General features: G+C 69.4%; 103 protein-coding genes (3 of these 103 only partly in view). 61 read left to right on the top strand and 42 right to left on the bottom strand.

Annotated elements, in window-relative coordinates; translation table 11 throughout:
• Positions 1-11, top strand: the 3' end of a protein-coding gene (locus ACTWQA_RS01235) for a hypothetical protein (RefSeq protein ID WP_443157451.1). 997 nt of this gene lie to the left of the window's left edge; only the last 11 of its 1,008 coding nucleotides appear in the window; its start codon lies beyond the left edge, outside the window; its stop codon occupies positions 9-11.
• Positions 1-952, top strand: partial view of a carbohydrate ABC transporter permease gene (locus ACTWQA_RS01230; protein WP_443157450.1) — the 3' portion only. Its footprint begins 2 nt before the window's first position; only the last 952 of its 954 coding nucleotides appear in the window; its start codon straddles the left edge of the window (only 1 of its three bases is visible, at position 1); the stop codon is at positions 950-952. Before ACTWQA_RS01235 ends, ACTWQA_RS01230 begins: the two co-directional genes overlap by 13 nt.
• A complete protein-coding gene (locus ACTWQA_RS01225) occupies positions 949-1,926 on the top strand; it encodes a carbohydrate ABC transporter permease (RefSeq protein ID WP_443157449.1) in 978 nt (325 codons plus the stop codon). Before ACTWQA_RS01230 ends, ACTWQA_RS01225 begins: the two co-directional genes overlap by 4 nt.
• Positions 1,927-1,938: 12 nt before the next feature.
• Positions 1,939-2,700, top strand: coding sequence for an NAD-dependent epimerase/dehydratase family protein (locus ACTWQA_RS01220; protein ID WP_443157448.1), 762 nt, complete (start codon positions 1,939-1,941; stop codon positions 2,698-2,700).
• Positions 2,700-3,314 (top strand): YesL family protein, encoded by a 615-nt coding sequence (locus ACTWQA_RS01215; RefSeq protein WP_443157447.1) that lies wholly within the window; start codon positions 2,700-2,702, stop codon positions 3,312-3,314. The genes ACTWQA_RS01220 and ACTWQA_RS01215 overlap by 1 nt, the downstream gene beginning before the upstream one ends.
• Positions 3,315-3,390: 76 nt before the next feature.
• Positions 3,391-3,615: a hypothetical protein gene (locus ACTWQA_RS01210; protein WP_443157446.1), complete on the top strand. Its 225-nt coding sequence runs from the start codon at positions 3,391-3,393 to the stop codon at positions 3,613-3,615.
• Positions 3,616-3,740: 125 nt separating this feature from the next.
• On the top strand, positions 3,741-4,595 hold the full coding sequence (locus tag ACTWQA_RS01205; RefSeq protein WP_443157445.1) for a family 16 glycosylhydrolase: 855 nt from the start codon (positions 3,741-3,743) through the stop codon (positions 4,593-4,595).
• A 60-nt stretch (positions 4,596-4,655) separates the two neighbouring features.
• Here ACTWQA_RS01205 and ACTWQA_RS01200 read toward each other — a convergent pair whose 3' ends face one another.
• Positions 4,656-5,567, bottom strand: a complete 912-nt coding sequence (locus tag ACTWQA_RS01200; RefSeq protein ID WP_443157444.1) for a glycoside hydrolase family 16 protein — start codon at positions 5,565-5,567, stop codon at positions 4,656-4,658.
• Positions 5,568-5,730: 163 nt separating this feature from the next.
• Between ACTWQA_RS01200 and ACTWQA_RS01195 the strand changes: the two genes are divergently transcribed.
• Positions 5,731-6,312, top strand: coding sequence for a TetR/AcrR family transcriptional regulator (locus tag ACTWQA_RS01195; protein WP_443157443.1), 582 nt, complete (start codon positions 5,731-5,733; stop codon positions 6,310-6,312).
• A 29-nt stretch (positions 6,313-6,341) separates the two neighbouring features.
• Positions 6,342-7,550 (top strand): alpha/beta hydrolase family protein, encoded by a 1,209-nt coding sequence (locus tag ACTWQA_RS01190; RefSeq protein ID WP_443157442.1) that lies wholly within the window; start codon positions 6,342-6,344, stop codon positions 7,548-7,550.
• An 86-nt stretch (positions 7,551-7,636) separates the two neighbouring features.
• On the opposite strand, the gene ACTWQA_RS01185 is transcribed toward ACTWQA_RS01190, so the two are convergent.
• Together ACTWQA_RS01185 and ACTWQA_RS01180 are read right to left on the bottom strand one after the other, a co-directional pair.
• Positions 7,637-8,611 (bottom strand): GNAT family N-acetyltransferase, encoded by a 975-nt coding sequence (locus ACTWQA_RS01185; RefSeq protein WP_443157441.1) that lies wholly within the window; start codon positions 8,609-8,611, stop codon positions 7,637-7,639.
• Between the two features lie 42 nt (positions 8,612-8,653).
• A complete protein-coding gene (locus ACTWQA_RS01180; RefSeq protein ID WP_327584374.1) occupies positions 8,654-8,899 on the bottom strand; it encodes a DUF2630 family protein in 246 nt (81 codons plus the stop codon).
• 38 nt (positions 8,900-8,937) lie between these two features.
• Between ACTWQA_RS01180 and ddaH (ACTWQA_RS01175) the strand changes: the two genes are divergently transcribed.
• Positions 8,938-9,714, top strand: coding sequence for a dimethylargininase (ddaH, locus tag ACTWQA_RS01175; RefSeq protein ID WP_443157440.1), 777 nt, complete (start codon positions 8,938-8,940; stop codon positions 9,712-9,714).
• A 164-nt stretch (positions 9,715-9,878) separates the two neighbouring features.
• A complete protein-coding gene (gene leuA, locus ACTWQA_RS01170; protein WP_443157439.1) occupies positions 9,879-11,585 on the top strand; it encodes a 2-isopropylmalate synthase in 1,707 nt (568 codons plus the stop codon).
• A 131-nt stretch (positions 11,586-11,716) separates the two neighbouring features.
• On the opposite strand, the gene ACTWQA_RS01165 is transcribed toward leuA, so the two are convergent.
• From ACTWQA_RS01165 to ACTWQA_RS01150, 4 genes are all read right to left on the bottom strand, one after another.
• The gene (locus ACTWQA_RS01165; protein ID WP_443157438.1) at positions 11,717-12,304 is read right to left on the bottom strand and encodes a hypothetical protein; all 588 of its coding nucleotides are present in this window, start codon (positions 12,302-12,304) and stop codon (positions 11,717-11,719) included.
• A complete protein-coding gene (locus tag ACTWQA_RS01160) occupies positions 12,301-14,631 on the bottom strand; it encodes a hypothetical protein (RefSeq protein ID WP_443157437.1) in 2,331 nt (776 codons plus the stop codon). The genes ACTWQA_RS01165 and ACTWQA_RS01160 overlap by 4 nt, the downstream gene beginning before the upstream one ends.
• An 862-nt stretch (positions 14,632-15,493) precedes the next feature.
• Positions 15,494-15,706 carry a DUF397 domain-containing protein gene (locus tag ACTWQA_RS01155; protein WP_443157436.1) on the bottom strand — a complete coding sequence of 71 codons (213 nt, stop codon included), beginning with the start codon at positions 15,704-15,706 and terminating at the stop codon, positions 15,494-15,496.
• Positions 15,694-16,521 carry a helix-turn-helix domain-containing protein gene (locus tag ACTWQA_RS01150; protein WP_443157435.1) on the bottom strand — a complete coding sequence of 276 codons (828 nt, stop codon included), beginning with the start codon at positions 16,519-16,521 and terminating at the stop codon, positions 15,694-15,696. Before ACTWQA_RS01150 ends, ACTWQA_RS01155 begins: the two co-directional genes overlap by 13 nt.
• Before the next feature lie 149 nt (positions 16,522-16,670).
• On the opposite strand from ACTWQA_RS01150, the gene ACTWQA_RS01145 reads away from it, so the two are divergent.
• The 6 genes from ACTWQA_RS01145 (at position 16,671) to ACTWQA_RS01120 (ending at position 23,446) form a co-directional block, all read left to right on the top strand.
• Entirely contained in the window at positions 16,671-17,165 is a 495-nt protein-coding gene (locus ACTWQA_RS01145) for an ATP-binding protein (protein ID WP_443157646.1), read from the top strand.
• Positions 17,166-17,552: 387 nt separating this feature from the next.
• Positions 17,553-17,900: a hypothetical protein gene (locus ACTWQA_RS01140; RefSeq protein ID WP_443157434.1), complete on the top strand. Its 348-nt coding sequence runs from the start codon at positions 17,553-17,555 to the stop codon at positions 17,898-17,900.
• Positions 17,901-18,008: 108 nt separating this feature from the next.
• Positions 18,009-19,391, top strand: a complete 1,383-nt coding sequence (locus ACTWQA_RS01135) for an MDR family MFS transporter (RefSeq protein WP_443157433.1) — start codon at positions 18,009-18,011, stop codon at positions 19,389-19,391.
• The gene (locus ACTWQA_RS01130; RefSeq protein WP_443157432.1) at positions 19,388-21,727 is read left to right on the top strand and encodes a PEP/pyruvate-binding domain-containing protein; all 2,340 of its coding nucleotides are present in this window, start codon (positions 19,388-19,390) and stop codon (positions 21,725-21,727) included. The genes ACTWQA_RS01135 and ACTWQA_RS01130 overlap by 4 nt, the downstream gene beginning before the upstream one ends.
• A 9-nt stretch (positions 21,728-21,736) precedes the next feature.
• Positions 21,737-22,402: a TetR/AcrR family transcriptional regulator gene (locus ACTWQA_RS01125; protein ID WP_443157431.1), complete on the top strand. Its 666-nt coding sequence runs from the start codon at positions 21,737-21,739 to the stop codon at positions 22,400-22,402.
• 201 nt (positions 22,403-22,603) lie between these two features.
• Complete coding sequence (locus ACTWQA_RS01120; protein WP_443157430.1) at positions 22,604-23,446, top strand: transporter substrate-binding domain-containing protein; 843 nt, start codon at positions 22,604-22,606, stop codon at positions 23,444-23,446.
• Between the two features lie 195 nt (positions 23,447-23,641).
• Here ACTWQA_RS01120 and ACTWQA_RS01115 read toward each other — a convergent pair whose 3' ends face one another.
• Positions 23,642-24,340, bottom strand: coding sequence for a TetR/AcrR family transcriptional regulator (locus ACTWQA_RS01115; protein WP_443157429.1), 699 nt, complete (start codon positions 24,338-24,340; stop codon positions 23,642-23,644).
• Positions 24,341-24,455: 115 nt separating this feature from the next.
• Here ACTWQA_RS01115 and ACTWQA_RS01110 point away from each other — a divergent pair, with 115 nt between their 5' ends.
• From ACTWQA_RS01110 to ACTWQA_RS01100, 3 genes are read left to right on the top strand one after another with little or no spacing between them, the layout of a single operon-like run.
• On the top strand, positions 24,456-24,809 hold the full coding sequence (locus ACTWQA_RS01110) for a YrdB family protein (protein WP_443157428.1): 354 nt from the start codon (positions 24,456-24,458) through the stop codon (positions 24,807-24,809).
• 2 nt (positions 24,810-24,811) lie between these two features.
• Positions 24,812-25,723 carry an NAD-dependent epimerase/dehydratase family protein gene (locus ACTWQA_RS01105; RefSeq protein ID WP_443157427.1) on the top strand — a complete coding sequence of 304 codons (912 nt, stop codon included), beginning with the start codon at positions 24,812-24,814 and terminating at the stop codon, positions 25,721-25,723.
• On the top strand, positions 25,720-26,607 hold the full coding sequence (locus tag ACTWQA_RS01100; RefSeq protein WP_443157426.1) for a Gfo/Idh/MocA family protein: 888 nt from the start codon (positions 25,720-25,722) through the stop codon (positions 26,605-26,607). Before ACTWQA_RS01105 ends, ACTWQA_RS01100 begins: the two co-directional genes overlap by 4 nt.
• Here the strand turns inward: ACTWQA_RS01100 and ACTWQA_RS01095 are convergent.
• The 4 genes from ACTWQA_RS01095 to ACTWQA_RS01080 all read right to left on the bottom strand — a co-directional run bounded on the left by ACTWQA_RS01095 (position 26,591) and on the right by ACTWQA_RS01080 (position 31,287).
• Positions 26,591-27,421 carry a trypsin-like serine peptidase gene (locus ACTWQA_RS01095; RefSeq protein WP_443157425.1) on the bottom strand — a complete coding sequence of 277 codons (831 nt, stop codon included), beginning with the start codon at positions 27,419-27,421 and terminating at the stop codon, positions 26,591-26,593. The two genes, ACTWQA_RS01100 and ACTWQA_RS01095, sit on opposite strands and share 17 nt — an antisense overlap.
• A 58-nt stretch (positions 27,422-27,479) precedes the next feature.
• Positions 27,480-28,484: an acetamidase/formamidase family protein gene (locus ACTWQA_RS01090; protein ID WP_443157424.1), complete on the bottom strand. Its 1,005-nt coding sequence runs from the start codon at positions 28,482-28,484 to the stop codon at positions 27,480-27,482.
• Complete coding sequence (locus tag ACTWQA_RS01085; protein ID WP_443157423.1) at positions 28,481-29,848, bottom strand: APC family permease; 1,368 nt, start codon at positions 29,846-29,848, stop codon at positions 28,481-28,483. The genes ACTWQA_RS01090 and ACTWQA_RS01085 overlap by 4 nt, the downstream gene beginning before the upstream one ends.
• A gap of 161 nt (positions 29,849-30,009) precedes the next feature.
• Positions 30,010-31,287 (bottom strand): Glu/Leu/Phe/Val family dehydrogenase, encoded by a 1,278-nt coding sequence (locus tag ACTWQA_RS01080; RefSeq protein ID WP_443157422.1) that lies wholly within the window; start codon positions 31,285-31,287, stop codon positions 30,010-30,012.
• Positions 31,288-31,501: 214 nt separating this feature from the next.
• Here ACTWQA_RS01080 and ACTWQA_RS01075 point away from each other — a divergent pair, with 214 nt between their 5' ends.
• The 4 genes from ACTWQA_RS01075 (at position 31,502) to ACTWQA_RS01060 (ending at position 35,686) form a co-directional block, all read left to right on the top strand.
• On the top strand, positions 31,502-33,058 hold the full coding sequence (locus ACTWQA_RS01075) for an alkaline phosphatase D family protein (protein WP_443157421.1): 1,557 nt from the start codon (positions 31,502-31,504) through the stop codon (positions 33,056-33,058).
• Between the two features lie 21 nt (positions 33,059-33,079).
• Positions 33,080-33,796, top strand: a complete 717-nt coding sequence (locus ACTWQA_RS01070; RefSeq protein ID WP_443157420.1) for a class I SAM-dependent methyltransferase — start codon at positions 33,080-33,082, stop codon at positions 33,794-33,796.
• Positions 33,797-33,876: 80 nt separating this feature from the next.
• Positions 33,877-34,458 (top strand): RNA polymerase sigma factor, encoded by a 582-nt coding sequence (locus ACTWQA_RS01065; RefSeq protein ID WP_443157419.1) that lies wholly within the window; start codon positions 33,877-33,879, stop codon positions 34,456-34,458.
• Positions 34,451-35,686, top strand: a complete 1,236-nt coding sequence (locus tag ACTWQA_RS01060; protein ID WP_443157418.1) for a CU044_5270 family protein — start codon at positions 34,451-34,453, stop codon at positions 35,684-35,686. The genes ACTWQA_RS01065 and ACTWQA_RS01060 overlap by 8 nt, the downstream gene beginning before the upstream one ends.
• 130 nt (positions 35,687-35,816) lie before the next feature.
• Here ACTWQA_RS01060 and rocD read toward each other — a convergent pair whose 3' ends face one another.
• From rocD to ACTWQA_RS01045, 3 genes are all read right to left on the bottom strand, one after another.
• Positions 35,817-37,037: an ornithine--oxo-acid transaminase gene (rocD, locus tag ACTWQA_RS01055; protein ID WP_443157417.1), complete on the bottom strand. Its 1,221-nt coding sequence runs from the start codon at positions 37,035-37,037 to the stop codon at positions 35,817-35,819.
• A gap of 1 nt (position 37,038) precedes the next feature.
• Positions 37,039-37,836: a dimethylargininase gene (ddaH, locus tag ACTWQA_RS01050; RefSeq protein ID WP_443157416.1), complete on the bottom strand. Its 798-nt coding sequence runs from the start codon at positions 37,834-37,836 to the stop codon at positions 37,039-37,041.
• A 129-nt stretch (positions 37,837-37,965) separates the two neighbouring features.
• Positions 37,966-38,439, bottom strand: a complete 474-nt coding sequence (locus ACTWQA_RS01045) for an Lrp/AsnC family transcriptional regulator (RefSeq protein WP_327591171.1) — start codon at positions 38,437-38,439, stop codon at positions 37,966-37,968.
• A gap of 93 nt (positions 38,440-38,532) precedes the next feature.
• On the opposite strand from ACTWQA_RS01045, the gene ACTWQA_RS01040 reads away from it, so the two are divergent.
• A complete protein-coding gene (locus ACTWQA_RS01040; RefSeq protein WP_443157415.1) occupies positions 38,533-40,881 on the top strand; it encodes a GH1 family beta-glucosidase in 2,349 nt (782 codons plus the stop codon).
• Between the two features lie 6 nt (positions 40,882-40,887).
• On the opposite strand, the gene ACTWQA_RS01035 is transcribed toward ACTWQA_RS01040, so the two are convergent.
• On the bottom strand, positions 40,888-42,060 hold the full coding sequence (locus ACTWQA_RS01035; protein WP_443157414.1) for a hypothetical protein: 1,173 nt from the start codon (positions 42,058-42,060) through the stop codon (positions 40,888-40,890).
• A 62-nt stretch (positions 42,061-42,122) separates the two neighbouring features.
• Here ACTWQA_RS01035 and ACTWQA_RS01030 point away from each other — a divergent pair, with 62 nt between their 5' ends.
• Positions 42,123-43,082, top strand: coding sequence for an isopenicillin N synthase family dioxygenase (locus ACTWQA_RS01030; RefSeq protein ID WP_443157413.1), 960 nt, complete (start codon positions 42,123-42,125; stop codon positions 43,080-43,082).
• Here the strand turns inward: ACTWQA_RS01030 and ACTWQA_RS01025 are convergent.
• The 4 genes from ACTWQA_RS01025 to ACTWQA_RS01010 form a co-directional block, all read right to left on the bottom strand.
• On the bottom strand, positions 43,063-44,445 hold the full coding sequence (locus tag ACTWQA_RS01025) for a glycoside hydrolase family 16 protein (RefSeq protein WP_443157412.1): 1,383 nt from the start codon (positions 44,443-44,445) through the stop codon (positions 43,063-43,065). The genes ACTWQA_RS01030 and ACTWQA_RS01025 overlap by 20 nt on opposite strands.
• A gap of 124 nt (positions 44,446-44,569) precedes the next feature.
• Positions 44,570-45,277, bottom strand: a complete 708-nt coding sequence (locus ACTWQA_RS01020; RefSeq protein WP_443157411.1) for a vWA domain-containing protein — start codon at positions 45,275-45,277, stop codon at positions 44,570-44,572.
• A 91-nt stretch (positions 45,278-45,368) separates the two neighbouring features.
• Complete coding sequence (locus ACTWQA_RS01015) at positions 45,369-46,241, bottom strand: hypothetical protein (RefSeq protein ID WP_443157410.1); 873 nt, start codon at positions 46,239-46,241, stop codon at positions 45,369-45,371.
• Positions 46,242-46,450: 209 nt separating this feature from the next.
• Positions 46,451-46,936 (bottom strand): MarR family winged helix-turn-helix transcriptional regulator, encoded by a 486-nt coding sequence (locus tag ACTWQA_RS01010; RefSeq protein WP_443157409.1) that lies wholly within the window; start codon positions 46,934-46,936, stop codon positions 46,451-46,453.
• A gap of 71 nt (positions 46,937-47,007) precedes the next feature.
• On the opposite strand from ACTWQA_RS01010, the gene ACTWQA_RS01005 reads away from it, so the two are divergent.
• Positions 47,008-48,285 (top strand): MFS transporter, encoded by a 1,278-nt coding sequence (locus ACTWQA_RS01005; protein ID WP_443157645.1) that lies wholly within the window; start codon positions 47,008-47,010, stop codon positions 48,283-48,285.
• Positions 48,286-48,341: 56 nt separating this feature from the next.
• Here ACTWQA_RS01005 and ACTWQA_RS01000 read toward each other — a convergent pair whose 3' ends face one another.
• Both ACTWQA_RS01000 and ACTWQA_RS00995 read right to left on the bottom strand, forming a co-directional pair.
• Positions 48,342-49,061: a DUF5941 domain-containing protein gene (locus ACTWQA_RS01000; RefSeq protein WP_443157408.1), complete on the bottom strand. Its 720-nt coding sequence runs from the start codon at positions 49,059-49,061 to the stop codon at positions 48,342-48,344.
• Positions 49,058-50,569, bottom strand: a complete 1,512-nt coding sequence (locus ACTWQA_RS00995; RefSeq protein WP_443157407.1) for a CDP-alcohol phosphatidyltransferase family protein — start codon at positions 50,567-50,569, stop codon at positions 49,058-49,060. Before ACTWQA_RS00995 ends, ACTWQA_RS01000 begins: the two co-directional genes overlap by 4 nt.
• Positions 50,570-50,709: 140 nt before the next feature.
• Between ACTWQA_RS00995 and recO the strand changes: the two genes are divergently transcribed.
• Both recO and ACTWQA_RS00985 read left to right on the top strand, forming a co-directional pair.
• Entirely contained in the window at positions 50,710-51,444 is a 735-nt protein-coding gene (gene recO / locus ACTWQA_RS00990; RefSeq protein WP_443157406.1) for a DNA repair protein RecO, read from the top strand.
• Positions 51,441-52,214: an isoprenyl transferase gene (locus ACTWQA_RS00985; RefSeq protein WP_443157405.1), complete on the top strand. Its 774-nt coding sequence runs from the start codon at positions 51,441-51,443 to the stop codon at positions 52,212-52,214. The genes recO and ACTWQA_RS00985 overlap by 4 nt, the downstream gene beginning before the upstream one ends.
• Here ACTWQA_RS00985 and ACTWQA_RS00980 read toward each other — a convergent pair whose 3' ends face one another.
• Both ACTWQA_RS00980 and ACTWQA_RS00975 read right to left on the bottom strand, forming a co-directional pair.
• A complete protein-coding gene (locus tag ACTWQA_RS00980) occupies positions 52,215-52,994 on the bottom strand; it encodes an alpha/beta fold hydrolase (protein ID WP_443157644.1) in 780 nt (259 codons plus the stop codon).
• A gap of 2 nt (positions 52,995-52,996) precedes the next feature.
• The gene (locus ACTWQA_RS00975) at positions 52,997-53,950 is read right to left on the bottom strand and encodes an AraC family transcriptional regulator (RefSeq protein WP_443157404.1); all 954 of its coding nucleotides are present in this window, start codon (positions 53,948-53,950) and stop codon (positions 52,997-52,999) included.
• 145 nt (positions 53,951-54,095) lie between these two features.
• Between ACTWQA_RS00975 and ACTWQA_RS00970 the strand changes: the two genes are divergently transcribed.
• The 4 genes from ACTWQA_RS00970 to ACTWQA_RS00955 all read left to right on the top strand — a co-directional run bounded on the left by ACTWQA_RS00970 (position 54,096) and on the right by ACTWQA_RS00955 (position 56,960).
• Entirely contained in the window at positions 54,096-55,157 is a 1,062-nt protein-coding gene (locus ACTWQA_RS00970; RefSeq protein WP_443157403.1) for a saccharopine dehydrogenase family protein, read from the top strand.
• A 165-nt stretch (positions 55,158-55,322) separates the two neighbouring features.
• Positions 55,323-56,195: a hypothetical protein gene (locus ACTWQA_RS00965; protein WP_443157402.1), complete on the top strand. Its 873-nt coding sequence runs from the start codon at positions 55,323-55,325 to the stop codon at positions 56,193-56,195.
• A gap of 208 nt (positions 56,196-56,403) precedes the next feature.
• Positions 56,404-56,658: a hypothetical protein gene (locus ACTWQA_RS00960; protein ID WP_443157401.1), complete on the top strand. Its 255-nt coding sequence runs from the start codon at positions 56,404-56,406 to the stop codon at positions 56,656-56,658.
• Positions 56,577-56,960, top strand: a complete 384-nt coding sequence (locus ACTWQA_RS00955) for a dihydrofolate reductase family protein (protein ID WP_443157400.1) — start codon at positions 56,577-56,579, stop codon at positions 56,958-56,960. The genes ACTWQA_RS00960 and ACTWQA_RS00955 overlap by 82 nt, the downstream gene beginning before the upstream one ends.
• Positions 56,961-56,999: 39 nt before the next feature.
• On the opposite strand, the gene ACTWQA_RS00950 is transcribed toward ACTWQA_RS00955, so the two are convergent.
• Positions 57,000-57,494 (bottom strand): pyridoxamine 5'-phosphate oxidase family protein, encoded by a 495-nt coding sequence (locus tag ACTWQA_RS00950; protein ID WP_443157399.1) that lies wholly within the window; start codon positions 57,492-57,494, stop codon positions 57,000-57,002.
• A 79-nt stretch (positions 57,495-57,573) separates the two neighbouring features.
• Positions 57,574-58,101, bottom strand: a complete 528-nt coding sequence (locus ACTWQA_RS00945; RefSeq protein WP_443157643.1) for a CGNR zinc finger domain-containing protein — start codon at positions 58,099-58,101, stop codon at positions 57,574-57,576.
• A 35-nt stretch (positions 58,102-58,136) separates the two neighbouring features.
• Between ACTWQA_RS00945 and ACTWQA_RS00940 the strand changes: the two genes are divergently transcribed.
• Positions 58,137-59,114, top strand: a complete 978-nt coding sequence (locus ACTWQA_RS00940; protein WP_443157398.1) for a DMT family transporter — start codon at positions 58,137-58,139, stop codon at positions 59,112-59,114.
• Here ACTWQA_RS00940 and ACTWQA_RS00935 read toward each other — a convergent pair.
• The 9 genes from ACTWQA_RS00935 to ACTWQA_RS00895 all read right to left on the bottom strand — a co-directional run bounded on the left by ACTWQA_RS00935 (position 59,051) and on the right by ACTWQA_RS00895 (position 68,666).
• Positions 59,051-59,443: a Fur family transcriptional regulator gene (locus tag ACTWQA_RS00935; protein ID WP_305920870.1), complete on the bottom strand. Its 393-nt coding sequence runs from the start codon at positions 59,441-59,443 to the stop codon at positions 59,051-59,053. The two genes, ACTWQA_RS00940 and ACTWQA_RS00935, sit on opposite strands and share 64 nt — an antisense overlap.
• Positions 59,440-60,306, bottom strand: a complete 867-nt coding sequence (locus ACTWQA_RS00930; RefSeq protein WP_443157642.1) for a metal ABC transporter permease — start codon at positions 60,304-60,306, stop codon at positions 59,440-59,442. The genes ACTWQA_RS00935 and ACTWQA_RS00930 overlap by 4 nt, the downstream gene beginning before the upstream one ends.
• On the bottom strand, positions 60,306-61,106 hold the full coding sequence (locus tag ACTWQA_RS00925) for a metal ABC transporter ATP-binding protein (RefSeq protein ID WP_443157397.1): 801 nt from the start codon (positions 61,104-61,106) through the stop codon (positions 60,306-60,308). Before ACTWQA_RS00925 ends, ACTWQA_RS00930 begins: the two co-directional genes overlap by 1 nt.
• The gene (locus ACTWQA_RS00920; protein ID WP_443157396.1) at positions 61,103-62,059 is read right to left on the bottom strand and encodes a metal ABC transporter substrate-binding protein; all 957 of its coding nucleotides are present in this window, start codon (positions 62,057-62,059) and stop codon (positions 61,103-61,105) included. Before ACTWQA_RS00920 ends, ACTWQA_RS00925 begins: the two co-directional genes overlap by 4 nt.
• 159 nt (positions 62,060-62,218) lie before the next feature.
• Positions 62,219-63,079 carry a formate dehydrogenase accessory sulfurtransferase FdhD gene (gene fdhD / locus ACTWQA_RS00915; RefSeq protein WP_443157395.1) on the bottom strand — a complete coding sequence of 287 codons (861 nt, stop codon included), beginning with the start codon at positions 63,077-63,079 and terminating at the stop codon, positions 62,219-62,221.
• A 20-nt stretch (positions 63,080-63,099) separates the two neighbouring features.
• On the bottom strand, positions 63,100-63,942 hold the full coding sequence (locus ACTWQA_RS00910) for a 2Fe-2S iron-sulfur cluster-binding protein (RefSeq protein ID WP_443157394.1): 843 nt from the start codon (positions 63,940-63,942) through the stop codon (positions 63,100-63,102).
• On the bottom strand, positions 63,939-65,744 hold the full coding sequence (locus ACTWQA_RS00905) for an NAD(P)H-dependent oxidoreductase subunit E (RefSeq protein ID WP_443157393.1): 1,806 nt from the start codon (positions 65,742-65,744) through the stop codon (positions 63,939-63,941). The genes ACTWQA_RS00910 and ACTWQA_RS00905 overlap by 4 nt, the downstream gene beginning before the upstream one ends.
• A gap of 4 nt (positions 65,745-65,748) precedes the next feature.
• Positions 65,749-67,650: a molybdopterin oxidoreductase family protein gene (locus ACTWQA_RS00900; protein WP_443157392.1), complete on the bottom strand. Its 1,902-nt coding sequence runs from the start codon at positions 67,648-67,650 to the stop codon at positions 65,749-65,751.
• 38 nt (positions 67,651-67,688) lie between these two features.
• Entirely contained in the window at positions 67,689-68,666 is a 978-nt protein-coding gene (locus ACTWQA_RS00895; protein WP_327584316.1) for a 2-dehydropantoate 2-reductase, read from the bottom strand.
• 160 nt (positions 68,667-68,826) lie between these two features.
• On the opposite strand from ACTWQA_RS00895, the gene ACTWQA_RS00890 reads away from it, so the two are divergent.
• From ACTWQA_RS00890 to ACTWQA_RS00860, 7 genes are all read left to right on the top strand, one after another.
• Complete coding sequence (locus tag ACTWQA_RS00890; protein ID WP_443157641.1) at positions 68,827-70,299, top strand: molybdopterin-binding protein; 1,473 nt, start codon at positions 68,827-68,829, stop codon at positions 70,297-70,299.
• 80 nt (positions 70,300-70,379) lie between these two features.
• Positions 70,380-72,050 carry a thiamine pyrophosphate-binding protein gene (locus ACTWQA_RS00885; protein ID WP_443157391.1) on the top strand — a complete coding sequence of 557 codons (1,671 nt, stop codon included), beginning with the start codon at positions 70,380-70,382 and terminating at the stop codon, positions 72,048-72,050.
• 14 nt (positions 72,051-72,064) lie between these two features.
• Positions 72,065-73,288 (top strand): formyl-CoA transferase, encoded by a 1,224-nt coding sequence (gene frc, locus ACTWQA_RS00880; RefSeq protein ID WP_443157390.1) that lies wholly within the window; start codon positions 72,065-72,067, stop codon positions 73,286-73,288.
• A gap of 72 nt (positions 73,289-73,360) precedes the next feature.
• Positions 73,361-75,478, top strand: coding sequence for an acetate--CoA ligase family protein (locus tag ACTWQA_RS00875; protein WP_443157640.1), 2,118 nt, complete (start codon positions 73,361-73,363; stop codon positions 75,476-75,478).
• Positions 75,479-75,641: 163 nt separating this feature from the next.
• Positions 75,642-77,048 (top strand): Nramp family divalent metal transporter, encoded by a 1,407-nt coding sequence (locus ACTWQA_RS00870; protein WP_443157389.1) that lies wholly within the window; start codon positions 75,642-75,644, stop codon positions 77,046-77,048.
• On the top strand, positions 77,048-77,536 hold the full coding sequence (locus ACTWQA_RS00865) for a hypothetical protein (protein WP_443157388.1): 489 nt from the start codon (positions 77,048-77,050) through the stop codon (positions 77,534-77,536). The genes ACTWQA_RS00870 and ACTWQA_RS00865 overlap by 1 nt, the downstream gene beginning before the upstream one ends.
• Positions 77,533-78,498, top strand: coding sequence for a TerC family protein (locus tag ACTWQA_RS00860; protein ID WP_443157387.1), 966 nt, complete (start codon positions 77,533-77,535; stop codon positions 78,496-78,498). The genes ACTWQA_RS00865 and ACTWQA_RS00860 overlap by 4 nt, the downstream gene beginning before the upstream one ends.
• A 41-nt stretch (positions 78,499-78,539) precedes the next feature.
• Here the strand turns inward: ACTWQA_RS00860 and ACTWQA_RS00855 are convergent, their stop codons facing one another.
• From ACTWQA_RS00855 to ACTWQA_RS00845, 3 genes are all read right to left on the bottom strand, one after another.
• Positions 78,540-78,716 carry a hypothetical protein gene (locus ACTWQA_RS00855; protein ID WP_305920855.1) on the bottom strand — a complete coding sequence of 59 codons (177 nt, stop codon included), beginning with the start codon at positions 78,714-78,716 and terminating at the stop codon, positions 78,540-78,542.
• Between the two features lie 90 nt (positions 78,717-78,806).
• Entirely contained in the window at positions 78,807-79,550 is a 744-nt protein-coding gene (locus tag ACTWQA_RS00850) for a GntR family transcriptional regulator (RefSeq protein WP_443157386.1), read from the bottom strand.
• Between the two features lie 103 nt (positions 79,551-79,653).
• On the bottom strand, positions 79,654-81,051 hold the full coding sequence (locus tag ACTWQA_RS00845; protein WP_443157385.1) for a hypothetical protein: 1,398 nt from the start codon (positions 81,049-81,051) through the stop codon (positions 79,654-79,656).
• An 88-nt stretch (positions 81,052-81,139) separates the two neighbouring features.
• On the opposite strand from ACTWQA_RS00845, the gene sucC reads away from it, so the two are divergent.
• Genes sucC through ACTWQA_RS00815 form a run of 6 tightly spaced genes read left to right on the top strand, consistent with a single transcriptional unit; the run spans position 81,140 to position 88,051 of the window.
• A complete protein-coding gene (gene sucC / locus ACTWQA_RS00840; protein WP_443157384.1) occupies positions 81,140-82,270 on the top strand; it encodes an ADP-forming succinate--CoA ligase subunit beta in 1,131 nt (376 codons plus the stop codon).
• A 1-nt stretch (position 82,271) separates the two neighbouring features.
• Positions 82,272-83,153: a succinate--CoA ligase subunit alpha gene (gene sucD / locus ACTWQA_RS00835; protein WP_443157383.1), complete on the top strand. Its 882-nt coding sequence runs from the start codon at positions 82,272-82,274 to the stop codon at positions 83,151-83,153.
• Entirely contained in the window at positions 83,150-83,914 is a 765-nt protein-coding gene (locus ACTWQA_RS00830; RefSeq protein WP_443157382.1) for a hydroxypyruvate isomerase family protein, read from the top strand. The genes sucD and ACTWQA_RS00830 overlap by 4 nt, the downstream gene beginning before the upstream one ends.
• Positions 83,911-84,771: a 2-hydroxy-3-oxopropionate reductase gene (locus ACTWQA_RS00825; protein WP_443157381.1), complete on the top strand. Its 861-nt coding sequence runs from the start codon at positions 83,911-83,913 to the stop codon at positions 84,769-84,771. The genes ACTWQA_RS00830 and ACTWQA_RS00825 overlap by 4 nt, the downstream gene beginning before the upstream one ends.
• Positions 84,768-86,489, top strand: a complete 1,722-nt coding sequence (gcl, locus tag ACTWQA_RS00820; protein ID WP_443157380.1) for a glyoxylate carboligase — start codon at positions 84,768-84,770, stop codon at positions 86,487-86,489. Before ACTWQA_RS00825 ends, gcl begins: the two co-directional genes overlap by 4 nt.
• 26 nt (positions 86,490-86,515) lie before the next feature.
• Positions 86,516-88,051 carry an aldehyde dehydrogenase family protein gene (locus tag ACTWQA_RS00815; RefSeq protein ID WP_443157379.1) on the top strand — a complete coding sequence of 512 codons (1,536 nt, stop codon included), beginning with the start codon at positions 86,516-86,518 and terminating at the stop codon, positions 88,049-88,051.
• Here the strand turns inward: ACTWQA_RS00815 and ACTWQA_RS00810 are convergent.
• The gene (locus ACTWQA_RS00810) at positions 88,048-88,392 is read right to left on the bottom strand and encodes a DUF6703 family protein (RefSeq protein ID WP_305920847.1); all 345 of its coding nucleotides are present in this window, start codon (positions 88,390-88,392) and stop codon (positions 88,048-88,050) included. The genes ACTWQA_RS00815 and ACTWQA_RS00810 overlap by 4 nt on opposite strands.
• Before the next feature lie 103 nt (positions 88,393-88,495).
• On the opposite strand from ACTWQA_RS00810, the gene ACTWQA_RS00805 reads away from it, so the two are divergent.
• From ACTWQA_RS00805 to ACTWQA_RS00795, 3 genes are all read left to right on the top strand, one after another.
• Positions 88,496-88,789, top strand: coding sequence for an antibiotic biosynthesis monooxygenase family protein (locus ACTWQA_RS00805; RefSeq protein WP_305920846.1), 294 nt, complete (start codon positions 88,496-88,498; stop codon positions 88,787-88,789).
• Between the two features lie 95 nt (positions 88,790-88,884).
• Positions 88,885-90,270, top strand: a complete 1,386-nt coding sequence (locus ACTWQA_RS00800; RefSeq protein WP_443157378.1) for a glycine--tRNA ligase — start codon at positions 88,885-88,887, stop codon at positions 90,268-90,270.
• A 432-nt stretch (positions 90,271-90,702) separates the two neighbouring features.
• Positions 90,703-93,810 carry a M14 family zinc carboxypeptidase gene (locus ACTWQA_RS00795; protein WP_443157377.1) on the top strand — a complete coding sequence of 1,036 codons (3,108 nt, stop codon included), beginning with the start codon at positions 90,703-90,705 and terminating at the stop codon, positions 93,808-93,810.
• 81 nt (positions 93,811-93,891) lie between these two features.
• Here ACTWQA_RS00795 and ACTWQA_RS00790 read toward each other — a convergent pair whose 3' ends face one another.
• Positions 93,892-94,809: a dienelactone hydrolase family protein gene (locus ACTWQA_RS00790; protein WP_443157376.1), complete on the bottom strand. Its 918-nt coding sequence runs from the start codon at positions 94,807-94,809 to the stop codon at positions 93,892-93,894.
• 124 nt (positions 94,810-94,933) lie between these two features.
• Here ACTWQA_RS00790 and ACTWQA_RS00785 point away from each other — a divergent pair, with 124 nt between their 5' ends.
• The 7 genes from ACTWQA_RS00785 to ACTWQA_RS00755 are packed head-to-tail and all read left to right on the top strand — an operon-like array spanning position 94,934 to position 100,809.
• Entirely contained in the window at positions 94,934-95,080 is a 147-nt protein-coding gene (locus ACTWQA_RS00785; protein ID WP_305920842.1) for a hypothetical protein, read from the top strand.
• Positions 95,077-96,090 (top strand): AAA family ATPase, encoded by a 1,014-nt coding sequence (locus tag ACTWQA_RS00780; RefSeq protein WP_443157375.1) that lies wholly within the window; start codon positions 95,077-95,079, stop codon positions 96,088-96,090. Before ACTWQA_RS00785 ends, ACTWQA_RS00780 begins: the two co-directional genes overlap by 4 nt.
• Positions 96,087-97,181 (top strand): DUF58 domain-containing protein, encoded by a 1,095-nt coding sequence (locus ACTWQA_RS00775; RefSeq protein ID WP_443157374.1) that lies wholly within the window; start codon positions 96,087-96,089, stop codon positions 97,179-97,181. The genes ACTWQA_RS00780 and ACTWQA_RS00775 overlap by 4 nt, the downstream gene beginning before the upstream one ends.
• Entirely contained in the window at positions 97,178-98,119 is a 942-nt protein-coding gene (locus ACTWQA_RS00770) for a VWA domain-containing protein (RefSeq protein ID WP_443157373.1), read from the top strand. The genes ACTWQA_RS00775 and ACTWQA_RS00770 overlap by 4 nt, the downstream gene beginning before the upstream one ends.
• Entirely contained in the window at positions 98,116-98,967 is an 852-nt protein-coding gene (locus tag ACTWQA_RS00765) for a S1C family serine protease (protein WP_443157372.1), read from the top strand. Before ACTWQA_RS00770 ends, ACTWQA_RS00765 begins: the two co-directional genes overlap by 4 nt.
• 10 nt (positions 98,968-98,977) lie before the next feature.
• Positions 98,978-99,643, top strand: coding sequence for a response regulator transcription factor (locus ACTWQA_RS00760; protein ID WP_305920837.1), 666 nt, complete (start codon positions 98,978-98,980; stop codon positions 99,641-99,643).
• Entirely contained in the window at positions 99,640-100,809 is a 1,170-nt protein-coding gene (locus ACTWQA_RS00755; RefSeq protein ID WP_443157371.1) for an ATP-binding protein, read from the top strand. The genes ACTWQA_RS00760 and ACTWQA_RS00755 overlap by 4 nt, the downstream gene beginning before the upstream one ends.
• On the opposite strand, the gene ACTWQA_RS00750 is transcribed toward ACTWQA_RS00755, so the two are convergent.
• Positions 100,801-102,153, bottom strand: coding sequence for a cytochrome b (locus tag ACTWQA_RS00750; RefSeq protein WP_443157370.1), 1,353 nt, complete (start codon positions 102,151-102,153; stop codon positions 100,801-100,803). The genes ACTWQA_RS00755 and ACTWQA_RS00750 overlap by 9 nt on opposite strands.
• Before the next feature lie 230 nt (positions 102,154-102,383).
• Here ACTWQA_RS00750 and ppdK point away from each other — a divergent pair, with 230 nt between their 5' ends.
• Positions 102,384-105,020 (top strand): pyruvate, phosphate dikinase, encoded by a 2,637-nt coding sequence (gene ppdK / locus ACTWQA_RS00745; RefSeq protein WP_443157369.1) that lies wholly within the window; start codon positions 102,384-102,386, stop codon positions 105,018-105,020.
• A gap of 166 nt (positions 105,021-105,186) precedes the next feature.
• The gene (locus ACTWQA_RS00740) at positions 105,187-106,464 is read left to right on the top strand and encodes an ATP-binding protein (protein WP_443157368.1); all 1,278 of its coding nucleotides are present in this window, start codon (positions 105,187-105,189) and stop codon (positions 106,462-106,464) included.
• Here the strand turns inward: ACTWQA_RS00740 and ACTWQA_RS00735 are convergent.
• A complete protein-coding gene (locus ACTWQA_RS00735) occupies positions 106,418-107,374 on the bottom strand; it encodes an LLM class flavin-dependent oxidoreductase (RefSeq protein ID WP_443157367.1) in 957 nt (318 codons plus the stop codon). The genes ACTWQA_RS00740 and ACTWQA_RS00735 overlap by 47 nt on opposite strands.
• Before the next feature lie 270 nt (positions 107,375-107,644).
• Here ACTWQA_RS00735 and ACTWQA_RS00730 point away from each other — a divergent pair, with 270 nt between their 5' ends.
• Both ACTWQA_RS00730 and ACTWQA_RS00725 read left to right on the top strand, forming a co-directional pair.
• A complete protein-coding gene (locus ACTWQA_RS00730; RefSeq protein WP_443157366.1) occupies positions 107,645-112,483 on the top strand; it encodes an amino acid adenylation domain-containing protein in 4,839 nt (1,612 codons plus the stop codon).
• Positions 112,480-113,737, top strand: partial view of an amino acid adenylation domain-containing protein gene (locus ACTWQA_RS00725; protein ID WP_443157365.1) — the beginning only. Its footprint extends 4,067 nt past the window's final position; only the first 1,258 of its 5,325 coding nucleotides appear in the window; it begins with the start codon at positions 112,480-112,482; its stop codon lies off the right edge, out of view. The genes ACTWQA_RS00730 and ACTWQA_RS00725 overlap by 4 nt, the downstream gene beginning before the upstream one ends.

Genomic DNA, 113,737 nt, shown 5'->3' with positions numbered 1-113,737 from the left:
GGGCGTGCTAGGCGTCGCATCCCCCAGGCATGCGGCACTGGCGGAGGGCGGCCTGTGGGCGCGGATCAGGAAGCACCGATGGCACTACGCCTTCCTCGTCCCGATGCTCGCGCTGTTCCTGGTGTTCGAGCTGTGGCCGATCGTGGCGACGGTTTTCTACTCGTTCTACGACTGGGACGGGTTCGGCCCGCTCACCGACTTCGTCGGGTGGGACAACTACGTCGAGGCGATCGGCGATCCGGCGTTCGGGCAGTCGTTCCGCAACACCTTCGCCTTCACCGCCGCCGCCCTGCTCATCCAGCTCCCGCTGGCCCTCGGGCTGGCGATGGTGCTGAACAACCGGGCGCTGGGCGGGCGCAACGTGTACAGGATGCTGTTCTTCCTGCCCGTGGTGTCGACGACGGCGGTGGTCGGCGTGGTCTTCCTGATCTTGCTGTCCCCTGTGGACGGACCGGTGAACGCGGCCCTGACCGAGCCCGGCATAGTGGACGAGCCGATCAACTTTCTCGGCTCGGAGAGCCTGGCCCTGCCCACGGTGATCGCCGTGGACCTGTGGAAGGTGTTCGGGGTCACCCTGGTTTACTGGCTCGCCGCGTTGCAGACCGTGCCGCGCGAGCTGCTGGAGGCGGCCAGGGTGGACGGCGCGTCCCGGTGGGCGTCTTTCCGGCATGTGACGGTGCCGACGCTGATTCCGCTCGGGGTCGTCATCGTGCTGCTGACCACCATCCAGAGCTTCAACGCCTTTGACATCGTGCAGACCATGACCGCCGGCGGGCCGGGCGGAGCCTCCGAGATCGTGCAGACCTACATCTACCGCACCGCGTTCGATCCCGCGCAGTTCGCCCCGCGTTACGGCTTCGCCTCCGCGATCGCGCTGATGTTCGGCGTCGTGGTGGCGCTGGCCGCCGCCCTGCAGTACCTCATCACCCGTCGCGTCAGAGACAGCCGATGAACCACGACCGGACCCACAGCCCCGTGCGGGCCGATATCGAGGAGGTGACCGCCGCGATGGCCGCCACCAGAACCAACGACAGGCTCCGCACCGGAGCCGGCGCGCCAGCCCAAGGCAGCGCCCCAGCGGGGAGCCCCGGCCCCCGCCGAAGGCGGCGGCTGGGGCGATTGGCCCTTCACCTCGCGCTGATCCCGCTCGCCGCGATCTGGATCTACCCGTTCCTGTGGATGGTCTCGGCCGCGTTCAAGAGCCAGTCGGAGATGTTTCTCGGCGGCCTCGATCTCCTCCCCGACCAGGTCAATCTGGACAACTTCGCGCGCGCCTGGGACGCGGCCAGCTTCGGCCAATACATGCTCAACAGCGTCATCGTGACCTTCACCGTGGTGCTCTCGGTCATCGTGATCTCGTCGCTGGCCGGCTACGGCCTCGGCCGCGGCGACCTGCCCGGCAAGAAGGTCCTCGTGGTGGTGCTGGTGGCGACCATGTTCATCCCCAAGGTCTCCACCATCATCCCGATCTTCCTCGTGGTCGACGCCCTGGGACTGGACAACAGCCTGGCCGGGGTGATCCTCGCCGAGGCCGGGCCCGCCCATGTGGTCGCGATCCTGCTGTTCATGGGCTTCTTCGCAGGGATCCCGAACGAGCTCGAAGAGGCCGCGCTGATCGACGGTGCCGGCCATCCCCGCATCTACGCGCGCATCATGCTGCCGCTCGCCAAGCCCGTCATCGGCACCGTGGCCATCTTCAACTTCATATCCTCGTGGAACGCCTTCCTGGTCCCGCTGGTGTTCACCCTCACCAATCCGGAGCTGCGCACTCTCGGCGTCGGCATCTACGCGTTCTTCGGCGAGTTCAGCACCGACTGGCCCGGCCTGGCAGCGGCGGCCGTCCTGACCATCCTGCCGATCATCGTGGTGTTCCTCTGGCTCCAGCGTTTCTTCGTCTCCGGCCTCGCCGGCGCCGTCAAAGGCTGAGAGGGGGTACCCATGGGCGACCGCCAAGAGGGCCGCAGGCCGTGCGTCGTCGTCACCGGAGGCTCGGGGCGCGTCGCCACGCTGCTGCGCGCCGGCCTCGGAGGGACATTCGACCTGCGACTCGTCGACTGCAGGCCGGGCGAGGACGTCCTGGTGGGCGATCTGGCCGACCCCGGCTTCGCCGCCGCGGCCGTGTCGGAGGCCGACGCGATCGTCCACCTGGCGGGGCACGCGTCGCCCGACGCGTCCTGGGACATCCTGCGAACGGTCAATGTCGACCTGTCCGTCACGATGTTCGAGGCGGCCAGACGCGCCGGAGTGGCCGCCTTCGTCTACGCCAGTTCAATCCACGCCTCCGGCGGCTACGATCTGGACGGCATCGTGCCGGTGCGGGCCTCGTGGCCGCCCCGCCCGTGCTGCCTGTACGGCGCGAGCAAGGCGGCGGTGGAGGCCATCGGGAGCCACTACGCCGACGCGTACGACATCGCGGTCACCTGCCTGCGTCTGGGCTGGACCCGGCCACGCCCGCACCTGCCTCGCGCCCTGGTCGAGTGGCTGAGCCCCGGCGACCTGGGCAGGCTCGTCGTGGCGGCCTTGCGCAGCGACCAGAGGTTCGGTGTCTACTACGGCGTCTCGGCCAACACCCGCGGCCGGTGGGACCTCGACACGGCTCGCCGCGAGATCGGCTACGCGCCCGCGGACGACGCGGAGGACTATGTTCATGAGATCGACTTCGCCGCCGAAGACTCCTCAATCTGCCGTCGCGGGTTGTAATGGCGGGCGAAATCGAGATCGGCGGCCGGTTCGGGCGGCTGTACCAGGTGCTCGACTGGGCCTACCGGCTCGCGGTGGTCAACCTCCTGTGGATCGCGGGGGTGCTGGCCGGGCTGGTGATCGCCGGCCTGGCCCCCGCTACGGTCGCGGCGTCCTGGCTGCTGCTGGAATACTGCCGCGGGAACCGGCCACGCCCCTGGCACGGCTTCTGGCGACAGTGGCGCGACTGGTTCCTACCTGCTCAGCTCGGTCTGGGCGTACCGCTCGCCACCGTCTTCGTACTCGGCTTCTACCTGGTGACGGTGGCGAGCCAGGCGGCGCTCGAGTTCCGGGCGGTGGCGGTGTCCCTGGCGATCCTCTCCGCGGCCTATCTCGCCACGCTCTCGTACCTGCCGGCGGTGCTCTGCCACGTCGGCCTGGGACCGGTCGCCGCGTGGCGGACGACCGTGCTGGCCGCGTGGCGGCAGCCCGTGATCACCCTGGCGCTGCTGGTGGCCCAGGCGCTGCTGGTGGTGGGTATGGCCGTCGTCTTGCCGGCCGCGCTGCCGTTCTTCGCCTACAGCGGCCCGGCCCTGCTTGCCACCCGGGCGGCCCTCCGCGCCTTCGGCCGGTGACCTGATCCACCGTCCTGCCACGCGGGCCTCGCCTCTTCTCCCGCTTCGACGTGGATGTGCTCACATATTTCGGAGGATGATCTCGGGCGTCCGCGGGGCCACCCACTACTTCAGGCAGGGGCCGGATCATCTCGGCTACAAGACCTATCGCCAGATATTCTCATCGACTGGCTTTACGCGCCGGAGGACGGTGACATTCAAGCGGTCGATCTACAGCTGGGGCGTCATCGCCAAGACGAAGGTTTTCACTGGAAAGATAGACAAGGCATACGCCGTCTGCTCGTCCCGGGACCACAACTGAACCATCTCGAGTTCTCTCGTCGGCGAAGGAGATCGGGATGTAACATGGACTTAGAGTTAACGGTAACGCTGCTGGCCTGGGAGAGAACTCCCGGCGCTGGATCGTCGTACTGAGAAGGAGTGGCCATGAGCGAACCCATTTCCCCTGGAATGCCCCGCCGTCAGTTCCTGGGCGCGACCGTGGCGGTAGGCGCGGCCGGTGTGGCGATGAATGTCGGTCTAAGCGGCGTGGCCCATGCGGCCGGGTCGCGGTCCGTGCTCTCGGGACCTCCTCCTGGGGTCGACTGGACCCAGATTTTCACCAAGAGCGACGAATTCCTCGGCACCGCGCTGAACACCGACAAGTGGACGACAGACCACTGGTTCGACACCAACAACGACATCGTGGCGTTCAAACCCGGAAACGCCACGGTCGCCGACGGGAAGCTGCACATCTGGACCAGGAAAGAAGACTACAACGGCATGCACTACACCGTTGGCTACGTCCGGTCGAGGTTCACCATTCCCGGGAACTCCTACACCGAGGTCCGCGCCCGCATGATTCCCTGGGCGGCGAACGTCAACTCCGCGATCTGGCTGCACAACCAGGCGATTCCCGAGCGGAACCCGAACCCCGAGATCGACATGCAGGAATACCACCTGAAGGCCCCTTCCAGTAACCCGAGGCACATCCACAGTGCCTTGCATCTGTGGCCCAGGGATCCCGATTCCCATGATGCGGTGGACCACGAGGACTACGACCACAACGTAAATCTCGACGAGGGCTATCACCTCTACGGGCTGGAGCGCAGGGCCGGCCGGTTGAAGTTCTATATCGACGGCATCCTGTACTGGTCGTATGACACCTCCGCGCACCCCGAGTTCTCGACGGACGCAAGGCCACTCATCCTGTGCTGCAACGGGAATGCCGGCACGCCGGTCGACGCACAGTTGCCCGCCCGGATGCGGGTCGACTATGTCAAGGTATATACGGCAGGCTAATGCCCATGCTGAGGGCCGGGGGCGTTATCGCGCCCCGGCCCTCAGTCTTGAAGAGAGGGTCTATTGCTCGGTCAGGTTGTAGACGCGCACCCAGTCGACCTGCATGCTGGCCGGCAGGTGTGAGTCCACCGGTATGCCGGCGTTTCCGTTCACGTTGAAGATCAGGGGCCGCGGCTGGGTCACCAGCTCGGGTATGAACGTCGCGCCGTAGGTCCAGTGGGGCACACCGTCGAGGTAGAACCTGACGAACCCGCCTGGGCGGCCCGACCCGGTGCCCTTCTTTCTCCGCTCCAGCCCATAGACGTGGTAGCCCGCGTCCAGGTTCGATCGGTGGAGCCAGTCGACGTTGGCCAGGGACGTGTGCGAGTCGGCCGGAGGTCCGGGCTGCGATCCGGGCTTCTTGTACCACAGGTGGAAGCTGTTGTGCACTTCGTTCGGCTTGTCCAGGGGACGCAGATACTCATGCATGTCGATTTCCACGTTCGGATTCAAGGCGGGATCGGGCACGTCATACATCCAGATCGCCGAGTTGACGTTCGCGACGTGCGGGATCATCCTCGCGCGGACCTCGATGTAGGTGTCCTCGGCCATGTAGAACTTTGACCTGACGTAACCGCCGGTGTAATTGACACCCTTGTACGGCTCTTTCTTGAGCCAGATGTGAAGCTTGTCCCTGTGCACGGTGGCGTTGTCCGGCTTGAACGCGACGATGTTGTTGTTGATCTCGATCCAGTGCTCCGTGGACCACTTGTCGGTGTTCAGCGCTTCACCGCTAAAGTCGTCGCTCTTCGCGGGATCCAGCGTCCAGGTGAATCCGGCCGGGGGAGCCGGGAGTACGGGCGGCGCATCCCCGTGCGGGGGCCAATCAAGCGACTCGGCGGCATCCGCCACGCCGCCGAGGGCGAAGGCGCCGGCCGCTCCCGCCATGGCCGTACCCAGGAATCGACGGCGGCGCAGTGCACGCTCACTCATGGCGAACCTCCCTTGTGATCGTTCTTGGCGAGAACGTTAACGGTAACGTTCGGCCGAGTCAACGCTTCGTCGAAGCGATCTCATTTGGGCGTATCCGGCCATGGCGATCCCTTGTTTCTGGCGTTACGTGTACGCCGTAGACAAGGACGTGTACGCTGTAGACATGGCAGGAGCGGATACCGCGGCACGCATCACCGCGGCAGCACGAGCGATCTTGGTAGCCGAAGGGGCCGCGGCGGTCAGCATGCGCAAAGTCGCCGCGGAGGCCGGCATCACTCCCATGGCCACGTACCGTCACTTCAGCAACCGCGAGGTGCTCCTGCGCACCGTGGCCGAGGAGTGCCTGCGGGAGCTGGACAGCGAATGGGCCGGCCGGGTGGCGATCGCCGACCCGCAAGCCAGGATCCTGGCCCTACTGGACGACTTTCTGGATTTCGCCCTCGGCACCCCGCACCTGTACGCGTACGTCATGGCCGACCGGCGGGAGTCCGCGCGGCGTTTCCCCGAGGATTTCCACATCGGACAATCCTCGGCCTTTCCGCGCCTGATGGAGGCCATCGAACTCGGCATGCGCAAGGGCTTTCTGCGTCCGGATGACGTGGTGGAGGCAGCGCTCACCATCTCCGCGCTGGTCCAAGGGCTGATCCAGCTTTATCTGGTCGGCCGGATCGGGCTGGATGAGGCCGGCTTCCGTGCGCTGTGCCATCGATCAGTGAAAAGAACACTGCGCGGCCTCGCGCAATGAAGCAGCACCAGGAGTCAGGAGCAAGAGCAATGCCTTCCACGGCGAATGAGACCGTGCACGAACACAAGAAAGGGAAACGCAGGAGGCGGCTGCGGCGGACGATCATCGTGTCGGTGTCGATATTGCTGGTACTGGCGCTGGGCGGCGGCGGCTGGCTCGCCTGGTGGGTGAGCGACGTCGCCATCAAGCCGAACCACCAGTTCTATACCCACTCCGATCACTCCGACGTCGTGCGCGAGGTCAAGCAGGTCGGAGCGGCGAAGCACGTGGTCATCGGCTCGCCCGGCAAGTACGCCCGCCGCCAAGGGACGTTCGGGATGAGGTGGGACGGCGTGGAGGCGACCGTCGGCGATGTCGTCGCCACGACGGCGGGCTCGGTGGAGCGCCCCATCCTCACTGGCCCTGCACCCTCGGTCGGGACCACGGTCAACGTGACCGGCGTGATGATCAGCGACCCGAGGAGCTCTCTCGGACTGAACTACTCGGAAGTGTCGGTGCAAACCGAGCTCGGCCCGGCCCCTGCTTGGTACATACCGGGATCCGGGCAGCACGATTCGACGTGGGTGATCGCCGTACACGGCCAGAACGCGCGCCGCAACGGCCTGATGGCCATCCCAGCTCTACACCGGGCCGGTTTGCCGGTGCTCGCGATCACGTACCGCAACGACGAAGGCGCCCCGGCCTCCTCCGATGGTCTGATGCACTACGGCGAGTCCGAGTACCGCGACGTGGAGGCGGCCGTCCGCTACGCGCAGAGCAAGGGAGCCAAGCGGGTGGTGCTGTACGGCGGATCGATGGGCGGTCTGATCGTCGGTCAGTTCCTCGTCCGCTCACAACTGGCCAACCTGGTCAGCGCCACGGTGCTGGACTCGCCGCTGATCAGCATGCCGATGGTGGCCGCGTTCACTGGGCAGCAGAAGGGCGCGCCCGCTCCGGTGCTCTGGGCGACCAGCCAGATCATCCAGTGGCGCAGCGGTGTCGACATGAACGAGCTCGACCTGATCAACCACCCACCGGCCATCAAACCGCCGACCCTGCTCTTCGCCGGTGCGAAAGACACCCAGTCCCCGCTGCGGATGAACCACGTCTTTGTCGCGGCGGCCCAGAAGATGAACTGGCCCGTCACCTACGAGGAGTTCCCAGACGCGGAGCACGTCGAGTCATGGAACTCCGACCCCGCCCGCTACGAGAAGGCGGTCACCGACTTCCTCACCCGCACGGTGACGAACTCGCGTTGACGCGAATTCCGATGATCATACGCATCGGTGTCGCCCGCGCCTCTTGATCACATAGTCCATCTTTCCTGGCGACGGGTCTTCCACGCCTACAGCGCCAGCCGCCACTCGTTCCACTCGTCGAGGAGCTCGAAGCCCATGGCCTCGTTGATGGCGAGCATGGGGCCGTTCGAAGTGGCGTTCCAGGTGATGATCCGCTCCAGGTGGGGCTCCCGCTCGCGCAGCCACAGCAGGTTGGTGAGCTTGAGCAGCAGCCCCAGACGATGGCCCCGGTGCTCGCGCAGCACCATCGTGTCCGCCTGGTTGCCCCAGCCGTCGGAGCGGTCGGCCTGGAGGTAGACGCGGGTGTAGCCGGCGGCGGCGCCGTCGGAGTCGCGGCGGGCGATCGTGGTGTAGCAGGTCACGCCGTTGGGCGTGATGCGCTCCTCGCGGTCGCGCAGGCGTTCGACGCTGAAGACCGCGTTCTCGAGGTCGGCGTCGCGCGGAGCGTCGTTCATGCCGTTCATCAGGAGGGCGAGGTCGGGCACCAGCTCAGGGCCGGCCGGTCCGATCCACCGCTCCAAGGAGTAGCCGTCGGCCTGGGGGAGCATGCGTTCCAGCGCGCCCCAGTCGGCCGTGCGCAGATCGAGGGTGCGGCGGGCCTCCGCGAGGGACACCGTCATGCCGCGCGCCCGGGCGAACCGTGCGCCGACGCCGGTGCCGGGCGTCTCGGTGAGCAACAGCCGCCTCCCGTGCCCGCGCAACCGGTCCAGGGCGTGCTCGAACAGCGCCGTGCCGAGCCCGTGTGCCCGGCGCTCTGGCCGGACCACGAGCGGGAACAGCCACCCCATGTGGGTGTTGTCGAGCCTGGGCAGCGCCAGCCCGTAGCCGCCGGCCACCTTGCCGTCCTCCACCACCGCCCATGCCTCGGTCAGCTGCCCGGGCAGGTCTGTGCAGACCTCGCGGCGGAACTCGGGGAGGGAGAGCAAAGGGCCGGGATCGTGGGAGTTGGCCGCCACGTACGCGTCGTGCAGACCCGCGATCAGATCCTCGTGCCGGCCTGGGTCGATGGCTTGGATCCTCATGCGGCCAGCAAAGCGCACCCGCGGCGGCCGGAGCGAGTGAATTTACTGGCGGTAGTTTTCCACCTCGCCGGGCGGGCGCACGGCGGCGCCGTCGGGGTCCTCGCCCGCGCTGCGCCGGGCACGGCGCTGCCGGAGCAGGTCCCAGCACTGGTCGAGGGCCGTTTCCAGCTCCTTCACACGCGCGTGTTCCTCGTCCGTCGTCACGTCGCCGGTCGTCAGCTTGTTGCGCAGCTGGTGCTCCTCGTCGACCAGAGCACTGATCTTGGTGAGTATCTCGTCGTCCCGCATGCGGATGACTCTAATCACTACGTGATAGAACACGCCGTATGTCTGGTATCGCGCTGGTAAGGAAACCTGGCCCCCGTATTGCCGAGGGCATCGTCACCCATATCGAGCGCGAGCCGGTGGACTACGAGCGGGCCGCCGCCCAGCACGACGCCTACGTGGCCGCGCTGGCCGCCGGCGGCTGGCGGCCCGCGTACGCCAAGCCCGCCGATGACCTGCCCGACGCGCCGTTCGTGGAGGACGCGGTGCTGGTGGCGGGGCGGCTGGCCGTGCTGACCCGGCCCGGTGCGGCCGAGCGGCGGCCGGAGGTGGAATCCGTGGCGCAGGCCGTACGGGAGCTGGGCATGAAGACGGTCAGCATCGCGCCGCCCGGCACCCTCGACGGTGGCGACGTGCTGCAGGTCGGCCCCACCGTGTACGTCGGCCGGTCGGCGCGCACCAACGACGCCGGCATCGGGCAGCTGACGGCCCTGCTGCCGGAGCGCCGAGTGGTGCCCGTGAACATGACCGGCGTACTGCACTTGAAGTCGGCGGTCACGGCGCTCCCCGACGGGACGCTCATCGGCGATCCCAGGCACGTGAATCTGCCGCATATGCTGGAGCCGCCGGAGGAGTCGGGCGCGCACCTGGTGCTCATGGGCGGCGACCGGGTCCTCATGGCCGCCTCGGCACCCCAGACCGCCACCATGCTCGAAAAGCGCGGACTCAACGTGACGAAGGTCGATATTTCAGAATTTGAGAAGCTCGAGGGGTGCGTGACCTGCCTCAGCGTCCTGATCGACGGGGCATCGGCGCCCTTCGGCGTTCTCAAGATATGAGATCCAGCCCAGCGCATCCCGAGACCTCTGGTAACGTTCATGTCATGCTGCGCGGGCTGCTTCTTAGCTGCCGCGGCGGGGGCCTCTAAGGCCGGCTCCCTCGCCGCGGAGCCAGTCGTGCGCGTCGGCCGCTTCCATTCGAAGACCGACGAGGAGCATCTGACATGACCGCCCAGCAGCCCAGTTCCATGCCGATCCATCGTTATCAGCCCTATGAACCGATCCGGCTGACCGACCGCACCTGGCCCGACCAGGTCATCACCAAGGCGCCTCGCTGGTGCGCGGTGGACCTGCGTGACGGCAATCAGGCCCTGATCGACCCGATGGACTCCCACCGCAAGCTCAAGATGTTCGAGCTGCTGGTACGCATGGGCTACAAGGAGATCGAGGTAGGCTTCCCGGCCGCCTCGCAGACCGACTTCGACTTCATCCGGCAGATCATCGAAGAGGACCGCATCCCGGACGACGTCGTCATCCAGGTGCTGACCCAGGCCAGGCCGGAGCTGATCGAGCGCACTTTCGAGTCGATCGAGGGCGCCAAGCAGGCCATCGTCCACCTCTACAACTCGACCTCCACGCTGCAGCGGCGCGTCGTGTTCGGCCAGGACAAGGACGGCATCACGGCCATCGCGGTCGAGGGCGCCAAGCTGGTCAAGAAGCTCGCCGACGCGACCGACGTGGACGTCTACTTCCAATACTCGCCGGAGTCGTTCACCGGCACCGAGCTGGAATACGCCGTCGAGGTGTGCGACGCGGTCAACGACGTGTGGCAGCCCACCCCGGACCGCAAGGTCATCATCAACCTGCCCGCCACCGTCGAGATGGCCACCCCCAACATCTACGCCGACCAGATCGAGTGGATGCACCGCCACCTCAAGCACCGCGACTCGATCGTGCTGTCACTGCACCCGCACAACGACCGCGGCACCGCCGTGGCCGCCGCCGAGCTGGGCTACATGGCCGGCGCCGACCGCATCGAGGGCTGCCTGTTCGGCAACGGCGAGCGCACCGGCAACGTCTGCCTGGTCACGCTGGGCATGAACCTGTTCTCCCAGGGCATCGACCCCGAGATCGACTTCAGCGACATCGACGAGATCCGCCGCGTCACCGAATACTGCAACCAGCTGCCCGTGCACCCGCGCCACCCGTGGGGCGGCGAGCTGGTCTACACCGCCTTCTCCGGCTCCCACCAGGACGCCATCAAGAAGGGCTTCGAGCACCTGGAGCGCGACGCCGCGGCGGCCGGGGTGCCGGTGAACGAGTTCACGTGGGCGGTGCCGTACCTGCCGATCGACCCCAAGGACATCGGGCGCACGTACGAGGCCGTGATCCGCGTCAACAGCCAGTCCGGCAAGGGCGGGGTCTCCTACATCATGAAGGCCGACCACCAGCTCGACCTGCCACGCCGGCTGCAGATCGAGTTCTCCAAGGTCGTGCAGGCCCGCACGGACGAGCAGGGCGGCGAGGTCGGTGCGGCTGAGATGTTCGAAATCTTCCGGGACGAATACCTGCCCAACCCGGCCAACCGGTGGGGCCGCCTCAGCCTCATGGCCCACCGCCACGAGTCCACGGTGGACGACAAGGACCGCATCAGCGCCGACGTCCGCCTCGACGGGGAGATCCGCGAGGTCGAAGGCTCCGGCAACGGCCCGATCTCGGCCTTCATCGACGCCATCGCCGGGGTCGGCATCCAGGTGCGGGTGCTCGACTACGTGGAGCACGCGATGAGCGCCGGCAGCGATGCCAAGGCGGCGTCCTACCTGGAGTGCGACGTCAATGGGGAGGTGCTGTGGGGCGTCGGTATCGACGCCAACACCACCACGGCGTCCCTCAAGGCCATCATCTCCGCGGTCAACCGCGCTTCCCGCTGACCTTCCTTAGTAGGTCCATGGACTCCGACCCGCAATGACCTGCGGGGACGGTGCTCGGCACGCGGCCCACAAGGCCCTGCCCTGATCACTCGACCGCGCCTCGCGACCAACGGGAGGCGCGGTCGAGTTGTTTATGTGCCGGGGGTGCAGTCGTATAGGTCGCCGTAGCGTTTTTGGGCGATGCGCATGAGTTCGGTCATATCTTGGATCGCGTCTCTACCTTTGGCGACCTGGGCCAAATAGATATCGATCATGCGATCTTTGCTGCCGCAGCGAAACTTTGCGCTCACTCGGTACGGTTGCTCAGCAATCGGTGTATTGGGCAGATACGCGGCCAAGCCGTCACCGAGTTGGGCAGGGAGCGTGACTCCACCGTGCCTGCTGTAGAGTCGGCGCCTGTCCTCCATGAGGAAGTCCAAATGCTCGTGGCTTGTCCCATCACCTGTGTTAAGCCAGCCCACCTTCAGAGGGCGGGAGGTCGTATCCGTCCGGCATTCACCGCTGTTCTCGTTGCCACTTGTTTTCTCGGCGAGCGGTCCACGAGCACCAGTGACCAAGCGAATCGCCTGTTCAGGGACCAACATGCAGATGTAGGGGGCGGAATTCGTGATCGGCTGCGGCGCTGGGGCTGGCGTGGAGGCGAGGTCTTTTTCCGGAGTGCATGCTGTGGCGAGCAACACGAGAGCAGTCACGGTGATAGCAGGTCGAAATTGACTCATCTGCCACCTCCGGAAGAGGGCGGGATCTCAAGGTCGAGGTAGTCGTCTACCTCGCTGGTCGTACGGAAGGTGTTCCTGAAACGATCGAACACATCATTGGTGCCCCCCTTGTCCTGAGCCCACTCAAGGAAGTCGCTGTATTCCTGCGGGCTCATTTCGGTGAAAGACTTGATTTTGGGCGGAGTTCCGGTCGCGAAGGTCTGGCCTTTCATATCGGCATCGTCCAGCAAGCCAGTGTTCAGCATGGCTGTGGCGAGCATTTGCTTGGTCAGTCTCTCCACCGCCAACCGATTGTCCGCGAGCGTCTGATGCGTCTCGTCCAAGCTCCGCCTCTGCTCGGACATCCGCTGGGCGACCTGTTTGCCGATCTCGTCGTACGCGGCTCCGGCGAGCTTGTCGTACCCCTTGCTGAGCAACTCGCCGAATGCTCCCTTGGCCAGTTCGCCCACATACTTGGCTCCCGGCACCGGAAGCAGCCCCAGCGCGCTGCCCACCATATCTTTCAGCGCCTCGTCCGCCTTCTTGTCGTCCAGCCCTTGAGCGATCAGCACCTGGCGGCGGATCTCGACGATATGGCTGAAGGGATGTGCCTCCGCCACCGTCCGGTCCGTCAGGGCCTGAATAACGTTGGCCTTGTCGACCCATCCATTCCCGTCGAGGTCGTATCTCTTGACGTCGGCCTTCGTGAAACCGAGTCGCCCGGCGTTGGAGGCGTTGAGACCGACCGGAGGCACACTCCCGAACGCCGCCCGCATGTGTTCGGTCTGCGCTCTTATCAGTGCGTCGAACGCGCTGTCGTCGGCGGTGGCCAGCACCAGTGCGTAGGACATGTCCTTGGCCGCGACTTTGTCGAAGACCCCCTGGTTGCGGAGGAGATGGGAGAGTTGATCGATGTTGGCGGCGATCGCGCGGCCCAGTGAGTAGCCCAAGGGGGCGTAGCGATCGAAGAGATATCGGTTCTTGATCTCCAGATTTTCGGCGTCTTTGCTGAAGGCCCCGCTTATTTGATCAGAGAGGGTTTTGATCATCTCGGCGGCGAGCTTCTTGGAGGTCGCGTCCTGGCCGGTCGTTGCGATCGTCAGCATGTCCCTGATCGGCTTGTAGTCGTTCAGGTAACGTGAGGCACTCCACCGAGTCGTCAGCAGGTAGTCCAGCACGGACTCCTTCCACCCCGCCGGGGTGTGATTCAGTAGCGTCTGCGACGCCTCCCGACTGGACTTCGCCGCGTGGAACAGGTTGTCCACCACCGCTGATTGGGGCTCTATACCGGGGCTCCCCGCCTGCGTTCCCGGCCTCAGCAGGGTGCCGAGGCCGAAGGCACCGGCCAGGTCGATGATGGGGAGCTGCTTTCCCTTGACGTAACGGCCCAGCGGATCTTTGGCCGCCGCCCATTGGTCCTTGCGCTGCTCATGCTCGTAGACGATCACGTCACGCCCGACGACCTCCATGAACTCCTTCGAGAACGGCGGCTTCCCGTCGTGAGCACGCCAGATGAGCGCCTGAGCCTGGTAACCGGAGTATTTGGTGTCACCCGCCTTGTGCTCGGCCCGCCCTTCGTTCACCAGCCCCTTGAGGAAGTCGGCACCCGCGTAAGCGGGACTCTTCGGATCCGTCCCCTTGGCCAGAGCCGCGCTCAGCATGCCCAGGACGTTCTTGCCTTGGCTGGAGAGCTGGGTCACGCCATCGGCGTCCTGACGGTTCCTGGCGTCGCGCAACTGCATGGCGATCGCCCCGGGCACCCGCGTCACGCCGAGCGCGCCCAGCGTGCGGAGGAATGACTTGACGAACTCCGGGTCCCCGGTCCGCGACGCGTATTTCTCCAGCTCGCCCAGCGCCCTGCGGTCGCCGTCCGCGGCCTTCAGCGCGGCACGACCCGCCAGTGTCCCGTCCAGCAGCCCTTGGGCGGCCTCCAGGTTGTCAGGCACCTCCAGGAAGCTCCCCTTAGGAGTGCTCCTCCCGAAGGTGACCTTCTGCCGCTGCAGCTCGTGGACCAGTTTCTGCCGCCGCCGCAGGTCCTCGGCCTGGGTGGTGACCCGTCCGGCCAACTGCCGCAGCCGCGCCGCCGGTGCAGCGTCGAGCCCGGCGCTCTGCAGCTCCTTGTGCAGCGCCTGTGCCAGCTCTTGCAGCTGGCTGGCGGTCTGGGTGTGCTTGCTGGTCATCGTGTCGAATTCGGGTTGCTTGACCCCGCTGAACTCGCTCATGGCTTGTCCGGAGTCGAGGCGAGCTTCTGTTTCGCGCTGTCTACGGCCTGCGCAAGCATGGCCCGTAGCTCCCGCTGGTCGGCATGAACCTGGGTGTCGAATCGGGCGCCCGTCGGTCCCACCCACGCGTCGTTCTCCATGAAGCGGCAGGCGGGATCGAGCGCCCACCAATGCTCGTCCGAGAGTCGCTGAATCCGCTGGGCGGCGGCCCGCATCGCCTCACGATCGAGCTCAGGCACGATGATCCTCCTCGTACGGCTCGCTGCACCAGAACAGATCAGGAGGCGGCGTCTCCCACGTCTTTCACACGCTAATCAACATCACGTCAACAGAACAAGCTTAAACACAGTGAAAGTATGGCACGTTTGAGCTTTGTTCGAGAATGAGTGATATGCCTGATTGGAGCCCAGCTCTAGTTCTCCCTCGAAGGAAGAGGGATGTGCGAGGTCGCCATCAGAGCCTGGTGGAGATACGATCTTCCGCCCGTCTTGGCGGGTAAGCAATGCCTGTGTTCTATGGATCGCTTTCCGTCAACGAAAGTGAAACGCGGCGGATACTGATTGAACGTCGGTTGAAACAGCCCAGTGGGGCTGTGGCCAGAAAGCCGACGAACACTCACCTCGGACCGGGAGATCCTGACCACCGTGTGAGGCAGAGACGGAAGCGCGTCCACATCGCCCGTCCCCCCCCTTGCGATGGTGGAGGTCAAGCGCATGTCAACTGGTATGAACGTCGAGATCGACCGCGACACGGAGCTCGCCGCGGAAGTCGACGCCTATCGTCGCCGGGTCGGCTGTGGGCACGTTACCGTCAGGCCAAAAGTGCCGAGGTGCAGCTTGCCGCCGACCTCGGGCTCACGCCGCTCGAACTGAAAGTTTAAGGACCTGGCGCGTACGCCCAAGGTTCCCGTTAGAATCAGCGCCCCTGTTGGCGTGTGGCGCCATTGGAGCCTGTAGGCGGAGGGAAGCGCGGAATAGTCAGTATCGGCCTAGTCGAATTCGCCGTTCTTTACGCCGCCGATGAAAGCAGCCCATTCGCTGGGGGTAAAGATCAGAGCAGGGCCAGTCGGGTTCTTGCTGTCGCGGACGCCTCGGTGTCCGCCAGAGAGTTCGGCGACCTCAACACAGTTGCCGCCGTCGGGGCCCGATCGGGCGGATTTGCGCCATGCGGCCGTAGCCAGTTCCCGGATCAGTTCGTCCATCGCTGGAGCGCCTCCTTGATCAGTTGAAGGGACTCGCGTTGGGGCAGCGCTTCGGATCGGATTGCCTCATATCTGTATGTTAGAGCCCGTACGTCCTCTGGTCTCTCTGTTACTCGACTCATGACCCCAGCGGATTCGACATACGCCGTGTCGAAGACGCCATGAGCTTGCGCGATGGCAAATCCGCCGGCAAGGCCGGTCGTGCAGTATGCATTGAGGGGAAGGATCTGGATCGTGATCCGCGGAGTCTGGCCCGCTTCGAGGAGGCGGGTGAGCTGTGCCGACATCACGGCAGGGCTCCCGATTGGGCGCTGCAGGACCGCCTCATCGAGCACGATCCACAACAAGGGTGGCTTGGGCCGTCCGAGAATGCTCTGGCGTTCCATTCGAGCGATCACATGCTGTTCGATCTGTTCAGTTGTCACGCCGACGTCGCCGCTCAGCACGGCTCTGGCGTAGTCCTCTGTCTGGAGCAGGCCGGTCACGACGAGCGGCTCCCAGCTTCGGATCGCCTCCGCCGTAGCTTCGACGTCGAGCCACGGTCGGAACCAAGGTGGCGCCGACGCGTGGCTGACCATCGGCCAGAGCCGCATCAGCGCCCCCTCGGCCTCCAGCGCCTCGTCGCAGAGGCGCGCGAACTCCTCCGTCGGTGACCGCCTCGCCGTCTCGATCATGCTGATCGTGCCAACAGAGTAGGACACCGCTTTGGCCAGGCAGAGCTGGGACCAGCCTCGGGCTTTGCGGTGTCGCCGCAGTTCGAAGCCAAAGAGTGCAGTCGGCGAGTCCGCGGGGCATAGCTCGCTTTCCTTCGGCACCTGACCTCCTGGGGGGATTGCCACTGTTTCAACGAAGGTTTCAGCGGGACCGTTGATGTCATGTCGAAGTCAATTGACTACTCACTGTAGCTAAAGCTTGGGATGGTGGACAAGGAAGGTGAGATCGACTTCTTCGAGTGGGTGAAGTGATGAAACCAGCGGGTGCCGAGCCGAGGGTCATCGGTTCGATCCATCTGGCGGCTATTCGCGAGTCCGTATCGCGCGCACGCACGCAAGTACGCAGCTGGCTGGGGGACGATCACCCGTCTGTCGACGATGCCGTGCTTGCCGCATCCGAGCTCCTGACGAACGCGTTCCGGCACTCCAATGGCAAGCCGTACGACCTCATCGGCCTCACCGTAGCCATGGCAGAGGGGGTGGTTTACGTGGAGGTACGTGACCCCGGTTCCACGTTCTCCGCGCCCCACATCCGGCAGGAGCCGGAGGCGGAAGACGGCCGCGGACTGCTCATCATTAGCGAGATCTCCCAAGATTGGGGAGTCCGGGAGCACGGCATTGGGCTTGGTCGTACCGTCTGGTGCGCTATCCGAGCCGCCCCGCCTTCCGTTGGCCCGTCCGCTGTTCGGGGACCTCGAAGCACGTCTGCGCCGCGCGCTCCCGCACTTCATCGAGGTGTTTCCTGAGGCTGACAGCGCGCCTGCCCCCTACGGGGCGGGCCGACCGGTATGGCGCGGCGGCGTCATCGTGCCGCACCAACGGCCTGTGAGATCCAGAGTCGTCTACCAGGGCCACGCGCGAGACCGTGGACGGCAGGAACGCTGGCACTGCGATCTGACCTGCGCTGGCGTTCTTTGGCCGATTGCTGGACAACGTAGTGGCGTTCGGATCTTGGCCTCGGGCAACACTACACACAGCAATATGTGGATACGGCGAGCGACTGAGGTGGATGTCACCATGAACAAGGCGATCCTGTTGACTGTGGTCCTTACCGCTGTGGCGGCGACGCTGGCGGCGTTCGGCCTCAGGGTCCTCCGGCGGGACTTGCGTCCGGCTTCGGCCAAGGACGGCACGTGACGCCGAGCCACACACCACGTCAGCGGAAAGTTCTCGCCAGGCCGACGGATGGCTGTGCCTCATACCTGAGTTACGCCGACAGCAGGCTGCGAACACCGAGTGCGGGGATCATCCGTCTGATCGGCACGGGGTTGCGCATGTCGGCCAGGATGCTTTATGCGTTGGCTGAGGACATCGAAGGTCGGCGGCCTCGTAATGTCGTGCTGGAGGCCATCTGGGCTGACATTGCGATCAGCGAGCGGCAGCGGCGGATGTTGATCGATGTCTATGAGTCCTTTCTGAAGCCTGGCGTGAGTCGAGACTCCGCTCGAGAGGCGGGGCGGGCTGACAGTGCGCTGATGTGAGTCCCTGGCGCCTGTCAGCCCGCCCGTCGCTTAGTGAACGTTGCGTTTCCATGGGTTGAACTCTATGCTCCTTAGAGAACGATACGTTCTCTAAGGAAGCGGACGCTTATGGCTGTCGTGCTGTCGGGTCTGATACTGGCGATGTTGCTGGGCGCGCTCGATCAGACGATCATGGCGCCCGCGCTCCCGGCCGTCGCGGGCAGCCTTGGCGGGCTGGATCAGATGCCTGCCGTGGTCACCGCCTATCTCGCCGCCGCCACCGTCGTCATGCCCGTCTACGGCAAGCTCGGCGACCGGTACGGCCGCAAGCCCACCATGCAGGTCGCCATCGTCGTCTTCGTCACCGGGGCCGTGTTGTGCGCGCTGGCCACATCGATGCCGCAGTTCATCGCCTTCCGCGCGGTGCAGGGGCTCGGCGGGGGCGGGTTGATGATCGGGGCGCAGGCGATCATCGGGGAGATCGTCAGCCCGCGTGAGCGGGGCCGCTATCTCGGGTTCATCGGCGCCGCGTACGTCGTGGCCGCCGTGGGCGGGCCACTGGTCGGCGGGTTCTTCATCGACTCGCTCGGGTGGCGGTGGATCTTCGCCATCTACCCGCCGCTCGGCCTCGTGGCCCTGGTCGTGTTGAGTGTCACCCTGCGCCTGCCGAGGCCCCGGAACCATCGGATGCCGTTCGATGTCGTGGGCGCGCTCACGCTGGCCGTCGCCGTCGTGGGTGTCGTCATGGTGGGGCAGACCCGGGAGCCGGTCTACCTGCTGGTGGCAGGGGGCGGGGTGGTGGCGTGGCTGGTCAGTGCCCGCTTCGCCAAGGATCCGATCTTGCCGCTGCGGCTCTTCCGCGATCGGGCCTTCGCCGTGCCTGTGGCGATCAGCCTGCTCATCGGGTTCGCGTTGTTCGGGACGATCACGTACATGCCGGCGTATCTGCAGATCGCGCTGGAGACCAGCGCGACGCAGGCGGGGCTGCTGGTGACCGCGCTCATGGGCGGGGTCCTCGTCACCACGGTCGTGTCCGGGCGGCTGATCACGCGGACCGGGGTGTACAAGCCATACCCCATCGCGGGCACGGCGGCGGCGGCCGTCGGGCTGGCGCTCGTCGGGGTCGCGGGGGGCTCGCCGCTCGCGCTGGCCGGTGCGATGCTGCTGACCGGGCTCGGGGTCGGGCTGGTCATGCAGGTCATGGTGCTGGCCGCGCAGAACGCCGTCGAGCACGCCGACCTCGGCACCGCCACCTCCTCGGTCACGTTCCTGCGGCAGATCGGGGCGTCGGCCGGGGTCGCGCTGGTCGGCGCGCTCATCACGCTGAGGTCCGGGATCTCCGCCACCGCCACCCCGTCGGACCTGCCGGACGGTGTCCGCGACGCGTTCGCCGCGGCCGCGCCGCCCGTGTTCGCCGCCATGGCGCCGCTGCTCGCCGTGGCCTTCTTCCTCGCGCTGGCCCTGCCGGCGCGTCCGCTCCGCACCCGAGCCTACGTCGAGGAGACATCGTGAAACTCGTCGCACCCCTGAGCGCGTTCGGCCGGGGCGACCTGGCCATGGCCGGTGGCAAGGGCGCCAACCTGGGGGAGCTCGTCAGGAACGGCTTCCCGGTTCCGGATGGCTTCGTCGTCACCACGCATGCCTACGACCTCGTCGCCCAAGGTCACACTGGGCGGGCGTACTTCGAGCAGGTCGAGCTGCCCGATGACCTGCGGCAGGCCGTTCTCGGCGCCTACGCCGAGCTCGGCGGCGGGCCGGTGGCGGTGCGGTCGAGCGCGACCGCCGAGGACCTGCCGGGGGCCGCGTTCGCCGGTCAGCAGGACACCTTCCTCAACGTCGTCGGTGAGGAAGCTCTGCTCGACGCCGTACGACGCTGCTGGGGCTCCCTGTGGACCGACCGCGCCGTCGCCTATCGGGCGAGGCTGGGCATCGAGGACGTGAGCATTGCGGTGGTCGTGCAGAGCATGGTCGAGGCCGACACGGCAGGCGTCATGTTCACCGCGAACCCGGTCAGCGGCGACCGCACTCAGCTCGTCATCGACGCCAGCAGCGGCCTGGGCGAGGCCGTCGTATCCGGGCTGGTCACCCCGGACCACTACGTCGTCAACGCCGGGGGCGACATACAGTTCACCCCCGGCCGCCGGGAGGTCGTCATCCGGGGCAAGGCGGGCGGCGGGGTCACGCGTGAGGCCGGTGTGACGGGGGAGCGGTTGCCCGACGCGGTGGTGAGCGAGCTGGCCGCTCTTGGGCGGCGGATCGCCGATCTCTTCGGGCGGCCGCAGGACATCGAGTGGGCGTGGGCGGGCGTCCGGGTCCACTTGCTGCAGGCGCGGCCCATGACGGCGCTGCCACCGCCTTCGGTCGGCAGGCTCAACCCGTTCCAGCGGCGCCTGGGCACCGTCCTGCTCGAATACCTGCCCGTTCGGCCGTATCCGATCGACATGTCGACCTGGATCCCGTACGGCCCGGCCGGGCTCATGGCCAAGGTGACCGGCGCATTCGGGCTGCACCGCGCGTTCGAGGGGTTCCTGCATGAGGAGGACGGCGTGGTCTACGCGTTGCTGCCGCCGAAGCCGCACCCCACGCTCGGGGTCCTGGCCGCGCCGTTCCGGGTCGCGTCCAAGGGCAGGCGGTACGACCCGGCCCGCTGGACCGACGACCCGCGTTTCCGCGACTATCTCGCGGCCGTCCGGCGCCTGGCCGCCGAAGAACTGACCGAGATGCCGTGGCCGGAGCTCATCCGCATGCCCCGGCAGGCGCTCGCCCTGGTGGCGCCGGTGGCCGATCTGCGCATCGACTACCTGCCGGGCACCGGGCTCGCGCTGCTGCGGCTGCTGCTGGCGGTCAAGCTGCTGGGCCGCGGCAGGCTGTTCGGTGGCCTGCTGCACGGCGCGGTCACCCGTACAAGTGAGGCCAATCAGGCGCTGACGCGGCTGGCCGAGCTGGCCGCGCGCACCGGCGCGCTCGACGCCGACCCGCCGCCCGCCGAGTTCCAGGCGGCGTTCCAGGAGTTCATGGCCGAGTACGGCCACCGCGAGACCCTCAGCCCCATCCTCGTCACGCCGCCCACCTGGGTGGACGACCCGGACACCGTTCGCGGGCTGATCAAAGTGCTGGCCGCCGGGCCGCAGGAGCGGAAGGAATCCGACGACGCGCTGGAACGCCTCCTCGACCACCCGCTCCTGCGTCACCCGCGCCGCCGTGCCCGCATGACGCGCTGGGTGGCGGCCGCCCGTGCTGGGATCGCTTTTCGTGAGGACAGCCACTTCTTCTTCACGATGCCGCTGCCCATGCTACGCAGGTCGCTGGTGGAGCTCGGGCGGCGACTGCGCGACAAGGGCGTGCTCGATCAGCCCGAGGACGTCTTCCACCTGCGGCTGGAGGAGCTGGAGTCGTTCCAGGACACCGCGGCGGACCGGGAGCGGCTGCGCGAGGTCGCGCGGGCACGCGCGGTCAAGCGGGAAGAGCTGGCAGGTACGCGGCTCATCGACCCGGCCGCGATCTTCCCTGCCCGCCAGACCGGCGATGCACTGCTCACCGGGTCGCCGGCGAGTGGTGGAGTCGCGGCAGGGCCGGTGAAGGTGATCAGAGGGCCGGGCGAGTTCGGCAAGCTCGACCCCGGTGACGTGCTCGTCTGCCCCTACACCAACCCCTCGTGGACGCCGCTGTTCCAGCAGGCCGCTGCCGTGGTCGTGGACAGCGGCGGCGCCGCGTCGCACGCGGCGATCGTGGCCAGAGAGTACGGCATCCCGGCCGTCATGGGCACAGGCACGGGGACGTCCGTGCTGGAGGACGGCCGGCTCGTCACCGTCAACGGCGACACCGGTACGGTCACCGGTGCTGCCTAGGATCGCCCTATGGTGACCGACCACCGTAAGCTGCCGCGCCGCCGGGGAGAGGCGCTCAACGCCGCCATCTACCAGGCGACGCTCGACGAGCTGGCCGAGAGCGGCTACGCCGGACTGAAGATGGAACGGGTGGCCGAGCGGGCCAGGGCCAGCAAGGCCTCGCTCTACCGGCGCTGGCCGACTCGCATCGAGCTGGTGATGGAGGCGGTCCGCAACACGCTGCCCACCCCCGAGTCCACGCCCGACACCGGCAGCCTGCGCGGTGACCTGGTGGCCATGCTGGGTCATGCCGCACACGTTCTGTCGGGACCCGCGGGCGAGGCGATGAGGGGGCTGCTGGGCGAGGCGCTCAGCAGCGGGTCCCCGCTGAGCGCCATGCGCAAGACGTCCCAGGGGATGGGCAGGAAGACGATAGAGGAGGTCGTCCGGCGTGCCGTGGAGCGCGGCGAGGTCGATCCGGAGGCGGTCACCCCGCGCCGCCTGGACGCGGGGCACGCGCTCCTGCGCCACCATTTCCTGTTCCACGGCACACCCATCCCCGACGAGCTGGTCGTCCAGATCGTGGACGAGGTGCTCGTCCCGCTGCTGACCGGCCGGATCACGCAGGACTGCGCCGGCCGAACCGGAGGCGACCGCGAGGGTGTGCGCGGTCGTGCGCACAGAGGCACAACTTAGAGCGCGTACCCCAGAACGCGTCGAACGGCTGGCGCTCGCGCGGTTGCCCTCCGGCGCCCACGCGCACCGCCGTCAAACAGGTCGCGGCCGTGATCGCTGAACAAGCCTCAGCTTCGATGGTCTCTAACCGCACCGGACATTGATCGTTTTATGTGGCAAAATCGCCGAAAGTTAGGTCCCAGTTACGTAGGAGCAAGAATCATGAGGCGTACCACCATATTCTCCGCCCTGGCTCTGACCCTCTCGGCCGTGCTCGTCGGCATGCTCTTCCTCACGGGGCAGGGCGGTACCGCCGCCGCGGTCAGCGCCACGGCCGATGCCGCGGGCGGTAAGGAAGGTACGCTCCTGGACAAGATCCCGCAGCGTGGCCGGCTGCGAGTCTGCACCACCGGCGACTACCGGCCCTTCACCTACCTGGACCCGAAGACGGGCGATCGGACCGGCATCGACGTTGACATGGCCAGGCACTTGGCGAGCAGCCTGGGTGTGCAGGCCACGTTTGTGCCGACCACGTGGGCCACGATCGTCGACGACCTGGCCGCGAACAAGTGCGATGTCAGCATGGGCGGCGTTTCGGTGACTCTGGCAAGGGCACGCAAGGCGTACTTCAGCACCCCCTATATCACCGACGGCAAGGCTCCTATCGCCCGCTGCGCCGACAAGGACAAGTACCAGACTCTCGAGCAGATCGACCAGCCCGGCGTCCGAGTGATCGTCAACCCGGGGGGTACCAACCAGCAGTTCGTCCAGGCGAACATCAAGAAGGCCACGGTCATCACTCATCCCGACAACAACACCATCCACGAGGAGATCGTGGCGGGAAGGGCAGACGTGATGATCACGGATGCCTCCGAGACCCGCTATCAGGCCAAGATCCGCCCCGAGCTGTGCGCGATCAATCCGGACAAGCCGTTCACCTTCGCGGAGAAGGCGTACATGCTGCCCCGCGGTGACGAGGTGTTCAAGGAGTACGTCGACCAGTGGGTTCACTTGAGCGTCAACGACGGCACCTACGCCCGCCACGCTGCCCCCTGGCAGGACTGAATCCCACCTAGTCGGGGGATCGAGGTGGCGGTTGTGCAGCGGCACATCCCGCAACCGGAGATCCACCCGCACCAGGACGAGGTCACGCGTCGATGCTCATAGCGCCCTCGGCCAGCGTGAGGGACGAGGCCGACCAGGACTGCCAGTTCCCGGCCTTGTTCCCGGCGACGAGCAAAGCGGCCGGGCTCTGGTCTCTCACTCGGCAAGCCCCATCATCGCGGCCATGAGCCGCATCGAGTGGTCGAAGGCGGTGTGGCGGTCCTCGATGGTGTTGTTGTACTGGCCGAACAGCTCGAAGCTGACCCAGCCGTACAGGGCGGTCCACGCCATCACGCCGCGGAAGATCACGTCGTCGGGGGCGTCGGGGATGAGGGCGCGGACGGCGGCCGCGTCCGCCTGGAGCGAGGGTGGGGGAGGGGGGGCCGGCCGGGCGGGGGTGAGGGCGGCCGCCTGGTGGGCCTCCGACAGAATGCGGCCGAACACGATCGTGTCGCGCACGGCGGCGGGGATCGTGTCCTGTGGGGCTTGGTAGCCGGGCACGGGCGAGCCGTAGAGCAAGGAGTATTCGTGCGGGTGTGCCAGTGCCCAGTCGCGCACGGCGTGGCAGACGGCCAGCCACCGGCCGAGAAAGTCCTCTCGCGGGCAGCCCGCATCGGCCTGCTCGACGGCCTCGCCGACGGCGTTGTAGCCGTCGATGATCAATGCGGTGAGCAGGTCGTCGCGGCTCGGGAAATAGCGGTAGATGGCAGAGGAGACCATGCCCATCTCCCGCGCCACGGCCCGCAGTGACAGGCCGCCCGCGCCCTCGGTGGCAAGCTGGCGGCGTGCGATGTCGGTGATCTCTCTGGTGAGCTCCGCCCTGACACGTTCTCTGGCGGTACGGCCGGCTGTCATGCCAGCAGGCTATCAGAGCAGTGAGAAGAAACGAGAGCACTGCTCTTGACGAACGGTGCTCTGTTGAGAGAGCATTGCTCTCGTAAGCCAGTGACATCGCCCACGGAGGCCCCGGATGTTCGACCTCGCCAAGCACGCCAACGCGGCCCTGATGTTCCTCCTGGAGCTCGGCGTGCTGGTCTCCGTGGGCTACTGGGGGTTCACCGTCAGCCCCAACTGGGCCATCAAGCTCCTGGCCGGGCTCGGCGGGCCGGCGCTGTTCATCGCCGCATGGGCGCTGTTCGGGGCCGGTGGCGGCGCGAACGCCACGTTCCCGCTCACCGGCCTGGCCCGCGCCGCACTGGAGATCCTCTGGTTCGGCGGCGGCGCCCTGGCGCTCTACGCCTCCGGCCTGGCCACTTCGGCGGCGGTCTCCTTTGCTCTCTTCGTCCTCAACGCGGTCCTCCGCATCGTCTGGAAGCAGGTTTGATCATGGGTAAGCACGTCGTGGTGGGTTCCGGTCAGGTCGGCACGCACCTGGCCACCAAGCTCCTCGACCAAGGGCACGAGGTCACCGTGGTGACCCGTTCGGGCAGCGGACCCGAAGGGGCGGTCAAGGTGGCCGCGGATGTGGCCGACAAGAACGGGATGATCGAGATCACCCGGGGGGCGGACGTCCTCTACAACGCCGTCAACCCGAAGTATCACCGCTGGCTCACCGACTGGCCGCCGATGGCCGAGTCCTTCCTGGCCGCCGCCGAGGCGAGCGGCGCCGTGTACGTGATGCTCGGCAACCTCTACCCGTACGGGCCCGTCTCGGTCCCGATGACCGAGGACCTGCCGCTCGCTTCGACCAACCCCAAGTTCCGGGTACGGGCGAAGATGTGGGCCGACGCGCTGGCCGCCCACGAGGCCGGCCGGATCAGGGCGACCGAGGTGCGCGGCTCCGACTACTTCGGCCCGGGCGCCACCGACCAGTCCTACCTGGGTGACCGGTTCCTCGTCCCGCTCCGGGCGGGCAAGACGATCCAGCTCGTCTGGCCTGCTGACATCCCGCACAGCTTCACGTACCTGCCCGACGTGGCCGACGCCCTGATCGTGGCGGGCGGGGACGAGCGGGCCTGGGGCAAGCCCTGGCACGTGCCGACCGCCGAGCCGGTGACCTTCCGCGAGATCGGGGAGCGGATGGCCGCCCTGCTCGGACGCCCCGCGCCGCGGATGGTTCGGCTGCCGTGGCCCGTGGTGCGGGCGGTCGGCCTCTTCTCGCCCATGATCGGGGAGCTCGGGCACGTGCGCTACCAGTTCACCAAGCCGTTCGTGCTCGACTCGTCGGCTTTCCAGCGCACGTTCGGCGTGGCGCCTACCCCGATCGACCAGGCGCTCAAAGCTACGCTCGACGGGTGAAGATAGCCATGATCGGCCTGGGTGACATCGCGGAGAAGGCCTACCTGCCTGTGCTCGCCGCCCAGCCCGCCCTCGACCTCCACCTCTGCACCCGCAACAGCGCCCGGCTCGACCGGCTCGGCGACGCCTATCGAATCGCCCGCCGGTCGGCGAGCGTGGACGAGGTGATCAAGGCGGGGGTCGACGCGGCGTTCGTGCACGCCGCGACCGACGCGCACCCGGAGATCGTCGAGCCGCTGCTCAGCGCCGGGATCCACGTCTACGTCGACAAGCCGATCGCGTACACGCTCGAGGAGTGCGAGCGCCTCGTGCGGCTCGCGAAGGCCGAGGACAGGTCGCTGATGGTCGGCTTCAACCGCCGCTATGCGCCCGGATATGTCGGACTTGCCGCTCATCCTCGACACCTCATCCTCATGGAGAAGAACCGCGACAACCACCCCGACGAGCCCCGCCGGGTGATATTTGATGACTTCATCCATGTGGTGGACACCCTCCGGTTCCTCGCCCCCGGCCCGATCAGCGCCACCACGATCCGGACCCGCGTCACGAACGGCCTGATCGAACACATGGTCCTGGAGCTGTCGGGCGACGGTTTCACCGCCATCGGCGTCATGAACCGGATGAGCGGCGCCGCCGAGGAGACCTGCGAGGCCATGGGCGACGGCGTCAAGCGCCGCGTGGTCAACCTCGGCGACGTGATCGACTACGGCAACGGCGAGCGGCTCGTCCGGCGGCCCGACTGGGTGCCCGTGGCCAGGCAGCGCGGCATCGAGCAGATCTGCCTGGAGTTCCTCGCCGCCGTCGGCGAGGGCCGCAGGATCGACGCCGACGACGCGCTGCGCACGCACGAGCTGTGCGAGGAGATCGTCAGCCAGGCCGTTTGACCTGCATCGCCCGGTCGGCCTTGGCGAACATGCGCTCGAAGGGCCGGCCGCCCAGCCTGGTCAGCACGGTATATCCCTTCGCGTCACGCAACGGGCTGGACGACGACACGACGCCCGCGATCGCGCCGCCGTACAACAACACGGGACCGCCGCTGCCGCCCGCGGCGGCGTGGCAGTTATGCGTGATCATCAGGCCGCGGCCGTCCGAGACGCCCTCGACCGCGTCGCCCAAGCACCGGTGCAGCCGCAACCCCCGATAGCCCTTGCCCGCCGGGTAGCCGAGCAACTCGAGCCCGCGCAGCGCGGTGCCCCTGGCGGTCGGCATCGTCCGCAGCCCGCTCCCGGTCACGTCCTCCAGCGGGCGCCGCTGTGCCATCACCCCGACCAGGCCGACGTCGTACGGCAGCAACTCGGCCGAGAACGGCTCCTTCCGCCACTTGGCCGGCACCCACGTGCGCGCGACCCGCCACACCCCCAGCCGCGGGCGGCCTCGGTCGTAGCCCGGTATGAAGGCGAGCTGCTTCAGCCGCCGGCCCCGGTGATGAAGGCAGTGCGCCGCCGTCAGCACCAGGCTGCGGCTGCGCGACCCGATCACCGTGCCTCCGCACACCACGTCCCGCCGCGTGACGGGATCTCGGCCGACCAGCAGCCCCGTGAGCCGCCGCGCCCCCGTATAGGGGCGCGGGACCGGGGCGTAACCCAGACGATCCCCGTTCGGGGTCAGAACTTGGGGGACGGGGATGTTACGTTGCGACACCTCGGCGATGACGGCGGTTGGATCGAGCAGGACCAGGGAAAGCACCAGCCTGAGCACCCTTCCAGTGTTAGCAGAAGATGATCAGTGCGCTGATCTGCAACAATCATTGTTTTACCTAACCTGTGTACTGGGAACCCAGGGTTCGCAGCCGGGCATGCGCGTCTTCGTAGACGGCGGGCCTGCCGAGGTAGGCCTTCGGCAGCTTGGCCACCATCGTGTAGTTGGTGTCGCACACGTTGCCCACCGGCGCCTGCCCCGCCTGGCTGACCAGCTGATACGCGTCGAGCGTGTCCAGCCCGGTCAGCTCCGACGTCCAGGTGACCAGGTCGTGCTGGCTGATCCGGTACGCGTCCTCCAGCGGCCGGGCCGAGCCCGTCGACATCAGGTGCAGATCGTCCTCCAGCCGCGGCCACGGCGTGGCCACGCCCTTGATCAGCTCCACCGCGACCACCGTGTTCATGGCCGACTCGACCGCAGTGCCGCACACCTCGCCGTGCCCCTGCAGCCCGTGCCCGTCGCCGATCGCGAACATCCCGCCCTCGACGTTGACCCCCAGGTAGACGGTGACTCCGGCACGCAGCTCGGGGGTGTCCATGTTGCCGCCGTGCGCGTCCGGCGTGATCGTCATGCGGGCCTCGTTCGCGCCGGGGGCCACGCCGACCGTGCCGTGCATGGGGTCGAGCGGCAGCTCGACGCTGAAGTCGCTGTTGCGGGCGTGGTAGACGGCCACCCCCTTGCCGAGGTCGATGTCGTAGCGCCAGACCCGCTCCTCGAGCGGCGGCTGGAGCATGGCCGTGGTGTGGGTGCCGGTCAGCGCGCCGAAGTGGGGGAACGTGGTCGACACCGCCCAGTCCCTGGCCGGGGTGATCTTGATGAAGTGCAGGGCGAGGGTGTCGCCGGGCTCCGCGCCCTCGACGTGGAACGGCCCCGTCACGGGGTTGAGGTAGGGGAACTCGCACACCTGCGACGGCAGGTCGTCCACGCTCCGTACCAGGCCGCCGAAGCAGTCCTCGGTGTACAACTCCAGGATCGTGCCCGGACGTACCTTGCCCAGGGCCGGGCGCCCCCCGAAGGTGTAGCTCAGCTCCTCAGGCGAGGGATGGTAGGACACGACGTTCACTTGACCTCCTTGGGAAGCACAGGCCTGCGGCCCATGGCGTAGGTGATGCCGAGGACGACCAGGCCGACGGCGAGCCAGATGCCGCCGACCCACTGGGCGTGCACGTTCTGGTTGACCACGACGGCCACCAGCACGATGAAGCCGATCACCGGCGCGACCAGGTGCGCGAGCCAGTTGCGGCTGCCGCGCTTGACGACGTAGTACACGACGACGGAGATGTGCAGCAGCAGGAACGCGGTCATGGCGCCGAAGTTGACCAGCGAGGCCAGCTCGCCGATGCCGTTCGCCCTGGTGCTCATGTAGATGCCGAGGATCAGCGAGATCGCCGCCACGACGAGCGTCGCGTTGACCGGCACCTTGTGCTTGGGGTCCACCTTGCCGAGGAACGAGGGCAGCTGCCGGTCCCGGCCCATCGCGAACAGCAGGCGCGACGTGGCCGCCTGGGCGACCAGCGAGTTGGCGAAGCCCCACGCGACGGCCGTGGCCACGGCGGTCAGCACCGACAGCCAGGCCCCGCCGGCGAACGCGGCGGTGTCATAGAAGGCGCTGCCGGCCGGGTCGCCGTTCGTGATCAGATTGTCCCTGTTCGGCGTCAGCAGCGCCGCCACCCAGGTCTGCACCACGAACAACACCGCGGCCAGGCCCAGCGCGGCCACCATGGACCGGCCGAGCCGCTGCGCGTCCTCGCGGTTCTCCTCGGCCAGGGTCGAGATGCCGTCGAAGCCGAGGAACGACAGCACGGCCACCGACGCGGCGGCCAGCACCACGCTCCAGGCGAAGCCGGAGGAGTCGAAGATCGGCGTGAGGAAGCCGGTCTGCGCCTTGCCCTGGGCCAGCGCGACGACGCCGACCACCAGGAAGATCGCCAGCACCGCCAGCTCGGCCACCAGCATGATCCGGGTGATCCTGGCCGTCATCTGGATGCCGAGGTAGTTCACGACCGTGTTGAGCACGACGAAGGCGACCAGCCACGCCCAGACGGGGATCACCGGCACGAACGAGTTCATGGCCACGCTGGCCACCAGGTAGAGCAGCGACGGCACGAGCACGTAGTCGAGCAGGATCGCCCATCCCGCGATGAACCCGACCGGCGCGCCGATGCCGCGCCCGGCGTAGGTGTAGACCGAGCCGGCCATGGGGAAGGCGCGCGCCATCTGCGCGTACGACATCGCCGTGAACGCCATGGCGACGAGCCCGATGACGTACGCCAGCGCCACCATCCCGTGGGAGACGGCGAAGACGTTTCCGAAGATGCCGAACGGCGCGATCGGCACCATGAAGATCAATCCATAGATCATCAGATCGGCGAAGCCTAAGGAACGGTTGAGCTCCTGGCGGTAGCCGAACTGCTCAATTGCGCTCATCTACAGCTCCTCGCTGCTTGGGGGCGATTCGCACATTAGAGGCAAAGTCTTATAGGGAAAAGATCTCTTCGGAACGAATTCCCGGCATCGCTCAGGGCAAGATCGCACGGGCGAGGAGGAGGCGATGGCGGGGGGCCGCCGGAGCGAGCCCCCGCCGGCGGTCACGGGTAGAGACCGCGCATCTGGTGGGCCTCGGCGACGCGGCCCACGCCGATGACGTGCGCCGCCTGCCTCAGCGTCAGCCCGCGGGCCGCGGCCATGGACTTGACCTCGGAGAACGCGCTTTCCATGAGGTCGCGCAGCTTGACCTCGACCTCCCCGGAGCTCCAGGAGTAGGCCTGCATGTTCTGCACCCACTCCAGGTACGACACGATCACCCCGCCCGCGTTGGCGAGGATGTCGGGCACGACCGTGGCCCCGTTCGCGGCCAGGATCTCGTCGGCCTCCGGCGTGGTGGGGCCGTTGGCGCCCTCCACGATCAGGCGGGCGCGCACGCGCGGGGCGTTCGCCTCAGTGATCGCGCCCTCGAGCGCCGCCGGGACCAGGACGTCCACGTCCAGTTCCAGCAGGTCGTCGAGAGGCAGGGCGTCGGCGTGGCGGTAGCCGGACACGCCGCCGGTCTCGGCCGCCCACGTGCGCAGGCCGGCGATGTCCAGCCCGGCGCTCGCGTAGACGGCGCCGGTGATGTCGGAGACCGCCACCACCTTGCAGCCGGCGTCGGCGAGGTACTGCGCGGCCAGCGCGCCCACCTTGCCGAAGCCCTGCACGGCCACGGTCGCGCCCTCGGGCGAGCGGCCGAGCGCGGCCAGCGTGGCGATCTGCACGCCGCGCGAGGTCGCGCCGGAGCGCCCGAGCGAGCCGCCCAGCGTCGTCGGCTTGCCGGTGACCACGCCGGGCACCGAGTAGCCCGCGCTGACGCTGTAGGTGTCCATGATCCAGGCCATGGTCTGCTCGTCGGTGCCGACGTCGGGAGCCGGGATGTCCTTCTCCGGGCCGATCAGCGGCAGGATCTCGTTGACGTAGCGGCGGGTCAGGCGTTCGAGCTCGCGGGTGGTGAGCCCGGTCGGGTCCACGGCCACGCCGCCTTTGGCGCCGCCGTACGGGATGCCGACCAGAGCGCACTTCCACGTCATCCACATCGCGAGCGCGGTGACCTCGTGGATGTCCGTGCCGGGATGAAACCGGATGCCGCCCTTGGCGGGGCCGCGCGAGACGTTGTGCTGGACGCGGAAGCCCTGGACGACGCTGAGCCGTCCGTCCTCGCGCCGCACCGGGACCGAGACGGTCAGCGAGCGGCGGGGCGTGGCCAGCACCGTGCGGAGCCCGTCGTCGAGCCCGAGGTGCTCGGCCGCCTGGTCGAGCTGGTAGAGAGCGGAGTCGAGGGCCTGGCGGCCCGGAGTGATCAGGGCCGGCGTCTTTGACGGCACCATGATGCTCATGGAAGAGATTCCTCCTGGTATATACGCCCTATTTGTAGGGAAAGCGCCATTGCCTTCACCTTCTGGGCGATGTTGTCGCGATCATCCTAGAGCGGGGGATTTGACCTTGCCTAGTTATTGGTAAAAATCCGGGCCGCTGATCGGGATGCTGTGGACCGTGCCACTCTGGCAGGCTTGGGCCACGAGGGTGTGCCGAATCGACATCGGAGGTGGGATGCCCGCACTCGTCGTGGGGCCGATGCTGCGACACGTCGATGCCAACAGCGCCTCGATCTGGGTGGAGTCCGCCGAACCCTGCACGGTCACCGTCGAAGCGGGCGGCAGGGCTTACCGGTCGCCTACCTTCACCGTGCACGGACACCACTACGCGATCGTGGATCTCGTAGAGCTCTCCCAGGATATCCCCTCCTATTCGGTCAGCCTCGGCGGGGAGCAGGTATGGCCTCCGGCGGGTCGCCCGCCCAGCAGGATCCGGCTCCTGCCACCGGAGGGGGCGCGCCGGCTGGCGTTCGGGTCGTGCCGCACCAGCGTGCCCCACGACGTGGCGCACGTCCGCACCCACGGCGAGGACGTCCTGCGCTCCTACGGCCGCCACCTGGTGGGCTCCGGCGACGAGGAGTGGCCCGACCTGCTGCTGCTCCTGGGCGACCAGGTCTACGCCGACAACCCCTCGCCCGAGACGCTGGCCTACCTCCGCGCCCGCAGGAGCACGGAGCCCCAAGCGGAGATCGCTGACTTCGAGGAATACGCCGAGCTCTACCGCCAGGCGTGGACCGACCCCGAGATCCGCTGGCTGCTGTCCACCGTGCCGACCGCGATGATCTTCGACGACCACGACCTGCGCGACGACTGGAACACCTCGCAACCCTGGCGCGAGGAGATGGCCAGGACCAGCTGGTGGCGCCGCCGGGTGGTCGCCGGGCTCGGCGCGTACTGGGTCTACCAGCACCTCGGCAACCTCTCGCCGGCCGAGCGCGCGGCCGATCCGCTGCTGCGCACGCTGCTGGATCTCCAGGGCCGCGATGGCGCCGACGCGCTCGACGCCTTCGCCGAGAAGGCCGACGCCGAGCCGTCGAGCAACCGCTGGAGCTACGCGCGCGACCTCGGGCCCGCCCGCCTGATCATGGTCGACACCCGGTGCGCCAGGCAGCTCACGCCCGGTGCGCGCCGCATGCTCGACCCGGCGGAGCAGGCCTGGCTCGAGGAGCAGGTCGCCGCCCCGGCCGAGCGCCTGATCATCGGCTCGTCGATCCCGTTCCTGCTGCCCGAGGGCGTGCACGGGGTGCAAAACTGGAACGAGGCCCTCAGCGACGGCGCGTGGGGTCCGGTGGTGCGGCGGTGGTCGGAGAGGTTCCGGCAGGCCTTCGACCTGGAGCACTGGGCGGCGTTCCGGCGCTCGTTCGACGACCTGTCGAGGCTGTTCATCGGGCTCGGCAAGCCGGTGCTGATCCTCTCCGGCGACGTCCACTACTCCTACCTGGCCAAGGCCCGCCTCGGCCCGGTCTACCAGGTGGTCTGCTCGCCGATCCGCAACCCGCTCAGCCGCCTGCTGCGCTGGGCCAACGTGGTCACCCAGTTCTCCATCGCCACGCTGGTGGGCGGCCTGCTGGCGCGCCTCGCCCGCATCCCGCGGCCACCGTTCCGCTGGCGGATCACCAAGGGCCCGTGGTTCCAGAACGCCGTCGCGACCCTCACCCTGCCCGATCAGGTGACCTGGTACGAGTCGCGCGACGAGGTCCTCAGGCCGATCGATTCTGTACGACTCGAGTGAAAACGGTTATCGTCGCGCTCTATGGATGAAGACCACTACTCGCTGGCCGTGCCGTTCTACGACCTGTGGCATGAGGACGGGCACGTCCCGATGATCCGCGAGCTGCTGCCACCCCTGCTGAAGGGCGTGCGGCGGAGCGTCATGGAAATCGGCGCGGGCACCGGCCTGATCACCCGGGTGATCCTCCGGGAGACGCCCGCGGAGGTCTACGCCGTCGAGCCGTCGTTCGGCATGCGTTCCGTCCTGCTCAACCGGTTGGCCGAGGACCCCGATGCGCTGAGCCGGGTGACCGTCCTGTCGTGCGGCGCGCTGGAGGCGGAGGCCGACGAGCCCGTCGAGGCCATCGTGATGATCTCGGTGCTGCACAGCTTCGACGCCGAGCAGCGGGCGGAGCTGTGGCGGGTGCTGCGCAGGCAGCTGGAGCCGGGCGGGCTGTTGCTGTTCAACTGGCGCGAGCGGGCCACCCCCGTGCCGGGCGAGCCGGAGGTCGTCGGCTCCTACCGGGTCGGCAGGCACACGTACGAGATCGCGGGTCAGGTGCTCGCGGTCGCCGGCGAGACGGCCAAGACCCGCTACTTCTACCGCGTGAAGCAGCGCGGCGTGATGATCAGCGAGGACGTGGTGGTCTCCGAGAGCCACTGGCCGGCACGGGAGCGCCTGGTCGCCGAGCTGGAGGCGGCTGGCTTCACCCGGGACGGCGCTCCCGACGGCTTGGAAGCCTGGCGGCTCACGAAATAGTGGGAACCGGACTCCGGCGTGCGGTCAACAACAGGGTGACCGCATGAGAGAGGACCGGCACAGTGGTGGGTGTTCAGGATGTGCCTGAGACGCTGGATGACTCGACGCTGATCGGGCATTCGCTCAGCGACCCCGAGTGCTTCGCGGCGCTGTTCGATCGGCACGCCGACGAGATCCACAGATACGCGGCCCGGCGTCTCGGGGCGGAGCTGGCCGAGGACGTGACGGGGGAGGTGTTCCTCGTCGCGTTCCGCGGGCGGGCCCGCTACGACCGCTCCTGGCCCGACGCGCGGCCGTGGTTATACGGCATCGCGACCAAGGTCGTCGCCCAGCATCGCAGGGCGGAGCGGCGGCGTACCGCGGCCATGGCCAAGGTCGGCGTGGAGCGCCCGGGCGCGTTCGACGAGCGTAGCGCCGACCGGGTTACCGCCGAGCAGCTCCAGCCCCGGCTGGCCAGGGCGCTGACCGGGCTCAGCGCGAGCGAACGCGACCTGCTGCTGCTGGTGGCCTGGGCGGACTTGACCTACGAGGACGCGGCACTCGCGCTCGGCGTGCCCGTCGGCACCGTACGGTCCAGACTGCACCGGCTCCGCGTCAAGGTGCGCAGGGCGCTCGGCGGCATCGATCCCTTCGCAGCAGCAGAGGAGCCCCAGCATGGATGATGACGAGATCCGCGTGTTCGCCGACGGCCGGCCGGCGACCCCGCCGTACCGGGCCGAGGCCCGCGCGCAGGCGAGGGAGCGGCTGCTGGCGGAAGCGCCCGGGGCCGGGAGTCGCTTTCGCCTGCCGCGCCTGGGCTGGCAGGCCGCGGCTGCGTTCGGGGTGACGGTCGCGCTGATCGGCGGCGTGGCGGTGACCCTGTCGAACCAGGGCACCGGAGCGACGGGCCCGGCCACGTCCCTGACCCAGTCGGCCGCCGTGTCCGATGAGCTTGACCCCCGTCCCGGGCAGTACATCCTGATCGAGTCCGACACGATGTACGGCTCGTACACCGTCGGCAAGGACGGCGAGGAAACCCGGCACCTCTACCGGACGCACAGGAAGATCTGGCAATCGGTGGACGGCAGCGCCGACGGCCTGCTGCTGATCGAGAGCCGCGACCCCAGACCGTGGCCGGGCCGGGAACTGCCGGAATCGGCCGAGAGCGAGGGCAAGGGCTCCACCTGGCACGTGCTGCCGTCATGTCGCGGCACCCGCGCCGACACCGCCTACACCTCGCTCAGCACGCTGCCGGCCGACGCCGCCGCGATGCGCGAGCACGTCTACCGGGCGGTAGAGGGGCAGGCGAGCGCCGGCAAGAACGTGTCCGAAGACGATGCGGCGTTCATTTACGTGATGGACCTGGTCAGAGAGACGTACCTGCCGAAGGCCCAGCGTGATGCGCTGTTCGGGGCCGTCAAGACCATCCCCGGCGTGCGGGTCGCCGAGGGCGTGGAGGATTCGGCGGGCCGCAAGGGGGTGGCGCTCGGCCGCATGATCCGGCAGGGTACGCTCACCCAGGCCATCTTCGACCCGTCCACGCACCTGTACCTGGGGGAGCGGCAGACGGTCGTGGAGGACAAAGGCGTGGGGGCGCCCCCAGGAAGCGTTCTGGCCCTGACGGCCCAGCTGAAGGTCTCGGTGGTGGACGAACTCCCGAAGGCCCCGCCCTCGGCCAGGTCCGGCTCATCCTGTGCGTCCGCCGAGCCGGAGCCCTCAGCCGCCCCATCGCAGGAGCCGTCCCCGTCGGATGACCCGTTGCCGTCAGAGAAGCGGACGCCGACGGAGGAGACTCAGCCGACCGAGGAAGCCGTGCCTGCCGACGAAGCCGTGCCTGCCGACGAACCCCAGTCCGTCGAGGAGCCCTCGACGGTCGACGAACCGACCGAGGAGCCCCCGGCCGGCAACTGACCACGGAGCCCGGTGCCCATGCGCCGTAACGGCGCCCGACCCCGTAAACCACAGGACCGTCTCCCTGGACAGGGCCCGGCCACGTACGGTGGTCGGGCCCAGCCGGCGCAGCCGTAAAAAATGGATGTCTTTATGGGTGTTGGTTTTTGATGTCGTAGAGGGCGTCGGCGAGCTGGTCGATCGCCCAGAGGAGGTCCTCCTCGGAGACGACGATCGGCGGCGCGAGCCGGATCGTGGACCCCTGGGTGTCCTTGGCGAGCACACCCCGCTTCATCAGCGCCTTCGACACCTCACGCCCCGTGGCGAGATCAGGAGAGATGTCCACACCGGCCCACAGCCCCCGTCCGCGTACCTCGACCACGCCCTTGCCGACCAGCTCGCGCAGCCGGGCGTGCAGCACCTCGCCGAGCTTGGTGGCCCTGGCCTGGTACTCGCCGGTGTTGAGGAGCTCGACGACCGCGTTGCCGACCGCACACGCCAGCGGGTTGCCGCCGAACGTGGACCCGTGCTGTCCCGGGTGGATGACCCCGAGCACGTCCCGGTTGGCCGCGACGGCCGACACGGGGACGACGCCGCCGCCGAGCGCCTTGCCCAGGACGTACATGTCGGGCACGACCCCTTCGTGGTCACACGCAAACGTCTGCCCGGTCCGCCCCAGCCCCGACTGGATCTCGTCGGCGATCATCAGGATGCCCTCGGCCGTGCACAGCTCCCGGATGTCGGTCAGGTAGCCGTCCGGCGGCACCAGCACCCCGGCCTCACCCTGGATCGGTTCGACCAGCACGCCGACCGTGTTGGCATCCATGGCCTCCCTGATCGCCTCGATGGACCCATACCGCACGATCCGGAAGCCCGGCGTGTACGGCCCGAAGTCGTCGTGCGCGTCGGGATCGGTGGAGAAGCTGATGATCGTGGTAGTGCGGCCGTGGAAGTTGTTCTCCATCACGATGATGTTGGCGAGATCCGGCTCCACGCCCTTGACCTCGTACCCCCACTTGCGCGCCACCTTGATGGCGGTCTCGACGGCCTCGGCGCCGGTGTTCATGGGCAGGATCATGTCCTTGCCCGTGAGGTCGCCGAGCCCGGCGCAGAACCGCGCGAACTGGTCGTGGTAGAAGGCACGGCTGGTCAGGGTCAGCCGCTGCAGCTGCTCCTGGGCGGCCTCGAGGATCTTCGGGTTGCCGTGGCCGAAGTTGAGCGACGAATAGCCGGACAGACAGTCCAGATATCGCTTGCCGTCCACGTCGGTGACCCAGGCGCCGTTGGCCTCATGGATCACGACGGGCAGCGGATGATAGTTGTGCGCGCTGCGACGCTCGCTGAGCTCGATCAGCTCTGCGCTGCTGGTCATGTCAGTTCTCCCCCCTGATCTCCAGTGTGCAGCACTTGGGGCCCCCGCCTGCCTTGCGCAGCTCCGAGAGATCGACCGGAATGACCTCGTACCCACGGCGCTTGAGCTCCAACTGCAAGCCGGAGGCCTCGGCGTTGATGACCACGTGCGTGCCGTCGCTGACCGCGTTCAGGCCGAGCACCTCGGCGTCCTCGGCGGTGGCGAGCACCGCGTCGGGGAACATCCGGCGCAGCACCTCCCGGCTGCCCGCGGAGAAGGCCTCCGGGTAGTAGGCGACGTTGTGCCCGTCGAGCGGGAACAGCGCCGTGTCGAGGTGGTAGAAGCGAGGGTCGACCAGGGTCAGCGAGATCACCGGGTGGCCCAGGTATTCCTGCGCCTCCTGGTGGGCCACCACCTCCGTGCGGAAGCCCGTGCCCGCCAGAATGACGTCCTCGAGCGTGAGGAAGTCGCCCTCACCCTCGTTGACGTGCTGCGGCGCCTGCACCGGGTAACCGTGCTCGGCGAACCACCGCAGGTAGGCCGGACCCTCGGGACCGCGCTGCGGGTAGGCGAACCTGGCGCCGTAGACGCGCCCGCCCACGACCAGGGCGCCATTGGCGGCGAACACCATGTCCGGCAGCCCGTCGATCGGGTCGATCAGGCTGACCTGGTGGCCGAGCTCCTCGTAGGCGGCCTTCAGCCCCTCCCACTGCCGGACCGCGATGTCGCGGTCGGCGCCGGCCTCGGGATGCATCCACGGGTTGATCGCGTACTCGACCGTGAAGTATTCCGGACGGCACATGAGGAAGTGTTTGGGCATGCAGGTCTCCGTCGAGCTTTATGAGCGGATGTCCCTGATCTGATCGGAGGGGACGGAGACAGCCTAAGAATGTATGTTTATGCAGGCCAAGTCGTTGCATTGCGTGTTTGCGCGGGTCTGTTGCGTCTTTCAGGCCGTGGTGTGCGATCCATTGCGTACGACCCCCGGAGGGGCCTCCACCAGCCGCGACAGCACGATGGAGCTCTTGGTCCTGACCACGAAGGACTGCGCCGCGATGCGCTCGATCACCCGCTCCACGTGCCGCACGTCCGTCGCCCTGATGTGCAGCAACGCGTCCGCCTCGCCGGTGATCGTGGCCGCCCCCACCACCTCGGGGAACTTGGCCACCGCCAGCGCGATGTCCGACGGCTTCGTCTTGCCCTGGCAGAACAGCTCCACGTACGCCTCGGTCGTCCAGCCGAGCGCCTGCGGCGAGACCACGGCGCTGAACCCGGTGATCGCCCCGCTGTCGAGCAGCCGGTCCACCCGCCGCTTGACCGCCGATGCGCTCAACCCCACCTGGTGACCGATCTCCGCATAGGTCGCGCGGGCGTCGTCGACGAGCGCCGCGATGATGTCACGATCGAGCCGGTCCAGTTCCACGCGCTCTGTATACAGCGTGGCCAGGCTGGCGCGCGACGAGCGGCGCGCGGGAGACTGGACGCTCTGCCGCTTCACCGGAGGACTTCCGCCAGAATGAGCACAGCTGCCTTCCCCGAGGGATTCATCTGGGGAGTGTCGACGTCGGCCTTCCAAATCGAAGGCGCCACCTCCGCCGACAGCCGCGGCCCGTCCATTTGGGACACCTTTTCCGCGGACCGCGCCGACGCCTGCGACCATTACCACCGCTATCGCGAAGACGTGCGGTTGATGAAAGACCTCGGCATGGCCGCATACCGATTTTCCGTCAGCTGGCCGCGGGTGTTTCCCGACGGCTCCGGGAAATTGCACGCGGCCGGGCTCGATTTTTACGACCGGCTGCTCGACGAGCTGCTGGATGCGGGCATCACGCCGTATGCGACGCTTTACCACTGGGATCTGCCGCAGGCTTTGGAGGACGCCGGTGGCTGGCCGTCCCGGGACACCGCCCGCCATTTCGCCGATTACGCCGCAGCCGTGGGCGACCGGCTGGGGGATCGGGTCGACACCTGGTTCACCGTCAACGAGCCGTGGGTGGCCGCCTTTCTCGGCTACGGGTCCGGCATTCACGCGCCGGGCCGGAAATCGGCCGCCGACGCCTTCCGCGCCGCTCACCATTTACTGCTCGCACACGGGCTCGGCGCACAGGCGTTGCGCGCGGCCGGGGCGGCGAGGGTGGGCGGCGTGCTCAACATCTCGCCCGTCATGACGCCCGGCCAGGTGAGCGACGCCGGCCGGGCCCTGTCGGCCGAGGACGCCGAGGCCGTGGCCAGGATCGACGTGCTGGCCAACCGGCAGTTCCTGGAGCCGATGGTGCGCGGCGCCTACCCTCCGGAGCTGCTGCCGATCATCGAGCGCATCGCCGGGCTCGGCCACGTGCGCGACGGCGACCTGGAGCTCATCTCCCAGCCGATGGACCTGCTCGGCGTCAACTACTACACCCCGCTCGTCGTGCAGGCCCAGCCCAGCGAGCCCGCCGACCCCGCCTACCCGGGCAGTGAGGGCGTGCTGTTCTGCACGGTTCCCACCGCCGTCACCGCCATGGGCTGGCCCATCGTCCCCGGCTGCCTGACCCACCTGCTGCGCCGCCTGACCGCGGAGTACCCCGACACCGAGCTGATGATCACCGAGAACGGCGCCGACTTCGTCGACGTGGTGACCGGCGACGGCATCCACGACGTGGAGCGCATCAGCTTCATCGAGGAGCACCTGCGCGCCGTCCGCGCCGCCGTCCAGGACGGCGCCAAGGTCCGCGGGTTCCTCGTCTGGACGCTGCTCGACAACCTCGAATGGGCCGACGGCTACCGGCGCAAGTTCGGCCTCGTCCACGTCGACTTCGCCACCCAGCGACGCCGGCTCAAGGACAGCGCGCTGTGGTACCGCGACGTCATCAAGCGCAACGGCCTGACCGAGACCCGCCCGAAGCGCCCCACCCTTGAGACCGTGGCCGCCCGCTCCGGCGTCTCCCGCGCCACGGTCTCGCGCGTCGTCAACGGCGAGGCGTCGGTCAGCCCCGAGGTCCGGGAGTCGGTGCTGCGGGCGGTCAGGGAGCTCGGATACGTGCCCAACGCGGCCGCCCGCAGCCTCGTCACCCGCAGGACCAACACGATCGCGCTCGTCCTGTCCGTCCCCCGGCAGGGCGGCGACCAGCTGACGGCGGCCGTCGTCCAATACGTGACCAGCCTGCTGGAAGGCGCGGGCAAGCAGATCACGCTCATGCTCGCCGACACGGCCGAGAGTCACCGCCGCATCGTCCAGCACGTGCAGGCGGGCCTGGTGGACGGGGTGGTGCTGCTGCCGCCGGACCGCGGCGACACGCTGGCCGAGCGCCTGTCCCGCACCGGCGTGCCGATCGTGCTGCTCGGCAAGCCGGCGATCGCGTCGATGATGCCGTACGTGGACGTGGACAACGCCGGCGGCGCGAAGGCCGCGACCGAGCACCTGCTGGCCCGCGGCCGCCGCCACATCGGCATGATCTGCGGCCCCATGGACCTGGTCGCCGTGCAGGACCGGCTGGACGGCCACCGGACCGCGATGCGGCAGGCCGGCCGGCAGCCGCTGCTGGCCCTCGCCGACCTCACCCGCTCCTCGGGCGCGGCGGCGACCCAGCAGCTGCTCGGCGACGAGCCCGCCCTGGACGCCGTCTTCGCCGCCACCGACCAGCTGGCCATCGGGGCGCTGCAGGCGGCGCGGGAGGCCGGGCGGAGGGTGCCGGAGGATCTGGCGATCGCCGGCTTCGACGACATCGACGCCGCCTCGGCCACCACACCCGGCCTCACGACCGTCCGCATACCGGTCGCCGACCAGGCGCTGGCGGTCGCCCGGCTGCTGCTGTCCCGGCTGGAGGGCCGCCACACCGAGTCCGTGGTCCTGCCCGCCCGCCTCGTCGTCCGCGACTCCACCTGACCGTTGTCAGGATCGGGTACGGCGGCGCAGCACGATGCGCTCGGCCCAGCTGGCCGCCTCCGGATCCTTGAGCCCTTCGACCACGCCGCCGAGGTACGCGGTGGCCAGGCTGTCGAAGCCGCTGTCCAGCTGACGCAGCCTGCTGGCCTTGCGACGGTCCACCGCCTGCAGGTATTGGGCGATGCTCTCCGCGTACCCGGCGTCGTGCTGGTAGGCGCGCTGGGCGGCGGCGCTGGCGGTGGCCTCGGCGTCGCGTTTGGCCCGCAGCTCCCGCAGCCGGCGGTCGTTGGGGTTGTGCATGCGCCGCCCCAGGTCGGCGGCGATGAGCGCGGTGGCGACCAGCAGCGCCAGCAGCAGGATCATCGTGGGCAGCTGGCCGACCCCCTCCGACGTGGGGCCGATCTCCTGACCGTCCACGATCAACGGCTTGACCAGGGCGTCCCTGCGCAGCACGGCGACGGCGACGATGAGGCCGAGCCAGACCAGCGCCACGCCGATCAGCAGCCAGCGGCCCTTGGCTGAGCTGCCATGCTCCTGCCAGGACCGGAACGCCCTGCCGTACATGTGGGGCGCGACCAGCATGATGAGCGCCGCGCCCGCGGCCAGCAGCGCGGTCATCGCGATGCTGTCGCCCCAGCTCAGGATGACCTGGTAAAGGATCGGGACCTCGACGATCAGCAGGAGCAGCAGCAGGAGCGCGGCAGGCAGCCAGCGGCGGATCAGCGGCCAGTGGCTGCCGGAGATCGCGATCGAGCTGGGCCGCCCGTCGCCCGGCCGTCTGCTGGGCTGCTCCAGCTCCGTCACCCGGTGCTGGCTGTCCTCCAGGGCCTTGCGCGCCTCCCCGAAGGTGCGCTGCGACTCCGCGAGCCTGATCTTCTGGGACTCGAACTCGGCACGCGCCCGCTGGATCTCCTGCTCGGTGCGCTCGTCGAGCTCGGCCAGCTCCGCCAGCCGCTCGTCCTCCAGCTCGTGGAAGCGCGGCACGCTGCCGGTCTGCAGCGTCAGCGTGTCGATCTGGCCGTCGGCGGCGTGCGTACGGCCGAGCTCGCGCTCCTCACGGCGGCGGCGCGGCCAGTCGGGCAGGCGGTAGAGGTCGCCGTCGTACGCGACGGCAGGCGTGATGCGGGTGACCTGGCCAGGCTCGAACGACTCGTCCTGCTTGCGGCGTAAGAAGCGCATCGGGCCTCCAACGAGGGTCCTGCCTCCGATGCTAAGCGCCCGAACTGTAGAACAATGGCGTGGTGAGCGAATTGCCGGTCATCGAGGTCGCTTCCCTTCTCACCGACGCCCCGGATCCCGCCAAACGCGCCGTCGCGGACGCCATCGGCGCCGCCTGCCGCGACAGCGGCTTCTTCTACGTCACCGGCCATGGCGTGCCGCCGGAGCTGCTCGCCCGGCTCGACGCGGCGAGCCGGCGCTTCTTCGCCCTCCCCGACGAGGTGAAGGCGGAGATCTCCATGGACAAGGGCGGCACGGCCTGGCGCGGTTTCTTCCCGGTCGGCGGGGAGCTCACCTCGGGCCGGCCCGACCTGAAGGAAGGCATCTACCTCGGCCCCGAGGACCCGCCCGGTCCGCTCCCGCTGCACGGGCCCAACCTCTTCCCCGCCCAGGTCCCCGAGCTGCGTGCGGCCGTGCTCGAATACCTCGACAGAATGACCGTGCTCGCCCAGGCTGTCATGTCCGGCATCGCCCTGAGCCTTGGCCTGGACGAGGACTACTTCCGCACCGGCTACACCGCCGACCCGACCATCCTCTTCCGGATCTTCCACTATCCGCCCGCTCCGCCGGACGACACCGGCACCTGGGGCGTGGGGGAGCACACCGACTACGGCCTGCTCACCCTCCTCCTCCAGGATGAGAACGGCGGCCTGCAGGTCCGCACCCCGCGTGGCTGGATCGAGGCCCCGCCGCTGGCGGGCACCTTCGTCTGCAACATCGGCGACATGCTCGACAAGCTCACCGGCGGGCACTACCGCTCGACCCCGCACCGCGTACGCAACCGCAGCGGCAACGAGCGCCTCAGCTTCCCGTTCTTCTTCGACCCGGGCTGGGACGACGAGGTGCCGCCCCTGCCGTACGCGCCCGGCCACCGCTGGGACGGTCAGGTGGACTTCACGGGCACGTACGGCGAATACCTGCTGTCGAAGGTCGCGAAGGTCTTCCCGGCCCTCTTCGAGAACGTCAAGAGGTCGAGAACGTGAACCAGTTGACGTTGACGAAATCGGCCGGCTGACCGCTGCTGAAGGTCAAGTAGACGGTGTGCGTCCCGGTGACGGCTGAGATATTGGCCGGCACCGTGCGCCAGCTCTGCCACCCGCCGGTGTTGGCGAGGGCGAAGTCGCCGATGGGCGCGGCCGTGGGGCTGTCCAGCCGCACCTGCACGAGCCCGCTCACCCCGGCCGCGGCTCCCGAGGCCACCCTGGCCCTGAACTGCCTGGCCGCCTCCGTGCCGAAGTTCACCCCATCGAAGCGCAGCCAGTCGCCGTTGGAGATGGCGCCGACGTTCTGCCCGCCGCCCGTGTCGGTGGTCGTCTCGACGATGGTGCCCGACTGGGCCTGGTAGCGCTCCGCCTCGATGGTGGAGCGGGCGTCCACGCCACCGGGCGGCGTGGTCGGGGTGGTGGTGCCGCTCTGCCACACCGCCACGTAGTCCACCACCATGGGACGCCCGGGCACGGTGGCCGCCGTCGGGGTCTGGCCGCCGAGGGCGTTCGGGAACGCGCCGCCCATCGCCAGGTTGAGCAGCAGGAAGTAGCCGGCGTGGCCGGTCATGTTGCTCCACGTCGTGGCGTCGAACTGGGATTGGCTCACGCTGTGGAACTGCTGGCCGTCCACGTACCACCGCAGCTGGTTCGGGCTCACGCTGCGGTCCCACTCGAACCGGTAGGTGTGGAAGGCCGACTGGCAGGTGGAGCCGGGGCAGGCGCGGCTGGCGCCGAGGCCGGTCGTCTCGTTGCACGGCCCGCCCGGGTTGACGCCGCAGTGGAGCACGCCCCAGACGGAGTTGATGCCGTTGACGTTCTCCATGATGTCGAACTCGCCGATGCCCGGCCAGTTCCAGTAATTCCCCCGGTACGGCGACCCGAGCGCCCAGAACGCCGGCCAGTAGCCGAGCGCGGCGTCGCCGGTCACGTTCGGCATCTGGATCCGGCTCTCGATCCGCAGGATGCGCCCGTCGGCGGGCTTGAAGTCGGCGCGCCTGGTCTCGATGCGGGCCGACGTCCACTCGCCTGAGCTGCTCCGCAGGGGCGTGATGCGCAGGTTGCCGCCGCCGTCGAGGCTGAGGTTGGAGGTGCTGGAAGTGTAGTTCTGGATCTCGCCGGTGCCCCAGTTGGCCGGGCCGCCGGGGTAGGAGTGTCCCGTGTCGATGATCCAGTTGGTCGATGAGGGCAAGGTGCCCGCGGTGCCGTTGAAGTCGTCCGACCAGACCAGCGACCAGCCGGACGGGGTGGGCGGGACGGCGGCCGAGGCGCCGACGGCCACCTGAACGAGCAGGCCGGTGAGCGCCGTCAGCGCCACGGCCACGGCCGTCAGGCGCCGCCTTTGTCTGCTTGCGGTTGTCATCGTTTTCGCTCCTGGGGGGTGCGAGCGGCGTGTGTGAGAGAGCGCTCTCTCACGTGATGTGACCACAGCGTTTACGTGCTGTCAATATCGTTGCACCGGGGAAGAGTTGCGTCAGTGAGCGCTCTCAGAGCAGATCGACCGTGGTCGCGCCCGCAGACTCGAAGGCCTCCTGCCAGAAGCCCTCGAGCAGGGGGAACCGGTCGGGGTCCGACGTCTTCTTCCGCAGGAAGCCGTGGACGACCACCGCATACCCCGTCATGTCGGGGAGCAATCGCGCGTCCCGCAGCTCCTTGATCTTCTGCTTGCGCGCGCCCTCACTCAGGTCCAGCTTGTTGATGTCCAGGTCGCCCCGGTTGTTGATCAGGTCGCTGAACACGATGATCTCGTGTGCCTTGTCCGGCTGCCGCTGCGCGCTGAGCTGCTTGACCATGTAGCGCAGGGCTCCCAGCACGTCAGAACCCTGTCCCTCCGTCGGGCAGTCGAACAGCTGGACCGCCCTGGGCAGGACCTCCTTGATGCGGTGGGCCCTGACGCGGTCCTCGACGACCGGGTTCTCGTTGGGGTTCTCGGCCCGGGTGGCGGCGATGGCCACGGGGTCCTGGCGGCACGTACTGCTCTCGGAGCTTCCTGTGACGGCGGCGAAGGCGATCCAGTCACAGTTCTGGGCGAAGGGAGGCAGTTTGGAGGTGACGTCGCTCCTGGAGGTTGCGGGTTCGGCGTAGCTGGTCGAGTCGACGATCACGCCGCAGGCGGCGCGCGCCTCGGTGCCACACCCCGCCACCCCGGCCACGACCAAGACCAACCCGCACACGGCCGCGACCAGCCTGTGCACGACCGCACGCCGGGTCCGCGCTCGTAAGGCCGCGCACCGCCCGTGAACGCTCCCTTCGCCACCGTCCCCCGCCATCAGGCGCCCTCCGCCATCATGTGCCTTCGTCATGCCGCGATCCTCGCCGAGCGTCCTGGTCCGGCCCGGCCGAATCGTTCTGGGCGGGGTGGTCGTGCCCGGTGTGCTCGGCCGTGGGGTGGTCGTCGGCCGAGATCGCCGGGCCGAGCCGGCGGCGCGACTCGGTCGTCAGCTCGCGCGGCATCACCTCCGTCCGCCACACTTCGATCCGGCCCTCCACCTCCCGCAGGATCCGCCCGATCTCCTCCCGCCCCGAGACCGCCGCGGGTGTGTCACCGGCCGCCCCCATCGCGATGACCTCACCCTTCCACAGGGACGGAATCTCCTCCCGGCGCGGATGGGCCTCCAGCACGCCCCCCTTGTATGCGGCGATGAGCTGCTCGGCCCTGGCCTGCACCGCCTCCACCTCGTGCTCACGCTCGATCAGTGCGCTCTCCCACTCCTGGCTGAGCTGCTCGATCCGGGCCCTGGCGCGCTGCACGTTGGCATTCGCCTCCTCGACCACGGCGCGCCGCCGCGCCTCCGCCCGCCGCGTCCTGGCCTCCGCGATTGAGATGAACGCATCCTCATCACCCGGGGCGTGCCCGTTCACCTGCGAGGAACGTGGCTCCGGCCGCGTGTCGCCCCTGCCCAACTCCCGCAGGATCGCCTCCCGCGCCCCCACCGCCCGCTCCAGCAACGCCGTACGGGCGGCCGCTAACCGCCGATCGACCTCGGTGATCTGCTCACGGGCCCGGGCCCGGATCTCCGTCACGTACACGGGCTGGTAGTCCGCATCCGTGAACTCGCCCAAGGGATGCCGGCGGGCGTCCCGCATCCCCTGCCGGCGCGCCTCCTCGCGCTCGGCCAGCGGATCGCCCCGCTTGAACAGCCGCGACAAGAACGCCATCCGCGTCTCCTGGCTCGGGCCGGACCGGAACCCGGCCCGGGTCTGCCTGAACCCCAGACTATGCGCTCACTTCTCAGGGCGGCGGCCACCACGACGAGCTTCGGTCTCCTGTCCCAGGTCGGCGATTCTGTGGGCGATCAGCCCGCGAAACAGGGAAATGGACCCCGCGAAACAGGCCCAGCACCATCCACGGGCGGTCGCCGGCGGGGTCAGTGGGTGGCTTCTGTCTTGACGAGGATTTTCTTGAGCAGGTCGTTCAGGACGACCTGATCGGCCGGGGTGAGGGCGTTCACCATGTTGGCCTCCACCTCCGCCCGGATCGTCATCGCGTCCATCCACAGGTCATGGCCCTTGGGAGTGAGCTCGACGTCCACCCGCCGGCGATCTTCCGTGCTGCGCACCCGCCGTACCAGGTCGGCTCGCTCCAGCGTGTCGAGCCGGCCGGTCATCCCAGCTGGGGACAGCAGGAGGTCCGTGGCGAGCTCGGACGGGGTGGCCGAGCCGCCGCGCGCCATCAGCCGGTGCAACGTCTCGAACTCGAAGTCCTGCATGCCCACGTCACTCAGCGCCGCTTCCTTGGTGTGGGCCAGGTGCTTAACGAGGACCTGCATCCGCGTCACGATCGCCTCCACCTGCTCGTCGAAGGGCGCTTTGCCGCGCCAGCGGGCCAGGTGGCGGTCGACCGAGTCCTTCATGCGACGGATCATACGGCAGCAAGTATTTTGTTGACGAAACATTCGCTGGCGAAATATCGTGCTGTGTCGTGATGAACCGACTGCTGATCGGGCGATGCCTGTCCGCGCTCGCCACCGCTCTCATCCCCACCACCCTGACCCTCGCAGTGCTGCGGGCGACCGGGGATGGCGCGGCGCTGGGCGCCGTGCTGGCGAGCGAGATGGTGCCGCTGCTGCTGTTGCTCCCCGTGGGTGGGGTGCTGGCCGACCGGATCCGGCCCCAACGGGTCGCGTTGCTCGCCGACCTGACCCGATGCCTGTCGCAAGCGGCCATAGCCGTCGAGCTGTTGCTCGGAGTGAACCGTCTCCTTGACCTGGCGCTGTTGTCGGCGGTGGCGGGAGCGGCCATCGCGTTCGGCAGCCCGGCCGTGCCGAGGCTGGTGGTCGCGGTGGTGCCCGGGCCGGACCGGTTGCGGATGAACGCGCGGATCGGTGTGGCGACGAGCCTGTCCGCGGTGGTGGCTCCGGCGCTGGCGGGCGCTGTCACGCTGGCCGCCGGTCCGGGCTGGGCGGCCGCGCTCACGGCGGCGCTGTTCGCCTGCTCGGCGCTGACCCTTGGCGGTATCCATACGGCTTCCCCAGGCGCTCGTACGTCTGGCCGACGTCGGACGTCCGCCGCGTCCGCGAGGCGACTTGTCGGGCGAGGTGCGGCCTCCTCGTTCGGCAGGGATCTGGTCGAGGGATGGCGGGAGATCAGGGAACGTCCGTGGTTCATGGCGTGCGTGCTGGGACACGGCGTGTGGCACTTCATGGCCGGGTTGTTCCTCACGCTCGGCCCGGTGGCCGCCGTGCAGGAGTTGGGCGGCGAGGCGAGCTGGATGGTGATCGTGCAGAGCGGCATGGTCGGTCTGGTCCTGGGCGTGTTCGCGGCTCCTCGGCTGCCCATCCGGAGGCCGCTGGCCGTGGTGCAGCTCGGTGCCGCGTGTTACTTGCTCCCCATGGTGGCCCTTGCCGTGACGGCGCCCGCGCCGGTGATGGCGGGAGCGTACTTCGTGGCGATGTTCGGGCTGGGGCTGCTCAGCCCGCTGTGGGAGACGGTCGTGGCCGATGAGATTCCGGAAGCGGCGTTGGGGCGGGTGCGGTCGTTCGACCAGCTCATCTCGTTCGCGTCCAGGCCGTTCGGGCTGGCGGTGGCGGCGCCGCTGGCCGGCCTCACCGGGGTGACGGCGCTGGCGCTGACGGGCGGCGTGCTCGTCGCCGCCGCCAACCTGGCCGCGATCGTCCCGATGGCGCGTTCTCGCAGGAGGCGCGCCGCCGAGGAGGCCGAACCCGCGCTCCCCGTCGCGACGTCCCAGAGCGAGGGAGAATGAAAAGTGCGGCGCCGCTAGAGATCAGCGGCGCCGCACAAAGCGAGACAAAAGGGAAGTTATCCCTTCTCGGCCTCGCCGGTGGCCTGCTCCATGGCGTCCTCCGGGGAGGCCTCCAGGTCCTGCTCGGCGTCCGCGCCGGCCTGGGCGGACGCCTTGTCCAGGCGGACCCAGCTCGTCACGCTCTCCACCGCGAACAACACGAACAGGTACGCCGTCAGCACCGCCAGCACGGGCGTCACGATGCCGAGCGCCGCGCCCACGCCGATGATCAGCAGCCGCACCTCCCAGCCGAGCCCCGCGTGGAACACCCACGCGGGCGGCCAGATGCTCTGCCGGGTGCGGTAAACGGTGTCGTAGGTGTGATAGCCCACGACGTACACCAGCACGAACAACAACCACTTCGGCGCGTCGGCGGCCAGGCCGATGGCGATGATGGCGAGGAACTCGGTGGCGCGCAGCAGCGGCGGCGTCAGCCAGTCGAAGCGGCCCAGGTGGTCGCGCGGCGCCGTGGGCAGGATGAGCAGCAAGCAGATCGCCACGGGCACGAGCAGGATCGGGCCGGGCTGGAGCAGCCCTGTGACCGCGACGGCGGTGACGGCGAGGAGGGCGGCGAGCGTGGCGGGCACGGGTGGCAGGCCACGGCCCAGCCGGGGCGCCAGCAGATGGGTAAGGGGGCCGTCGTCGCGGTACGCGAGCAGACGGGCGGTCTGGATGCGCCGGCGCTCCTCGTCGGGGTCCGGCGTGGGGGTGGCCATGGCCTGCGGTGCGGTGATCATACGAGGGACCTCATCAAGCGACCGGTGAGGGTGTAGGCGGCGGCGAGGGAGCCCCAGATCACCAAGGTGAGGAAGGTGATCCGGGCGTCGAAGAGGGCGGCGGTGATCGCGATGGCCGCGAACCGCTCGCCGATGGGGAACACGATCATCTTGCGCGCCCAGTGGACGGCACGGAACTTGCCCGCCTTGGTCCACATCTTGAGCAGGCCCCGCAGGCCCTGGCTGCGCTCCTCTTTGCGGCGTACGAGGGCCTTGCGCAGTGCGCGGTCGTCCGGCGCGTCCAGCGGCACCGTGGGCAGCTGCGCGGGCGGTTTGCGGCGGTTGGAGATGCCGAAGGAGAAATCGAGCAGGTGACGCACCGACTGCAGACCGAGCGCGGCCAACGCCAGGATCCAGATGTCGTCGCTGTTGCCGGCGATCACGTAGCCGAGGGCCAGGCCGGCGAAGACCACGTATTCCTTGAACCGGTCGAACGTGGCGTCCAGCCACGCCCCCAGCACGCCGAACTTGCGGGCGTAGCGGGCGACCTGCCCGTCGACGCAGTCGAAGACGAACGCGAAGTAGATCAGCACGCCGCCCAGCACCATCCACGGGCGCTCGCCGGTGGCGAAGCAGGCGGCCGCGGCCACGCCCAGCGCGATCGAGATCAGCGTCACCTGGTTGGGCGTCAGCCCGCGGCGGGCCGCCCAGCGGGCGATGAAGCGGGAGTAGGTGGAGACGAAGTAGGTGGTGAAGAAGCCGTCGGCGCCCTTGACCGCGTTGTTGAGCCGGGCGCGGTCCTCGTCCATGCCGGCCATCTCGGCGCCGGCCTCGTTGGCCTCCTCCTGGGTGGTGACCCGGCGGTAGAACAGGTCGCGTCGGCCGCGGATGCCGACGGACACGCCATTGCGTACCAGGCCGAACACGATGAGCTGCACCAGGTCGTCGTCCGGGCCGAAGGTGTGCGCCATGGCGGCCAGCTCCCGGCAGGTCTGCGCGAGCACGGGGGCGTTGCGCGCGCTGAGGTGCACAGGGCCGAGCATCACGGCGTTGGGCCGGGTCACGGCGTGGGTCGCGGTGCCGACGGACACCACGCGCGATTTGCCGACGCGAGAGCGCATGGGCAGCCCCTCGACCCGGCTGAGGCCGATCTCCGGATCGGCCTCGTCGATCGGGACGCTGTCCTCCTGAGCCTCCTCGTCCGTCATGTCCGGGCGCGGCTCTTTCGCGACGAGCGCCAGCGCACCGCGCTTGGTCTTGGTGATCTGATAGATCAGCTCGTCGTGGACGACCGAGTTTTCCGGGATGATGAGCAGGCTCTCCGTTGCGGTCTCTGCGACGTCGGCCAGGCTTCGCAGGGCGGCGGCCACATCGTCGGAGGGGATGACGGCGGGCCGTGGATCGAGGGAGGTGAGCTGGCTGCGCAGGCGCTCGGCCACGGTGGGATCGCCGGGCAGCGCGGCCAGCTTCAGGCCGGTCGGAGAGGTGTCGGGGCCGGGCGGGGGGCCCAGCAGGACCACGCGGGTCATGACTCCCTTTCGAGACGGTAGCGGGGGGTTGAACAACGGGTGATGCGGGGACAGACGTCAAAGTCTAGTGAGGGTCACGTAAAGTCGCGTCATCAGAGCATGCCCGTAACTCCTCCCCGATCCAGCCGTAAGATGTCCGAGTGAGTCTCTACCGTGACGAAGGCGTAGTTCTGCGTACGCAGAAGCTCGGCGAGGCCGACCGCATCGTCACCGTCCTGGCCAAGCGCACCGGCAAGATCCGGGCGGTGGCGAAGGGCGTGCGCAGGACCACGTCGCGCTTCGGGGCGAGGCTGGAGCCGTTCACCCACGTCGACCTGCAGTTTCACATCGGCCGCACGCTCGACGTCGTCACGCAGGCGGAGACGATCAGGCCTTACGGTGAGGCGCTGGCCGCCGACTACCCCCGCTACACCGCCGGCACGGCGATGCTGGAGACGGCCGACCGGCTGACGCACGGCGAGAAGGAGCCGGCGCTGCGGCAGTTCCTGCTGCTGGTGGGCGGGCTGCGCACGCTCGCCGACCGGGTGCACGAGCCCAGGCTGGTGCTGGACGCCTACTTCCTGCGCTCGCTGGCCGTGGCCGGCTACGCGCCGGCGCTGGAGGCGTGCGCCAAGTGCCAGGCGCCGGCGATCAGGGCGTTCGCCATCGTCGCGGGCGGCGTGGTGTGCGGGGCCTGTAAGCCGGCCGGGTCGGCGGTGCCCGCGGGGGAGACGATCGGGCTCATGACGGCGCTGCTGCGCGGAGACTGGGCCACCGCCGACGCCTCGGACTCCCGCCATCGCAACGAGTGCAGCGGGCTGGTCGCCGCTTATCTGCAGTGGCACCTCGAACACGGAATACGCTCTCTTCGACATGTCGAAAGGGAGCTTGCGTGAACGTCAGACCTCCGACCCCGCATCCGTCCGGCGCGACGCCGCCGCCGATCCCGCGTGAGCTGGTGCCCCGGCACGTGGCCATCGTCATGGACGGCAACGGCCGCTGGGCCAAGGCGCGCGGCCTGCCGCGCACCGAGGGGCACAAGGCAGGCGAGTCCTCGTTGTTCGACGTCATCGAGGGGGCGCTGGAGCTGGGCATCCCCTATTTGAGCGCCTACGCGTTCTCGACGGAAAACTGGAAGCGCTCGCCCGACGAGGTGCGATTCCTCATGGGCTTCAACCGGGACGTGATCAGGCGGCGGCGCGACGAGCTCAACGCCATGGGCGTGCGCGTGCGCTGGGCGGGCCGGCCGGGCCGGCTGTGGAAGAGCGTGATCTCCGAGCTGCAGACCGCTGAGGAGATGACCGTCTCCAACCGCAAGCTGACGTTGCAGTTCTGCGTCAACTACGGCGGGCAGGCCGAGATCGTCGACGCTGCGGTCAGGCTGGCCCAGGACATCGCGGCCGGGCGGGTCAAGCCGGGCAAGGTCAACGAGAAGGTGTTCGCGCGTTACCTGGATGAGCCGGAGATCCCCGAGGTGGATCTGTTCGTGCGCTCGTCGGGGGAGCAGCGCTTCTCCAACTTCCTGCTGTGGCAGTCGGCCTACGCCGAGATGGTGTTCCTGGACCGGCTGTGGCCGGACTTCGACCGCAGGGACCTGTGGGAGGCGTGTGAGATCTACGCCAAGCGCGACCGGCGCTACGGCGGGGCGATCCCCAACCAGGTCTGACTAGCTCAGGAACTCCGCCACGTCCTCGGCGAAGCGCGGGTGGGCGAAGGTCCCGATGTGGCTCGCCCCGGGGTAGACGATCAACTCCGACTCCGGCAGCCGCTCGGCCGTCTCCCTGAAGAGCTCCACGGTGTAGGCCATGTCATGCCCACCGCCGATGATCAGCGTGGGCGCCGTGATGCAGGTGAGCCGGTCGCGTACGTCGAAGGAGTCCTCGGCCTGGGCGAAGTGCAGCATGTCCAGGGGGTTCGCCGGCCGCATCAGGGGGTCGGCGAGCCAGAGCAGGGGCCGGAACAGCGCTCTGGTGAGCGCGGTCCTGCCGACCACGGGCGCTTGGTGCTGCGCACCGCGCCGCCCGGCCGCCACCGCTTCGGTGTAGCGCCGCTGGACCTCGCGGGTACGCGGAGTCAACGTGTACGCCGCCCCGGCCACCACCAGTCGCCTCACGACCTCCGGATGATCGGCGGCCAACTGCAGTGCCAGCGACCCGCCTGACGACATGCCCAGCACGTCCACGGGCTCGCAGAACCGCTCGGCCAGAGCTTGGGCGTGCTGGGTGGCGATGTCCGCCATGGTCGTACCCGCGGGCATCCCCGGCGCCCGGTTGACCGCGTATACGTGGAAATGCCGCCCGAGCGGGTCCATCGACTTGCGCTCCATCCTGAGCGCCCACCCTGTCGGATTGGCGTGGTCCGGCGTGAACCACCGCAGCACCACCAGTGGCTTCCCCGCACCAACCGTGTAGAACGGCAGTCCGTGCGCGAGCGTGCCCGTGTCCATCGTCACCCGGCGTCGCTCATGCCGCGGTACCGTCCGGGGGCGGTGCCGTACTCCCGCTTGAACGCCTTGGCGAAGGCGAACTCGGTCGCGTACCCGGTGCGGTCGGCCACCGACCGCAGCGGCAGGTCGGAGTCGCGCAGCAGCCGCGCCGCCCTGGTCATCCGCCACCACGTCAGGTACGTCAGCGGCGGCGACCCCACCGTCGCGGCGAATCGCTGCGCGAACGCCGTCCGCGACAGCCCGGCCAGGGCCGCCAGCGACTGGACCGTCCACGGGTGCTCCGGCCGCTGGTGCATGGCCCGCAGCGCCTCCATGATCTGGGGGTCGCGCAGGGCGGCGCCCCAGCCGGTGGTCTCGTCGCCGGGACGGCTCTCGTACCAGGCCCTCAGCATGTAGAGCAGCAGGACGTCGAGCAGCGCGGCGGCGGCCGCGTCGGATCCCGGGCCGGGGGCGGCGCCGAGCTCGCGGTCGAGCAGGTCGATCGCGCCCCGGAGGGCGTCGGTCGCGGGGATCCGCATGACGTCGGGCAGCTCGGTCAGCAGCGGGTGGAGCCTGGCCTGGTCCAGCCGGTACGCCCCGCACAACATCTCGGTCTCCGGCCCGTCGCCGCCTCCGGCGAACGCCTCGGCCAGCGGGGTGGTGATCGCGTCGGCGATGCCGTGGCCGAGCTCGCGCGGCAGGAACACCATGTCGCCGGGCGTCAGCTCGAGCGGCTCGCCGCGCACGGGCACCAGCACGCAGCGGCCGCGCAGCATCACGTGGAACCCGGCTCCCTGCTGCGGCCGGAAGCGTACGCCCCAGGGAGCCCGCAGGCGGGTGCGTGAGGCGTGCGGTAGCCCCGTGCGCATGCCGGTAACGGCGTCGCTGAGCACGTCCATGCCCTCCACGGTATCTCCGGGGCTCGCGCGTTCGGCGGTGGCTGAACGATCGGACATGATCTCCGGATTTCGGGACATGGGAGCACCCCCGTACCTCCTCCTAGCGTCGTTCCCGCACACGTCACCAAGACGCCGGCGCAGGTCTCTTCAGAGAGACCGGCGGCCGGGCTGCTACGACGGGGCACGCGCGGAGATGAGCCGCGGCGTGCGGAGAAGGAGTGACATGAGAATCGCTGTGCATGGGGCGAGCGGGTTCACGGGGCGGCTCACGGCCGCGGAGACCGGCCGCCGGGGATTCACGCCGGTGCTGGTGGGGCGCGAGGAGGAGCGCCTGCGCAAGGCCGCGGTCGAGGCGGGCGTGCCGGGGGCGGAGGTCCGGGTCGCCGCGCTGGACCAGCCGGCGGCGCTCGCGGACGCCCTGCGCGACTGTGAGGTCGTGATCAACTGTGCGGGGCCGTTCACGCTGCTGGGAGAGCCGGTGATCCGGGCGGCGATCGCGGCAGGGGTGCACTACCTGGACACGACGGGGGAGCAGCACTACATCAGGCGGGTGCTGGATGGCTTCGGGGAGGAGGCGGAGCGGGCGGGGGTGGCGGTGGTGCCGGCCATGGCCGATGACGGCGGGCCAGGGGACATGATCGCGCACCTGACGGCCGCGCGCCTCGGGACGGAGAGCGTGGCCGAGATGTTGATCGCGGATCTGCGGCTGCCGGGGGCGGCCTCGCGGGGTACGGCGCGGTCGATGGCGGCGGTGTTCGCGGAGGGGATGCTGGAGTACGCGGACGGCGCTTGGCAGCTGACGAGCGGCTTGAGTGGGGGCGGGCCGGCCTCGCTGGCCATTCCCGGGGAGGACGGCGAGGCGCCGGTCACCGTCTTCGCGCTGCCCGGCGTGGTCACCGTGCCGCGCCATGTCCGCGCCGGGCGGGTGCGCAGTGTGATCCGTACTCAAGTGGCGGAGCTGTTCTCCGCGCTGACCTCGGACATCGTCGACAGCATCCCGGAGATCCCGGACGAGCAGGCCCGCCTCACCTCACGCTGGCTCATGATGGCTCAGGCCGTCGCCCACGACGGGACACGCGCCCGCGGCTGGGTGACCGGCCTGGACGGCTACGGCACGACCGCGGTGATCGCCGTCGAAGGCGCCCGCCGCCTGGTCGCCGACGGCGCTCCGGCCGGCACGCTCACGCCGGCCCAGGCCTTCGGCCCGGACGCCTTTCTGGATCACCTGGCCACCGTCCACAACATTACTTATCGAGTGGAAACAGTGGGTTGTGCGGGCGAATAGGAGTGCCACGGCGCTGATGGTCGTGGCCGGACTGCCGGCCCTTCATCCGCATACTCCTTGACCACCTGTGCCACCTCCCCGGTTCCACCAATCATCGTCACTTTGTGCCTGCAACGTGTCACAATAAGTGACATGCCGTCCCCCCGACATGACGCCCTCATCAAGATGTTCACCGAGCGTCCCCAACTAGCGGTGGAGATCCTGCGCGACCTTCTGGGAGTGCAACTGCCCGCCACTCCGCTGATCCGTGTAGAGGACAGCACCTTCAACACCCGGCGTTCCGACGATATCGAAGCCGATCTGCTGTTCGTTCTGGGATCCCCGCAAGACCCCGCGCATGCCATCATCGTGGAGATCCAGCAGGACAAGTCCAAGGAGCCCCGGCAGCTCGCCCGCTACGCTGCCGCGCTGTGGCTGATGCTGGGCTGCGACGTCACGGTGCTGGTGATCTGCCCCGATCGTGGGGTCGCCGACCACTACGCGCAGCCGATCGAGTCGGGGTTGACCGGCTATCGGCTGCAGGCCCGGGTGCTGGGGCCGGACGGCATCCCGGTCATCACCGACCCCCAGGAGGCGGCGGACCACCTGGCCCTGTCGGCCATGTCAGTCATGGTCCACGGCCGCGACCGTAAGGTCGTCGAGGCGTTCGCCACGGCACTGAACGACCCGCGCGACGACCACGCTCCGAAGTACTATGAATACGCCTACAGCATGGCCGGGCCTGACATCCGGCGCCTCATGGAGGAGATCATCATGACGTCCACCGACTGGCCTGCCTACAGCCCCTTCGCCCGTGAACACTTCGGCCGCGGCCTCAAAGAGGGCGAAGCGAAAGGCAAGGCGGAAGGCAAGGCGGAGGAGGCAGCAAGGATGGTGCTCCTGGTCCTGACCGCCCGCGGCCTCGACGTCCCAGATGACGCCCGCGCACGCATCACCGCCTGCACCGATCTTATGCAGCTCGAAATCTGGGTCACCTGCGCAGCCACCGCCCGGACCATCCAAGACCTGTTCACCGAACCGGACGCACAACCCCGTTAGCCACACCACCGCAGGTGCTCGATCCTCGGGGCCTCCTGGCACGCTCCCACTCACCCCTCCCGACGCTCACTTGCCGAGGAGCTGGCCCGCCGCGAGTGGTGTGGCGCCAGAGCCGCCGCGGCAAATCCTGTGTCCTCCTGTCGAATTCGAGCCGGTCCCGTCGACGCGTAAGCAGGGACGCGACAACATGGCAGGAGGGAACGAGATCATGAGGAAGATCATCGAGCAGGGTGTGGTGACGTTGGACGGCCAGATCAGCACCCCGCAGAACTGGCTGGGCGAGCTGTGGGCCGGGGAGTTCGAGCAGCGCTCGCGGGACCTGCTGTTTTCGGTCGACGCCCTGTTGTACGGGAGGGTCTCCTACGAGCAGCACGCGGCGGTGTGGCCGCACATGGAGGAGCAGTTCGGCGACTACGCGGTCAGGATGAACACCATCCCGAAGCACTCTCCTCCACCACGCTGAAGGAGACCACGTGGAACGCCACACTCATCGAGGGCGACGTGGTGGAGGAGGTCGCCAAGCTGAAGAACCGGCCCGGCGGTGACATCCTGAAGGTCGGCACCGGCGGCACGTTCAGCCGCACCCTACTCAAGCACGGGCTGGTGGACGAGTACCTGTTCTGGCTGGTCCCGGTGATCGCCGGCAGCGGGGCGCGCCTGTACGACGGCATCGACACCACGTACCTGACGCTCGCGGACGTCGTGAGGCTCGAAAACGGCATCCTCGGCCTCACCTACACCCCGAAGGTCACAGAACGCGCGTGAGGCGGACGCCTTCCTCCGGGAATGCGTGAGCGGCGCCCTTCACCCGCCCATGACCTCCGGGAGGCGATTCTGGAAGTCGAGGACGCCTACCCAGGTGGGACGCAGGGCGATGCGTGCCATCTTCGTGTCTGGATGGTCGGCCTGGGCTACATAGCCGGCGCCGCCCTCCTCGCCGAGGAATCGGCGTGCCGCCTCGGCCTGTTCCGGCACCATGCCGGTGACCTCGATGATCGAGACTCGGCCGCGGAGCAGGAGCACTTGGGGCGGCTGGGGCTCGGTGTCGATCGTGATGGCGACGTCCGGGTTGGCGCGCAGCGCGTGCAGGCGTCGCGCCGGCCGCTGGATTCCTATCGGAGGGCAGCGCACGAAGGTGGCCATCACCAGTTCCTCGCCCGTCCAGACGAACCATGTCGACATCACCCGAGGCGTCCCATCGCCGGCTATGTAGGCAAGGCGGGCCGGAATCGTCGAGTGGAGCAGATGCTGTGCGACGTCGGTCTGGAGCAGTCGTACATCGCCCTGCGGGAAGTCCATGATCATCTCCTCGTGGGTGGTTCACTGGAGATGACCGGGATGCCGCCGGAAACTCATCGCCGTCCACCCCGGGGAGGACTCAGGCGCGGCGGCGGGCGCGGTACGCCGCTACGTGCATGCGGTTCCCGCACGTCCGGCTGTCACAGTAGACCCGTGACCGGTTGCGCGACTCGTCCACGAAGACCCTCTCGCAGTCCGGGGCCGAGCACGTGCGCAGGCGTTCGGCCTCGCCTTCCACCAGCAAATGCGCCAGCGCCACTCCGCAGTCCGCCGCCACGTGCTCGGCCAGCGTCGCGTCCGCGGCGAAGTAATGCACGTGCAGCGGGTGGCCGTCGTGTTCGGTGAGCCTCGGGGTGATGCGGGTCTCGGCCAGCAACGCGTTCAGAGTGCGAACGGCGGTCGCCTGGTCGGAGGCGGTGAAGACGCGATGGAAGGCCTCGCGGACCATCCGCACCTGGCCCAGGTCGCGGGGTGTGAGCCTGCCCACGCCGCTGATCTGGCGGGAATGCACGAACGCCTGCAATTCGGCCAGGCTGGACAGGCTCTCGTCGCCCCCCGTGGAGGGCGAGGTGTTGACCAGTTCGACAACGGTGGCCAAAGAATGCACCATGTCATGGCCAAACGGCATGTTGACTCCTGTCCGTGCCGGCTTCTAGCGTGGTCGAACTGTATCTCTTGCGTGGGCATCGGGGGGTTTCTGTGAGTGCACATCGCCGTATCGTGCTGATCGCGATCATAGGTGCGCTCGTCATCTCCACCTCCGCTCCCTTGGTTCGGCTCTCCGATGTATCGCCGGCGACGTCCGCGTTGTTCCGGTGTGCGTACGCCATCCCACCCATGCTGATCCTGGCCTGGCTGGAGCGACGCAGGCTCGGGCCGCTGCCGCGCAGGGCCCTGATACCAGCATGGCTCGCCGGCGTGGTGTTCGCGCTCGACCTGCTGTTCTGGCACCACGCCATCGACTACGTGGGCGCGGGGCTGGCCACCGTGCTGGGGAATCTCCAGGTGTTCATCGTGGCGTTCGCCGCGTGGGCGTTGTTCAAGGAGCGGCCGTCCACGCGGTTGATGGTGGCGACGCCCGTGGTGTTCGGCGGCGTGGTGCTGATCTCCGGGGTGTTCGACAGCGCCGCGTACGGCCGCGATCCGGTCATGGGGGTGCTCGCCGGAATCGCCACGTCCGTCGTGTACGCGGCGTTCTTGTTGCTGATGAAGGGCGGCTCGGACCGGGCGGCGGGGCCGCTGGCGCACGCGACCGTGGTCGCGACCGTGATGATCGCCCTGCTCAGCCCGTTGTTCGGGGGCGCCGACTTCGTGCCGAGCTGGCCGGCGCACGGGTGGTTGCTGGTGCTCGCGCTGGGGCCGCAGGTGCTGGGGTGGTCGCTGATCACGTTTTCCCTGCCGCGGCAGCCGGCCGCGCTCACCGCGTTGCTGCTGCTCATCCAGCCGATGACGACCGTGGCGCTGTCGGCGGTGGCGCTCGGCGAGCGGCCGTCGGTGTGGCAACTCGCCGGGTGCGCGGTGATCGTGCTCGGCGTCCTGTATGGGTCCCGCCGCGCTCAGCCTGCCTTGGCCGGGGCAGAGGAGCAGGAGGAGCAGGTGCCGAAGACCTCCACCGTGTGAGTGATCTCGGTGAACCCGTGCTCGCTGCCGACCGCCTCGGCCCATCGCTCGACGGCGGGCCCGGCCACCTCGACGGTGCGGCCGCAGCGGCGGCACACCAGGTGGTGGTGGTGGGCTTCGCTGGCGCACGCCCGGTAGACGGACTCGCCCTCGTCGGTGCGGAGCACGTCGACCTCGCCCCTGTCGGCCAGCGCCTGCAGAGCCCGGTAGACGGTGGTCAGACCGATCTTGGCCCCGTGCAGGCGCATCTCGGCATAGACGTCCTGCGCGCTGCGGAAACCCTCGCTGCTACGCAGGGTGTCGTGCACGGCATCGCGTCTCGTCGTCATGCGACCTCCTCGACGCGCATCCTTGAACTCACTCTCGACTCCTCGCTACGGCCTCGCCGTACGAATTTACCGACCCCGAGGGCCAGGACGAAGCCGGCCAGAGCAAGAAGCACGATAGCGGCACCGGGCGGCACCTTGGCCGACACGGTGGAGGCCAGCAGCCCGCCGACCGAGGCGAGCACCCCGAACAGCATGGCCAGCGCCATCGTCGTACGGAACCCGCGGGTCAGCTGCTGGCTGGTGGCCACCGGGATCACCATCAGCGCGCTGACCAGCAATAGCCCGACCACACGCATGGCGATGACGACGGTGAGCGCGGCCGTGACGGCGATGAGCAGGCTGAGGAAGCGCACCGGCAAGCCGCTGGCCCTGGCCATCTCCTCGTCCTGGCAGAGCACGAACAGCTCCCTGCCGAAGATCACAACTACGCCGATCACGGCCACGGCCAGCGCGGCGATGATCCAGATGTCCTGCGGTGTGACGCTGGCGATGGCGCCGAACAGATAGGAGTTCAGCTTGGCGTTGCTGCCGCCCGGCGCGATGGCCATGAGCATGACGCCGCCCGCGATCCCCCCGTAGAACAGCAGCGCCAGCGCCACGTCGCCGCTCGTCCGCCCGCGCGCCCTGACCAGCTCGATGGCCACGGCCCCGGCGACGGCCACGAGCACGGCGGTCAGCACCGGCGCCGAGCCGGTCAGGAAGCCGAGCGCCACGCCGGTCAGCGCCACGTGGCCGATGCCGTCGCCGAGCAGCGCCAGCCGGCGCTGCACGATGAACGTTCCCACGGCAGGCGCACAGAGCCCCACCAGCAGCGCCGCGATGAGCGCCAGCTGGAAGAGTTGCTCCTGCAGAAGTTCGACGATCACCTTGGTTCCCCCTGCCACCCGGTGAGTTCCGCCTGCCACCCGGGGAGCGGCCCCGCGACGGTCTCGGCGGCGTGCGGGTGCTGGTGCTCGTGCCCGGGCCGCGCGCACTCGCCCTCCGGCCGCGGCGGGCGGCCATCGTGGGCGACGACGCCCTCGCGGATCACGACGCCGCGCGTGACGATCGGCTCCAGCGGGCCGAGCTCGTGCGCGACCAGCACTACGGTCTTGCCGTCGAGCACGAGCCGCGACAGCGTGTCGGCGAGCAGCTGCTGGGTCGCGGCGTCCACGCCGGCGGTCGGCTCGTCCATCACGTACGTGTCCGGCTCCCCGGCCAGCGCGCGGGCGATGAGCACCCGCTGCTGCTGGCCGCCCGACAGCGACTGGACGGGGTCGCCGGCGCGGTCGGCCAGGCTGACGGCCTCCAGCGCCGTGGACACGGCCGCCTTGTCGGCCCCGTTGGTCCGGCGGAGGCGGCGCTGCCTGGCGATGCGGCCCGAGGCCACGACCTCCCGTACGGTGGCGGGCACGCCGCCGCCGACCTGGAGCCGCTGCGGCACATAGCCGATGCGCCACCAGTCGCGGAACCTGCCGGGCGGCGAGCCGTAGATCAACGTCGTGCCGCCGGTCAGCGGCGTGAGGCCGAGCAACGCGCGGACCAGCGTCGACTTGCCCGAGCCGTTGGCGCCCAGCAGGGCCACGACCTCCCCGGGACAGACGGTCAGATCGATCCCCCGGAGAACGGGCGTGCCGTCATAGGAGACCTGGCCGTCTGTCATCGAGAAGGCCGTTTCGCTCATGCCGTACACCCCAGTGCTGTTTGTAGGGTTTTGAGGTTATCGCGCATGGCGGACAGGTAGTCGCCCGAGGGCTTGCTCTCCAGCGGGTCCAGCACGGCGGTCTTGGCCCCGACCTGGCTCGCGAGCACCTCGGCCACCTTCGGGCTGACCAGGGCCTCGGTGAAGATCGTGGTCACGCCCTCGGCCTTGGCGACCTTGGCGACCTCGGACAGGCGCGCGGGGGAGGGCTCAGTCTCGGGGTCGAGCGTGATGCCGACCTGCTTGAGCTTGTAGCGGTCCGCCAGGTAGCCGAACGCCTCGTGCGCGGTGACCAGCGTCTTGGCCATACATGTGCTCAGGCCCTTGGTGAACTCCTGGTCCAGGGTGCCGAGCGTGGCGGCCGTCTGGGCGGCGCGGTCCTTGTACGCCTGTGCGTGCGCGGCGTCGGCGGCGGCCAGGCGCTCGCCGAGCTTGGTGGCGACGGTGGCCAGGCGGGAGGGGTCGAGCCAGATGTGCGGGTCGTAGCCAACCTCCTCGTGACCGTGCTCCTCCTCGGCGTGGCCTTCCTCCTCGGCATGCTCGCCGGCGGGCAGGGTCGTGACGGCGGTGGCGGCGTCGAAGCTCTTGTCCGCGGCCACGGCGTCGTCCACGGCCGGCTGGACGCCCTTGATGTAGACGGTGAGCGCGGCGTTCTGGATGTCGGACACCTGCTTGACGCCCAGCTCCAGATCGTGCGGCTCGACGCCGGGGGCGGTCAGCGTGGTGAGCTGGACGTCGGACCCCCCGACCTGCTCGGTCACCCACTGGAGCGGATAGAACGCGGCGACCACCTCGGGCTTGGCACCCGAAGCGGAAGTCTGGGCCGAACCGGAAGCGGGGGTTTCGGCCGCGCCGGATCCGCAGGCAGCAGTGGTGAGCAGCGCGGCTCCGGCCAGCAAACCGGCAGCACGCGACCGGGAAAATCCTGACATCATGTGAGTCAGTATGCGCCAAAATGAAAACGGTTGTCAAAATCCGGTCGCAGAGCCTGAATACAGCGGGGATGCCGGACGGCGTACCGGGGGCTACGCGGACGCCGTCCGGTGAGCCGCGTGACGCGGCCCTCCGCACGTGGTGTGCGGCATCCCGCTCCATCACCCCGGTAGGCGTGCGCCGGCAGAGCCAGTGCCGACGCCCGAGGTGAGGTCCAGCCGCCGTTCGCCCGCGTAGACGTTCATCGAGGTACCGCGGAGGAACCCGATGAGCGTCAGCCCTTCCTCGGCGGCCAGCTCCACCGCCAGGGAGGACGGCGCGGAGACGGCGGCGAGCACCGGCACGCCGCCCATGACCGCCTTCTGCACCAGCTCGAACGACGCTCGCCCGGACACCATCAGCACGGTGCCGCGCAGCGGCAGGCGCCCGTTCCGCAGTGCCCAGCCGAGCAGTTTGTCCACGGCGTTGTGCCGCCCCACGTCCTCGCGGACGCACAGCGGCTCGCCGTCGGCGGTGAACAGGCCGGCCGCGTGCAGGCCGCCGGTCCTGTCGAACACCCGCTGGGCCGCACGCAGCCGGTCCGGCAAGGTGGCCACCGTGGACTGCCGCACCGCGACGGGGTCGCCGGCGGCGCTCCAGCGGGCCACGGTGCGCACCGCCTCCAGCGACGCCTTGCCGCAGACGCCGCAGGAGGAGGTGGTGTAGAAGTTGCGCGGCTCCGGCGCGGGCACGCCGGGCGCGAGGCGCACATCGAGCACGTTGTACGTGTTCGAGCCGTCCACGGTCGCGCCGGCGCAGTAGCGGATCGTGGCGATGTCCTCCGCCGAGCCCACGGCCCCTTCGCTGACCAGGAACCCGGCGGCCAGGTCGAAGTCGTCGCCCGGGGTCCGCATGGTCACGGTCAGCGGGGTGCCGTCGAGCCGGATCTCCAGCGGCTCCTCGGCGGCCAGCGAGTCGACCTTGCTGAGCCGGGCGCTGTCCTTGACGCGCAGGATGCGCCGCTTGACGGCGACCCTAGACATGGGCGCTCACCTCGGACCCCTCAGACATAGCCGTACCCGAAGCGGCCCTTGACGCACAGGTTGCCCTTCGTGACCGGGTTGTCGTGCGGTGACGTCACCTTGACGATCTTGTTGTCCTGCACGTGCAGGGTCAGGTTGCAACCCACACCGCAGTAGCTGCAGATCGTCGTGGTCTCGGTCTGCCGGGACTCGTCCCAGGTGCCCTCGGCCCGCATGTCGAACTCGGTCTTGAACGACAACGCCCCGGTCGGGCAGACCTCCACACAGTTGCCGCAGTAGACGCAGGCCGAGTCGGTGAGCGGGGCGTCGAACTCCGTGGAGATCGTCGCGTCGAAGCCCCGGCCCGCGACGGCGATGGCGAAGGAGTTTTGCCACTGGTCGCCGCAGGCGTCCACGCACTTGTAGCACAGGATGCACTTGTTGTAGTCGCGGACGTAGAGGTCGTTGTCCACCTTGGCGGGCTGCTCGACGGTGGCCGCGTCGTCGCCGAACCTGGCGGGGTCGGCGCCGTACTCCTCGGCCCACTCGGCCGCCCGCGGAGTGGTCGACAGGTCCACCGAGGAGCCGAGCAGCTCCAGCACGACCTTGCGGCTCTGCCTGGCCCGCTCGGTGTCCGTGCCGACCTTCATGCCCTGCTCGGCCTTCCTGGAGCAGGAGGGAGCCAGCGTCCTGGCGCCCTCCACCTCCACGACGCAGACCCGGCAGGCGTTCTTCGGGGTGAGCGTGTCGCCGTAGCAGAGGGTCGGCACGTCCTTGCCCGCCGCGTGGCAGGCGTCGAGGATGGTCGAGCCCTCCGGCACCCGGACGTCCTCGCCGTCGATCTCGACGTCGATGAGCCGCCGGGGCGGCTGGAGCGGGATCATCTGAACACTCCCAGGCGGTCGATGGCGGATTCGACGGCGTTCCAGGCGGTCTGCCCGAGGCCGCAGATCGAGGCGTCGCGCATGGTCTGGCCGACTTCGCGCAGCAGCACGAGGTCGTCGTGGTCCATGCGGCGGGAGAGGCGGTGCAGGGCCTCCTCCTGGCGTACGGTGCCGACCCGGCAGGGAACGCACTGGCCGCACGACTCGTCGCGGAAGAACTCCGCGATGCGCAACAGCAGCCGTTTCATGTCCACGGTGTCGTCGATGACGAGCACCACGCCGGAGCCGAGGGTCGCGCCCGCGTTCCTGGTGCCCTCGAAGGTGAGCGGGATGTCCAGGTCCGTGACGAACGCCCCGGCCGCGCCGCCCAGCAGCACCGCCCTGGTCGTGCCGGTAGTCCCGGACAACTCCAGCAACTCCCGCAGGGTGGCGCCGAAGGGAAGCTCGTACACGCCGGGCCGCTCCACCGCGCCCGAGACGCAGAAGAGCTTGGGCTCGGCCGCCGCGTACGCCTGCGCTCCGCGCTCCAGGATCGGCAGCACGTTGACCAGCGTCTCGACGTTGTTGACCACGGTCGGCTTGCCGAACAGGCCCTTCTCCACCGGGAACGGCGGTTTGCTGCGCGGCTCGCCCCGCTGCCCCTCGATCGAGTTGAAGATCGCGGTCTCTTCGCCGCAGATGTACGCGCCCGCGCCCCTGCGCAGCTCGATGTCGAAGGACAGCCCCTTGCCGAGGATGTCGTCGCCGAGCAGGCCCCGGGCGCGGGCGGTCGCGATCGCGTGCTGGAGACGCGCGGTCGCCCGCGGATATTCGCCCCTGATGTAGAGGTAGCCCTTGGCGCAGCCGGTGGCGTAGGCGGCGATCGTCATCGCCTCCACCAGCGCGTACGGGTCGCCCTCCATGACGACCCGGTCCTTGAAGGTGCCCGGCTCGCTCTCGTCGGCGTTGCACACCAGGTAGTGCGGGTGGTCGGGCTGGCGGGCGGTGGCGTCCCACTTGCGGCCGGTCGGGAAGGCCGCGCCGCCCCGCCCGACCAGGCCGGACTCCAGCACCTCGCGGATCACCCCGGCGGGGCCCAGCTCGAAGGCCCTGCGCAGTGCGGTGTAGCCGCCGCTCGCCCGGTAGTCGTCCAGGCTGGCCGGATCCACGACGCCGGCCCGCCGCAGCAGGACCAGATCGGGGTTGCCGGCCTGCGGCACCGCGTCCTTCACCGGGGTCTCGCCGGCGACGTTGACGCTCGGCGCGTGCCCGTTGGAGCTCGGCGCTACCTCGGTCACGGTGGTGATCGTGTCGGGAGTGGCCGGGGCGTACACCTCGGCCCGGTGCGGCTGCCCGGCTTCCAGGGCGAGCGCGGCCGGGGCCCGCTCGCACAGGCCCAGGCAGGGGCTCTCGTGCCAGTCCGTCCCCGCCGGGCCGAGCCGCTCCTCCACCCGCCGGCGCACGTCCTGCGCGCCCTTCGCCTGGCAGGCCAGGTCGGTGCAGACGTGCAGCACCCGCTTGGGCCGCGGCTTCATGGAGAACAACGAGTAGAACGTCGCCACCCCGTACGCCTCCGCCGGTGGCACGGTGAGCCGCCGGCAGATGTAGTCGAGCGCGCCCTCGCTGATCCACCCCACCCGGTCGTTCACCGCGTGCAGCGCCGGCAGCAGCAGGTCGCGCTGGGACTCGGCGCGGGCGGCGGCGCGCAGGTCCGCCTCGCTCCTCGAGCCGCCATCCCAGGCCGTGGAGGGCGGCCCGAGCAGGGCGTCGACCGCTGCCCGCTCCTCCTCGGAGGGTTCGGCACCGCGGAATCTGATGTCCATCCGATCACCCGGCCTTGACGAGCTTCTCGACACGTACGGCCGCCGCCTTGAACTCGGCGGTGCCCGCGATCGGGCAGGTGGCCTCGATGGTCAGCGCGTTGGTGTCCACCTCGTCGGGGAAGTGCATGGTCATGAACACCAGCCCGGGCCGCAACGCGGGATCGATGTAGACGGGAGCGACCACAGAGCCGCGCCGCGAGGTGATCCGCACCTCCTCGCCCGCGACCACACCGAACCGCTCGGCGTCCTCCGGGCACAGCTCGATCGTCTCTCCCCTGCGCAGGGGAGAGGCGAACCCCGATGACTGCACTCCGGTGTTGTAGGAGTCGAGCCGGCGGCCGGTGGTCAGCCGCAGCGGATACTCCTCGTCCAGCAGGTCCACCGGCGGCGAGTGCCGCAGGATCCCGAACGGCGCGGGCATGCCCCGACTGACCGGGTCGTTCTCCCACAGCCGCCCGTGCAGGTACGGCGGCTCCAGCGCGTCCTCCGACGGGCACGGCCACTGGATGCCCTGCAGCTCCGCCAGCCGCTCGTACGTCATGCCCTTGTGCTGCGGTGACATCGCGCGCAGCTCGTTCCAGACCTCTTCGGCGCCGTCGTAGTGCCAGTCGTGGCCCAGCCTGCGGGCGATCTCGCACATGATCCAGATGTCGTCGCGGGCCTCGCCCGGCGGGTCAAGGGCCTTGCGCACCCGCTGGACGCGCCGCTCGCTGTTGGTGAACGTGCCGTCCGCCTCGCACCAGGCGGCGCTGGCCGGCAGCACGACGTCGGCCATCTGGGCGGTCTTGGTGAGGAAGATGTCCTGCACGACCAGGTGGTCGAGCATGGACAGGCGCTTGATGCAGGACAGGGAGTCGGCCTCGGACTGCACCGGATTCTCGCCGATCATGTAGCAGGTGGTCACCTCGCCCTCGGCCATGGCCTCCAGCATCTGGGTGAGGTTGAGGCCGTAGCGGGGCTGGATCTCCCGCCCCCAGGCGCCCTCGAAGCGGGTCCTGATGGCCGGGTCGAGGATGTCCTGGAAGCCGGGCAGCCGGTTGGGGATGGCGCCCATGTCGCCGCCGCCCTGCACGTTGTTCTGGCCGCGCAGCGGCGACAGGCCCGAGCCGTAGCGGCCGACGTGGCCGGTCAGCAGGGCCAGGTTGATCAGCGCCCGGACGTTGTCCGTCGCGTTGTGGTGCTCGGTGATGCCGAGCGTCCAGCACAGCTGGGCGCGGTCGGCGCGGGCGTATGCGTGCGCCAGCTCCCTGATCGCCTCCGCCGGCACGCCCGTGACCTGCTCGGCGGCGCTGAGCGTCCACGGCTCGACGGACTCCTTGAACTCCTCGAACCCGATCGTGGCCCGCTCGATGAACGCCTTGTTGTGCAGCCCGGCGTGGATGATCTCCCTGGCCACCGCGTGGGCCAGCGGGATGTCGGTGCCCACGTTGAGCCCCAGCCAGAGGTCCGCCCACTGGGCGGTGCCGGTGCGGCGCGGGTCGACGGCGAACATCCTGGCGCCGTTGTGGATGCCCTTCAGCACGTGCTGGAAGAAGATGGGGTGGGCGTTGCGGGCCGCCGAGCCCCACATCACTATGACGTCGGTGTCCTCGACCTCCTGGTAGGAGGAGGTGCCACCGCCGCTGCCGAACACCGCCGACAGCCCCGCCACACTCGGGGCGTGGCAGGTGCGGTTGCAAGAGTCCACGTTGTTGGTGCCGATCACCACGCGGGTGAATTTCTGCCCGATGTAGTTCATCTCATTGGTGGAGCGGGCGCAGGACAACATCGCGAAGGTGTCGGGCCCATGCTTGGCGATGTTGCGGCGAAAGCCCTCGGCCGCTCTCTCCAGCGCCTCTTCCCATGTCGCTTGGCGCAGCACGCCGTTCTCGCGCACCAGTGGATGGGTCAGGCGGTCATAGCTCATGATCCCTCCATTCTGTATACAGGCTACGGTATTCGGGACTAGACCGCACGGACAAGGTTCTCGTTGAGCAGGTCACTCACCGCGTGGATCGCCCGCAGTGTCGGAACCTCTGCGCCGGTCAGGTCGGCGAGCTCGACCACCGCCGCGAGCAGCACGTCGAGCTCCAGTGGTTTGCCCTTCTCCAGGTCCTGGAGTGTGGACGTCTTGTGTTCGCCCGCCTTCTCCGCGCCCCGCAGCCGGCGCTCGATGGAGATCCCCGGATCGCAGCCGACCCTGTTGGCCACGTCCACCGTCTCGCGCATCATGGCCACGACCAGCTCCCTGGCGCCGTCGTGGCGGCAGATGCCGGCCATCGTCGCCCTGGCCAGCGCGCTGATCGGGTTGAAGGCGATGTTGCCCATGAGTTTGATCCACACGTCGCGGCGCAGATCGCGCTCGACCGGGCACTTCAGGCCGCCCTCGATCGCGGCCCGGCTGAAGGACAGGCACCGCTCGGTGAGCTCGCCGCTCGGCTCGCCGATGGAGAAGCGGGTGCCTTCGAGGTGGCGGATCACGCCTGGACGTTCGATCTCGGTGGCGGCGTACACGACGCAGCCGATGGCCCGGTGCAGCGGGAGCGCGGCCGTCACCGCGCCGCCCGGGTCGACGCTCTCGATACGGTAGCCCTCGTAGGGGCCCTTGAGCCCGTGGAAGTACCACCACGGGATGCCGTTCTGCGCGGCGATGATGCTCGTGGTCTCGTGCAGGAGTGGCTGGATCATGGGGCCGGCGGAGGCGTAGCTGTTCGCCTTGAGGCCCAGGAAGACGTGGTCCACCGGCCCGACCTGGGTGGGGTCGTCGGTGGCATGGGGATGGGCGGTGAAATCGCCCCTGGGGGTGAGCACCCGCACACCGGTGCTGCGTATCGCCTGCAGGTGCTCGCCTCTTGCGATGAGGTGCACCTCGACTCCCGCCCTGTGGAGGGCGGCCCCTACGTATGCGCCGATGGCGCCGGCGCCAAGAACAGCGACCTTCATGCTCGCGCTCCGTTCTCGCGTCGGGTTGTAGGTGCGGAATCCGCTACCTGCGATGATCCGCTGGACGCGGGCCATCGTGCATTCGGTATACAGTATGGAAAAACGCGGGTCAAGGAGTGTGCCGGTGACCGTTGTGCGGCATGGACCAGTGGTGGAAGCAATGTCATGGGACGCCGCGCGGGTCGTGGCGGCGGGCGCGGCCCGCCCGCTCGGCCCGTTGTCGGTGCCGTTGTCAGAAGCGCTCGGGTGCCGGTTGGCCGGGCCCTTGAGGGCGCTGGTGGCGGTGCCGGGCGTGGATGTGGCGGCGATGGACGGCTACGCGGTGGCGGGCGGAGGTCCGTGGCGGGTGGTCGGTCGCGTCCTGGCCGGAGGCGCGTTCTACGAGGGCAGGTTGCGGGCGGGGGAGGCGGTGGAGATCGCCACCGGCGCCCCGGCGCCTGCGGGGGGCGAGGCGGTCCTGCCCTACGAGCAGGCGGACATGATGCCGCCCGATGTGCCACTGGGGCTCACAGGAGTGCCCCGGATGCGCGACGAGCCAGGGTTTGGGCGCGGTGAGGCGCCGCCGGTGTGGGTGGACGGCCCCGCCGAGCCGGGCCGCCACATCCGGCGGCGCGGCGAGGACATCGCCGAGGGCGCCGTGGTGCTGGGGGCGGGCGCGGTGGTGACGCCGGCCGCGCTCGGGCTGGCCGCCGCCCTGGGCCACGACGAGCTGCTGGTACGGCCGAAGCCGAGGGTGATGGTGCTGGTCACGGGCGACGAGGTCGTGCAGCACGGGCTGCCGGGGCCGGGCCGGGTGCGTGACGCGATCGGGCCGTTCCTGCCGGGGCTGGTGGAGTGGGCCGGGGGGCGGGTCGCGGGCACGGTCCGGCTGCCCGACGGCGCCGCGCCGCTTCATGCCGCGCTCGCCGCGCACCTCAATGCCACCCACCCGCCCTCCGGCACTCACCAGCCCGGTGGCGCCCCTGCGTCCGGTGGCGCCCCTGCGTCCGGTGACGCCCCTGCGTCCGGCGACGCCGGCCCACCCATCCCCTCTGCCGGCGCCGAGCCGTCCGACGCGCGCTGGGGCAGCGCGGCGTGGCGCGATGGCGCCGGCGGGGCGGCGGCTGACGTGATCGTCGTGTGCGGCGCGTCGTCCAAAGGACCCGCCGATCATCTGCGGGCCGTGCTCGGCGACCTCGACGCCGACGTTCTCGTCGACGGTGTCGCGGTGCGGCCAGGGCACCCGCAGTTGCTCGCCCGGCTGCCCGGGGGCCGGCTGGTCGTCGGGTTGCCGGGGAACCCGTTCGCGGCACTCGCCGCATCCCTCACCTTGCTCGCTCCCGTCCTGCGGACGCTGGCCGGGCGGGTGGCGGCCGGCGAGACGAGCGCCTTGCTCGGAGCGATGAGCGAGCAGTCGCCCGGGGCCGGGAGGCCGGCGGGCGGGGAGAGGAGTGCGCTGGCCGGTCACGTGCGGGCACATCCCCGCGACACCCGCCTCGTGCCGGTCAGGAGGACCGGCCGGGGAGCCGTGCCCGTGGGGCATGACCGGCCGGGATCTCTCTGGGGAGCGGCGCTGGCGGAGGCCCTGGCCGTGGTCCCTCCGGGATGGGCCGGCGAGCAGGTGGAGCTGATCGAGTTGCCCCCCGGGGTCTAGACAGGCCGATTCAGGCGGAGTAACTATTGCCTTCATACGGTATGCAGTATGCGGAAGACAGACGCCGGAAAGGTGGCACAATGTCGGAAACGATCTCTGGCGGTCATCTCGTAGCCAAGGCACTCAAAGCCGAGGGCGTGGACGTGATCTACACGCTCTGTGGCGGCCACATCATCGATATCTACGACGGCTGCGTCGATGAGGGCATCGAGGTCATCGACGTACGCCATGAGCAGGTGGCCGCGCACGCCGCCGACGGGTACGCCCGCATCACCGGCAAACCCGGCTGCGCGGTCGTCACCGCCGGACCCGGCACGACCGACGCGGTGACGGGCGTGGCCAACGCTTTCCGAGCGGAGAGCCCGATGTTGCTCATCGGCGGCCAGGGCGCGCTGAGCCAGCACAAGATGGGCTCACTCCAGGACCTCCCGCACGTGGACATGATGACCCCGATCACCAAGTTCGCCGCCACGGTGCCCAGCACGGAACGGGTGGCCGACATCGTGTCGATGGCCTTCCGCGAGTGCTACCACGGCGCGCCCGGCCCCTCCTTCCTGGAGATCCCGCGCGACGTGCTCGACGCGAAGGTCCCCGTGGAGAAGGCGCGCATCCCCAAGGCGGGGCACTACCGGGCCTCCACCCGGCAGCAGGGCGACCCCGAGGCGATCGAGCGGCTCGCCGACCTCCTCGCGCACGCCGAGAAGCCGTGCATCCTGCTCGGGAGCCAGGTGTGGACGTGCCGGGCGACCGACGCCGCGATCGACTTCGTCCGGGCCCTCAACGTGCCCGCGTACATGAACGGCTCAGGCCGCGGCACGCTCCCGCCGGGAGACCCGCACCACTTCCAGCTCAGCCGCCGGTACGCCTTCACCGAGGCGGACCTGATCATCATCGTCGGCACCCCGTTCGACTTCAGGATGGGCTACGGCAAGCGGCTCTCGCCGACCGCGACGGTCGTGCAGATCGACCTCGACTACCGCACCGTCGGCAAGAACCGCGACATCGACCTGGGGATCGTCGGCGACGCCGGCCTCATCCTCGCTGCGGCCGCCCAGGCCGCCAGCGGCCGCATCGGCGACATCACCGCCAAGCGCAAGGCGTGGATGGACGAGCTGCGTGCCGTCGAGACACAGGCGTATGAGAAGCGGCTGCCCCGCCAGCTGTCCGGTGCCCAGCCGATCGACCCGTACCGGCTCGTGCACGAGATCAACGAGTTCCTCACCGAGGACACCATCTACATCGGTGACGGCGGCGACATCGTCACCTTCTCGGGCCAGGTGGTCCAGCCCAAGTCGCCCGGCCACTGGATGGACCCGGGCCCGCTCGGCACGCTCGGCGTCGGCATGGCCTTCGCGATGGCCGCCAAGCAGGCGCGGCGCGACAAGGAGGTGCTGTGCCTGTTCGGCGACGGCGCCTTCAGCCTGACCGGCTGGGACTTCGAGACCATGGTCCGCTTCGACCTGCCGTTCATCGGCGTCATCGGCAACAACTCGTCCATGAACCAGATCAGGTACGGCCAGGCCGCCAAGTACGGCGAGGACCGTGCCCGCGTCGGCAACACGCTCGGCGACATCCGCTACGGCGACTTCGCCAAGCTCCTCGGCGGCTACGGCGAGGAGGTGCGCGACCCGGCCGAAATCCGCCCCGCGCTCGAGCGGGCCAGGGAGTCGGGCAAGCCCTCGCTCATCAACGTCTGGGTCGACCCAGAGGTTTACGCCCCCGGAACCATGAACCAGACGATGTACAAGTAAGGGGGAATCTCGACATGAAGGCACTCGAAGGTGTCCGCGTCCTCGACATGACCCACGTCCAGTCCGGCCCGTCCGCCACCCAGCTCCTCGCCTGGCTCGGCGCGGACGTGGTCAAGCTGGAGGCCCCGACCGGTGACATCACCCGGCAGCAGCTGCGTGACGTGCCCGACGTCGACAGCCTCTACTTCACGATGCTCAACTGCAACAAGCGCAGCATCACGCTCAACATGAAGAGCGAGCGCGGCAAGCAGATCTTCACCGAGCTGGTGCAGACGGCCGACATCCTGGTGGAGAACTTCGGCCCGGGCGCGGTGGACCGCATGGGCTTCTCCTGGGAGCGCCTGCAGGAGCTCAACCCCCGCCTCATCTACGCCTCGATCAAGGGCTTCGGCCAGGGCCGGTACGCCAAGTTCAAGGCGTACGAGGTGATCGCGCAGGCCATGGGCGGCTCGATGAGCACCACCGGCTTCGAGGAGGGCCCGCCGCTGGCCACCGGCGCCCAGATCGGCGACTCGGGCACCGGCATCCACGCGGTCGCCGGCATCCTGGCCGCCCTCTACCAGCGTGAGCAGACCGGCCGCGGCCAGCGGGTGCAGGTGGCCATGCAGCACGCCGTGCTGAACCTGTGCCGTGTGAAGCTCCGCGACCAGCAGCGCCTCGCGCATGGCCCGCTGCGTGAATACCCGAACAAGACCTTCAGCGACGAGGTGCCCCGCTCCGGCAACGCCAGCGGCGGCGGCCAGCCGGGCTGGGCGGTGCGGTGCGCGCCCGGCGGCCCGAACGACTACATCTACGTGATCGTCCAGCCGGTCGGCTGGAAGCCGATCTCGAACATCATCGGCCGTCCCGAGCTGGCCGACGACCCCGAGTGGGCGACGCCGGAGGCGCGGCTTTCGAAGCTGGACAAGATGTTCCAGCTCATCGAGGAGTGGACCATCCGCCACGACAAGTGGACGGTCCTGGACCGGCTCAACGCCGAGAACATCCCGTGCGGGCCGATCCTGTCGACCAAGGAGCTGGTGGAGGACGAATCGCTACGTGACGAGGGCATCGTCGTCAGGGTCGAGCACCCCGAGCGCGGCGAGTTCGTGACGGTCGGCAGCCCGCTGCAGCTGTCGGACTCGCCGGTCGACGTCCGCACCCCGCCCCTGCTCGGCGAGCACAACCTGGAGATCTACGGCGAGCTCGGCGTGAGCGCCGAGGAGCTCGCGGAGCTCAAGACGAACGGAGTCGTTTAAGTGGAGGAGCGGCGAGCAGGGTCCGACAGCGGCAGCTTGCGTAACCAGGGAGGGCCCGTAGGGAGCGCGACCATAGACACAGTCCGGGAAGTACTGGACAAGGCATTCGCCGAGGGCCGGACGGCTCTGACCGCTCCGGAGGGGCGGCAGATCTGCGAGGCCTACGGCATCACCACCCCGGGTGAGGGGCTGGCCACGTCGGCGGCCGAGGCGGTGGAGATCGCCGAGAAGATCGGGCTTCCGGTCGTCCTGAAGATCGTCTCGCCCGACATCCTGCACAAGACGGACGCCGGCGGCGTGCTCGTCGGGCTGAAGACCGCGGAGGAGGTACGGCAGGGTTACGACACGATCCTGGTCAACGCCCGCGCCTACAACCCCGACGCGAAAATCGACGGCATCCAGGTGCAGCAGCTGGTCGGCGGCGGTCACGAGGTCATCGTCGGCGCCGTCACCGACCCGACCTTCGGCAAGGTGGTCGCCTTCGGCCTGGGCGGTGTCCTGGTTGAAGTACTTAAGGACGTGACCTTTAGACTTGCCCCGCTTTCGGGTGATGATGCCCTTGGGATGTTGGACGACATCAGAGCGGCCGAAGTGCTGCGTGGTGCCCGTGGTGCCGAGCCCGCGAACCGGGAGGCGCTGGGGGCGCTCATCGAGCGCGTCGGCAAGCTCGTGTCCGACTTCCCCGAGATCATCGAGGTGGACCTCAACCCGGTCTTCGCCGACGCGAACGGCGCGGTCGCCGCCGACGTGCGCATCCTCATCGGTGAGAAGCCGAAGGACGTCGAAAGGCTGTCCCGCGACGAGATCCTCCGGCAGATGACGCGGATCTTCAAGCCGCGCTCGGTCGCCGTGATCGGCGCCTCGGCCGAGACCGGCAAGATCGGCAACTCGGTCATGCGCAACCTCATCAACGGCGGCTACAAGGGGCAGATCTTCCCGATCAACCCCAAGGCCGACGAGATCATGGGGTTGCCCGCGTACAAGAGCGTCTCCGACGTGCCGGGAGACGTGGACGTGGCCGTGTTCGCGATCCCGGCGAAGTTCGTGGCGGCGGCACTGGAGGAGGTGGGGAAGAAGGGCGTGGCCGGCGCGGTCATGATCCCGTCCGGGTTCGCCGAGACGGGGAACGTCGAGGGCCAGAAGGAGATCGTGGAGATCGCCAAACGGCACGGCGTGCGCATGCTCGGCCCGAACATCTACGGCTACTACTACACGCCGGAGAACCTCTGCGCGACGTTCTGCACCCCGTACGACGTCCGGGGCAGCGTGGCGCTGACCTCGCAGAGCGGCGGCATCGGCATGGCCATCCTGGGCTTCAGCCGCACCACCAAGATGGGTGTCTCGGCCATCGTCGGCGTCGGCAACAAGGCCGACGTGGACGAGGACGACCTGCTGACGTTTTTCGAGCAGGACGACAACACCAAGGCCGTCGCCATGCACCTGGAGGACCTCAAGGACGGGCGCGGCTTCGTCGATGCCGCCCGCCGGGTGGTCAAGGAGAAGCCGGTCATCGTGCTCAAGGCCGGACGCACCGCGATGGGCGCGCGGGCGGCCGGATCCCACACGGGCGCGCTGGCGGGCGACGACAAGGTGTACGACGACATCCTGCGCCAGGCCGGTGTGGTGCGCGCGCCCGGGCTCAACGACATGCTGGAGTACGCTCGCGCGCTGCCCATCCTGCCGGCGCCCAAGGGCGAGAACGTCGTCATCATCACCGGGGCGGGCGGCTCGGGCGTGCTGCTGTCCGACGCCATCGTGGACGCCGGGCTGACGCTCATGGACATCCCGCCCGACCTGGACGCCGCATTCCGCGCCTACATCCCGCCGTTCGGCGCGGCCGGCAACCCCATCGACATCACCGGCGGCGAACCGCCCTCGACGTACGCGAACACGGTCCGCCTGGGCCTGACCGACGAGCGCATCCACGCGCTGGTCCTGGGCTACTGGCACACGATCGTGACGCCGCCGATGGTGTTCGCCGAGCTGATCGCCCGGGTGGTGAAGGAGGAGCGGGAGAAGGGCAACGTCAAGCCGGTCGTGGCGTCACTGGCCGGCGACACCGAGGTTGAGGAGGCCTGCGAGTACCTGTTCGAGCATGGCGTGGTCGCGTACCCGTACACGACGGAGAAGCCCGTTGCGGTCCTCGGTGCCAAGTACCGCTGGGCCAGGGCTGCCGGACTGCTGCGCTAGAGCCAGGCGCAGCTGATCTGGCAATGAGGGGGCTATTCGGGGCGCACGAGGAAGCAACAACCCCCCAGGAGGTCCGTAGGTGGACACATCAAACACACCACCGGCGACTGCCACGCCGCCGGTTGAGGATCAACGAGTATGGAAAGCGGGCCGGCTTGAGCCGATGCCCATCAGAAAGCTCCCGGACGCACCACCCTCGGTGCACATTCTCGGGCCGACGGTCTTCCTCGTCGCGCTGGGTGTGGGCATGGGCGAGTCGTACATGTGGCCCCGCCTGGTGCTGCTGTTCGGGCCCGAGATCAGATGGTTGTTCCTGATCGGCGTCACCCTCCAGGCCGTGGTCATGCTGGAGATGGCGCGCTACGCCATGGCCACGGGGGAGAGCATCTTCTCCGGCGCGGCCCGGGTGTTCAAGCCGCTGATGTGGTTCTTCTTCGTCGTCGCGATAGCCGTCTACATCTGGCCAGGGCACCTGTCGGCAGGTGCGGCGGCCTTCGAGGAGATAACCGGGATTCCCTGGGTGGTGACCGCGGTCATCGGACTCGTCCTGGTCGGCGTGGTCTTCAGCCTGGCCAAGGTGATCTACAACGTGCTGGAGAACGTGTTGTCGCTGCTCATCGGCGCACTCGTGCTCGGCACGGCCGTGGTGGCGGCCATGGTCGGCTCCTGGGGCGACGTGGCCACCACGATCACCGGCATGTTCGCCATCGGCTACCTGCCTCCCGAGGCCATGTCGGCGGCCTGGTTCCCGGTGATCGTGGGGGCGTGCGCGTTCGCCGGTCCTTCGGGCATGCAGCAGATGTGGTACACGCTGCACCTGCGTGACTCCGGGGCCGGCATGGGCGCGCACATGCCCAAGGTGCGCGGGCTGCGGCACGCGGGCGAGCAAGAGGCCATGCCCGCGCGCGGCTTCATGTTCGACACCGAGGACCCGGCGGAGATGGCCAAGTGGAAGGGCTGGCGGCGCTGGGTCACGTTCGACGCGCTGCTGCTGTTCTGGGGCATCACCATGCTGGTCACGATCTCCTTCACGGTGATCGCCCAGTCGGCGGTGCGGATCGACCCGGGCGTGCGCGACGTCATCCGGGGCGACGACCGGGAGGTGGCGCTCTCCGCCATGGCCAACGCCGTCTCCTCGGCCGGCAGCTCCGTGCTCGGCACGATCTTCCTCGGGTTCATCGCGCTGATCGGCTTGAACGCGACGCTGGGGCTCTTCGACTCCTTCTCGCGGGGCCAGGCCGACATGACCTACAACTTCGTGCCAGGGGCGAAGAAGCTGCGGATGTCGCACTTGTACGCGGGCTTCCTCTGGGGCGTGATCATATTCGGCATCCTGATCCTGCTGTTCGGGCCGGCTGACGGGCCGAGCGGGATCCTGGACACGCTGGCGTTCCTGTCGACGTTCGCGATGGGCGCGTACTGCGTGACGTTGCTCCTGGTGAACAACCGCATGCTGCCCAAACCGATCAGGCCGAAGTGGTGGTCCAACGCGATCATCGGCTTCGGTGCGGTGTTCTACCTCGGGATGCTGTTCTACAGCCTGTTCGCCTTCGGCGTGGTCGTGGGCTGATGGAGGGACGGCACAGCATCGAGCTCGCCCTGCCAGGGGCGTCCATCGGAGCCGTCGCCGGTGCCATGGCCGGTGGGCTGACCCTGTTCGCAGGGCTGCCCACCGGTATGGCCGCGCTGTCGGCGCTGGCGCTGGCCGTACCGCTCGCCGTGTTCGGCGGGATGTACGGCATGCTGCTCGGCCACGGCGTGTTCCGGCCGGGGACCTTCGGGCCCGCGGGCCTCTATTGGATGGCGGCCTTCCCGCTGTCCCGGCTGCTCCAGGAGAGCGTCGCCGGGGTCGGCATGGCCGACGGCGTGTTCGGCTTCCTCGCCTACCAGGCGATGGTGGCGCTCGGCTTCGCCATCGGCTTCGTCTGGATCCACGAACGGCTCATGCCGTACTGGCTGCTGCGCCGCGCGGGCGCCAACCCGCGCGCTGAGGCGCTGCTCGCCATCTACCTCCAGTACGCACAGGCCGTGCGCGCGAGGAAGGGAGCAAAGCGTTGAACCTGCCCGTCTGGGTCTGGCTGGCCACGATCGGCGGATTCGGTCTCATCCTCGCGCTCGACTTCTGGCTGGTGGCGCGCAACCCGCGCGAGCCGTCCTTCAAGGAGTGCGTGGGCTGGGTGTCGTTCTACGTCGGCCTGGCCGTGGCCTTCGGCGCCGGCCTGCTGGTGCTCTCAGGTCCCGCGCACGGCGGGGAGTTCTTCGCCGGCTGGATCACCGAGTACTCGCTCAGCATGGACAACCTCTTCGTCTTCCTGCTGATCATGAGCCGGTTCCGCGTGCCCCGGCAGTATCGCCAGAAGGTGCTGCTCATCGGCATCATCCTGGCGCTGGCCATGCGGGGCGGGTTCATCGCGGCAGGGGCGGAGGCGGTCGCCCGGTTCGACTGGCTGTTCTACGTGTTCGGCGCCTTCCTGGTCTACACCGCGTGGAAGCTGATCGGGCACGAGGACGAGGAGGCGGAGTTCTCCGAGAACATCGCCCTGCGTACGGTGCGGCGGGTGCTCCCGACGACGGACACCTATCACGGCGCCCGGCTCACCGTGCACCACGGGCGCAGGATGGTGACCCCGATGCTGATCGTGATGGTCGCCATCGGGACCACGGACCTGCTGTTCGCGCTCGACTCCATCCCGGCCATCTTCGGCCTCACCAAGGAGCCCTACCTGGTGTTCACGGCCAACGCCTTCGCCCTCATGGGGCTGCGGCAACTCTTCTTCCTCATCGGCGGCCTGCTGGACCAGCTCGTCTACCTGAGCAAGGGGTTGTCGGTGGTGCTGGCCTTCATCGGGGTGAAGCTCATCCTGGAGGCCCTGCACCACGACGGCGTGTCGTGGGCGCCGGAGATTCCGATCCTGGTGTCTCTCGGCGTCATCGTCGGGACTCTCGCCGTCACCACGGTGCTGAGCCTGATCAAGTCGGCCCCCGACGCCAGGAAGGAGCCGGTTTCCGTAGATCGCTGACCATGCCGCGGTGGGGGTGCTCTGGCGGCCCCTGCCGCGGCTCAGCGCCTCGGGGTCTTGCGTACGTCGTGCTCGGCGGCCCACTGCCGCAGGTAACGCTCTGCGTCGTCGGCCGAGTAGTGCTTTCTGAGCGCTGCGCTCAGGCCGATGCCGATCGCCCGGCCATCTGCTGATTGGCCCGGGGGATCACCAAGGAGAAAGCGGATGAACGCCTTCATGGTCATGCACCTCCCATCCGTGCTGCTCCATCCTCTGTCCGAGGTGTTTCGGAGCATGTCTTTTACTGTGAACGTCAGGTCAACCCGTCCTCATCCCGCCTGCTGGGCGCGCGGACGGCGGCGGCGCACCGGCTTCGGGGCGGGCTGGACGGGCTCGTTCTCCCGCTGCTCCATGTAGGAGACGCGGGTGTGCTCGGTGTGCTCGCGCATGATCTTCGCGGCGCGGCGCTCGTCGCCGGCCTCGATGGCGTCGATCAGCGCCGTGTGCTCTTCCCACGAGGCCATGCCCCGCTGGCGGGCCACCGGCGTGTGGTACCACCGCACCCGCCTGGCCACCTGGCTGGCCAGCTCGGCGAGCACCTTGTTGCCGGACAGCGCGGTCACCAGGGCGTGCAGCTCCGAGTTGATGGCCACGGCGCCGTCGATGTCGTCGGTCTGCACCGCGGCGATGCCGCGCGCGCACAGGGTGCGCAGCCGCTTGACGCCGTCCTCGCCGGCGTGTTTCGCGGCGAGCCTGGCGGACTCGGTCTCCAGCAGCGCGCGTACGGCGAGCAACTGGTCGGCTTCCTCTACCGTGGGTACGTGCACGAACGCGCCCTGGCCGGGGTGCAGGTCGACCCAGCCCTCGCCGCTGAGCTGCTGCAGGGCCTCGCGAACCGGCTGCCTGGACACGCCGAGGAGATCGGCCAGCTCGCTCTCGACCAGGTGCTGGCCGGGCTTGAGCTGGCCGGAGACGATGAGCTCCTGGATGGCCTCGATGACGCTCTCCCGGAGCGTGGCGGGACGCTGAATCTTGGTGGCCGCCGTCTGACCGGCCTGATCCGACAGCAACATGGTCACGTCTCCAGGGGCTGCGTGTTAACGGTTTTTCGTCGACTGCCTACAGCATACCGTTCGCTGGATGAACCCGGCTGGTGAACCTCGTCACAAGGCCTTGTCACACGGGGATTGTGGCCGGCAGGCCCGGGATGCGCAGGCGCGGCGTGGCCAGGGCCGGCAGCGCGGCCAACGTCGCGGCGACGAGGAGGGCGGTCGCGGGCGTGGTGAGCGCCACCAGGGCGAGGGCGACGGCGCCGACCCCGGCCAAGGCTTTGGCGCTGTAGACGACGGCCTGGATGTCGCCGGCCCGCTCGACGCCGAAGAACTCGCGCACCAGGCTGGCGAGGAGCGGGTAGAACGCCCCGCCGCCCACCCCGGCGGCGATGACGCCCAGCCACAGCAGCGGGCTGGCCGCCGCCGCAGACGCCCCCAACGCGCCTGCACTCGCCGCCGCGGAGATTCCGGCCGCGCCTGTGCCCGCCGCTGCGGATGCGCCCAGCGCACCCGTGCCCGCCGTTGCGGATGCGCCCAGCGCGCCTGCGCCCGCCGCCGCGACGTCCTGCACGGCGAGCGCGATCAGCACCTGGCCCGCCGCGAGCGCGGCGAGGACGCCAGTGAGCACTCGCCGGCGGCCGAGCAGCTCGGAGCAGCGCATGGCCAGCGACCGGCTCGCGCCGTTGAGCGCCACCAGCAGAGCCACGGCGGCCCATGATCCTGTGCTCGCCACCACGATCACGTCGAACACCGACACCGCCCCCGCGCACGTCAGGATGAGCGCGAGCGCCGGCAACGTCCGCGTGCGCAACGCCTGCGGCAGCAGGAACTGCCTGGCGGCATCGGGGGTGACGCGCAGCCGGGCGGCGTCCAGCGCGTGCGTGCGCGGGTCCACGTCCTCGGGCCACCACAGCGCCGGAGGCAGCCGCAGGTGCCGAGCCGCCGCACCGATGACGGCCACCGCGACGACCGCGGCGAGCAGAAAGGCGGCGGACGTCGCGCCCGGGGCGATCCCCGCCCACACAAGCAGGGGTACGGCGCCGTACCCGAACGCGCCGGTGATGAGCCCGACCCGGGCGGCGGGCCGCTCCGGATACCAGGAGGAGACCACCTCGCCGCACACCCCGTAGACGAGGCCCGCGCCCAGCCCGCCGAGCAGCGCATAGCCCACGAAGGCGACCGGGCCGGCGCTCCCGGCGATGAGCCCCGGGGTGGTCAGCGCGGCCGCGAACAGCCCGAGTCCGCTGAGCGCGGCGCCGCCGAACAGCGCGGCGCGCACGCTGAGGCGGCCGTGCCGTACCAGGTGAAGCGCGGGCAGCGCGCCCGCGGCCTGGCAGGCGATCCAGACCGCCAGCAGGGTCAGCCCGGCGGCCTGCTGGGCGAGGAGGGCGGCGTAGCCGTACTGGAGCGGGCTGATGGCCGCCATGGCGGCCCAGGCCAGCCAGAACATGCGGGTGCGGTCGGCGGGGACGGGGCCGGGGACGTACGCGCGCCCGCGCCAGTCCTTGATTGCATTCTCCATACTGTATGGAATATCCAGAAGACCGGGCCCTGTCGAGACCTAGACGGAGAATATTCCATACGGTATACCGTAGACAAAGGAGGCTCGAATGGACCTGTACGAGTACCAGGCGAAGGAGCTCTTCGGGCGTCACGGGATCCCGGTCCCGGCAGGCAAAGTAGCGGCCACCCCGGCCGAGGCCCGCGAGATCGCGGCCGAGCTGAACGCGCCCGTTGTCATCAAAGCCCAGGTGAAGACCGGTGGACGGGGCAAAGCAGGCGGGATCAGACCGGCGGCGGGGCCGGTCTCGGCCGAGCAGGAGGCGGCCCGCGTGCTCGGGATGGACATCAAGGGCCACGTAGCCCGCCGCGTGCTGGTCGAGGCGGCGACCGTGCCGTTCGAGGAGTATTACGCGGCCTTCCTGGTGGACCGCGCCGAAGGTGGCTTCCTGGCCATGGTGTCCGGCCAGGGCGGCATGGAGATCGAGGAACTGGCGGCCACCGACCCCGACGCCATTGTGAAACTGCCGATCGACTCGGTGACAGGGGTGGACGCGGACACCGCGCGGCTGCTGGCGGCCAAGGCGGGCCTCCCCGAGCAGGCCGCCGGCGTGCTGGAGAAGCTGTGGCACGTGCTGGTCGCGGAGGACGCGCTGCTGGTCGAGGTCAACCCGCTGATCTGCACGACCGACCAGCGCGTCGTGGCCCTTGACGGCAAGGTGACCCTCGACGACAACGCGTACTTCCGGCACGCCTGGCAGTACGCCGAACGTACGGACAGTTTGGAGGACCGGGCCAGGGCCAAGGGGTTGAACTACGTCAAGCTGGACGGCCGGGTCGGTGTCATCGGCAACGGCGCGGGCCTGGTCATGAGCACGCTGGACGTGGTGGCCGGGGCCGGCGCCGCGCCCGCGAACTTCCTGGACATCGGCGGCGGCGCGTCCGCCCAGGTCATGGCCGACGGGCTGGAGATCATCCTGGCCGACCCGGACGTGCGGTCGGTGCTGGTCAACGTCTTCGGCGGCATCACGGCCTGCGACGCCGTCGCCAACGGCATCGTGACCGCGCTCGAGCTCCTCGGCGAGCGCGGCCGGGCCAGGCCCATCGTCGTACGGCTGGACGGCAACAACGCCGAGGTGGGGCGGCGCATCCTCAGCGAGGCCCGGCACCCGGCCGTCCGCCAGGTCTCCACCATGGACGGCGCCGCCGAGATGGCGGCCAGACTCGCGGCAGGTGCGTGAGATGGCGATCTTTCTGACCAGGGACAGCCGGGTGCTCGTGCAGGGCATGACGGGCGCGGAGGGCACCAGGCACACGGCCCGCATGCTGGCCGCCGGCACCGACGTTGTGGCCGGGGTGACCCCGGGCAAGGGCGGGCGGTCGGTGGACTTCGGCGAGCGTACGGTGCCGGTGTTCGGCTCCGTGGCCGAGGCCATGGCCGAGACCGGGGCTGACGTGTCGGTGGTCTTCGTGCCGCCGCGCTTCACCGGCGGCGCCGTGGAGGAGGCGGTGGCGGCGGGCGTCCCGCTCTGCGTGGTGATCACCGAAGGCGTCCCGGTCCACGACGCGGTACGGTTCCGCGCGCTGGCGAACGGCCGTACCCGGATCATCGGGCCCAACTGCCCCGGACTGATCAGCCCCGGGCAGTCCTCGGCCGGGATCATCCCCGCCGACATCACCTCGGCCGGCCGCATCGGCCTGGTCTCCAAGTCCGGCACGCTCACCTATCAGCTCATGTACGAGCTGCGCGACCTCGGCTTCTCCACTGCCGTCGGCATCGGCGGCGACCCCGTCGTGGGGACCACCCATATCGACTGTCTGCGGGCGTTCCAGGACGACCCCGGCACCGACGCCATCGTGATGATCGGTGAGATCGGCGGCGACGCCGAGGAACGGGCCGCGGCCTACATCGCCGAGCACGTCACCAAGCCCGTGGTGGCCTACGTCGCCGGCTTCACCGCGCCGGAGGGCAAGACCATGGGGCACGCCGGCGCGATCGTGTCCGGCTCGTCCGGCACCGCCCAGGCCAAGAAGGAGGCCCTGGAGGCGGTCGGGGTGCGGGTCGGCCGGACCCCGTCCGAGACGGCCCGGCTCATGCGCTCGGCCCTGGCGGGTGTCTCGTGAGGTTCGATGTCAACCTGTCCATTCTGTTCACCGATCTACCGCTGCTGGAACGCCCGGCCGCGGCGGCCAAGAACGGGTTCGACGCCGTCGAGCTGTGGTGGCCGTTCGACGGCCCGGACCCGACCGGCGCCGAGCTGGCCGCGCTGCGGCAGGCCATCGAGCACGCCGGGGTGCGGCTGGTCGGGCTGAACTTCGACGCCGGCGACATGGCCGCGGGCGAGCGCGGCCTGCTGGCCAGGCCGGACGGCTCGGCCCGGTTCCAGGCCGGCATCGACGCCGCCGTGCGGCTGGCCGGCGAGCTGGGCTGCGGGGTGCTCAACGCCCTGTACGGCAACGGCCCCGGCGTCGACAGGGACCTCGCCGTGGCCAACCTGCGCAGGGCGGCCGACGCGGCCGCCGGCATCGGCGCGACCGTGGTGGTCGAGGCCCTCAACTCCCACGAGAACCCGAAATATCCGATCACGTCGTCACAGGCGGCGTTCGAGCTGATCGACGAGGTGGACCGGGAGAACGTGGCCTTCCTGGCCGACCTCTACCACCTGCACCGGATGGGCGAGGACGTGCTCGCGCTCATCGACCGGCACTGCGCACGGTTCGGCCACGTGCAGATCGCCGACGATCCCGGCAGGGGCCGGCCGGGGAGCGGGCGCATGCCGTACCGGGAGATCTTCGCGCGGCTGGAGGCCGCGGGCTATCGGGGTCACGTCGGCCTGGAGTACCGGCACGAGGGGCCGGGCGCGTTCGACTGGAGGCAGGGATGAACATCGGGTTCGTCGGCTTGGGGATCATGGGCAGCCCGATGGCGGCCAACCTCCTCAAAGCCGGACATGCCGTGACCGGCTATGACGTGAGCACCGAGCGCGTCGATCAGCTCGCCGGCCTGGGCGGCAAGGGCGCGTCGAGTGTGGTCGACGCGGTCGGCGGCGCGGACGTCGTGATCACCATGCTGCCCGACTCGCCGCAGGTCGAGGACGTCGCGCCGCTGGTGATCGAGTACGGCCGCCCCAACCTCCTCTACATCGACATGAGCACGATCAAGCCGGAGACCTCCCGATGGGTGGCCCGGCAGGCGGCCGCCGTCGGCGTACGGGCGCTGGACGCCCCGGTCAGCGGCGGCGAGCACGGCGCGATCGACGGCACGCTCTCGATCATGGTCGGCGGCGCGGCGGAGGACGCCGAGGCGGCCCGGCCGATCCTGTCGACGCTCGGCACGACCGTGGTGCACGTCGGCCCGGCCGGCGCCGGGCAGACCGTGAAGGCCGCCAACCAGCTCGTCGTCGGCGGCATCTACGCGCTGGTGGCGGAGGCGATCGTGCTCCTGGAGGCGTCCGGCGTGGACCCGGCGGGCGGGCTCGACGTGCTCGCGGGCGGCCTGGCCGGCTCCCGGATCCTGGAGCTCAAGCGGCACACCATGGTCAAGCGCGAGTTCGCCCCGGGCTTCCGCATCGACCTGCACCACAAGGACATGGGCATCGCGCTCGCCGCCGCCCGCGAGGCCGGGGTCAGCCTGCCGCTCACCGGGCAGGTCGCCCAGCTCGTGGCCGCGGCCCGGGCGCAGGGCCACGGTTCGCTCGACCACTCCGCCCTGCTCAAGGTCGTCGAAAGGCTGAACGGATGAACCGTATTCCTTGTATGGAGGCCGTGGTGGCGGTGCTGGAGTCGGAGGGGGTGGACACCGTCTTCGGCATCCCCGGGGCGGCCATCCTGCCGCTCTACGCCGCGCTCCAGCACAGCTCGATCAGGCACATCACGGTCCGCCACGAGGAAGGCGGCACCCACGCCGCCGACGGCTGGGCCAGGGTGACGGGCAACGTCGGCGTCTGCATCGGCACATCCGGCCCCGCCGGCACCAACATGATCACCGGTCTCTACACCGCCCTGGCCGACTCGATCCCGATGATCTGCGTCACCGGCCAGGCCATGACCTCCAAGCTGCACCAGGAGGCGTTCCAGGCGGTCGACATCGTGGAGATCGCCCGGCCGGTGACCAAGTGGGCGGTGCAACTCAAGGAGCCCGCCCAGGCGCCGTGGGTGTTCAGGGAGGCGTTCAGGATCGCGCGGTCCGGGCGGCCAGGGCCCGTGCTCATCGATCTGCCGATCGACGTGCAGCGCGGCACCTGCCTGTACGACCGGGACCTGGACGCGCCGCTGCCCGTCGAGGAGCCCAGGCCGCTGCCCAGGGCGGTGAGCGCGGCGGTGGACATGTTGTCGGTGGCCAGGCGGCCGATCATCCTCGCCGGCGGCGGAGTGATCATCGGCGACGCGAGCGAGGAGCTGCGCGCGCTGGCCGAGCACCTGCAGGTGCCGGTGCAGGTGACGCTCATGGGCAAGGGCGCCTTCCCCGAGGACCACCCGCTGTTCGCCGGCATGGCCGGCATCCAGACCCAGACGCGGTGGGGCAACGCCGCGTTCCTGGAGAGCGACCTGGTCCTGGCCGTGGGGGCACGCTTCGGGGACCGGCACACCGGCGACCTCGACGTCTACCGCAGGGGCCGGAAGTTCATCCACGTGGACATCGAGCCCACGCAGATCGGCCGGGTCTTCGAGCCCGACCTGGGGATCGTCGGGCACGCCCGGCCGGTGCTGGCAGAGCTGCTGGACCAGGCGCGCCGACGTACCGCCCGCAGAGAGCCGGGCACCTGGGTGCGCAAGGTCGCCGACCTGCGCCGCACGATGGGCCGCCGCGACGACTTCGACGACGTGCCGATCAAGCCGCCTCGGGTGTTCAAGGAGATCAACGAGTTCTTCGACCGGGACACCACGTTCGTCACCGCCATCGGGCTCTACCAGATCTGGTCGGGGCAGTTCCAGACGACGTATCTGCCGCGCCGCTACCTCGTGTGCGGGCAGGCCGGGCCGCTGGGCTGGGAGGTGCCGGCCGCCATGGGCGTCAAGTGCGCCCATCCGGAGCGGCAGGTCGTGGCCGTGGTGGGCGACTACTCCTTCCAGTTCCTCATGGAGGAGATCGCGGTGGCCGCCCAGTACCGCATCCCGTTCGTCATCGTCATGATCAACAACGAGTATCTGGGGCTGATCCGGCAGGCCGAGATCCCGTACGGCATGAACTACGCCGTGGACCTGCACTACGGCGAGGGCGGCATCGACCACGTCAAGGCCATGGAGGCGTTCGGCTGCCCGGCCCGCCGGGTGGAGGTGCCCGGGGACCTGCGGGACGCGCTGGCCTGGGCCTCGGCCGAGGCGGCGCGGGAGCGGCTGCCAGTCCTCGTCGAGGTGATGGTGGAGCGCGAGGCGAACGCCGCCATGGGGCCCTCACTGGAAGCCATCAAGGAGTTCGAGCCGCTGCCCGAGCTCATGACCGCCGACTGGTCCGACTGATTCCGACCGATTCCGACTCTGGAGGGATGCACATGCGGCTCAAGCCGGGTACGGCCTGGCGGGACGCGTACGACCGCTGCTGTGCGGTGGCGCCCGAGGCCTTCCACGACGACCGCGTGCTCAACCACTGGGGCGGCGTCTGGCACCGTGACGGGCGCCCCGTGCCCGGTTTCTCGCCGCTGGACGGCACCGCCATCGCCGGGCCGCCCAGGCTCGACCGGGCCGGCGCGGGACGGGCGGTGGCCGGGGCGGCCGAGGAACACCGGCGCTGGCGGCACCTGCCGCTCGACGAGCGCAAGGCCATGGTCTCGGCCGCGGTCGACTCCATAGCGGCCCACCGCGACCTGCTGGCCCTGCTGCTGGTCTGGGAGATCGGCAAGCCGTGGAAGACGGCCTGCGCGGACGTGGACCGCTGCCTGGACGGGGTCCGGTGGTATGTGGCGGAGATCGACCGCATGGTCGCGGGACGCATGCCGCTGCCCGGGCCGGTCAGCAACATCGCCAGCTGGAACTATCCGATGAGCGTGCTCATGCACGCCATGCTCGTGCAGGCGCTGGCCGGCAACGCGGTCATCGCCAAGACCCCAACGGACGGCGGCCTGAGCTGCCTCACCCTCGCCTGCGCGCTCGCCGTACGGGAAGGGCTGCCGTTCACGCTGGTCAGCGGAGGCGGCTCGGAGTTGTCGCCCGTGCTGGTGGCGGGCCGCTCGCTCGGGTGCGTGTCTTTCGTCGGCGGCCGGAGCGCCGGGGCGAAGGTCGCCGGCTCCGTGGCCGACCTCGGGCGGCGGCACGTGCTGGAGCAGGAGGGGCTCAACTGCTGGGGTGTGTGGGACTACGGCGACTGGGAGCTGCTCACCCGGCAGATCCGGGCGTCGTTCGACTACGGTAAGCAACGTTGCACGGCCTATCCGCGGTTCGTGGTGCAGCGGTCGTTGTTCCACGAGTTCCTGCAGGCCTATCTGACGGCGGTCGGATCGCTGCGCTTCGGGCACCCGCTCGCCGTCGAAGATCCCGATGATCCGCTGCCGCAGCTGGACTTCGGCCCGCTGATCAACGCCTCGAAGGCCAAGGAACTGGCCGACCAGGTGGACGAGGCGATCGCCCGGGGCGGCGTCCCGGTCCACCGGGCGTCCCTCGACACCGGACATTTCCTTCCGGGGCAGGATATTTCCGCTTACTTCGCCCCGACGGCGCTCCTCAACCCGCCGCCCTCCTCGCCTCTCCACCACGCCGAGCCCTTCGGCCCGGTCGACACGATCGTGCTGGTGGACACCGAAGCGGAGCTGCTGGCCGCCATGAACGCCAGCAACGGCGCCCTCGTCGCCACCCTGTCCTGCGACGAGGAGGAGACCTTCCAGCGGCTGTCGTCCGAGGTGCGGTCCTTCAAGGTCGGCCACAACCGGCCGCGCTCACGAGGCGACCGCGACGAGCTCTTCGGCGGCCTCGGGGCGTCCTGGCGCGGCGCGTTCGTCGGCGGCGACCTCCTGGTCAGGGCCGTGACCGCAGGCCCGGACGCCGAACGCCTCCCGGGCAACTTCCCCCACTACACGCTGCTGCCCTAAATCAGGCCGAAGCGGGTCGCCGCGAGCAGGATCAGAAAGGTCATCATGGCGACCCGCACCAGCCTCCCGCCGATCCGCAGCGACGGCCAGGACAGATAGGCCAGCCACGCCACGAACGCCAGCACGACGAGTGCCGCCACCCCGCCCAGCGGATTGGTCACGGCGAACCCCACCAGCAACAGGACCACCAGCAGCACGGGCGCCACCCACCGGGGCACCTGCGTGAAGAGATAGGTCATCGGCACCGCGCTCCGCTGCTCCACGGCCTTGCGCAGCCCGGTCGCGCCCGGCGTGAAGAACCGCTCACCCTGAGGGAGCGGGCGCTTGTTGTTCGCAGCCACGCCCCGAGCCTACGGGACCCGCAGGCACGCCCGCGCGGAATGCGCCGGCGAACACCTCGCCTATGGGCCCGTAGTAGGCCTGCTTCGCCTCTAGGCTGGTCGCGTGCTCGCTGTGATCAGATACACCGTTCCAGAGTCCCAGTCCCAAGACTTCGTCAAGCAGGCCCACGCGATCCTCGAAACGTTCGCCACCCAGCCGGGCTACCAGCGTGGCCGGCTGGCCCGGTCGGTGGACGAGCCCAATCTGTGGGCGCTGGTCACCGAGTGGGAGGGAGCAGGGTTCTACCGCAGGGCGCTGTCCGCCGCCCGGATGGCGATGTATCCGCTGATGATCCTCATGGTCAACGAGCCCAGCGCGTACGAGGACGTCTACATTCAGGACGTAGAGGGCGCGTGACGAATTCTCGCGCGCGAGAACGTGCGACCGTCCCCTAAGCTGGGAGCTCACGAATTTCACTCGCCGACCTCCAGCCGGAAAGAGAACCAACCACAATGGCACGACGCACCGACGTCATGGACACCATCGTCAGCCTCGCCAAACGCCGCGGGCTCGTTTACCCGTCGAGCGAGATCTACGGCGGACTGCGCGCGTCGTGGGACTACGGTCCACTGGGTGTCGAGCTGAAGAACAACGTCAAGCGGCAGTGGTGGCTGTCGATGGTCCAGGCCCGCGAGGACATCGTCGGCCTCGACTCCTGCGTCATCCTGGCGCCCGAGGTGTGGCGGGCCAGCGGTCACGTCGACACCTTCACCGACCCGCTGACCGAGTGCCTGTCCTGCCACAAGCGGTTCCGGGCCGATCACCTCATCGAGGCCTACGAGGAGAAGAACGGCAAGACGCCCGAGGGCGGCCTGGCCGACATCACCTGCCCCAACTGCGGCAACAAGGGCACCTTCACCGAGCCGCGACAGTTCAGCGGTCTGCTCAAGACGTTCCTCGGCCCGGTCGAGGACGAGTCGGGTCTGGCCTTCCTGCGCCCCGAGACCGCGCAGGGCATCTTCATCAACTACCTCAACGTGCAGCAGTCCGCGCGCAAGAAGATCCCGTTCGGCATCGGCCAGATCGGCAAGTCGTTCCGCAACGAGATCACGCCGGGCAACTTCATCTTCCGCACCCGCGAGTTCGAGCAGATGGAGATGGAGTTCTTCGTCAAGCCGGGCACGGACGAGGAGTGGCACCAATACTGGATCGACGAGCGCTTCCGCTGGTATTCCGATCTCGGCATCAACAAGGACAACCTCCGGCTCTATGAGCACCCCAAGGAAAAGTTGTCCCACTACTCCAAGCGCACCGTCGACGTCGAATACCGGTTCAACTTCACCGGTTCGGAGTGGGGTGAGCTCGAAGGCATCGCCAACCGCACCGACTTCGACCTGGCCTCCCACTCCAAGGCGTCGGGCGTCGACCTCAGCTTCTTCGAGCAGGACACCGGCGAGCGCTACGTCCCCTACGTCATCGAGCCGGCGGCCGGCGTCGACCGGGCCACGCTGACGTTCCTGCTGGACGCCTACAGCGAGGACGAGGCGCCCAACGCCAAGGGCCAGATGGAGAAGCGCACGGTCATGCGGCTCGACCACCGGCTCGCCCCGGTCAAGGCCGCGGTGCTGCCGCTGTCGCGCAACACCGACCTGTCGCCGAAGGCCCGCGACCTGGCCGCGCAGCTGCGCCGCCGGTGGAACGTCGAGTTCGACGACGCGGGCGCCATCGGCCGCCGCTACCGGCGGCAGGACGAGATCGGCACGCCGTTCTGCATCACGGTCGACTTCGACACGCTGGAAGACCAGGCGGTGACGATTCGCGAGCGGGACAGCATGGCCCAGGAGCGCATCTCCATCGACGGCGTCGAGTCCTACCTGCGTCAGCACCTCAACGACTGATTTCTTGGAGTCGTGTTCGGCCGCCCGCCGTACTTTCGGCGGGCGGCCGCTTTTCCTGCAAAGGTCGTCCGCCGTACTTTCGGCGGGCAGCCGTTTCTCGTGCAAAGGCCGCCCGCCGTTTCGGCGCGCGGCCGTTTTTCGGGCAAAGGCCAGACCATCCTTTACGGCAGGCCACGCGGGCTCCTCCCGCCGCACTTCGGCTGAGGGCCCTCCAGGGGACGCTCCTCCGCCTCACCGGCGCGCCACCGTTACGCGCGCATGCTTGGCCGGCTCCGTGGTTCGACGGCGCCCATTCGCATGACTCTACGGAGCCGGACTCCGGCTGGATCAGGATTGACCGGATGTGGCCGTGATGATTGACAAGAGTCCGGCATACACGGAGATTGCGGGCAATCCCTAGCGGCATTCGGGGGCCGACTTCTCGGAGGCGCGATGAAGCGCATACTCGTCATGTTCGCCGGCATGCTCCTGTTACTCGGTTCGGTCACCGCACCCCCAGCCTCAGCGGTGCCGAAACCGGCAGGACCCGACGGTGTGTTCGTCTACACGGGCGAACTCACCGCCGACCAGATGGCCAGGCTCGTCGCGGCAGGCGTGGACCGCGAGGAGATGAGGATCGTCAAGCGGGCCGACGGCAAGGTCACCATCGAGGTGATCCTCGCCTCCGCGCTGGCCGACTCACTCGCCAAGCAAGGCATCACCCTCACCGCCCAGAACGCGAACAGGGCGCGGCTCGCGCAGAAGGGCGACGGGGTCTTCAAACGGTACGCGGGCGCGGGCGGCATCCGCGAGGAGATCATCGCCGCGGCCAACGCCAAGCCCGGCATCGCGAAGGTCGTCGACATCGGCAACAGCGTCAACGGCACGCCGATCACGGCGATCAAGCTGACCAAGGACGCGCGCAAGCTGCGTGACGGCAGCCGCCCGGCCATGCTGTATCTGGCGGCCCAGCACGCCCGTGAGTGGATCACGCCCGAGATGGTGCGGCGGCTGCTGCACCACTTCCTCAACGGCTACGGGAGCAACGCCCAGCTGACCCAGCTGGTGAACACCACGGAGCTGTGGTTCCTGCCGGTCGCCAACCCCGACGGCTACGACTACACCTTCACCCCCGACAACCGGCTGTGGCGCAAGAACCTGCGTGACAACGACGGCGACGGCCAGATCACCAGCAACGACGGCGTCGACAATAACCGCAACTTCGCCTACAAGTGGCGCTACGACGACGAGGGCTCCTCGAGTCTCCTCTCCAGCCAGACCTACCGCGGGCCGGCGGCACAGTCCGAGCCGGAGACCGTGGCGCTGGACAACCTCACCAAGCGGGTGCGGTTCACGTACATGCTGAACTACCACTCCGCGGCCATGCTGCTGCTGTACGGCATCGGCTGGCAGCAGGCCACCCCGTCGCCCGACGACCTGATCTTCGAGGCCCTGCTGGGCGACGACGCGAACCCGGCGGTCCCGACGTACGACCCGGACATCGGCGCCGAGCTCTACACCACCAACGGTGAGACCGACGGCCACATGACCAACCTGCGCGGCATCATGTCGATCACGCCCGAGATGTCCACGTGTGAGGCGGCGGCCGACCGCAACCCCAACGATGAGTGGACGCTCGCGGACTGCGCCGGCGGGCTCGGGTTCACCTTCCCCGACGACGAGGAGCTGATCCAGGAGGAGTTCACCATGAACATCCCCCTGGCGCTGGCCGCGGCCAAGACCGTGCACACGCCGGACAAGCCGGTCTCCGTGGTCGGGCGCACGGTGCCCGACTTCGCGCCGGACTCTTTCTCCGTCTCGTACGGCGACCCGCAGCCGGTGGCGGTCACCGCCCGCCGGTCGCTGCTCGGCAAGGTGCTGCGCTTCCGCATCAACGGCGGCCCGACGCAGACCAGGGCGCTCAGCGAATGGAAGGGCGGCGAGCGGTACGGCGGCGAGAACGACCTGTACTTCGCCGAGTACCGCGGCACCGTGAGCGGGGCGAAACCGGGTGACAAGGTCGAAGTCTGGTTCCAGGGCTTCAAGCCGGGCGCCGGCATCGTCTCCAGCTCACACTTCACCTACACGCTGGCCAAGGACTCCGCGGCCAAGGTGCTGGTGATCGCCAACGAGGACTACACGGGCTTCAACCCGGACTACCCGCCTTCGGTGACCGCGCCCAAGTACGCCGCGACGTACCAGCAGGCGCTCAAGTCCGCCGGGTACGCGTCCGAGACGTGGGACGTGGACTCCCAGGGCGTGCCGCACCACCTGGGCGTGTTGTCGCACTTCAAGGGACTGGTGTGGGAGCTGGGCGACAACCGGCTGTCCATGGATCAGCAGGACGTGGTCACCGTCACCCCGCTCGGCAACCTTCCCGACGCCGACGTCAAGCCGTCGCAGCAGTATCTGACGATCGCCATCCGCGACTACCTCAACGAGGGAGGCAAACTCCTCTACACCGGCGAGACAGCCGCGTACTACGGCATTCTCGACACCATCGTCGGCGGCATCTACTACGGCATCGACGGCAACCCGGACGGCGACTGCGTCGTCACCACCATCCAGGGCCTGTTCGACGAGTGCCTGCTGCTGGCAGACGACTTCACGCAGTACTACTTGGGTGTAGGCGGCCGTATCCCGCGCGAGAACCCCGCCGGCTTCACCGGCACGGGCCCGCTGGCCGGGACGAGCGGCACGTTCGGCGGGCCGGCCACCGCCGCCAACCCGGTGGACGAGGCCGGGGTGCTGCTGCCCATGGGCACGGACTTCCCGCGCTTCACGGGCACGCCGGCGGCCGACTACCAGCTCGGCACCCCAGGGCCGTTCGACCCGATCGAGGGGGAGTGGTACATCAGGGGCTCGCACGCCGACGATTCCTACATGCGGCTGACCAGGACGATCAACCTGGGCTCCGTGCCCGCGGCGCAGCAGCCGCGGCTGGCGTTCCAGCTGTCCTTCGACACCGAGCCCGGGTACGACAACGTCATCGTCGAGGCCCACACGGTCGGCCAGGACAACTGGACGACGCTGCCGGACCTCAACGGCGGCACGGACACCACGGTGCCGACGGAGTGCGAGGCCGGGTTCCTCCTGGAGGAGCACCCCTGGCTGCTGCACTACCTGACGCCGGGCAACCCCTGCACGGCGACCGGGACCAGCGGCTCGTGGAACCGGTTCACCGAGAACTCAGGCGGCTGGCAGCAGGTGGCCTTCGACCTGTCCGCGTACGCGGGGCAGCAGGTCGAGGTGTCGATCAGCTACGTGACCGACCCGTCCACCGGCGGGGTGGGCGCGTTCGTGGATGACACCCGGGTCACCACCACCGGCGGCACTCTGGACGCCGAGGGCTTCGAGAGCGGGCTCGGCCCGTGGGCGATCCCCGGACCTCCGGCGGGCAGCCCGACCGGATCCGGCGACTTCGTCCGGGCACAGGCCGACAAGACGGCGGCCGTGACCACCAAGGACACGGTGCTGCTCGGATTCGGACTGGAGCAGCTGGGCAACGACGGCGCGCGGAACGCGACCTTGAAGAAGGTGATGAAGTATCTGATCGGCTGATCCGGGCATGATGGACGGCCACCTCCTGAGTGGAGGTGGCCGCCCTATGGTGACCGGCTCCTCTTGCGGAGGGCCGGGTGATCAGGACAGGTGGCGGCCGAACCAGTCCAGGACCCGCTCGTACGCCTGAGAAGCCGCCTGCGCGTTGTACCGCTGTCCCGTGTCGTTGAAGAACGCGTGCCCCACGCCGGGGAACGTCACGATCTCGTGCGTCAGCCCGGCCTTCTGCAGGGCGGCCTCGGCGGCGTCCCTGGTGGCGTTCACCCGGTCGTCCTGCTCGGCGTACACCCCGAGGACGGCGGCCTTGGTGCCGGCCATGTCGGCGTTGTCCGGCAGCGGCCCGTAGAACGGCACGGCGGCGGCCAGGCGGGGCTCGGCGGACGACAGCAGCAACCACGTCATCCCGCCGCCGAAGCAGAAGCCCGTCATGCCGAGCTTCGCCCCTTCGGCCCGCCGGCCCAGCTCGCCCACCGCGGCCTTCATGTCGGCCACGAACCGCTCGGGCTGGATCTCCCCGAGCTTGGCGGTGGCCTGCGCGGTGTCGGCGAACGAAGCGGTGCCGCCCTCCCGCGACAGCAGGTCGAGGGCCAGGGCCGAATAGCCGCTCGCGGCCAGGCGGCCGGCGACCGAGCGGATGTGGTCGGTGAGGCCGCGGTTCTCATGGATCACCAGGACGGCGCCCTTGGCGTCGCCTTCGGCGGCCGCCCACGCGGCCTGCAACGTCGTGCCCTCGGGCCCGGCGAATGTGGTCGCCTCCGTCGGCAGCGGCGAGGGCCCCGCCGGGCTCGCCGTCGTGGGGGCGGGAGCGGGCGTGGTCGCCGCCGCCGTGGTGGGCGCGGCGGCCTCCTCGGGAGCGCCGCAGGCCGCCAGGAGGGCGGTGGCGGCGGGCAGTCTCAGGCCCAGCAGTGCGAGCCGCCGCAGCGCCTCGCGGCGGGGGATGAGGCCGTCCGCGTGGTCGTGGGCCACCTCTTCGGCGAGGTAGCGCTGGATGGGCGTCATGCCGGAGGTCTATCCTGCCCAACCGAAAAATCGTGTAAAGGCGAGGGTTACGCCGGTTTTCGCGGTCGTCTGATGACATGCCTTCTAAGCCCGATATGAGGCCAATACGAGGGACAAGGAAACCATGCGTACATCACGTTTCGCTGTTGTGCTGCTGGCCGTAGGCGCAGCGCTGATGACGGGGAGCGCCGCGTTCGCCGAACCCGAGCCGAGCGCGCTGGAGCTACGCGTCGTCATGGACGACTGCCCCCTGACGGAAACCCAGCCATGACGGAACACGCGCTCCTGGAAAGGGCGCTGTTCGAGGTCAAGCGGGTGATCGTCGGGCAAGATCATATGGTCGAGCGGCTGCTCGTGGCGGTGCTCGCCAAGGGGCACTGCCTGCTCGAAGGCGTGCCCGGCATCGCCAAGACGCTCGCCGCCGAGACCATGGCCTCCGTGGTCGGCGGCACGTTCGCGCGTATTCAGTTCACGCCCGACCTGGTGCCCTCCGACATCGTCGGCACCAGGATCTACCGGCCCTCGACCGAGAGCTTCGACATCGAGCTCGGCCCGGTCATGGCCAACCTGCTGCTCGCCGACGAGATCAACAGGGCGCCCGCGAAGGTGCAGTCGGCCCTGCTGGAGATCATGGCCGAGCGGCAGGTCAGCATCGGCGGCGTCACCCATGACGTGCCGACGCCGTTCCTGGTGCTGGCCACGCAGAACCCGATCGAGTCCGAAGGCGTCTACCACCTGCCCGAGGCGCAGCGCGACCGCTTCCTCATGAAGATCGACGTGGACTATCCCAGCGAATCGGAGGAGCTGGCGATCGTCTACCGCATGAGCGTGGACCCGCCCACGCCCCAGCAGATCCTCGACCCCGCCCGCGTCATCGCGCTGCAGCGGCGGGCCGAGGAGGTCTTCGTGCACCACGCGGTCGCCGAGTACGCCGTCCGCCTCGTCTACGCCACCCGCGACCCCGACCGGTACGGGGTGCAGGACGTGCGGCGGCTGCTGGCGTTCGGCGCGAGCCCCAGGGCCACGCTCGGCCTGCTGGCCGCCGGCCGGGCGCTGGCGCTGCTGCGGGGACGCGACTACGTGCTGCCGGAGGACGTACGGGACCTGGCGCACGACGTCATGGCCCATCGGCTGGTGCTCTCCTTCGACGCGCTGGCCGACGGCGTGCTGCCCCGGCAGATCGTCGACCGGGTGCTGGCCGCCGTGCCGCTGCCGGTCATCGCCCCGCAGCAGCACGACGGGCAGCCCCAGATGCCCCACCAGCAGGAAGCCGTGGCATGAAGCCGTATCTGATGGCAGAGCCCGCGCTGCGCAGGCTCGAGCTGACGATCACCAGGAGGCTGGATGGACTGCTCCAGGGCGAACACCTGGGGCTGCTGCCAGGTCCCGGGAGCGAGCCGGCGGAGACCAGGCCGTATCAACCGGACGACGATGTGCGGCGGATGGACTGGAACGTCACCGCCCGCACGAACGTGCCCCACGTGCGCGACCTGGTCGCCGACCGGGAGCTGGAGATCTGGGCCCTGCTCGACGCCACCGCCAGCATGGACTTCGGCACCGCGGCGATGGAGAAGCGGGAGCTGGCCCTGTCCGCGCTGGCCGCGGTCGGCTTCCTCACCCAGCGGACCGGCAACCGCATCGGCACCCACATGCTGCATGGCGGCGGCGTCAGGACGCTGCCCGCCAGGACGGGCCGGCCGCACCTGATGGCCGTGCTGCAGGCCGCGTTCGGGCTGCCCCGTACGCCGCCGGGGGTGGCCGAGCCGCTGCTCGGTGTGGCGGCCGAGCAGCTGGGCCGGGTGGTGCGCCGGCGCGGCCTGATGGTCGTCGTGTCCGACTTCCTGGACCCTCCCGAGACGTGGGAGCTGCCGCTGCGCAAGCTCACCGCCCGGCACCAGGTGCTGGCCGTGGAGGTGCTCGACCCGCGCGAGCTGACCCTGCCGAACGTCGGGATCCTGACGCTGATCGACCCGGAGAGCGGGCGGCGGCGCGAGGTCTCGACCGCCAGCGCGCGGCTGCGGCGCAGGTACGCCGAGGCGGCGGCCGGGCAACGCGACGCCATCGCGCAGGCGATGCGCCGGGCCGGGGCCACCCACCTGCGGCTGCGTACGGACCGGGACTGGGTACGCGACCTGGTCAAGCACGTCATGAGACAGCGCCGCCTGGCCACGCTGGCCGCCAGCCCGGCACTCCCCGCGCGCCCGCCGACCCCGACCCCGGGTGAACCCAGTGCGGGCGGGCCCAGTGCGGGTGGCCCCAGTGCGGGTGGCCCCAGTGCGGGTGGCCCCAGTGCGGGTGGCCCCAGTGCGGGCGGTCCGAGTGTGGGCGGGCCCGCCACGGGTGGTCCACCCGGAGGAGGTGATGCGGCATGACCTTGCTCGCACCCATCTGGTTGCTGCTGCTCATCCCCGTGGCCCTGCTCGCCGTCACCTACGTGATCGTGCAGCTGCGGCGCAGCGCGTACGCCGTCCGCTTCACCAACCTCGACCTGCTCGACAAGGTCGCGCCGAGAGGGCCGGGATGGCGGCGGCACCTGCCCGCGGCGGCGCTGCTGCTGATGTTCGCCCTGCTCGTGGTGGGTTTCGCCCGGCCGCAGGCCGAGGTCACGGTGCCCAGGGAACGCGCGACGATCATGGTGGCGTTCGACGTGTCCGCGTCGATGGGCGCCACCGACGTCTCCCCGAACCGCTTCGAGGCGGCCAAGCAGGCGGCCAGGCAGTTCGTGCGGGGCCTGCCGGAGCGGTTCAACCTGGGCCTGGTGTCGTTCTCGTCGAACGCCTCGATCGCCGTGCCGCCGACCACGGACCGGCAGGCGGTGCTGATGGCGATCGACCGGCTCAGCATGGACTCCGGCACCGCGATCGGCGAGGCGGTCTACTCCTCGCTGGAGGCCATCGCCTCGCTCGACTCGCAGGAGGAGGCGCCGCCCGCGCACATCGTGCTGCTGTCGGACGGCTCCAACACCACCGGCCGCACGGTCACCGACGCCGCGGCGGAGGCGGCACACCGGGGCGTCCCGGTCACCACCATCGCCTACGGCACGCCCGACGGCACCATCAACCTCTCTGGGCGCGAGGTCCCGGTGCCGGTGGACGGCCCGGCGCTGCGCGGCATGGCGGAGGCGGCGGGCGGCGGCTTCTACGAGGCGGCGAGCGGCGACGAGCTGCAGGCGGTCTACGACGACATCGGCACCTCGGTCGGCTTCCGGACCGAGCGTCAGGAGGTATGGCAGTGGTTCGTGGCGGCGGGCCTGATCTTCGCGTTGATCGCGGCGGTGACGTCGATGCTGTGGTTCTCGAGGCTCCCGTGAGGGGGCTGGGCAACCCGCGCGGGCCGGAGTTCGTCACCCTGCCGGTGGAGGACCGCCCCGGCGTCACGGCTCCGCAGGGGGCCAGAACGGCCCCGACGACACCCAAGGCCCCGCCCAGGGGACGCCTGCTGGTGGCCGCCGCGCTGGTCGCGGCGGTCGCCGGGGCGACGGCGGGCGTGGCGGGGGCCCGGCTCTTCGAAAGGTCCGAGCCGGCCCCCGCCGCTGCCGCCCTCCCCAGAGTGGCGCCCGCCCCCTCGGCGAGCCTCGGCGGACTCAGCGCGACGGCGGCCCGCGTGCTGCCCAGCGTGGTGTCGGTGGAGGTCGGCCGGGGCGGCGGATCGGGGTTCGTGGTGGACGATCGCGGCCACATCCTCACCAACGCGCACGTGGTGCAGGGCTCCGACCAGGTGACCGTGATACTCAACGACGGCCGCCGGCTGTCGGCCCAGGTGATCGGCGAGGACGACGACGAGGACCTGGCCGTGCTGGAGGTGTCGTACCCGGGCGACCTGACACCCGCCATGCTCGGCAGGTCGGGGGATCTGGCGGTCGGCGACCAGGTGCTCGCGATCGGCTCGCCCCTGGGCCTGTCGGGCACGGTCACCGCCGGCATCGTCAGCGCGCTGGACCGCGAGGTGCGGCTGGGCGGCGCCCCGCGGACGGCCGTGCAGACGGACGCGTCGATCAACCCGGGCAACTCGGGCGGCCCGCTGGTGAACGCCCGGGGTGAGGTCGTCGGCGTGAACACCGCGATCGCGGCCGGGCGGGGCGGCGGCAACATCGGCATCGGCTTCGCCATCCCCATCGACCGGGCCGCTCCCATCGCGGAACGCATCATCCGAAACTAGGGTCCAAGGCATGCGACTGCTTGTGGTGGAGGACGAGGAGGACCTGGTCGAGGCGTTGCGCGTCGGCCTCATCCGCGCGGGATACGCGGTGGACGTCTCCTATGACGCGCCGTCCGCGCACGAGAAGCTGCAGGTCAACACGTACGACCTGGTCCTGCTCGACCTGAACCTGCCCGGTGGCGACGGCTTCCAGCTGTGCCGCACCGTACGCGCCGCGGGCAAGGGCGTGCGGATCATCATGGTCACCGCCCGCGACCGGCTGGACGATCGCGTCCGCGGGCTCGACGAGGGTGCCGACGACTACCTGGTCAAGCCGTTCGCGTTCCCCGAGCTGCTGGCCAGGGTCCGTGCGCTGCTGCGCAGGGACTCCGGCGGCGGGACCTCGGTGATCCAGGTGGGCAGGCTGCGGATCGACACGGCGCGGCTCGAGGTCACGCTGGACGGCAGGTCGCTGGCGCTCACCCCCAAGGAGTACGGCGTCCTGCACTACCTCATGACCCGGCCGGGCCACGTCGTGTCCACCGAGGAACTGCTCGAACACGTCTGGGACGAGCACGCCGACCCGTTCACCAACACCGTCCGCGTCACGGTCGGCAACTTGCGCCGCAAGCTGCAGGAGGAGGGCCTCATCGAGACGGTGATCAGCCGAGGCTACCGGCTCAAGGAGCCGACATGATCCACACCATCCGCTTCCGGCTCACCGTGCTCTACTCGGGCCTGCTGTTCGTGCTGGCCGCGCTCGTGCTCGGCGGGATCTACTACGCGGTCTCCAAGACGACCGACCAGCGCCCGTACACCACGGAGTACGCCAAGGTGTACAACGACGGGCGGTATGTCGACAAGCGCCCGGTCGTCTTCGTTGAAGAGGTGGAGAACGCCATCAACGTCCGGACGATGACCACGCTGCGCGACTACTCGCTCTACACCCTGGCCGGGCTCTACGTCGCCAGCCTGGGCATCGGCTGGGTGCTGTCCGGCCGCGTGCTGCGCCCGGTCCGGTCGATCACCCGTACCACGGAGGACATCCAGGCCACGGACCTGAAGCGGCGCATCAACCTGAACGGGCCGAGCGACGAGCTGAAGGACCTGGCCGACACCATCGACAAGATGCTCGACCGCCTGGAGGAGGCGTTCCGGACGCAGCGCCAGCTCATCGACGACGCCTCGCACGAGCTGCGCAGCCCGCTGACCATCATCCGGGCGAACGTGGACGCCGTGCTCGCCGACCCCGACGCCAGCGAAGCGGAGCGGGCCAGGGCCGTGGCCATCGTGGACCGCGCGACCACCCGCATGACCAGGCTGGTGGAGGATCTGCTGGCCAGCGCCAGGCGGCAGGGCGGCGCGTTCGCCGACTCCGACCTCGAATTGTCCCGGGTGGCGGGGGAAGCGTGCGAGGAGTACACGGCCCCGGCCGCCGCGCGCGACCTGACGATCACCCGCGACCTGGGGCGCGGCCTGGAGATGATCGGCGACTCCGACGCACTGCGCCGCGCGGTCGCGAACCTGCTCTCGAACGCCGTGCGGCTCTCACCCCCCGGCGGCACGATCAGGGTCGCGTCAGGCCGCTCGGACGGCTGGTTGTGGGTCGCGGTCCGGGACAACGGCCCGGGACTGCGTGAGGCCGACCAGGAGCGCGTGTTCGACCGGTTCTGGCGCGGCGAGCCCAGCCGCCGTGACCGCCACACGGGCCTCGGCCTGGCGATCGTGCGGCAGATCGTGGAGTCGCACGGCGGCCGGGTCGCGGTGTTCTCCCGGCTCGGGGAGGGGGCGACGTTCGTGTTGTGGCTCCCGCCGCGCGACGGCGTGCCCGGCTTGCCGCCCGATCACAACCCGCTACGCTGACCGCCTCCGGCAGATGGCGCGGGTGACGAGGAAGGCCACCACCGGCAGCACGAACACGGCCACCCGCAGCCCCAGGATGATCGTCTCGTAGGTGGCGGGCGGAACCGTCAGCAACGCCGGCGGAGCAGGCGGCGGCTGCGGGAACCCGGGCGCGGAGCGCATCACAGGCGGGATCTCCGAGACCCACATCCCCGCCCACAACACGGTGAAGAACGTGATGACCGCGACGCCCAGGGCCGTCCGCACCGGCGCCTGCGACGGCCGGTCCAGCAGCTGGTGATGATCCCCGTCGCCGGTGAAACGCCGCTCCAGGAACGGATAGAGCAGCAGCACGCCGAAGAACACCGTCAGGATCAGCGGCGCCACCCACAGCCCTGGCTGGAGCACGTACCCGCCGACGACGATCTCCCATCCCGGGACCAGCCGCTGCGCGCCGTCCAGCACCCCGAAATACCAGAACGGCTGCGCCGACACCGGATAGCCGCCGGGGTTGTATTCTCCGTGCTCCCACACCGGGTTGACCCTCGCGAACGTGGCCAGCGCCGCGATCGCCCCGATCGTGAACAGCGCGGTGGCCCCGTTCTTGATCGCGAAGTATGGGAAGAACGGCCCACCGGTCACGGTGCCCTCACCGGCGGCGGTGGCCCGCCTCTCGGTATGCTTCTGCCGCCAGGTCAGGACCAGCGCGTGCAGCGGCACCAGCGCCAGCAGGATCCCCGGCACCAGCAGCACGTGCGTGACGAAGATCCGCGGCATGACGTCGCCCGGGAACCCGCCGTCGAACGCGAACGCCGACAGATACGTCCCCACCAGCGGAATCGACAGCAACACTCCCTGCGCCTGCCGCAGCCCCGTCATCGCGAGCTGGTCGCCGGGCAGCGACACGCCCAGGAACGACTCGAAGAGCACCAGCCCGAACAGCACCACCCCGAGCATCCACGTCAGCTCCCGCGGCTTCCTGAACGCGCCGGTGAAGAAGACCCGGCACAGGTGGGCCACGATCGCCAGCACGAACACGGTCGCCGACCAATGATGCAGCTGCCGCATCAGCAGCCCACCCCGCACCTCCAAGCTGATCTCCACGGCGGAGCCGAAAGCCACGTTCGGGTCGGGCTTGTAGAACAACGTCAGGAACGTCCCGGTGAGCACCAGCATCACGAACGAGTACAGCGCCAGCTCGCCCAGCAGGAACGACCAGTGGCTGGGGAAGAGTTTGCGCAGCTGTGGCCGGAACCAGCGCGCGAAGGGTAGCCGATCGTCCAGATAGATCGCCGCGTCGCGGGCCGTCTTTGCCGAACCGGCGACGATGCGGGCGCGCCTCTTGGGCTTGGTAGGAGTGGCCATGGGGGCCTCCTGGCGGGGGTGTGATCCGATTCTGCACCGGCCCTCGCCCTTTCACAAGAATTGGTGTAAACCAATTGGTATAAACCAATCTTGAACTGTCCGGCCATAAAATTGGATTAGACCTGTTGTACGGCTGTCACCAGCACAAACACCGATATAGGAGGGGAGTGCAGTTTCATCATCAATTCCACCGGTAGAGTCCGGGGCAGAGGCGTTGGATTGGAGCTGCGGTGGCCAAGCACGTTTACGATTTCACCGAGGGCAACAGGAATCTCAAAGATCTTCTCGGCGGTAAAGGCGCGAACCTCGCTGAGATGACCAATCTCGGGCTGCCCGTTCCCCATGGATTCACGATCACCACTGAGGCGTGCCGCCACTATCTGGCGGCCGGCGCCATGCCGGACGGCCTGGAGCAGGAGGTCGCCGGGCATCTGGACGCACTCGAGAAGAAGATGGGCAGGAAGCTCGGGCAGGCCGACGATCCGCTCCTGGTGAGCGTGCGGTCCGGGGCGAAGTTCTCCATGCCGGGCATGATGGAGACGGTCCTCAACATCGGCCTCAACGACGAGTCCGTGCACGGCCTGGCCAAGCAGGCCGGCGGCAACGAGCGGTTCGCCTGGGACTCCTACCGCAGGCTCATCCAGATGTTCGGCAAGACCGTGCTCGGCATCGACGGCGAGCTGTTCGAGCGTGCTCTCGACGAGCTCAAGGGCAGGCGTCAGGACACCGACCTGGACGCGGACGAGCTGCAGCGCCTGGTGGAGACGTACAAGGGGATCGTGCGGGAGCAGACCGGCAAGGACTTCCCGACCGACCCGCGCGAGCAGATGCGCCTGGCCGTCATGGCCGTCTTCGACTCCTGGAACGCCCCGCGCGCCATCCTCTACCGCCGCCAGGAACGCATCCCCGCCGACCTCGGCACCGCCGTCAACATCATGGCCATGGTCTTCGGCAATTACGGCGACGACTCCGGCACCGGCGTGGCCTTCACCCGCGACCCCGGGTCCGGCCGGCAGGGCATCTACGGCGACTACCTGCAGAACGCCCAGGGTGAGGACGTGGTGGCGGGCATCCGCAACACGATCCCGCTGGAGGACCTCGAGCGCATCGACAAGCACTCCTATGACGAGTTGATCGGCATCATGGAGACGCTCGAGACGCACTACAAGGACCTGTGCGACATCGAGTTCACGATCGAGCACGGCAAGTTGTGGATGTTGCAGACGCGGGTCGGCAAGCGGACCGCGGCGGCCGCGTTCTGCATCGCCACCCAGCTCGTCGACCAGGGACTGATCACCCTCGACGACGCCGTCACCCGGGTCACCGGCGACCAGCTGGCCCAGCTCATGTTCCCCCGCTTCGACGGGGGCGCCGACAAGAAGAAGATCGCCAAGGGCATGAACGCCTCCCCGGGCGCCGCCGTCGGCAAGGCCGTCTTCTCCTCCGAACGGGCGGTGGAGCTGAGCGGGCAGGGTGAGGACGTCATCCTCGTCCGCCGCGAGACCAACCCCGACGACCTGTCCGGCATGATCGCCGCCAAGGGCATCCTGACCAGCCGCGGCGGCAAGACCTCCCACGCCGCCGTGGTGGCCCGCGGCATGGGCAAGACGTGCGTGTGCGGCGCGGAGGAGCTCGACGTCAACACCCGTGAGGGGAGCTTCACGGCGCCCGACGGGGTGGTCGTGTCGGAAGGCGACGTGATCTCCATCGACGGCACGACCGGCGAGGTGTTCCTCGGCGAGGTCCCGGTGGTCCCCTCGGCCGTGGTGGAGTACTTCGAGGGCGCCGAGCCCGGCGACGAGCTCGTCAAGGCCGTGGATCGCATCATGCGGCGCGCTGACGAGGCCCGCCGGCTGAGCGTGCGGGCCAACGCCGACACCCCGGACGACGCCGCCCGCGCCCGCCGCTTCGGCGCGCGGGGCATCGGCCTGTGCCGTACCGAGCACATGTTTCTGGGTGAGCGCCGGCAGTTGGTCGAGGACCTGGTCCTGGCGGCCACGGACGAGGAACGTCAGACGGCGCTCGACGCGCTGGAGCCTCTCCAGAAGTCCGACTTCATCGGGATATTTGAGGCTATGGGGGGCGATCCTGTCACCATTCGCCTGATCGACCCGCCCCTGCACGAGTTCCTGCCCGACATCGTGGACTTGTCCGTCAAGGTCGCCACATCGAATGACGTCACGGACAAGGACCGCAAGCTCCTGGCCGCGGTCAGGCGCCTCCACGAGCAGAACCCGATGCTCGGCCTGCGCGGCGTGCGCCTCGGCCTGGTGATCCCCGGCCTGTTCGCGATGCAGGTGCGGGCGATCGCCCAGGCCGCCAAGGAGGTCCCCGGCGCGCGCCCGGAGATCATGATTCCGCTGGCGGCGGCCGTACAGGAGCTGGAGTCGGTACGCGAGGAAGCGGCCAAGATCCTGGCGGAGGTGGGCGTCGAGGCCCTGATCGGCACCATGATCGAGGTACCGCGCGCGGCCCTGACGGCCGGCCAGATCGCCGAGGCCGCCGAGTTCTTCTCCTTCGGCACCAACGACCTGACCCAGATGGCCTGGGGCTTCTCCAGGGACGACGTGGAGTCGTCGTTCTTCCACCGTTACCTGGACCTGGGCATCTTCGGCGTCTCCCCGTTCGAGACCCTGGACAGGGAGGGCGTGGGCCGCCTCATCAAGATCGCCGTCGAGGAGGGCCGGGCCGCGAGGCCGGATCTGCACCTGGGCATCTGCGGCGAGCACGGGGGCGACCCCGACTCGGTCCACTTCTGCCACGAGGTGGGCCTGGACTACGTCTCGTGCTCCCCGTTCCGGATCCCGGTGGCCCGCCTGGAGGCCGGCCGCGCCGCCCTCAGTGACACCGACTCCGACACTCGCTGAAACCAGGACTCGGGTGGGCTGTCGGGAGCCCGCCCGAGTGGCACGCCCCCGCCGAGGATCGCCACCGTGGTGGACAATCCTGACATTTTAGTCTGGACAATTCCCGCCTATAGAAGGGGACAGTTCTGATATAAACTGGCGGACGATCATTACATGAGGGGGCGTGATGGATCACGACGCACTCATCCGGCGGCATCTGATCGACGTGATCCGCCAGCGGCTGGCCACTCGGCCGGTCATCGTGCTCACCGGCCCCCGCACGATCGGGAAGAGCACACTGCTCAATACGTGCGCTCGCAAACACCAGGTCCCGGTCATCGACCTGGACAGCCCGCCGGTACGACGGCAGGTCGCCGAAGACCCCACTCATTACGCCGCCGGTCCGCTGGAACCGGTCTGCATCGACGAGTTTCAGCACGTGCCGGAGATCCTCTCCGCCATCAAGGCGGAGCTCAACGTCGATCTGCGACCCGGTCGATACATCCTCACCGGCTCGACCCGCTACAGCGCACTTCCGCGGCTCGGGCAGGCGCTCACGGGCCGCGCGCACATCATGACCCTCTGGCCGCTGTCGCAGGGCGAGCTCACAGGGCATCGAGAGACGTTCATCGACGCGATGTTCGCTGACCCCGGCAGCTTGGTCACGGCGATCCCCTCCAAGACCACGCGTGCCGATTATGAGCGCATGATTCTCATGGGCGGGTTCCCTATGGTGCTGGACCTGACGGATGCCGAACGCGGTCCCTGGTTCAAGGATTTCGTGGACATGGTGATCGACCGCGACGTACTGGAGATCAGGAAGGTCAGGCAGCGTCACATCCTGCCGCTTGTCCTGCGTCACCTCGCGGCGCGCACGGCGAGCGTCGTCAACGCCGCCGACATCGCGCAGCATGTAGGAATCGATCAGCGCCTGGTGGGTGACTACATCACGCTGCTGGAGGCGGTGTTCCTCGCGCATCGGCTCGACTCCTACGGCCGGACGCTGAGCGGCAAGGTAGGGAGATCGCCGAAGATCCACCTCATTGACAGTGGGCTCGCCGCTCACCTGCTCGGTATCAGCCAACGCAAGCTCAACCGACGTGACCCTGCGACGCTGACCGAGTTCGGCAAGGTGGTCGAGACCTTCGTGGTCAATGAGTTGATCAAGCAAGCGGGTTGGGCCGAGTCCGTGGTGGAGTTCGCCCACTTCCGAACCCGCGATCAGCGAGAGGTCGACCTGGTCATCGAATCGAGCGAAGGCGAGGTGATCGGCGTCGAGGTCAAGGCGAAATCCTCGATCGAGGAGGCCGACTTCCGCGGCCTCCGCCTGCTCAGAGATCGGCTCGGCAGTGCCTTCGTGGGCGGGGTTCTTCTCAATCTCGGTCAACAGTCCTTCCGGCACGATGACAGGCTCTTCGTCATGCCCGTCGATCGGCTGTGGACCCCGCTTCCGACCTCATGGTGATAGCCCGCGCCACGGGCCTGGAACGTGGAGGCGGCAAGCGGAACAGGCCGTTGAGTCTGCTGAGGGCTTCGCTGTCGCCGGATGTCGATGCGGCGCCGCTGTCCACCGCCTCCGTCAGTGTGAGCCTCTGGCTGGTCAGGCCGAGGAACGTCTCCTCGCTGAGGGTGATGGTCGCGTCCGGGTGCTGGGCCGGTCCGTGGAGTGCCTCGATCGTCCCGTCGCCGATCCGGTGTGGAAGACCTCGTCGTCGATGCGGAACTCGTACATCGCGCGGAGCCCGGCGGCGGCCTCGGCGTCGAAGCAGGCCCGAAGGCCCAGCACCGCCCAGCCTGGGTGGAACGTCTCGGTCTCGCGTCGTTCGCCCATCGCCCACTTCAGGCCCCATCGGGCCAGCTCCAGGACCGCCGGACCGAGTTCCGCGCCGGCCTCGGTGAGGGCGGAGGTGGCGGGCTCCGGCCACGGCGTAGCGGGTCAACCAGTCGGCGGCCTGGCGAGGAGTGCCGGCGAACATGGCCTGGATCGAGGCGACGAACTCGAGCGGCGCGTTGTAGTAACGCTCGATGCTCTTCCGCAGGCGCTGACGTGCCTTCTCCGGATCCTCGTCCAGGCAGAGCGTCGCGTACAGGGCGGGGGTGACGGGACGGGGCGGGCCGCCTGGACGGTGGGGCGAGGGCTCGATCCGCACATCCGTGAAGGTGAAGTGCTCGCCGGTGTGGGACACGGTCTGCCCTGACCAGAGTCGCCGCATGACGTCGATCGACTCTTCCATGCGGCCGATGCGGCGGGCGAAGCCGATGGCGACCGCTGCGAACTGGGCCTCGGTGGCCGGGTTAGGGAATCCGCCGCCCATGCCTGCGATCAGCCGCCCCTCCGATAAACGGTCGAGGGTGGCGAGCTGGTGCGTCAGCAAGCCCCAGTTCCTCGGCCCGCCGCGCCTGGTCGACGAGCCGCCCCAGATCGTGCTCGCCGATAACCGACTGGTCGCGTGTGGGCAGCGCTGCCTGCGGCCGGGCGGGCGGACGGGAGGGGGAGCGGCGATGGCGGACACTACCGGAACGACATGACAGGTCACTCATTGTCATGATCATTGTTATGGTAACGGTATCTGACAAAGTCACGTCATCCGCGCGATCATGCGAGCCTTGCCGCCATCAATCGGAGCTGAACGGGGAGATCCTTCGTGGCTGGCATCCTGGAAACCGATCGCGTTCACCAAGCCATAGCGGAGCAGGTGCGGCGTACCCCTGATCGCATCGCCGTAGTGGCAGGCCGGACCCGCGTCACCTACGCGGAGCTCTACACCCGCGCCGAGCGGATCGCCGGCGAGTTACGTCGTCGTGGCACGGGACCCGGCGACTCGGTGGGCGTGTGCCTGGACAGGGACGACTCGCTGATCGCGGCGCTGCTGGGGGTGTGGCGGGCGGGGGCGGCCTATGTGCCGCTCGATCCGGCCTATCCGGCCGATCGGCTGGAGTTCATCGCCGAGGACGCGGGCATGGCCCAGCTGATCACCTCTGAGGTCGTGGCCCGGAGGCAGGAGGCGGTGCTGCGAGCGTCCGGCGCCGAAGCCCTGTTCGTCGAGTCCGTGGCCGGCGATGGTGCCGAGTCCATCGAGCAGGTGGACGGCGGCCCCGCGGATGCCGCGTACGTGATCTACACGTCCGGCTCGACCGGCCGCCCCAAGGGCGTGGTCGTCGAGCACCGCAACGTCATGGCGCTGCTGCGCTACGAGGCGACGCGGTACCCGGACGAGCTGGGCGGCATGCTGTTCGCCACGTCGGTGTGCTTCGATCCCTCGGTGACGCAGATGTTCCTGCCGCTGCTCTGCGGCGGGACCGTGATCGTCGCCGACAACCTGCTGGCCCTGTCCGCGCTGCCGGCCCGCGATGAGGTGACCACCGTGTACGGCGCGCCCTCCGCGCTGGTGGCGCTGCTCGGCGAGCCGCTCCCGGCCGGTGTCCGTACGGTGATCGCCGGCGGCGAGCCGCTCACCCGGGCGCTGGCGGATCGCATCTACGCCAACCCCGGCGTACGCCGCGTTGTAAACGTATACGGACCGACGGAATGCACGGTCACCTGCACCTCCCACGAGGTGCTCCGCGACGAGGAGGGCGAACCGCCGATCGGCTCGGCCTACGCCGGTTCCGTGCTCAGCGTGCGCGACGCCGGCGGGCGGCCGCTGGCCGACGGTGAGATCGGCGAGCTGTGGGTGGCGGGGCCGCTGGTCGGCCGCGGGTATCTGAACCGGCCGGCGCTGACCGCGGAACGGTTCGTGACCGACGACGAGGGCGTGCGCCACTACCGCACCGGCGACCTCGTCCGCCGCGAGAACGGGATCTGCTCCTACGCGGGCCGCAACGACGACCAGGTCAAGGTGGCCGGGTTCCGGGTCGAGCTGGGGGAGGTGCAGGGCACCCTGACCCGGCATCCCGGCGTGAACCACGCGGTCGTGCTGACCCAGAACGATGCCCGGGAGGTACGCCGCCTGGTCGCCTACGTGGAACCGGCCGAGGCGGGCGTCGGCGAGGCGGAGCTGCGGCAGTGGATGCGCGAGCGGCTGCCCGACTACATGGTGCCGTCCCGCATCGCCCTCATGGAGCGCATCCCGCTCGGCCCCACGGGGAAGATCGACCGGGCCGCGCTGCCGTCGCTGGAATTCGCCCCTGAGCTGGGCGCCTACGTCGCGCCGCGCAACGACACCGAGCGGCGGCTCGCCGAGATCGTCGGCGCGGTGCTCGGCGTCGAGCAGGTCGGCATCCACCACCATTTCATCGACCTCGGCGGCGAGTCGCTGGCCGCCGCCCGGATCTGCGCGGTCATCGAACGGGAGCTGGGCGCGCGGATGGCACTCACCACGTTCCTCGGCAGGCCGACGATCGCCGAGCTCGCCCCGCTCGTGGTGGCCGCCAAGGCGGAGGCCCCGGGGTCCCCCGCTCCCCGGCTGACCCGTCACCCCGGCAGGGACCGGTATCCGCTCACCTCAGCCCAGTACGGCATGTGGCTGTTACGCGAGGTCAGCCACACGCGCAACGCCACCACCCTCGCCTTCCGCCTGCGCCTCACCGGCCTCGACTCGGCCGAACCCGTCCAGGCCGCCCTGGATGCGCTCGTTCGCGAACACGAGGTGCTGCGCACCGTCACCGTGCTCGGCGGGGACGGCGAACCGGTCGCCGAGCTGCGGCCGCCGGCGCCGGTCCCGCTGGAGGAGCACGCGTACACGCCGGAGCCCGCCGGCCTGGCCGAGCGGCTCGCGGTCCACGGCTTCGACCTGTCCGCCGACGTCCCGCTGCTGCGCGCCGCCCTGCTCTGGCACGACGAGCGGACGGCCGAGCTGATCGTCGTCACCGACCACACCGCCTACGACGGCTGGTCCAACGCCACGCTCATGGCGGCGCTCACCGGAACCGTCGCCGAGCAACCCGTCCAGGTCGGCGACGTGGCCCTGCTCGAACAGGAGCTCGCGGGCGATCCGGACAGGATGGAACGACTGCGGGCGTTCTGGGCCGAGGAACTGGCCGGGGCCGCGCCGCCGTACGATCTGTCGACGCGCACGCCGAGCGGGCCCAGCCGCTTCCGCGGCACCCGGCTGGTGCACAAGGTGCAGGCGGGGACGGCGGCCAGGGCGGCCGAGCTGGCCGCGGCGACGGGCACGACCCCGTTCGCGGTCTACTTCACCGTGCTCGGGCTGCTGGTGGCGGCCCAGACCGACCGGCCCGACGTGCTGCTCGGCGCGGCCGTCGCCGACCGTGCCCACCCTGAGCTGGAGGGTCTCGTCGGCCCGCTCGTCGACGTGCTCCCCGTACGGCTCCGCCTCGACGGCGACTTGTCCGTACGACGAGCCATCGTGCAGTCGGCGGCCGCCACGACCCGGTCGCTCGATCACATCGGCCTCGCGCCCGGGGAACGGCTGGCCGTCTCCGGGATCGAGCGTCCACGGGGCACGATGCTCACCCCTGTCGTGCTGTCGTACCAGCCGCCTGCCGTGCCGGTGCGGCTGGAGCGCGACGGGCTCACCGTGGAGCTGCTCGGTGAGCTGAGCGGCGGCGGGGCGCAGGCGCCGTACACGGTGTTCGTGAACACGACGGTGGAGGGTGTCGAGATTCAGGTCGAGTACGACGTCGACCTCTTCACCCGGGAGGAGGCCGGGGGCTTCGCCGATCGGCTGATGCGGCTGCTCGAAGCCGCCGTGACCGGTCCTGACCTGCCTCTGTCGGCGTTCGAGCTGGTCACCGCCGAGGAGCGGGCCACGCTGCTGGCCTGGGGCAGCGGGGCGCCGCTCCCCGAGCTGGGCTCGGAGACCGTCGTCCATGAGGTGCTGGAGCAGGCGGAACGGCACCCGGAGCGGGTGGCCGTGGCGGACGGGGCGGGGGAGCTGACCTACGCCGAGCTGGCGTCGGCCTCGGCCCGCATCGCCGCCGCCCTCCGAACCGGCCCGGCCGCCCCCGAGGGAGACCAGGTCGTGGCCGTGTGCCTGCCGCGTGACAGGCGGCTGCCCGCCGCACTCGTCGGCGTGGCCAGGGCCGGTGCGGCCTACGTGCCACTCGAACCGGACCACCCGGCCGAGCGGCTGCGGCACCAGCTCGCCGACTCCGGCGCCACGGTCGTGCTCGCCGCGGACGACACCGTCCAGGTGGCGCGCGAGCTGGCCGCATCCACCGGCGCGACGGTACTGGACCTCACCGACCTCGCCGGGCTGCCCATGGGGGACGCGCCGCCCGCCACCACACCGGACGCTCTGGCCTACGTGCTCTACACCTCCGGCTCGACCGGCCGCCCCAAGGGCGTCGAGGTCACCCACGCCAACCTGGCCGCGTTCGTGGCGGCGATGCGGGTCATGCCCGGCGTCCGCGACGACGACGTGATGCTCGGCCTCACCCCGTTCTCCTTCGACGTCTTCGGCTTCGACCTGTGGGTCAGCCTGTGCAACGGGCTCCGGCTCGAACTGCTCGACCGTGCCTCGGCCGTCGACGGCCACGCGGTGGCACGGCGCATCGACGACTCCGGCGTCACGCTGCTCACCGCCACCCCGACCACGCTGCGCATGCTGGTCGCGGCCGGCTGGGCGGGCGGCGACCGGGTACGCGTGGTCAGCATCGGCGAGGTCCTCGATCCGGCCCTGGCCGGCGAGATGCTGCTCAGGGTCGGTGAACTGTGGAACTCTTACGGGCCGACCGAGACGACCATCTACTCCACCATGACGAGGATCGGCGTCCCCGTCGGTGACAGCGTGTCCATCGGCGGGCCGCTGCCCGGTGAGCGGGCTTACGTGCTGGACCAGGCGGGCCGCCTCGTCCCGCCGGGCGTCCCGGGCGAGCTGTGGATCGGCGGCGTTGGCGTGGCCCGGGGCTACCGTGGTCTCCCCTCGGCCGCGTTCGCCGGCGATCCGCCGGCTCCGGGTGAGCGCCGCTACCGCACCGGTGACCTGGCCCGCTGGCGCTCGGACGGCACGCTCGACTTCCTCGGCCGCCGCGACCAGCAGGTGAAGATCCGCGGTCACCGGATCGAGCTGGGCGAGATCGAGGCGGCGCTGCGGGAAAGGGTGCCGGACGCGGTGGTCGCCGTACATGACGAGCACCTCGTCGGCTACCTGATCGGCGGGACGACCGACGTCGGCGGGGTGGAGGCCGCGCTGCGGGAGCGGTTGCCCGACTACATGATTCCGCGCCAGTGGATGACGCTCGACACGCTGCCCACCACCTCCTCGGGCAAGGTCGACAGGGGTGCGCTGCCCAAACCGGACCGGGCGGCCACCCGCACCCTGGTCCCGCCGGGCAGCGACGCCGAGCTGCTCGTCGCCGAGGTCTGGCAGGCGGTGCTCGCCCTGGACGCGGTCGGCGTGGACGACGACTTCTTCGCGCTGGGCGGCCATTCGCTGGCGGCCATGCTGGTCGCCGGCCGCCTCAAGGAAGCGCTGGCCATGGAGGTGCCGGTGCGGTTGTTGTTCGAGCGGCCGGTGCTGGCGGCGTTCGCCTCGGCGGTTGAGGAGCTGCTGGTGGCGGAGCTGGAGGCCGGGCGATGACGGAGACGCAGGAGAGCCTGAAGGACCGGCTGGCGGTGCGGCTGGCCGCCGCTCGCCGGGCCGCGGCCCGTACCGTGCCAGGCATCCCTGCCAGGGCGGAGGGCACGCCTGCGCCGCCGTCGCCCGCGCAGGCGCGGCTGTGGTTCCTGGACCAGCTCGCCGAGCCGGGCGACCGGGGCGCGTACAACGTGCCGACGGCGGTCCGGTTGCGCGGCCCGCTGGACACGGCCGCGCTGCTGGCCGCCGTACGGGAGCTGGTCGAGCGGCACGAGGTGCTGCGCACGCTCGTCGACCAGGACCGCGCCGTCGTGGTCGGCGCCGACCGGGTGCCGATCACCGTGGCGGACCTGGACGACCCGGAGCGGCTGGAACGGGAGGCGTACCGGCCGTTCGCACTGGACGCCGAGCCGCCGGCCAGGGCCGTGCTCTACCGGCTGGACGACGACGAGCACGTTCTGCTGCTGACCGTGCACCACATCGCCTTCGACGCCTGGTCCAGGGAGGTCGCGATCGCCGAGCTGGCGGCGCTCTACACCGCCGGGCTCGGCCTGGGCGAGCGCCCGCCCGAGCCGCGTGTGCACTACGGCGACTATGCGCAGTGGCTCACCGGGCAGCCGACCGGCGACGTGACCTGGTGGACCGAGCGGCTGGCCGGTCTCGAACCGGTGCTCGACCTGCCGGCCGACCGCCCGCGCCCAGCCGTCGCCGACTGGGCCGGAGGCGAGGTGCCCGTCAGCATCGGTCCCGACCTGGCGGCCCGGGTGCGGGCGGCGGCCGCCGGAATCGGGGGCACGCCGTTCATGGTGCTGCTGGCGGCCTGGCAGGAGCTGCTCGGCCGCGTCTCGGGGACTGACGATGTGCCGGTGGGCGTCCTGGAGGCGGGCCGCCTGCATCCCGACACCGAGAAGATGCTGGGCTGCTTCGTCAACACGCTGGTCATGCGGGGCGACCGGACGGGCGACCCGACCGGCCGCGAGCTGCTCACCCGGGCCCGCGATATCGCGCTGGAGGCGTTCGCGCATCGGGAGACGCAGTTCGAGCGCGTGGTGGAGGTGCTGCACCCGGACCGCAACCTGGCCACCACGCCGGTCTTCCAGGCGGTGCTGAACGTCCTGGACACCCGGCCGGAGCCGCCGCGCTTCCCGGGGCTGGAGGCGGAGGTGTTCGAGCCGCCGCTGCGGAGGGTCAAGTACGACCTCAACCTGGCGCTGTCCAACGCCGGCGACGGTTACGAGGGCTCGCTGGCCTACCGCG

The organism is Nonomuraea sp. 10N515B (genome assembly GCF_052245915.1).
Taxonomy (GTDB): domain Bacteria; phylum Actinomycetota; class Actinomycetes; order Streptosporangiales; family Streptosporangiaceae; genus Nonomuraea.
This window is presented reverse-complemented; position numbering and strand designations above follow the sequence as displayed.

Bases quoted from the DNA above. Each gene is read 5' to 3' on its own strand.
- ACTWQA_RS01225 (WP_443157449.1), top strand. From the start codon at position 949: ATGAACCACGACCGGACCCACAGCCCCGTGCGGGCCGATATCGAGGAG.
- ACTWQA_RS01220 (WP_443157448.1), top strand. From the start codon at position 1,939: ATGGGCGACCGCCAAGAGGGCCGCAGGCCGTGCGTCGTCGTCACCGGA.
- ACTWQA_RS01215 (WP_443157447.1), top strand. From the start codon at position 2,700: ATGGCGGGCGAAATCGAGATCGGCGGCCGGTTCGGGCGGCTGTACCAG.
- ACTWQA_RS01210 (WP_443157446.1), top strand. From the start codon at position 3,391: ATGATCTCGGGCGTCCGCGGGGCCACCCACTACTTCAGGCAGGGGCCG.
- ACTWQA_RS01205 (WP_443157445.1), top strand. From the start codon at position 3,741: ATGAGCGAACCCATTTCCCCTGGAATGCCCCGCCGTCAGTTCCTGGGC.
- ACTWQA_RS01200 (WP_443157444.1), bottom strand. From the start codon at position 5,567: ATGAGTGAGCGTGCACTGCGCCGCCGTCGATTCCTGGGTACGGCCATG.
- ACTWQA_RS01195 (WP_443157443.1), top strand. From the start codon at position 5,731: ATGGCAGGAGCGGATACCGCGGCACGCATCACCGCGGCAGCACGAGCG.
- ACTWQA_RS01190 (WP_443157442.1), top strand. From the start codon at position 6,342: ATGCCTTCCACGGCGAATGAGACCGTGCACGAACACAAGAAAGGGAAA.
- ACTWQA_RS01185 (WP_443157441.1), bottom strand. From the start codon at position 8,611: ATGAGGATCCAAGCCATCGACCCAGGCCGGCACGAGGATCTGATCGCG.
- ACTWQA_RS01180 (WP_327584374.1), bottom strand. From the start codon at position 8,899: ATGCGGGACGACGAGATACTCACCAAGATCAGTGCTCTGGTCGACGAG.
- ddaH (WP_443157440.1), top strand. From the start codon at position 8,938: ATGTCTGGTATCGCGCTGGTAAGGAAACCTGGCCCCCGTATTGCCGAG.
- leuA (WP_443157439.1), top strand. From the start codon at position 9,879: ATGACCGCCCAGCAGCCCAGTTCCATGCCGATCCATCGTTATCAGCCC.
- ACTWQA_RS01165 (WP_443157438.1), bottom strand. From the start codon at position 12,304: ATGAGTCAATTTCGACCTGCTATCACCGTGACTGCTCTCGTGTTGCTC.
- ACTWQA_RS01155 (WP_443157436.1), bottom strand. From the start codon at position 15,706: ATGGACGAACTGATCCGGGAACTGGCTACGGCCGCATGGCGCAAATCC.
- ACTWQA_RS01145 (WP_443157646.1), top strand. From the start codon at position 16,671: ATGAAACCAGCGGGTGCCGAGCCGAGGGTCATCGGTTCGATCCATCTG.
- ACTWQA_RS01135 (WP_443157433.1), top strand. From the start codon at position 18,009: ATGGCTGTCGTGCTGTCGGGTCTGATACTGGCGATGTTGCTGGGCGCG.
- ACTWQA_RS01125 (WP_443157431.1), top strand. From the start codon at position 21,737: ATGGTGACCGACCACCGTAAGCTGCCGCGCCGCCGGGGAGAGGCGCTC.
- ACTWQA_RS01120 (WP_443157430.1), top strand. From the start codon at position 22,604: ATGAGGCGTACCACCATATTCTCCGCCCTGGCTCTGACCCTCTCGGCC.
- ACTWQA_RS01115 (WP_443157429.1), bottom strand. From the start codon at position 24,340: ATGACAGCCGGCCGTACCGCCAGAGAACGTGTCAGGGCGGAGCTCACC.
- ACTWQA_RS01110 (WP_443157428.1), top strand. From the start codon at position 24,456: ATGTTCGACCTCGCCAAGCACGCCAACGCGGCCCTGATGTTCCTCCTG.
- ACTWQA_RS01105 (WP_443157427.1), top strand. From the start codon at position 24,812: ATGGGTAAGCACGTCGTGGTGGGTTCCGGTCAGGTCGGCACGCACCTG.
- ACTWQA_RS01085 (WP_443157423.1), bottom strand. From the start codon at position 29,848: ATGAGCGCAATTGAGCAGTTCGGCTACCGCCAGGAGCTCAACCGTTCC.
- ACTWQA_RS01080 (WP_443157422.1), bottom strand. From the start codon at position 31,287: ATGAGCATCATGGTGCCGTCAAAGACGCCGGCCCTGATCACTCCGGGC.
- ACTWQA_RS01075 (WP_443157421.1), top strand. From the start codon at position 31,502: ATGCCCGCACTCGTCGTGGGGCCGATGCTGCGACACGTCGATGCCAAC.
- ACTWQA_RS01070 (WP_443157420.1), top strand. From the start codon at position 33,080: ATGGATGAAGACCACTACTCGCTGGCCGTGCCGTTCTACGACCTGTGG.
- ACTWQA_RS01060 (WP_443157418.1), top strand. From the start codon at position 34,451: ATGGATGATGACGAGATCCGCGTGTTCGCCGACGGCCGGCCGGCGACC.
- rocD (WP_443157417.1), bottom strand. From the start codon at position 37,037: ATGACCAGCAGCGCAGAGCTGATCGAGCTCAGCGAGCGTCGCAGCGCG.
- ddaH (WP_443157416.1), bottom strand. From the start codon at position 37,836: ATGCCCAAACACTTCCTCATGTGCCGTCCGGAATACTTCACGGTCGAG.
- ACTWQA_RS01040 (WP_443157415.1), top strand. From the start codon at position 38,533: ATGAGCACAGCTGCCTTCCCCGAGGGATTCATCTGGGGAGTGTCGACG.
- ACTWQA_RS01035 (WP_443157414.1), bottom strand. From the start codon at position 42,060: ATGCGCTTCTTACGCCGCAAGCAGGACGAGTCGTTCGAGCCTGGCCAG.
- ACTWQA_RS01025 (WP_443157412.1), bottom strand. From the start codon at position 44,445: ATGACAACCGCAAGCAGACAAAGGCGGCGCCTGACGGCCGTGGCCGTG.
- ACTWQA_RS01015 (WP_443157410.1), bottom strand. From the start codon at position 46,241: ATGGCGTTCTTGTCGCGGCTGTTCAAGCGGGGCGATCCGCTGGCCGAG.
- ACTWQA_RS01010 (WP_443157409.1), bottom strand. From the start codon at position 46,936: ATGAAGGACTCGGTCGACCGCCACCTGGCCCGCTGGCGCGGCAAAGCG.
- ACTWQA_RS01005 (WP_443157645.1), top strand. From the start codon at position 47,008: ATGAACCGACTGCTGATCGGGCGATGCCTGTCCGCGCTCGCCACCGCT.
- ACTWQA_RS01000 (WP_443157408.1), bottom strand. From the start codon at position 49,061: ATGATCACCGCACCGCAGGCCATGGCCACCCCCACGCCGGACCCCGAC.
- ACTWQA_RS00995 (WP_443157407.1), bottom strand. From the start codon at position 50,569: ATGACCCGCGTGGTCCTGCTGGGCCCCCCGCCCGGCCCCGACACCTCT.
- ACTWQA_RS00980 (WP_443157644.1), bottom strand. From the start codon at position 52,994: ATGGACACGGGCACGCTCGCGCACGGACTGCCGTTCTACACGGTTGGT.
- ACTWQA_RS00975 (WP_443157404.1), bottom strand. From the start codon at position 53,950: ATGTCCCGAAATCCGGAGATCATGTCCGATCGTTCAGCCACCGCCGAA.
- ACTWQA_RS00970 (WP_443157403.1), top strand. From the start codon at position 54,096: ATGAGAATCGCTGTGCATGGGGCGAGCGGGTTCACGGGGCGGCTCACG.
- ACTWQA_RS00965 (WP_443157402.1), top strand. From the start codon at position 55,323: ATGTTCACCGAGCGTCCCCAACTAGCGGTGGAGATCCTGCGCGACCTT.
- ACTWQA_RS00960 (WP_443157401.1), top strand. From the start codon at position 56,404: ATGAGGAAGATCATCGAGCAGGGTGTGGTGACGTTGGACGGCCAGATC.
- ACTWQA_RS00950 (WP_443157399.1), bottom strand. From the start codon at position 57,494: ATGGACTTCCCGCAGGGCGATGTACGACTGCTCCAGACCGACGTCGCA.
- ACTWQA_RS00935 (WP_305920870.1), bottom strand. From the start codon at position 59,443: ATGACGACGAGACGCGATGCCGTGCACGACACCCTGCGTAGCAGCGAG.
- ACTWQA_RS00925 (WP_443157397.1), bottom strand. From the start codon at position 61,106: ATGAGCGAAACGGCCTTCTCGATGACAGACGGCCAGGTCTCCTATGAC.
- ACTWQA_RS00920 (WP_443157396.1), bottom strand. From the start codon at position 62,059: ATGATGTCAGGATTTTCCCGGTCGCGTGCTGCCGGTTTGCTGGCCGGA.
- fdhD (WP_443157395.1), bottom strand. From the start codon at position 63,079: ATGTCTAGGGTCGCCGTCAAGCGGCGCATCCTGCGCGTCAAGGACAGC.
- ACTWQA_RS00910 (WP_443157394.1), bottom strand. From the start codon at position 63,942: ATGATCCCGCTCCAGCCGCCCCGGCGGCTCATCGACGTCGAGATCGAC.
- ACTWQA_RS00905 (WP_443157393.1), bottom strand. From the start codon at position 65,744: ATGGACATCAGATTCCGCGGTGCCGAACCCTCCGAGGAGGAGCGGGCA.
- ACTWQA_RS00900 (WP_443157392.1), bottom strand. From the start codon at position 67,650: ATGAGCTATGACCGCCTGACCCATCCACTGGTGCGCGAGAACGGCGTG.
- ACTWQA_RS00895 (WP_327584316.1), bottom strand. From the start codon at position 68,666: ATGAAGGTCGCTGTTCTTGGCGCCGGCGCCATCGGCGCATACGTAGGG.
- ACTWQA_RS00890 (WP_443157641.1), top strand. From the start codon at position 68,827: ATGTCATGGGACGCCGCGCGGGTCGTGGCGGCGGGCGCGGCCCGCCCG.
- ACTWQA_RS00885 (WP_443157391.1), top strand. From the start codon at position 70,380: ATGTCGGAAACGATCTCTGGCGGTCATCTCGTAGCCAAGGCACTCAAA.
- frc (WP_443157390.1), top strand. From the start codon at position 72,065: ATGAAGGCACTCGAAGGTGTCCGCGTCCTCGACATGACCCACGTCCAG.
- ACTWQA_RS00870 (WP_443157389.1), top strand. From the start codon at position 75,642: ATGCCCATCAGAAAGCTCCCGGACGCACCACCCTCGGTGCACATTCTC.
- ACTWQA_RS00865 (WP_443157388.1), top strand. From the start codon at position 77,048: ATGGAGGGACGGCACAGCATCGAGCTCGCCCTGCCAGGGGCGTCCATC.
- ACTWQA_RS00855 (WP_305920855.1), bottom strand. From the start codon at position 78,716: ATGAAGGCGTTCATCCGCTTTCTCCTTGGTGATCCCCCGGGCCAATCA.
- ACTWQA_RS00850 (WP_443157386.1), bottom strand. From the start codon at position 79,550: ATGTTGCTGTCGGATCAGGCCGGTCAGACGGCGGCCACCAAGATTCAG.
- ACTWQA_RS00845 (WP_443157385.1), bottom strand. From the start codon at position 81,051: ATGGAGAATGCAATCAAGGACTGGCGCGGGCGCGCGTACGTCCCCGGC.
- sucC (WP_443157384.1), top strand. From the start codon at position 81,140: ATGGACCTGTACGAGTACCAGGCGAAGGAGCTCTTCGGGCGTCACGGG.
- sucD (WP_443157383.1), top strand. From the start codon at position 82,272: ATGGCGATCTTTCTGACCAGGGACAGCCGGGTGCTCGTGCAGGGCATG.
- ACTWQA_RS00825 (WP_443157381.1), top strand. From the start codon at position 83,911: ATGAACATCGGGTTCGTCGGCTTGGGGATCATGGGCAGCCCGATGGCG.
- gcl (WP_443157380.1), top strand. From the start codon at position 84,768: ATGAACCGTATTCCTTGTATGGAGGCCGTGGTGGCGGTGCTGGAGTCG.
- ACTWQA_RS00815 (WP_443157379.1), top strand. From the start codon at position 86,516: ATGCACATGCGGCTCAAGCCGGGTACGGCCTGGCGGGACGCGTACGAC.
- ACTWQA_RS00800 (WP_443157378.1), top strand. From the start codon at position 88,885: ATGGCACGACGCACCGACGTCATGGACACCATCGTCAGCCTCGCCAAA.
- ACTWQA_RS00795 (WP_443157377.1), top strand. From the start codon at position 90,703: ATGAAGCGCATACTCGTCATGTTCGCCGGCATGCTCCTGTTACTCGGT.
- ACTWQA_RS00790 (WP_443157376.1), bottom strand. From the start codon at position 94,809: ATGACGCCCATCCAGCGCTACCTCGCCGAAGAGGTGGCCCACGACCAC.
- ACTWQA_RS00785 (WP_305920842.1), top strand. From the start codon at position 94,934: ATGCGTACATCACGTTTCGCTGTTGTGCTGCTGGCCGTAGGCGCAGCG.
- ACTWQA_RS00780 (WP_443157375.1), top strand. From the start codon at position 95,077: ATGACGGAACACGCGCTCCTGGAAAGGGCGCTGTTCGAGGTCAAGCGG.
- ACTWQA_RS00775 (WP_443157374.1), top strand. From the start codon at position 96,087: ATGAAGCCGTATCTGATGGCAGAGCCCGCGCTGCGCAGGCTCGAGCTG.
- ACTWQA_RS00770 (WP_443157373.1), top strand. From the start codon at position 97,178: ATGACCTTGCTCGCACCCATCTGGTTGCTGCTGCTCATCCCCGTGGCC.
- ACTWQA_RS00760 (WP_305920837.1), top strand. From the start codon at position 98,978: ATGCGACTGCTTGTGGTGGAGGACGAGGAGGACCTGGTCGAGGCGTTG.
- ACTWQA_RS00755 (WP_443157371.1), top strand. From the start codon at position 99,640: ATGATCCACACCATCCGCTTCCGGCTCACCGTGCTCTACTCGGGCCTG.
- ACTWQA_RS00750 (WP_443157370.1), bottom strand. From the start codon at position 102,153: ATGGCCACTCCTACCAAGCCCAAGAGGCGCGCCCGCATCGTCGCCGGT.
- ACTWQA_RS00740 (WP_443157368.1), top strand. From the start codon at position 105,187: ATGGATCACGACGCACTCATCCGGCGGCATCTGATCGACGTGATCCGC.